110 protein-coding genes (1 of these 110 running past the window's edge) are annotated in these 112,034 nt (G+C 65.6%); 63 read left to right on the top strand and 47 right to left on the bottom strand.

Annotated features, from left to right (window positions below; genetic code table 11):
* Positions 1–1,789, top strand: partial view of an acyclic terpene utilization AtuA family protein gene (locus LDO29_RS04330; RefSeq protein WP_224078564.1) — the 3' portion only. Its footprint begins 20 nt before the window's first position; the window shows 1,789 of its 1,809 coding nt (coding positions 21–1,809); its start codon lies beyond the left edge, outside the window; its stop codon occupies positions 1,787–1,789.
* Positions 1,790–1,838: 49 nt separating this feature from the next.
* Positions 1,839–2,837, top strand: coding sequence for a Bug family tripartite tricarboxylate transporter substrate binding protein (locus tag LDO29_RS04325; RefSeq protein WP_224078563.1), 999 nt, complete (start codon positions 1,839–1,841; stop codon positions 2,835–2,837).
* Positions 2,838–2,862: 25 nt separating this feature from the next.
* On the opposite strand, the gene LDO29_RS04320 is transcribed toward LDO29_RS04325, so the two are convergent.
* Both LDO29_RS04320 and LDO29_RS04315 read right to left on the bottom strand, forming a co-directional pair.
* The gene (locus tag LDO29_RS04320; RefSeq protein WP_224078562.1) at positions 2,863–3,795 is read right to left on the bottom strand and encodes a patatin-like phospholipase family protein; all 933 of its coding nucleotides are present in this window, start codon (positions 3,793–3,795) and stop codon (positions 2,863–2,865) included.
* Between the two features lie 270 nt (positions 3,796–4,065).
* Positions 4,066–4,770 carry a YceH family protein gene (locus tag LDO29_RS04315; RefSeq protein ID WP_224078561.1) on the bottom strand — a complete coding sequence of 235 codons (705 nt, stop codon included), beginning with the start codon at positions 4,768–4,770 and terminating at the stop codon, positions 4,066–4,068.
* Between the two features lie 207 nt (positions 4,771–4,977).
* On the opposite strand from LDO29_RS04315, the gene LDO29_RS04310 reads away from it, so the two are divergent.
* On the top strand, positions 4,978–6,708 hold the full coding sequence (locus LDO29_RS04310; protein ID WP_224078560.1) for an FAD-dependent oxidoreductase: 1,731 nt from the start codon (positions 4,978–4,980) through the stop codon (positions 6,706–6,708).
* 34 nt (positions 6,709–6,742) lie between these two features.
* On the opposite strand, the gene LDO29_RS04305 is transcribed toward LDO29_RS04310, so the two are convergent.
* Entirely contained in the window at positions 6,743–7,648 is a 906-nt protein-coding gene (locus tag LDO29_RS04305) for a LysR family transcriptional regulator (protein ID WP_224078559.1), read from the bottom strand.
* 168 nt (positions 7,649–7,816) lie between these two features.
* Between LDO29_RS04305 and LDO29_RS04300 the strand changes: the two genes are divergently transcribed.
* Positions 7,817–8,773, top strand: a complete 957-nt coding sequence (locus LDO29_RS04300) for a LysR family transcriptional regulator (protein ID WP_224078558.1) — start codon at positions 7,817–7,819, stop codon at positions 8,771–8,773.
* 31 nt (positions 8,774–8,804) lie between these two features.
* Here the strand turns inward: LDO29_RS04300 and aceE are convergent, their stop codons facing one another.
* Together aceE and LDO29_RS04290 are read right to left on the bottom strand one after the other, a co-directional pair.
* Positions 8,805–11,480 carry a pyruvate dehydrogenase (acetyl-transferring), homodimeric type gene (aceE, locus tag LDO29_RS04295; RefSeq protein ID WP_224078557.1) on the bottom strand — a complete coding sequence of 892 codons (2,676 nt, stop codon included), beginning with the start codon at positions 11,478–11,480 and terminating at the stop codon, positions 8,805–8,807.
* Positions 11,481–11,680: 200 nt separating this feature from the next.
* On the bottom strand, positions 11,681–11,959 hold the full coding sequence (locus LDO29_RS04290) for a hypothetical protein (RefSeq protein ID WP_224078556.1): 279 nt from the start codon (positions 11,957–11,959) through the stop codon (positions 11,681–11,683).
* Between the two features lie 218 nt (positions 11,960–12,177).
* On the opposite strand from LDO29_RS04290, the gene LDO29_RS04285 reads away from it, so the two are divergent.
* The 5 genes from LDO29_RS04285 to LDO29_RS04265 all read left to right on the top strand — a co-directional run bounded on the left by LDO29_RS04285 (position 12,178) and on the right by LDO29_RS04265 (position 17,230).
* The gene (locus tag LDO29_RS04285) at positions 12,178–12,846 is read left to right on the top strand and encodes a TetR/AcrR family transcriptional regulator (RefSeq protein WP_224078555.1); all 669 of its coding nucleotides are present in this window, start codon (positions 12,178–12,180) and stop codon (positions 12,844–12,846) included.
* Positions 12,847–13,068: 222 nt separating this feature from the next.
* Positions 13,069–13,710: a hydrolase gene (locus tag LDO29_RS04280; protein WP_224078554.1), complete on the top strand. Its 642-nt coding sequence runs from the start codon at positions 13,069–13,071 to the stop codon at positions 13,708–13,710.
* Between the two features lie 242 nt (positions 13,711–13,952).
* Positions 13,953–14,750, top strand: a complete 798-nt coding sequence (locus tag LDO29_RS04275; protein WP_224078553.1) for a citryl-CoA lyase — start codon at positions 13,953–13,955, stop codon at positions 14,748–14,750.
* Complete coding sequence (locus LDO29_RS04270; protein ID WP_224078552.1) at positions 14,747–16,375, top strand: class I adenylate-forming enzyme family protein; 1,629 nt, start codon at positions 14,747–14,749, stop codon at positions 16,373–16,375. Before LDO29_RS04275 ends, LDO29_RS04270 begins: the two co-directional genes overlap by 4 nt.
* 21 nt (positions 16,376–16,396) lie before the next feature.
* Positions 16,397–17,230: a dioxygenase family protein gene (locus LDO29_RS04265; RefSeq protein ID WP_224078551.1), complete on the top strand. Its 834-nt coding sequence runs from the start codon at positions 16,397–16,399 to the stop codon at positions 17,228–17,230.
* On the opposite strand, the gene LDO29_RS04260 is transcribed toward LDO29_RS04265, so the two are convergent.
* The gene (locus LDO29_RS04260) at positions 17,227–18,081 is read right to left on the bottom strand and encodes an IclR family transcriptional regulator domain-containing protein (RefSeq protein ID WP_224078550.1); all 855 of its coding nucleotides are present in this window, start codon (positions 18,079–18,081) and stop codon (positions 17,227–17,229) included. The genes LDO29_RS04265 and LDO29_RS04260 overlap by 4 nt on opposite strands.
* 70 nt (positions 18,082–18,151) lie before the next feature.
* On the opposite strand from LDO29_RS04260, the gene LDO29_RS04255 reads away from it, so the two are divergent.
* The 4 genes from LDO29_RS04255 to leuD are packed head-to-tail and all read left to right on the top strand — an operon-like array spanning position 18,152 to position 22,464.
* A complete protein-coding gene (locus LDO29_RS04255; protein WP_224078549.1) occupies positions 18,152–19,387 on the top strand; it encodes a CaiB/BaiF CoA transferase family protein in 1,236 nt (411 codons plus the stop codon).
* A 27-nt stretch (positions 19,388–19,414) separates the two neighbouring features.
* A complete protein-coding gene (locus tag LDO29_RS04250; RefSeq protein WP_224078548.1) occupies positions 19,415–20,359 on the top strand; it encodes a hydroxymethylglutaryl-CoA lyase in 945 nt (314 codons plus the stop codon).
* Between the two features lie 24 nt (positions 20,360–20,383).
* Entirely contained in the window at positions 20,384–21,817 is a 1,434-nt protein-coding gene (leuC, locus tag LDO29_RS04245) for a 3-isopropylmalate dehydratase large subunit (protein ID WP_224078547.1), read from the top strand.
* Positions 21,814–22,464, top strand: coding sequence for a 3-isopropylmalate dehydratase small subunit (gene leuD / locus LDO29_RS04240; RefSeq protein ID WP_224078546.1), 651 nt, complete (start codon positions 21,814–21,816; stop codon positions 22,462–22,464). The genes leuC and leuD overlap by 4 nt, the downstream gene beginning before the upstream one ends.
* A gap of 36 nt (positions 22,465–22,500) precedes the next feature.
* On the opposite strand, the gene LDO29_RS04235 is transcribed toward leuD, so the two are convergent.
* The 8 genes from LDO29_RS04235 to LDO29_RS04200 all read right to left on the bottom strand — a co-directional run bounded on the left by LDO29_RS04235 (position 22,501) and on the right by LDO29_RS04200 (position 30,933).
* Positions 22,501–23,370, bottom strand: a complete 870-nt coding sequence (locus LDO29_RS04235; protein ID WP_224078545.1) for an efflux RND transporter periplasmic adaptor subunit — start codon at positions 23,368–23,370, stop codon at positions 22,501–22,503.
* Positions 23,371–23,397: 27 nt separating this feature from the next.
* Positions 23,398–23,598 carry a DUF1656 domain-containing protein gene (locus LDO29_RS04230; RefSeq protein WP_224078544.1) on the bottom strand — a complete coding sequence of 67 codons (201 nt, stop codon included), beginning with the start codon at positions 23,596–23,598 and terminating at the stop codon, positions 23,398–23,400.
* A gap of 15 nt (positions 23,599–23,613) precedes the next feature.
* On the bottom strand, positions 23,614–25,095 hold the full coding sequence (locus tag LDO29_RS04225; protein WP_224078543.1) for an efflux transporter outer membrane subunit: 1,482 nt from the start codon (positions 25,093–25,095) through the stop codon (positions 23,614–23,616).
* Positions 25,096–25,279: 184 nt separating this feature from the next.
* A complete protein-coding gene (locus tag LDO29_RS04220; protein WP_224078542.1) occupies positions 25,280–27,466 on the bottom strand; it encodes an FUSC family protein in 2,187 nt (728 codons plus the stop codon).
* 8 nt (positions 27,467–27,474) lie between these two features.
* Positions 27,475–27,861 (bottom strand): DoxX family protein, encoded by a 387-nt coding sequence (locus tag LDO29_RS04215; protein WP_224078541.1) that lies wholly within the window; start codon positions 27,859–27,861, stop codon positions 27,475–27,477.
* A 199-nt stretch (positions 27,862–28,060) separates the two neighbouring features.
* Complete coding sequence (locus LDO29_RS04210) at positions 28,061–28,855, bottom strand: GntR family transcriptional regulator (RefSeq protein ID WP_396022622.1); 795 nt, start codon at positions 28,853–28,855, stop codon at positions 28,061–28,063.
* 145 nt (positions 28,856–29,000) lie between these two features.
* Entirely contained in the window at positions 29,001–29,855 is an 855-nt protein-coding gene (locus LDO29_RS04205) for a fumarylacetoacetate hydrolase family protein (protein WP_224078540.1), read from the bottom strand.
* 115 nt (positions 29,856–29,970) lie between these two features.
* Positions 29,971–30,933: a VOC family protein gene (locus LDO29_RS04200; RefSeq protein ID WP_224078539.1), complete on the bottom strand. Its 963-nt coding sequence runs from the start codon at positions 30,931–30,933 to the stop codon at positions 29,971–29,973.
* Between the two features lie 467 nt (positions 30,934–31,400).
* Here LDO29_RS04200 and LDO29_RS04195 point away from each other — a divergent pair, with 467 nt between their 5' ends.
* The 13 genes from LDO29_RS04195 to LDO29_RS04135 all read left to right on the top strand — a co-directional run bounded on the left by LDO29_RS04195 (position 31,401) and on the right by LDO29_RS04135 (position 42,529).
* Positions 31,401–32,318, top strand: coding sequence for an NAD(P)-dependent oxidoreductase (locus tag LDO29_RS04195; RefSeq protein WP_224078538.1), 918 nt, complete (start codon positions 31,401–31,403; stop codon positions 32,316–32,318).
* A 42-nt stretch (positions 32,319–32,360) separates the two neighbouring features.
* Positions 32,361–33,527, top strand: a complete 1,167-nt coding sequence (locus LDO29_RS04190) for an ABC transporter substrate-binding protein (RefSeq protein WP_224078537.1) — start codon at positions 32,361–32,363, stop codon at positions 33,525–33,527.
* A gap of 26 nt (positions 33,528–33,553) precedes the next feature.
* Positions 33,554–34,441: a branched-chain amino acid ABC transporter permease gene (locus LDO29_RS04185; RefSeq protein ID WP_224078536.1), complete on the top strand. Its 888-nt coding sequence runs from the start codon at positions 33,554–33,556 to the stop codon at positions 34,439–34,441.
* 3 nt (positions 34,442–34,444) lie between these two features.
* Entirely contained in the window at positions 34,445–35,395 is a 951-nt protein-coding gene (locus tag LDO29_RS04180) for a branched-chain amino acid ABC transporter permease (protein ID WP_224078535.1), read from the top strand.
* Positions 35,392–36,201: an ABC transporter ATP-binding protein gene (locus LDO29_RS04175; RefSeq protein ID WP_224078534.1), complete on the top strand. Its 810-nt coding sequence runs from the start codon at positions 35,392–35,394 to the stop codon at positions 36,199–36,201. The genes LDO29_RS04180 and LDO29_RS04175 overlap by 4 nt, the downstream gene beginning before the upstream one ends.
* Positions 36,202–36,203: 2 nt before the next feature.
* Positions 36,204–36,920 carry an ABC transporter ATP-binding protein gene (locus LDO29_RS04170; protein ID WP_224078533.1) on the top strand — a complete coding sequence of 239 codons (717 nt, stop codon included), beginning with the start codon at positions 36,204–36,206 and terminating at the stop codon, positions 36,918–36,920.
* Positions 36,913–37,323 (top strand): nuclear transport factor 2 family protein, encoded by a 411-nt coding sequence (locus LDO29_RS04165; protein WP_224078532.1) that lies wholly within the window; start codon positions 36,913–36,915, stop codon positions 37,321–37,323. Before LDO29_RS04170 ends, LDO29_RS04165 begins: the two co-directional genes overlap by 8 nt.
* A gap of 9 nt (positions 37,324–37,332) precedes the next feature.
* Complete coding sequence (locus LDO29_RS04160; RefSeq protein ID WP_224078531.1) at positions 37,333–38,067, top strand: NIPSNAP family protein; 735 nt, start codon at positions 37,333–37,335, stop codon at positions 38,065–38,067.
* A gap of 365 nt (positions 38,068–38,432) precedes the next feature.
* Positions 38,433–39,236, top strand: coding sequence for an SDR family NAD(P)-dependent oxidoreductase (locus LDO29_RS04155; protein WP_224078530.1), 804 nt, complete (start codon positions 38,433–38,435; stop codon positions 39,234–39,236).
* Between the two features lie 19 nt (positions 39,237–39,255).
* Entirely contained in the window at positions 39,256–39,816 is a 561-nt protein-coding gene (locus LDO29_RS04150; RefSeq protein ID WP_224078529.1) for an NADPH-dependent FMN reductase, read from the top strand.
* A 70-nt stretch (positions 39,817–39,886) separates the two neighbouring features.
* The gene (locus tag LDO29_RS04145) at positions 39,887–40,981 is read left to right on the top strand and encodes a porin (protein ID WP_224078528.1); all 1,095 of its coding nucleotides are present in this window, start codon (positions 39,887–39,889) and stop codon (positions 40,979–40,981) included.
* Between the two features lie 211 nt (positions 40,982–41,192).
* Positions 41,193–41,966: a hypothetical protein gene (locus LDO29_RS04140; protein WP_224078527.1), complete on the top strand. Its 774-nt coding sequence runs from the start codon at positions 41,193–41,195 to the stop codon at positions 41,964–41,966.
* A 197-nt stretch (positions 41,967–42,163) separates the two neighbouring features.
* The gene (locus LDO29_RS04135; protein WP_224078526.1) at positions 42,164–42,529 is read left to right on the top strand and encodes a hypothetical protein; all 366 of its coding nucleotides are present in this window, start codon (positions 42,164–42,166) and stop codon (positions 42,527–42,529) included.
* Positions 42,530–42,632: 103 nt separating this feature from the next.
* Here the strand turns inward: LDO29_RS04135 and LDO29_RS04130 are convergent, their stop codons facing one another.
* A complete protein-coding gene (locus LDO29_RS04130; RefSeq protein ID WP_224078525.1) occupies positions 42,633–44,390 on the bottom strand; it encodes a dipeptidase in 1,758 nt (585 codons plus the stop codon).
* A gap of 252 nt (positions 44,391–44,642) precedes the next feature.
* Here LDO29_RS04130 and LDO29_RS04125 point away from each other — a divergent pair, with 252 nt between their 5' ends.
* On the top strand, positions 44,643–45,374 hold the full coding sequence (locus tag LDO29_RS04125; protein WP_224078524.1) for a glutathione peroxidase: 732 nt from the start codon (positions 44,643–44,645) through the stop codon (positions 45,372–45,374).
* Between the two features lie 139 nt (positions 45,375–45,513).
* Positions 45,514–46,914 carry a dihydrolipoyl dehydrogenase gene (locus tag LDO29_RS04120; RefSeq protein WP_224078523.1) on the top strand — a complete coding sequence of 467 codons (1,401 nt, stop codon included), beginning with the start codon at positions 45,514–45,516 and terminating at the stop codon, positions 46,912–46,914.
* Between the two features lie 73 nt (positions 46,915–46,987).
* On the opposite strand, the gene LDO29_RS04115 is transcribed toward LDO29_RS04120, so the two are convergent.
* From LDO29_RS04115 to LDO29_RS04095, 5 genes are all read right to left on the bottom strand, one after another.
* A complete protein-coding gene (locus tag LDO29_RS04115) occupies positions 46,988–47,509 on the bottom strand; it encodes a DsbA family protein (protein WP_224078522.1) in 522 nt (173 codons plus the stop codon).
* Positions 47,510–47,732: 223 nt separating this feature from the next.
* Positions 47,733–48,764, bottom strand: coding sequence for an NAD(P)-dependent alcohol dehydrogenase (locus LDO29_RS04110; protein ID WP_224078521.1), 1,032 nt, complete (start codon positions 48,762–48,764; stop codon positions 47,733–47,735).
* A 56-nt stretch (positions 48,765–48,820) separates the two neighbouring features.
* Positions 48,821–49,801 (bottom strand): Bug family tripartite tricarboxylate transporter substrate binding protein, encoded by a 981-nt coding sequence (locus tag LDO29_RS04105; RefSeq protein WP_224078520.1) that lies wholly within the window; start codon positions 49,799–49,801, stop codon positions 48,821–48,823.
* Between the two features lie 19 nt (positions 49,802–49,820).
* Positions 49,821–51,116, bottom strand: coding sequence for a DUF1254 domain-containing protein (locus LDO29_RS04100; protein ID WP_224078519.1), 1,296 nt, complete (start codon positions 51,114–51,116; stop codon positions 49,821–49,823).
* Entirely contained in the window at positions 51,113–52,441 is a 1,329-nt protein-coding gene (locus LDO29_RS04095; RefSeq protein ID WP_224078518.1) for an alkyl sulfatase dimerization domain-containing protein, read from the bottom strand. Before LDO29_RS04095 ends, LDO29_RS04100 begins: the two co-directional genes overlap by 4 nt.
* 160 nt (positions 52,442–52,601) lie before the next feature.
* On the opposite strand from LDO29_RS04095, the gene LDO29_RS04090 reads away from it, so the two are divergent.
* Positions 52,602–53,300 (top strand): Crp/Fnr family transcriptional regulator, encoded by a 699-nt coding sequence (locus tag LDO29_RS04090; protein ID WP_224078517.1) that lies wholly within the window; start codon positions 52,602–52,604, stop codon positions 53,298–53,300.
* Positions 53,301–53,510: 210 nt separating this feature from the next.
* On the opposite strand, the gene LDO29_RS04085 is transcribed toward LDO29_RS04090, so the two are convergent.
* Positions 53,511–54,521: an AraC family transcriptional regulator gene (locus LDO29_RS04085; RefSeq protein ID WP_224079103.1), complete on the bottom strand. Its 1,011-nt coding sequence runs from the start codon at positions 54,519–54,521 to the stop codon at positions 53,511–53,513.
* Between the two features lie 162 nt (positions 54,522–54,683).
* Here LDO29_RS04085 and LDO29_RS04080 point away from each other — a divergent pair, with 162 nt between their 5' ends.
* From LDO29_RS04080 to LDO29_RS28305, 7 genes are all read left to right on the top strand, one after another.
* Positions 54,684–55,619, top strand: coding sequence for a BKACE family enzyme (locus tag LDO29_RS04080; RefSeq protein WP_224078516.1), 936 nt, complete (start codon positions 54,684–54,686; stop codon positions 55,617–55,619).
* Positions 55,620–55,752: 133 nt separating this feature from the next.
* The gene (locus LDO29_RS04075; RefSeq protein ID WP_224078515.1) at positions 55,753–56,811 is read left to right on the top strand and encodes a BKACE family enzyme; all 1,059 of its coding nucleotides are present in this window, start codon (positions 55,753–55,755) and stop codon (positions 56,809–56,811) included.
* Between the two features lie 107 nt (positions 56,812–56,918).
* Positions 56,919–57,665 carry an SDR family NAD(P)-dependent oxidoreductase gene (locus LDO29_RS04070; protein WP_224078514.1) on the top strand — a complete coding sequence of 249 codons (747 nt, stop codon included), beginning with the start codon at positions 56,919–56,921 and terminating at the stop codon, positions 57,663–57,665.
* Positions 57,666–57,729: 64 nt separating this feature from the next.
* On the top strand, positions 57,730–58,701 hold the full coding sequence (locus LDO29_RS04065) for a quinone oxidoreductase family protein (RefSeq protein WP_224078513.1): 972 nt from the start codon (positions 57,730–57,732) through the stop codon (positions 58,699–58,701).
* Between the two features lie 147 nt (positions 58,702–58,848).
* Entirely contained in the window at positions 58,849–59,829 is a 981-nt protein-coding gene (locus tag LDO29_RS04060; RefSeq protein ID WP_224078512.1) for a tripartite tricarboxylate transporter substrate binding protein, read from the top strand.
* Positions 59,830–59,841: 12 nt separating this feature from the next.
* On the top strand, positions 59,842–60,690 hold the full coding sequence (locus LDO29_RS04055; protein ID WP_224078511.1) for a TauD/TfdA dioxygenase family protein: 849 nt from the start codon (positions 59,842–59,844) through the stop codon (positions 60,688–60,690).
* Positions 60,691–60,863: 173 nt separating this feature from the next.
* Entirely contained in the window at positions 60,864–61,103 is a 240-nt protein-coding gene (locus LDO29_RS28305) for a porin (protein ID WP_396022621.1), read from the top strand.
* Between the two features lie 453 nt (positions 61,104–61,556).
* On the opposite strand, the gene LDO29_RS04045 is transcribed toward LDO29_RS28305, so the two are convergent.
* From LDO29_RS04045 to catA, 5 genes are all read right to left on the bottom strand, one after another.
* A complete protein-coding gene (locus LDO29_RS04045; protein WP_224078510.1) occupies positions 61,557–62,342 on the bottom strand; it encodes a 1,6-dihydroxycyclohexa-2,4-diene-1-carboxylate dehydrogenase in 786 nt (261 codons plus the stop codon).
* A 5-nt stretch (positions 62,343–62,347) separates the two neighbouring features.
* Positions 62,348–63,367, bottom strand: coding sequence for a benzoate 1,2-dioxygenase electron transfer component BenC (gene benC, locus LDO29_RS04040; protein WP_224078509.1), 1,020 nt, complete (start codon positions 63,365–63,367; stop codon positions 62,348–62,350).
* 30 nt (positions 63,368–63,397) lie between these two features.
* Positions 63,398–63,889 carry a benzoate 1,2-dioxygenase small subunit gene (gene benB / locus LDO29_RS04035; RefSeq protein ID WP_224078508.1) on the bottom strand — a complete coding sequence of 164 codons (492 nt, stop codon included), beginning with the start codon at positions 63,887–63,889 and terminating at the stop codon, positions 63,398–63,400.
* Complete coding sequence (benA, locus tag LDO29_RS04030) at positions 63,886–65,274, bottom strand: benzoate 1,2-dioxygenase large subunit (RefSeq protein WP_224078507.1); 1,389 nt, start codon at positions 65,272–65,274, stop codon at positions 63,886–63,888. The genes benB and benA overlap by 4 nt, the downstream gene beginning before the upstream one ends.
* 86 nt (positions 65,275–65,360) lie before the next feature.
* Positions 65,361–66,284, bottom strand: coding sequence for a catechol 1,2-dioxygenase (gene catA / locus LDO29_RS04025; protein WP_224078506.1), 924 nt, complete (start codon positions 66,282–66,284; stop codon positions 65,361–65,363).
* Between the two features lie 170 nt (positions 66,285–66,454).
* Between catA and LDO29_RS04020 the strand changes: the two genes are divergently transcribed.
* Complete coding sequence (locus LDO29_RS04020) at positions 66,455–67,372, top strand: LysR family transcriptional regulator (protein WP_224079102.1); 918 nt, start codon at positions 66,455–66,457, stop codon at positions 67,370–67,372.
* 106 nt (positions 67,373–67,478) lie between these two features.
* Positions 67,479–68,597 carry a muconate/chloromuconate family cycloisomerase gene (locus tag LDO29_RS04015; protein ID WP_224078505.1) on the top strand — a complete coding sequence of 373 codons (1,119 nt, stop codon included), beginning with the start codon at positions 67,479–67,481 and terminating at the stop codon, positions 68,595–68,597.
* Positions 68,598–68,615: 18 nt separating this feature from the next.
* On the opposite strand, the gene LDO29_RS04010 is transcribed toward LDO29_RS04015, so the two are convergent.
* From LDO29_RS04010 to LDO29_RS04000, 3 genes are all read right to left on the bottom strand, one after another.
* Positions 68,616–69,701: a calcium:proton antiporter gene (locus LDO29_RS04010; protein ID WP_224078504.1), complete on the bottom strand. Its 1,086-nt coding sequence runs from the start codon at positions 69,699–69,701 to the stop codon at positions 68,616–68,618.
* Positions 69,702–69,906: 205 nt separating this feature from the next.
* Positions 69,907–70,068, bottom strand: a complete 162-nt coding sequence (locus tag LDO29_RS04005) for a hypothetical protein (protein ID WP_224078503.1) — start codon at positions 70,066–70,068, stop codon at positions 69,907–69,909.
* 497 nt (positions 70,069–70,565) lie between these two features.
* Positions 70,566–70,949 carry an NUDIX hydrolase gene (locus LDO29_RS04000; RefSeq protein ID WP_224078502.1) on the bottom strand — a complete coding sequence of 128 codons (384 nt, stop codon included), beginning with the start codon at positions 70,947–70,949 and terminating at the stop codon, positions 70,566–70,568.
* Positions 70,950–71,614: 665 nt separating this feature from the next.
* Between LDO29_RS04000 and LDO29_RS03995 the strand changes: the two genes are divergently transcribed.
* Entirely contained in the window at positions 71,615–72,721 is a 1,107-nt protein-coding gene (locus LDO29_RS03995; RefSeq protein ID WP_224078501.1) for a flavodoxin family protein, read from the top strand.
* Positions 72,722–72,749: 28 nt separating this feature from the next.
* Here the strand turns inward: LDO29_RS03995 and LDO29_RS03990 are convergent, their stop codons facing one another.
* The 4 genes from LDO29_RS03990 to LDO29_RS03975 form a co-directional block, all read right to left on the bottom strand.
* Entirely contained in the window at positions 72,750–72,980 is a 231-nt protein-coding gene (locus LDO29_RS03990) for a DUF2188 domain-containing protein (RefSeq protein WP_224078500.1), read from the bottom strand.
* Between the two features lie 167 nt (positions 72,981–73,147).
* Entirely contained in the window at positions 73,148–73,801 is a 654-nt protein-coding gene (locus tag LDO29_RS03985) for a ParB/Srx family N-terminal domain-containing protein (protein WP_224078499.1), read from the bottom strand.
* Complete coding sequence (locus LDO29_RS03980) at positions 73,770–74,183, bottom strand: hypothetical protein (protein ID WP_224078498.1); 414 nt, start codon at positions 74,181–74,183, stop codon at positions 73,770–73,772. The genes LDO29_RS03985 and LDO29_RS03980 overlap by 32 nt, the downstream gene beginning before the upstream one ends.
* 73 nt (positions 74,184–74,256) lie before the next feature.
* Positions 74,257–75,114, bottom strand: a complete 858-nt coding sequence (locus LDO29_RS03975) for an SDR family oxidoreductase (protein WP_224078497.1) — start codon at positions 75,112–75,114, stop codon at positions 74,257–74,259.
* Between the two features lie 336 nt (positions 75,115–75,450).
* Here LDO29_RS03975 and LDO29_RS03970 point away from each other — a divergent pair, with 336 nt between their 5' ends.
* Together LDO29_RS03970 and LDO29_RS03965 are read left to right on the top strand one after the other, a co-directional pair.
* Complete coding sequence (locus LDO29_RS03970) at positions 75,451–75,978, top strand: BON domain-containing protein (RefSeq protein WP_224078496.1); 528 nt, start codon at positions 75,451–75,453, stop codon at positions 75,976–75,978.
* A gap of 77 nt (positions 75,979–76,055) precedes the next feature.
* The gene (locus LDO29_RS03965) at positions 76,056–76,649 is read left to right on the top strand and encodes a ParB-like protein (protein ID WP_224078495.1); all 594 of its coding nucleotides are present in this window, start codon (positions 76,056–76,058) and stop codon (positions 76,647–76,649) included.
* A 91-nt stretch (positions 76,650–76,740) separates the two neighbouring features.
* Here the strand turns inward: LDO29_RS03965 and LDO29_RS03960 are convergent, their stop codons facing one another.
* Both LDO29_RS03960 and LDO29_RS03955 read right to left on the bottom strand, forming a co-directional pair.
* Positions 76,741–78,138, bottom strand: a complete 1,398-nt coding sequence (locus LDO29_RS03960) for an alginate export family protein (protein ID WP_224078494.1) — start codon at positions 78,136–78,138, stop codon at positions 76,741–76,743.
* Positions 78,139–78,349: 211 nt separating this feature from the next.
* Positions 78,350–79,120: a GntR family transcriptional regulator gene (locus LDO29_RS03955; protein ID WP_224078493.1), complete on the bottom strand. Its 771-nt coding sequence runs from the start codon at positions 79,118–79,120 to the stop codon at positions 78,350–78,352.
* A 182-nt stretch (positions 79,121–79,302) separates the two neighbouring features.
* Between LDO29_RS03955 and LDO29_RS03950 the strand changes: the two genes are divergently transcribed.
* The 11 genes from LDO29_RS03950 (at position 79,303) to LDO29_RS03900 (ending at position 91,999) form a co-directional block, all read left to right on the top strand.
* Complete coding sequence (locus tag LDO29_RS03950; RefSeq protein ID WP_224078492.1) at positions 79,303–80,799, top strand: class I adenylate-forming enzyme family protein; 1,497 nt, start codon at positions 79,303–79,305, stop codon at positions 80,797–80,799.
* Positions 80,799–81,578 (top strand): citryl-CoA lyase, encoded by a 780-nt coding sequence (locus tag LDO29_RS03945; RefSeq protein WP_224078491.1) that lies wholly within the window; start codon positions 80,799–80,801, stop codon positions 81,576–81,578. Before LDO29_RS03950 ends, LDO29_RS03945 begins: the two co-directional genes overlap by 1 nt.
* A 71-nt stretch (positions 81,579–81,649) precedes the next feature.
* The gene (locus LDO29_RS03940; RefSeq protein ID WP_224078490.1) at positions 81,650–82,609 is read left to right on the top strand and encodes a VOC family protein; all 960 of its coding nucleotides are present in this window, start codon (positions 81,650–81,652) and stop codon (positions 82,607–82,609) included.
* 88 nt (positions 82,610–82,697) lie between these two features.
* Positions 82,698–83,357, top strand: coding sequence for an alpha/beta hydrolase (locus tag LDO29_RS03935; RefSeq protein ID WP_224078489.1), 660 nt, complete (start codon positions 82,698–82,700; stop codon positions 83,355–83,357).
* 16 nt (positions 83,358–83,373) lie between these two features.
* Entirely contained in the window at positions 83,374–84,432 is a 1,059-nt protein-coding gene (locus LDO29_RS03930; RefSeq protein WP_224078488.1) for a maleylacetate reductase, read from the top strand.
* Between the two features lie 28 nt (positions 84,433–84,460).
* Entirely contained in the window at positions 84,461–84,808 is a 348-nt protein-coding gene (locus LDO29_RS03925; RefSeq protein ID WP_224078487.1) for a YciI family protein, read from the top strand.
* 372 nt (positions 84,809–85,180) lie between these two features.
* Positions 85,181–86,143 carry a WD40/YVTN/BNR-like repeat-containing protein gene (locus LDO29_RS03920; RefSeq protein ID WP_224078486.1) on the top strand — a complete coding sequence of 321 codons (963 nt, stop codon included), beginning with the start codon at positions 85,181–85,183 and terminating at the stop codon, positions 86,141–86,143.
* A 29-nt stretch (positions 86,144–86,172) separates the two neighbouring features.
* Positions 86,173–88,566 (top strand): efflux RND transporter permease subunit, encoded by a 2,394-nt coding sequence (locus tag LDO29_RS03915; protein ID WP_224078485.1) that lies wholly within the window; start codon positions 86,173–86,175, stop codon positions 88,564–88,566.
* Between the two features lie 48 nt (positions 88,567–88,614).
* Entirely contained in the window at positions 88,615–90,198 is a 1,584-nt protein-coding gene (locus tag LDO29_RS03910; RefSeq protein ID WP_224078484.1) for a DUF1302 family protein, read from the top strand.
* A gap of 14 nt (positions 90,199–90,212) precedes the next feature.
* Complete coding sequence (locus LDO29_RS03905) at positions 90,213–91,469, top strand: DUF1329 domain-containing protein (RefSeq protein WP_224078483.1); 1,257 nt, start codon at positions 90,213–90,215, stop codon at positions 91,467–91,469.
* 74 nt (positions 91,470–91,543) lie between these two features.
* Positions 91,544–91,999, top strand: coding sequence for a nuclear transport factor 2 family protein (locus LDO29_RS03900; protein WP_224078482.1), 456 nt, complete (start codon positions 91,544–91,546; stop codon positions 91,997–91,999).
* A 56-nt stretch (positions 92,000–92,055) separates the two neighbouring features.
* Here the strand turns inward: LDO29_RS03900 and LDO29_RS03895 are convergent, their stop codons facing one another.
* The 3 genes from LDO29_RS03895 to LDO29_RS03885 form a co-directional block, all read right to left on the bottom strand.
* Positions 92,056–92,733 carry a hydrolase gene (locus LDO29_RS03895; protein WP_224078481.1) on the bottom strand — a complete coding sequence of 226 codons (678 nt, stop codon included), beginning with the start codon at positions 92,731–92,733 and terminating at the stop codon, positions 92,056–92,058.
* 97 nt (positions 92,734–92,830) lie between these two features.
* Positions 92,831–93,712 (bottom strand): pirin family protein, encoded by an 882-nt coding sequence (locus LDO29_RS03890; protein ID WP_224078480.1) that lies wholly within the window; start codon positions 93,710–93,712, stop codon positions 92,831–92,833.
* A gap of 191 nt (positions 93,713–93,903) precedes the next feature.
* Entirely contained in the window at positions 93,904–94,068 is a 165-nt protein-coding gene (locus tag LDO29_RS03885) for a hypothetical protein (RefSeq protein WP_224078479.1), read from the bottom strand.
* A 713-nt stretch (positions 94,069–94,781) separates the two neighbouring features.
* Here LDO29_RS03885 and LDO29_RS03880 point away from each other — a divergent pair.
* Both LDO29_RS03880 and LDO29_RS03875 read left to right on the top strand, forming a co-directional pair.
* Complete coding sequence (locus LDO29_RS03880; protein ID WP_224078478.1) at positions 94,782–96,446, top strand: AMP-binding protein; 1,665 nt, start codon at positions 94,782–94,784, stop codon at positions 96,444–96,446.
* Between the two features lie 173 nt (positions 96,447–96,619).
* Positions 96,620–97,351: a BON domain-containing protein gene (locus LDO29_RS03875; RefSeq protein WP_224078477.1), complete on the top strand. Its 732-nt coding sequence runs from the start codon at positions 96,620–96,622 to the stop codon at positions 97,349–97,351.
* Positions 97,352–97,451: 100 nt separating this feature from the next.
* Here the strand turns inward: LDO29_RS03875 and LDO29_RS03870 are convergent, their stop codons facing one another.
* The 6 genes from LDO29_RS03870 to LDO29_RS03845 all read right to left on the bottom strand — a co-directional run bounded on the left by LDO29_RS03870 (position 97,452) and on the right by LDO29_RS03845 (position 101,312).
* A complete protein-coding gene (locus LDO29_RS03870; protein WP_224078476.1) occupies positions 97,452–98,000 on the bottom strand; it encodes a hypothetical protein in 549 nt (182 codons plus the stop codon).
* Positions 98,001–98,072: 72 nt separating this feature from the next.
* Positions 98,073–98,405 (bottom strand): DUF2322 family protein, encoded by a 333-nt coding sequence (locus LDO29_RS03865; RefSeq protein ID WP_224078475.1) that lies wholly within the window; start codon positions 98,403–98,405, stop codon positions 98,073–98,075.
* 106 nt (positions 98,406–98,511) lie between these two features.
* Positions 98,512–99,387 (bottom strand): c-type cytochrome, encoded by an 876-nt coding sequence (locus tag LDO29_RS03860; protein WP_224078474.1) that lies wholly within the window; start codon positions 99,385–99,387, stop codon positions 98,512–98,514.
* 1,059 nt (positions 99,388–100,446) lie between these two features.
* Positions 100,447–100,707 (bottom strand): hypothetical protein, encoded by a 261-nt coding sequence (locus LDO29_RS03855; protein WP_224078473.1) that lies wholly within the window; start codon positions 100,705–100,707, stop codon positions 100,447–100,449.
* 41 nt (positions 100,708–100,748) lie between these two features.
* Entirely contained in the window at positions 100,749–101,009 is a 261-nt protein-coding gene (locus LDO29_RS03850) for a hypothetical protein (protein ID WP_224078472.1), read from the bottom strand.
* A gap of 42 nt (positions 101,010–101,051) precedes the next feature.
* Positions 101,052–101,312 carry a hypothetical protein gene (locus LDO29_RS03845; RefSeq protein ID WP_224078471.1) on the bottom strand — a complete coding sequence of 87 codons (261 nt, stop codon included), beginning with the start codon at positions 101,310–101,312 and terminating at the stop codon, positions 101,052–101,054.
* Positions 101,313–101,702: 390 nt separating this feature from the next.
* On the opposite strand from LDO29_RS03845, the gene LDO29_RS03840 reads away from it, so the two are divergent.
* Positions 101,703–102,401: a DUF899 family protein gene (locus LDO29_RS03840; protein WP_224078470.1), complete on the top strand. Its 699-nt coding sequence runs from the start codon at positions 101,703–101,705 to the stop codon at positions 102,399–102,401.
* Between the two features lie 107 nt (positions 102,402–102,508).
* On the opposite strand, the gene LDO29_RS03835 is transcribed toward LDO29_RS03840, so the two are convergent.
* Positions 102,509–102,769 (bottom strand): hypothetical protein, encoded by a 261-nt coding sequence (locus LDO29_RS03835; protein ID WP_224078469.1) that lies wholly within the window; start codon positions 102,767–102,769, stop codon positions 102,509–102,511.
* A gap of 45 nt (positions 102,770–102,814) precedes the next feature.
* The gene (locus LDO29_RS03830) at positions 102,815–103,075 is read right to left on the bottom strand and encodes a hypothetical protein (protein WP_224078468.1); all 261 of its coding nucleotides are present in this window, start codon (positions 103,073–103,075) and stop codon (positions 102,815–102,817) included.
* A gap of 377 nt (positions 103,076–103,452) precedes the next feature.
* Here LDO29_RS03830 and LDO29_RS03825 point away from each other — a divergent pair, with 377 nt between their 5' ends.
* The 6 genes from LDO29_RS03825 (at position 103,453) to LDO29_RS03800 (ending at position 108,963) form a co-directional block, all read left to right on the top strand.
* Positions 103,453–104,424, top strand: a complete 972-nt coding sequence (locus LDO29_RS03825; RefSeq protein WP_224078467.1) for a Bug family tripartite tricarboxylate transporter substrate binding protein — start codon at positions 103,453–103,455, stop codon at positions 104,422–104,424.
* Between the two features lie 167 nt (positions 104,425–104,591).
* Entirely contained in the window at positions 104,592–105,428 is an 837-nt protein-coding gene (locus LDO29_RS03820) for a GntR family transcriptional regulator (RefSeq protein WP_224078466.1), read from the top strand.
* 445 nt (positions 105,429–105,873) lie between these two features.
* Positions 105,874–106,137: a hypothetical protein gene (locus LDO29_RS03815; RefSeq protein WP_224078465.1), complete on the top strand. Its 264-nt coding sequence runs from the start codon at positions 105,874–105,876 to the stop codon at positions 106,135–106,137.
* 406 nt (positions 106,138–106,543) lie between these two features.
* Complete coding sequence (gene phaP, locus LDO29_RS03810) at positions 106,544–107,092, top strand: TIGR01841 family phasin (RefSeq protein WP_224078464.1); 549 nt, start codon at positions 106,544–106,546, stop codon at positions 107,090–107,092.
* 512 nt (positions 107,093–107,604) lie between these two features.
* On the top strand, positions 107,605–108,432 hold the full coding sequence (locus tag LDO29_RS03805) for a DUF2092 domain-containing protein (protein ID WP_224078463.1): 828 nt from the start codon (positions 107,605–107,607) through the stop codon (positions 108,430–108,432).
* An 18-nt stretch (positions 108,433–108,450) separates the two neighbouring features.
* Positions 108,451–108,963: a hypothetical protein gene (locus LDO29_RS03800; RefSeq protein WP_224078462.1), complete on the top strand. Its 513-nt coding sequence runs from the start codon at positions 108,451–108,453 to the stop codon at positions 108,961–108,963.
* 32 nt (positions 108,964–108,995) lie between these two features.
* Here the strand turns inward: LDO29_RS03800 and LDO29_RS03795 are convergent, their stop codons facing one another.
* Complete coding sequence (locus LDO29_RS03795) at positions 108,996–109,964, bottom strand: threo-3-hydroxy-L-aspartate ammonia-lyase (RefSeq protein WP_224078461.1); 969 nt, start codon at positions 109,962–109,964, stop codon at positions 108,996–108,998.
* 202 nt (positions 109,965–110,166) lie between these two features.
* On the opposite strand from LDO29_RS03795, the gene LDO29_RS03790 reads away from it, so the two are divergent.
* Both LDO29_RS03790 and LDO29_RS03785 read left to right on the top strand, forming a co-directional pair.
* Positions 110,167–110,775 (top strand): J domain-containing protein, encoded by a 609-nt coding sequence (locus tag LDO29_RS03790; protein WP_224078460.1) that lies wholly within the window; start codon positions 110,167–110,169, stop codon positions 110,773–110,775.
* Positions 110,776–110,845: 70 nt separating this feature from the next.
* On the top strand, positions 110,846–112,034 hold a 1,189-nt coding region (locus LDO29_RS03785; RefSeq protein WP_224078459.1), incomplete at its 3' end, for a mechanosensitive ion channel family protein.

The raw sequence follows: 112,034 nt of genomic DNA, 5'->3' as shown, positions 1-112,034 counted from the left end.
CGTACGCATCGGTGGCGCCTCGGGCTTCTGGGGCGACTCCGCCATCGCCACGCCGCAACTGCTGACTGTGCCGGGCATGCAATACCTGGTCTACGACTACCTGGCCGAGACCACCATGTCGATCCTGGCGCGCGCCCGCGCCAGGGACCCGGCGCTGGGCTATGCCACGGATTTCGTGAACGCCGCCATGGCGCCGAACCTCGGCGAGATCCTGCGCCGCGGCATCCGCGTTGTCGCCAACGCAGGCGGCCTCAACCCCGAGTCCTGCCGCGACGCGCTGCTGAAGGTGGCCGCGCAGCAGGGCCTGTCGCCGCGCATTGCCGTGGTCACGGGCGACGACGTGCAGCCGCAGTTCGCGCAATGGTGCACGCAGGGCCTGACGGACCTGGCGGGACAGCGCGTGCCGACCACCGAGCCGTGGTCCGCCAACGTCTACACCGGTGCACAGGGCATTGCCCGCGCACTGGAGCTCGGGGCGGACATCGTCATTGCCGGACGCTGCGTGGACAGCGCCGTGGTGGTCGGCGTGCTCGCGCACGAGTTCGGATGGGACTGGACCGACTGGGACCGCCTGGCCGCCGGCACGCTCGCCGGCCATGTCATCGAGTGCGGCGCCCAGGCTACCGGCGGGCTGTTCACCGACTGGCAGCGCGTGCCGGACTGGGACCGCATGGGTTACCCGGTGATCGACTGTGCGCATGACGGCAGCTTCGTGCTGAGCAAGCCCGAAGGCACGGGCGGGCTGATCGATCCCGCGGCAGTGGCCGAGCAGGTGCTGTACGAGGTCGGCGATCCCGCGAACTACCTGATGCCCGACGTGACCTGCGACTTCCGCGCCGTGCGCACCGAACTTGCGGCACCCGGCCAGGTGCGCGTGTGCGGTGCACGCGGCCGCGCGCCCGGCAGCCACTACAAGGGCAACGCGACGTGGCAGGACGGCTACCAGATCAGCCTGATGATGGCGATCCGCGGCATTGATGCCCCGGCCAAGGCGCGCCGCACGGCCGATGCGCTGCTCAAGCGCACGCGCGCCATGCTGGCCGAGCGTGGCTTGCCGGACTACAGCGAGACCATCGTCGAGCTGCTCGGCTGCGAATCGCAGTACGGCCCGCATGCGCGCGACCTGCCGACGCGCGAGGTGGTGCTGCGCATCGGCGCGCGCCATGAACAGGCCAAGGCGCTGAGCTTTCTGCAGCGCGAGTGCTCGTCGGCGGGGACCTCGATGGCGGCGGGCACGCGCTCCTCGTTCTCGGGCCGTGTCGACATCCAGCCCGTGGTCAAGGTCTTTTCCTTCCTGGTGCCGAAGGCCGACGTGCCGATGCGCGTGGGCTTCGAGGATGCCGAGATCGTGCTGGCCAATGCCGCCTTGTGTGGCGAGGCCACGGCGCCGGCAGCCATCGACATGCCCACACTGCCTCCGGTGCCTGGCGAGCCCCGCGTGCAGCGCCCACTGGTGGCGCTGGCTTATGCCCGCAGCGGCGACAAGGGCGACGACGAGAACATCGGCGTGATCGCGCGCCGGCCCGAGTACCTGCCGCTGCTGCGCGAGCAGCTCACGCCGCAGGCCGTGCGCGACTACTTTGCGCACCTCGTGCATGGCGAGGTGGAGCGCTTCGACGTGCCGGGCCTGCATGCGCTGAACTTCCTGATGCATGGCGCCCTGGGCGGCGGCGGCGTGGCGAGCCTGCGCTCCGACCCGCTCGGCAAGAGCTATGCGCAGATGCTGCTGGATTTCCCGATTTCCGTACCGCAAAGCTGGGCGCAAGATCCGGCCGCGCAATCGACCTGATGTAGACCCTATGCGCCGGCAACAGGCGCCCATCCGACAAGGAGGAGACATGATGCAACACAAGCCCAACGGGCGCATTCGCAGACTAATGGGCCTGGGCCTGTTCGCCGGACTGATCGCCGGCGCGATGCCGGCTGTCGCGCAGGGCGACAACTGGCCCAGCCATCCGGTGCGCGTGGTGGTGCCGTACACGCCGGGCGGCGTGTCCGACGCCGTCACGCGGCTGGTGATGCAGAAGCTGTCCGAACGCATCGGCCAGCCGGTGGTGGTGGAGAACCGCCCCGGCGCCAACGGCATGATCGGCTCGGACAACGTCGCCAAGTCCGCGCCGGACGGTTACTCGCTGCTGGTCGTGGTGGCCGCGCACGCGATCAATCCGAGCCTGTATCCGAAGATGAGCTACGACCCGATCAAGGACCTGACCGGCGTCAGCCTGATCGGCCGGATTCCGCTGCTGCTGGTGTCCAGCGCGCAGTTGCCGCCGACCAACGTGAAGGAACTGGTGAGCTGGGGCAAGGCCCATCCGGACAAGATGACCTTTGCCTCGAGCGGCAACGGCTCGGGCGCCCACCTGGCGGGCGAGCTGTTCGCACAGGCGGCCGGCGTGAAGATGACCCACGTTCCGTACAAGGGCATCTCCCCGGCGCTGCCTGACCTGTTCTCGGGCCAGGTGGCCATCATCTTCGACTCGGTCCAGACCATGATGCCGCAGGTCAAGGCCGGCAAGGTGCGTGCGCTGGCGATCTCCAGCCCCACGCGCTGGCCGGCTGCGCCGGACGTGCCGACCATGGCCGAGGCCGGCTATCCGACCGTGACGGCCAGCAGCTGGATCGGGCTGATCGCGCCGGCGAAGACGCCGCCCGCGGTGCTGGCGAAGATCTCGGCGGAGATGGACGCCGTGCTGCGCCAGCCGGACGTCCGGGCAAGGCTGATCGACTATGGCATTGACCCGGTGGGCGGCAAGGCCGAGCAGTTCCAGGCCTTCATCAAGGACGAGTCGGTCCGGTGGGGCGAAGTGGTCAGGAAGGGCGGCGTGAAGGTCGAGTGAGCCGGCAGGCCGCCAGCCCGCATCGCTACAGGCGCCGTTCGGCAGGGGGTGAATGGTCGTGCTGTGGCGGCGGCGGGATATCGGCGCTGCAGCTCGGCGATTCCGCATCGTGCGTATGCGGATGCAGTGCGCCAGGCACGTTCTGGCTCTCCAGGCCGTTGTGCGCGAGCCATTGCGCCGTAGTGCCGGCTGCGCGGTCGATCAGCTCGCCGCAGCGGGAGTAGTCATAGGGCGAGATATCGAGCGGGCAGAGAGGCGGCACCACGGAGATATGCGCGTAACTGCTCCAGTGCTGCAAGTCATGGACGAGCTGGCGCGCGACGAGCAGTGAGAGCGCGTTGAAGGCATGCTCCAATGCCCCGCGCGGCGGGCGCCGCTCGGAACACGTGAAGCCCGCCGGCAGCACAATCACGCGCGTGGCGCCGAGCCGGATGGCGGTGGAAACGGGCGTGTTGTTCGCCACGCCGCCGTCGATCAGCGTGCGGCCCTCGAAGAGCACCGGCGGGAAGACGCCGGGGATGGCGGCGCTGGCCAGCACGGCGTCGACCACGCGGCCGCTGGACAGCAATACCTCCGCGCCGCTTTGCATGTCCGTCGCGACGACGTGCAGCGGCAGCGCGGCGTTTTCGATGCGCGCGTCGTTGAAATTGCGGCTCAGCAAGGCGCGCAGGCCGAAGGCATCCACAAGGTAGCCGCGGCTGCCGCCCAGCATGCCTAGCACGCTGCGCCAGGACCACGGCATGATCTCCGTGCGCCGGATGGCGCGCCAGAGCTGCTCCAGCCTGGCGGCACCCTCACGCCCGGGATTGCAGGCGTAGTACGCACCGTTGATGGCCCCGGCAGAAGCGCCGACCACCACGTCCGGTGTCAGGCCCCATGCCACCAGTTCGCGCAGCATGCCGACCTGGATCGCGCCCAGGCTGCCGCCGCCGGCAAAGACGAAAGCGGTTTTTTCCATGGTATGGGTGCGGCGAATCCGCGCCGCGCTGGCAGGCTGAAGTCGTCCCTGAGCAAAGCATAGGCGACACCGGCGCCGGTGGCGGGACTTGCAGCGGAGAATTCGCTGGCCGGTGGTATCGGGCTCCGACTGCTTCGAATGTCCTCAGGTTAGGGCGTTCTGCTCAATTGCGCAATTAACCGACAGGCACCCAACCACACCTTCAAAGCGACCTACGGTCGCGCACGGTTTTCGTGGCGACCACAATATGTGTTGCATGGATCACTATCGTCACGTAGTCAAAGCGTCCGGATCGATGCCGAGCTGGCTGGCCATGTGCCCGACCAGTGCTTCCAGCCGCTGTACCCGGCTGGAGAGTTCGCGTTGGTCGGCGCGCAGTCGTTCGAGTTCCGAGGGCGCGACATTCTCTTCCGTCGCGGCTGGCCCGGCCACGGCCAGGCTTTCCGCACTGATTTCGCCTGCGAGCAGGTGCATCCAGCGATGCTCGCGCTCGCCCGGTGAGCGGGCCAGCTTCACGACATACGGCGGCTCGTGTTCAGCCAGTTCGTCGAGGAAGGCCTCGACCGACGAGATGTCTGCAAAGGCGTGCAGGCGTACGGTGTTCAGGCGCAGTTCCGCCGCGGTCTGCGGCCCGCGCAGGAGCAGCATGGCGAGCAGGGCGGCGGACTGTGATGGCACCCCAAGCACGCGGTTCATGTTGTGTTCGAAGCGCGGCACCCGGCTGCTGCTGCCTTCGAACACCAGGCTCAGGCCTTTCAGGCCGTCGATGGCCACGACCACTTCCGCTTCGGTCACGTTCATGACCGGCGCCCGCGCCGTCTTCTGGTTGCAGCCGGAGGTAAGCGCGTTGAGCGAAAGCGGGTAGGTATCGGGCACGGTGTGCTGCTTTTCCAGCAGCACGCCGAGTACGCGCCCTTCGATCGGTGTCAGGGCGCGGATCGGCTGGCGGGATGGGGAGTCGGGCGTGGAGCTCATGAGGGATTCGTGTCGTGGTGCGGTGGGCCGGAGCCGGCAAGGCGGACATTCAAGCGCAAGCTGGCGTAATACGCAACCGGCCACGATCGCCGGGCAGTCTTGCCCTCGCTTTTGCTCCAGCGCCGACTACTATCGATGAGGTGCGACGGTCGGCCCCGCCCGGTGTGCGTGGGAACCGACAAATTCTTTGGTGACTGGGGAGGAAGCATGGCGCAGGCGGAACTGGCGGCGGGCGTTGAAGGGCAGGGCGCGGAGGCCTCAGCAAGCCTCGATGCGCCATATTCCACGCTGGAAACCCGGTCGCACCAGATGTTCCCGATACTCAGTGCTGATGAGATCGCGCGGATGCGGCGCTTCGGCTCGTTGCAGCGCTGGCGCACTGGCGAGCAGTTGTTTTCGGTCGGGCAGGTGGGCCGCGGCATGTGCGTGGTCGTGAGCGGCGCCATCCAGATCGTCCGCCGCGATGGCCTTGGACGCGAGAGCCTGATCACCGAACTGGGGCCGGGCATGTTCTCGGCCGAAGTCGGCACGCTGAGCGGCCGTCCGTCGCTCGTGGACGGCCGCGCACTGACGGATTCCGAAGGCTTCGTCATCCCCCCGGACAGGCTGCGCGCGCTGCTGGTGGCAGAGGCCGAACTGGGCGAGCGCATCATGCGCGCGCTGATCCTGCGCCGCGTCGGACTGATCGAGTCCGGCAGCGGCCCGGTGCTGGTCGGCCATGGCACGGAGCCGCTGCTGCTGGCGCTGCAGGCGTTCCTGCGCCGCAACGGGCATCCGTACACGGTAATCGACATGGACACCGAGCGCGACTGCTCGTGCCTGAGCGAGTTCGCGAACGCGCCGGCCACGGACTTTCCGCTCGTGATCTGTCCGGACGGCCGCGTGCTGCGCGCGCCCGATGAAGGGCAGCTTGCCTCCTGCCTGGGGCTGCTGCCCGAATTCGACCCGGCGCACGTCTACGACGTGATTGTGGTGGGCGCGGGCCCTGCCGGCCTGGCCACCGCCGTGTATGCCGCGTCGGAAGGCCTGTCGGTGGCGGTGATCGATTGCCGTTCGCCGGGCGGACAGGCTGGTGCCAGTGCTCGCATCGAGAACTACCTGGGTTTTCCCACGGGCATTTCCGGCCAGGCGCTGGCCGGGCGAGCATTTGTGCAGGCGCTCAAGTTCGGCGCCCACATCGCCATTCCGCTCGAGGTAAAGGCCCTGCATTGCGGCGCGGATCCGATCCGGCTTGAACTTGCCGATGGCCGCATGATCTCGACACACACGGTGGTAATCGCCACTGGCGCCCAGTACCGCCGGCCAGCGATCACCGCGCTGGAGCGCTTCGAGGGGCGCGGCGTGTACTACTGGGCCTCGCCGGTGGAAGCCAAGCTGTGCAGGAACGAGCCGGTCATGCTCGTCGGTGGCGGCAACTCGGCCGGACAGGCCGCGGTGTACCTGGCGACGCATGCGGCGCATGTGCATATGCTGGTGCGCGGCCAGGGGCTGGCCGCAACCATGTCGCGCTACCTGATCGACCGGATTGCCGGACTGCCCAACGTGCAGCTCCACAGCCATGCGGAAATCCGTGCGCTGGACGGTGAAGGCTGGCTTTCCGACGTGCGGTATTACGCGCCTGCGGAAAGCGACGAGCTGGTCTCCCTGCCGGTGCGGCACCTGTTCCTGTTCATCGGCGCCGATCCCAACGCGTCATGGCTGCGCACCTGCAACGTGGAAACGGACGACAAGGGCTTCGTGCGCACGGGTGGGGGCACCCTCGGCTGTGCGTCGGCCGTGCCGTATCCTTTGCAGACCAGTGTGCCGGGCGTGTTCGCGATCGGCGACGTGCGTTCGGGCTCGACCAAGCGCGTCGCCGCGGCAGTGGGCGAGGGCGCCGCGGTGGTGGCGCAGATCCACAGCTATCTCGCCGGGCTGCCGGCGGCGCAGGCGGCCTGAATGGCTGGCCCGCCGCCTGGCAAGGCACCGGCGGTTATTCCTCGTCCATGTGCCCGAAGCGGTCGGCCAGATGGTCGATCAGCATCCTGACCGCCGGCAGCAGCCCGCGCCGCGAGGCGAAGACGGCATGCAGGATCTCCCGGCGCGGCGCCCAGCCTGGCAGCACCTTCACCAGCGAGCCGTCCGCAAGCTGGTCCACCACCATCATCAGCGGCAACTGACAGACCCCGACGCCCGCGATGGCCGCGTTGCGCACGGCGATCATGTCGCCGGTGACATAGCGCGGGCGGTGATGGATGGTGGCCTGTTCGCCGTCGGGGCCGAACAGCCGCCACGCGTGGTCTGCCTGCGGGGTGCCGATGGCCAGGCTCGGCCAGTCATGGAGCGCGGACGGAAACTGCGGTAGGCCGAATGCCTGCACCAGCGAAGGACTGGCTACCAGGCATTGGCTGCGCTCCGCCAGCGGGCGGATGACCAGGTCGCTGTCTTCGAGCGGAGGCGGCCGCACGCGGATGGCGACGTCTACGGCTTCCGCCACCGGGTCGACACGGCGGTTGGTGGCCTCGAGGTGGATCGTCACCAGCGGATGCTGTGCCATGAAGTCGCCGACCATGGTCCCCACATGCGCCTGCAGCAACGCGACCGGGCAGGTTACGCGAACCGTGCCGCGCGGCTCGGCGCGGGTGACTTCGATCGCTTCCTGTGCCGCCTCGGCCTGCACCAGCATGGCCTTGCAGTGCTCATAGTAGATGCGCCCGATTTCCGTCACGGCGAAACGCCGGGTCGAGCGCTGGATCAGGCGCACGCCAAGCCGTTCCTCAAGCATCGCCATGCGGCGGCTCAGGCGGGACTTCGGCATGCCCAATGCCCGGCCGGCCGGGGCGAAGCCGCCGTGGTCGACGGCCTGCACATAAAGGAAGAGGTCGTTCAGGTCTTGCAATCGATGTCCTTATCGTTCATGAAACAGGACTCTGATACGCGAATTTGGCATCTAGAGCGCTTTTCGTCCCAATATTATGCTTGGTTCACCGCATCAAGCAATAGACGCCCGCCAGCATGGGCCGCCATCGAGGCTGGTCAGGTGGGCGAGCAAGCAAGGGAACCAGTCATGGCATTGCGAACCGAAGACATCCAGGCCTATCTCCACGTCGTGGAGCTTGGCGGCATCAGTGCGGCAGCGCGGCGGATGGGTTTGTCCAAATCCGTGGTCAGCAAGCGCATCAGCGACCTGGAGCGCGAACTGGGGGTGTCGCTGCTGCAGCGTTCCACGCGCAGCATCCGGCCATCGGAGAGCGGTCGCTACTTCTACGAGCAGGCGCGCGCTGCGCTGAGCCAGCTCGACCATGCGGCGCAAACTGTCTCCGACGCCGCGCGCGAGCTGTGCGGTGAACTGCGCGTGCTGGCGCCAATGACATTCGGCACGCGCTGGCTGTCTCCGCTGATCGCCGCATTCGCGCGCGACCATCCGCGCCTGAACCTGATCCTCGAACTTGACGACAAGCTTGCAGATGTCGGTTACGAGCGCTATGACGTTGCCATCCGCATCACGCGACTCGGCGACAGCTCGCTGATCGCGCGCCAGCTTGCGGTGAGCCGGCGCGTGCTGTGCTGCAGTCCCGGATATGCCGAGCGCGCGGGCCTGCCGCAGCGGCTCGACGATATTGCGCAGCATGCCTGCCTGGCCTACAGCAATTCGCCGCCGGGACAGGTTTGGGCGTTTGCGGATCCGTCGGCAAAAGGGGGCGTGCGCAGCATCACGCCGCGCGGCGTGTTCACTGCCAACAACGGCGAAGTGCTGCGCGACGCGGCACTGACCGGCCAGGGCCTCGCCGTGCTGCCGCGCTTCATCGTCTGGGAAGACCTGCTTGCCGGCCGCCTGGTCGAAGTCCTTCCCGAACTGCAGCCCGTGGATGATGGCATCTTTGCCGTCTATCCACGCAGCGGCTTCGGCTCGGTCAAGCTGCGCGCGCTGGTGCAGTACCTCCAGGCATCGCTGGCGCGGGCGCCATGGGAAGATCCCGATACGGCCGGGACGCTCCGTCTGCTGCAGGGCGCCGCCGCCTGAGTCGCACGGCAAGGCGGCGCCGCTGCGTGGCTCAGGCAATCAGGGGATTGCGCTTCTCCGGGTCGATCCCGTACTTGCCGATGGCCTGCCGCAGCACGCCGCGCTCCAGCGTGCCTTCATCCACCAGTGCCTTCAGCGCCGCCAGCGTGATCCAGCGGCGGTCCACCTCGAAGAAGTCGCGCAGCTTTTCGCGGGTGTCCGAGCGGCCGTAGCCGTCGGTGCCCAGCACCGTGTAGGCGCGCGGCACGAACGGGCGGATCTGGTCGGCCAGCATGCGCACGTAGTCGGTGGCGGCAATCACCGGGCCGCGTGTGCCGGCCAGGCAATGCGCCACATGCGATTGGCGCGGCGTTTCGTCCGGATGCAGCAGGTTCCAGCGTGCCGCGGCATTCCCGTCGCGCGCCAGTTCGGTGAAGCTCGGGCAGCCCCACAGGTCGGCCTGTACGCCCCAGTCCTGTTCGAGCATGTCGGCTGCGGCGATGACTTCGCGGAAGATCGTGCCCGCGCCGAGCAACTGCACGCGCGGTCCCGTGCCATCGCCGGCGCGGCGGAACGCGTACATGCCTTTCAGGATGTCCTGCTCCGCGCCCTCGGGCATCGCCGGATGCTCGTAGTTCTCGTTCATCACGGTGATGTAGTAGTAGACATCCTCCTGCTCCTGCAGCATGCGGCGCAGGCCGTCTTGGACGATCACCGCCAGTTCGTAGGCGAAGGTCGGGTCGTAGCTGATGCAGTTGGGGATGGTGCCGCCCCACACCAGGCTGTGGCCGTCTTCATGCTGCAGGCCTTCGCCGTTGAGCGTGGTGCGCCCCGCCGTGCCGCCCAGCAGGAAGCCGCGGGCGCGCTGGTCGCCGGCGGCCCAGGCCAGGTCGCCGAAGCGCTGGAAGCCGAAGATCGAATAGAAGATGAAGAACGGGATCATCGGCTCGCCGTGCGTGCTGTATGACGTCGCTGCGGCGATCCAGTCGGCCATGGCGCCGGCTTCGTTGATGCCTTCCTGAAGGATCTGGCCGTCCTTCGACTCCTTGTAGAAGCTCAGCTGCGACGCATCCTGCGGCGTGTAGGTCTGCCCCTGCTGCGACCAGATGCCGATCTGCCGGAACAGGCCCTCCATGCCGAAGGTGCGCGACTCGTCCGACACGATCGGCACGATGCGCCGGCCCAGTGCCTTGTCGCGCAGCAGCACGTTGAGGATGCGCACGAAGCTCATCGCGGTGGAGAACTCGCGGCCCTCGCCGCTGGCCTTGAGCTGCGCGTCGAATGCCGACAACGGCGGCACCGGCAGTTCGGGCCCCGTGCGCCGGCGTGACGGCAGGTAGCCGCCCAGCGCCTGCCGCCGCTCGTGCAGGTAGGCGTGCTCGCGCGAGCCTTCCTCGAATTTCAGGTAGCTCAGGTCGGCCAACTGCTCGTCGTTCAGCGGCAGGCGGAAGCGGTCGCGGAAGCGCGCCAGCGCTTCCACGCGCATGTGCTTCTGCTGGTGCGTGATGTTCTGCGCCTCGCCGGCCTCGCCCATGCCGTAGCCCTTGATGGTCTTGGCCAGGATCACGGTAGGCTGGCCCGTGTGGTTCGCGGCGGCCTGGTAGGCCGCGTAGACCTTGTGCGGATCGTGGCCGCCGCGGTTGAGCAGCCAGATGTCGTCATCGGACCAGTCGGCCACCAGTGCCTTGAGCTCGGGCGTGTTGAAGAAGTGCTCGCGCACGTAGGCGCCGTCCTTCGACTTGAAGGTCTGGTAGTCGCCGTCCACGCAAGCCATCATGCGCTGCGCGAGGATGCCTTGCTTGTCGCGCGCCAGCAGCGCATCCCACTTGCTGCCCCAGACCACCTTGATCACGTTCCAGCCGGCGCCGCGGAACTCCGATTCGAGTTCCTGGATGATCTTGCCGTTGCCGCGCACCGGCCCGTCCAGTCGCTGCAGGTTGCAGTTGATGACGAAAACGAGGTTGTCGAGTTGCTCGCGCCCGGCCATGCCCAGCGCGCCGCGCGACTCGGGCTCGTCCATTTCGCCGTCGCCGCAGAACACCCACACCTTGCGTGCGCGGTGGTCGCCGAAACCGCGGTCCTGCAGGTACTTCATGAAGCGGGCCTGGTAGATGCCCATGATCGGCCCCAGGCCCATCGACACGGTCGGGAACTGCCAGAAGTCCGGCATCAGCCACGGATGCGGGTAGGAGGAGATGCCCTGGCCGCCGACTTCCTGGCGGAAGTTGTCCATCTGCGCTTCGCTGAGCCGCCCTTCCAGGAACGCGCGCGCGTAGAAGCCCGGCGCGGAGTGCCCCTGGAAGAAGACCAGGTCGCCGCCGTGCTGTTCGGAGGGCGCATGCCAGAAGTGGTTGAAGCCGACTTCATACAGCGTGGCCGCCGAGGCAAAGCTGGCGATATGCCCGCCCACATTGGTATCGCGGCCCGCGCGCAGCACCACGGCAATGGCATTCCAGCGGATATAGGAGCGGATGCGGTGCTCCAGTTCATGGTCCCCTGGGCTGCGCGCCTGGGTTTCGAGCGGAATCGTGTTCAGGTAGGCGGTATTGGCGCTGAACGGCAAGTAGATGCCGGCGTCATGCGCGCGCCGGATCAACTGCTCGATCAGGAAATGCGCGCGTTCCGCGCCCTCGTGGGCGATGACGCTTTCCAGCGCATCCAGCCATTCACGGGTTTCCTGTGCGTCGATATCGTTGTCGGAGGACGGAATGGGCAGCGCTTGCGCCATGGTGGTCTCCTGTCAGCCCGTCATGGGGCAAAAGGCGCGGACAAGGCCGCGTTCAGGGAAAGGGGGAGCAGGGGGAAGAGACTAGCACTGCGGCGCCGGCTGGGTAAGATGCGCCGCAGCGAACATGCTGTTCGGCACAGCGGGACACCGTCATGCGCGGTGTCGTGTCGTGCTGTGCCGTGATGGGCTGCAAGGTGCCTTCAGGCGCCATCGGTCAACGCATCGACGGGCTTCGCCGCGCCGTCGGTGAACGGGTCGATGCTGCGCACTGCGCCATCGACATAGGGATCGGCCTTGCGCACGGCAAGCGTACGGTATTGTTCGTCGACAAGCTTCGGCGACGTGCTGCGCGCCGCGACTTGCTGGATGGCTGCGTCCACACGAGCGCCATCGGTGAACGGATCAGGCTTTCGTGTAGTGGCTTGTGCATTGGCCGTGGCGATCAGCAAGGCGGCGGTGGTCAGGAAGACGGTCTTCATGGTCTTGGGTCCTTCGGCTAGACAGGGAAAGGCGTTGACTGGGCGGGCTTTGCGGGGCGCAATGCCCGGCCCACGCAGGTACTATAGCACAAACCATACGGTACAGTACGGTTTGATGAAATCAGGGACGCCAGCCTGTCAGCCTGTGCTGCGGGAGTGGGTGGGGGCGACCGTCTTTGATAGACTGCGCCGTCATTCCAATCCGTTCCTGCCATCTTGTGAAAACTACGCCGCCGCCCACGCCGAAACGGTCCGCCGCCGCCGACAAGCCCGCCGTGCGCATCACGCGCCGCGGAGAAGCCAAGCGTGCCGCGATCCTGGAGACCGCCGCGGAACTGTTCCTGGCGCACGGCTATGACGGCGTCAGCGTGGACGAGATCGTGAAGGCCTGCGGCGGCTCGAAGACCAACGTCTACAGCTATTTCGGCGGCAAGGACGGCCTGTTCGTTGCCGTGGTCGAGGCGCTGTGCGACCGCTTCCTCGAGAAGGCCGAGGAGCTCGAGCCGTCGCACAGCAATACGGCCCAGGGCCTGCGCACGCTCGCCCGCAGCTTCCTGGACTCGTTGCTGGAGGACAGCCACCTTGCGTTCATGCGGCTGATCATCGCCGAAGCGCGCCGCTTCCCGGAGATCGGGCAGGTTTGGTACACCCGAGGGCCGCTGGCTACCTGCCAGTACGTTGCCGCATATCTGACGGAGCAGCAGGCGGCAGGGACGAAGCTGAATGCCACGCCGGAGGTCGCGGCGCAGCACTTCCACAGCATGGTCATTGCCGGCGTCCTGCACCAGACGCTTGCCACCGGCCAGCGTCCGGGCACAGCGCAGATCGATAGCCTGGTCAAGTCCGCGATCGACCTGATCCTGGCAAAGCCCGGCGCAAACGCCTGACACCAGCCCGCGCTGTCACCGCGCAGCACCGGCAGGCCATCTGCCGGGTGCAAGCGCTGCCGGACATTGTTCGCTCGCGTCGAACGGCGGGTTCTGTGGCCGGCTATCACGCTCGCCGGGAGTCCTCACATATGCTGCAAGGGCTCGCTGCAACCCGTTTTTGACACGCGGTGCCACGTGCACCGCATGGCGAGCGTTTGTCCATTTTTCCCGGAGACCAACATGGCCAGCGAACCCATCCGCGATCCCCTGAAGGACCACCTGCTTACCCCGCAGAACGCAGCCTTCGTCATCATCGACTACCAGCCGGTGCAGGTGAACTCGATTGCCTCGATGGACCGGCAACTGCTGATCAACAACATCGTCGGCACTTCGAAGGCAGCCATTGCCTACAACCTGCCGATCGTGCATTCGACCGTGAACGTCAAGACGGGCCTGAACAAGCCGCCTATTCCGCAGCTTGCCAAGGTGCTGAAGGACTACCCGACCTACGACCGCACCACCATCAACTCGTGGGAAGACGTGGAGTTTCGCGACGCCGTGAAGGCGACCGGCCGCAAGAAGCTGATCATGACGGCACTGTGGACCGAAGCGTGCCTGACTTTCCCGGCGCTGGACGCGCTCGCAGAAGGCTACGAAGTCTATGTCGTCGTCGATGCGGTCGGTGGTACGTCTGTGGCCGCGCACGAAGCTGCACTGCGCCGCATCGAACAGGCTGGCGGCAAGATGATCAGCGTGGCGCAACTGTTCTGCGAACTGCAGCGCGACTGGTCGCGCCAGGAAACCGTACCGGCCTTCATCAACCTGTTCATCGAGACCGGCGGCACGGCCGGCATCCAGTTCTCGTACGACCGTACCGAGTAAGTGCCCGCGGGCGGAGCCCGGCGCATCCGATCCCCAACCTGTTGCGGCGGGCTCATTCATGGGAGTGAGCCCGTTTTACCTCCGTGGTCATTCCCATTTCGCCTGTCCCGTGACAGGTTTTTTTTTGAGCTCAATTAATACCGTACGGTACGGAAATATTCTTCTTGCGCAGCCCGAAAACCGCGCCTAGAATCTGCGTACAGCGATTAAATATGCGTGTAGCGCAAAAAGGAGACGAAGTGATGTCCGCTTCCCCAGCCTCGAAACCCCGGCCGGCCACCGCAATTGCCTATGTGGACACGCATGGCGTGTCGGTACACGGCCGCAACCTGAGCCGCGACCTGATCGGCCACATTGGTTTCACCGACTATTTCCTGTTCCTGTTGACTGGCCGCGTGCCGGATGCCGGCCTGGTGTCGGTTACCAACGCCTGCCTGGTCGCGATTGCCGAGCATGGCCTGGTACCCTCCGTGCAGGCTGCGCGCATGACGCTGGCGGCTGCGCCCGATGCCCTGCAGGGGGCCGTGGCGGCAGGGTTGCTTGGATGCGGTTCTGTCATTCTTGGCGCGTCGGAAACTGCCGGGCTGATGCTCCGCGACGTCCTGGCCACGCAGGGCGAGCGCTCCCTGGAAGAGCGTGCCGATGCCGTGGTCGCCGCAGTGCGCCGCGAGCACAAGCCCCTGCCAGGCTTTGGCCATCCCACGCACAAGGAAGGGGACCCGCGCGCCCACCGCTTGCTGGAATTCTCGCGCGAGCTGGGTCTGGCGGGCCAGCATGTGGCGGCGCTGGAGGCGGTCGCGGCGGCAGTGCCGCGGCATTTCCCGCGTGCCCTGCCGCTTAATGTCTCCGGTGCGATTCCCGCTGTCCTGCTGGATGCGGGTTATCCGCCGGGCGCCCTGAAGGGGGTGCCGCTGCTGGCCCGCGTGGCCAGCCTGATCGCACATCTTCAGGAGGAGACGCAACAGCCGATCGGCTTCGCGCTGGCCGATGCGGCCGAGCATGCCATCGCCTACACCGGGCCGGAGGCCTGCACAGCATGAACCAGCCCGGCAACCCGATCGAAGCCCAGGCACTGTCGCCGCTGGAAGTGCTGCGGCAATACCGCGCCCATGACTTCACGCTGACCGACTTCCTGGCCGCGCGCGTGGCGCAGCACCCCGACAAGCCGGCCCTGCTGTTCGAAGGCGAGACCTGGAGCTATGGCGAACTGGCTGCGCGCATCGCACGCACTGCGGCGTGGCTGGCCCATGACATGAACGTCCGTGCCGGCGACCGGGTCGGCGTGCTGTCGGCCAACCACCCGTCCACCGTCGTGCTGATGTTCGCGCTGGCGCGGCTTGGCGCCACCCTGGTCCCGGCCAATCCCGACTATCGCCTGGACGAGGCGCTGTACGTCTTCGAGCATGCGCAGATCAGCGGCCTGGTCTGCTCACCAGCCACGCTCGACACGGCTTCGGCTGTCGTGTCGCAGCTTGGCGGCGGCATCTGGCTGCGCGCCAACGAGGCGGGCGGACACGGGGAGGCCCTGATCGGCGAGTCCGAGGCCGACACCGGGGTGCGCGCCGAAGCCGGCGCCACTGCGATGATCATCTACACCTCGGGCACCACAGGATTTCCCAAAGGCGCCATGCACGGCCAGCGCGGCTACGTGCTGACGGCCGAAGCGTTCGTCGGCCGCATGCACCTGCAGCCGAACGAACGCGTGATGTGCGTGATGCCGCTGTTCCATATCAACGCGCTGATGTACTCGGTGGGCGGTGCGCTGGCCTGTGGCGGTTGCCTGGTGCTGGTACGCCGGTTCTCGGCATCGTCGTTCTGGCGCTTCGCGGCGGAAAGCGGCGCGACCGAGGTCAACCTCGTCGCCGCGGCCGGAAGCATCCTGGCGCGGCGCCCGCGCGAGGAGTTCGTGCCCGGCCATCGCATCACCAAGATGTTCATCGCGCCGCAGACGCGCGAGATGGTGAGCGTGATGCGCAACGAGTTCCACGTCGCGCGGCTGATCGAATGCTATGGCATGACGGAGATTCCGGGCGTGATCGCCAACCCGTTCAACGGCCCGCACAAGCTGGGCACGATGGGCCTGATCTCGCGCCATCCCGATCCCGGCATTGCCGCGCCGCAGGCGCGCATCGTCGACGAGGACGGCAAGGACGTTGCGCCCGGCGATGCGGGCGAGCTGCTGATCCGCACGCCCACGCTGATGCAGGGCTACTACCGCGACAGCGCGCAGACCGAGGGCGCCTTCCGCGAAGGCTGGTTCGCCACCGGCGATCTCGTACGCCAGGACGCCGACGGCTACTACGTCTTTGTCGCACGCAAGAAGGACGTGATCCGCCGCAAGGGCGAGAACGTCTCGGGTGCGGAGCTGGACCGCGTATTCGGCGAGCACCCGGCAGTCGAGGAAGCCGCGGCGATCGGCGTGCCCGCCGAACTCGGCGAAGAGGAAATCCTGCTGGCCGTCCAGTTGCGTGCCGGCCGGGAAGTCGGCGCGGCGGAGCTGGTCGACTGGGCGCGTGATCGCCTGGCCGCACACAAGCTGCCGCGCTACGTGGTGCAGGTGGCACAGATTCCCCACACCCCCACGCACAAGCCGGCCAAGCACCGCCTGAAGGCGGATGCGGGCCTGCTCGGGCGCGCGACCGATCTTGCCGGCAGTGCCGGCTGACAAGAAAGAATGGAGACGAAGATGAACCAGACCAACAACCCCACGCTGTCCCGCGCGCTCGCAGCCATGTGCGCGGATTCCGACGGTGCCGACGCGGCCCTGCAGGCAAAGTTCGCCATTGCGCTGCGCCACTTCCACGCGATGCTCGACGAGCTGCGGCTGACTGATGCGGAGCTCTATCGAATCGCCGGCTGGCTCGGCCAGGTGGCGCGGGATGATGAGCTGATCATGCTGTGCGACATGATGGGCCTGACCATGCGTTCGCTGGACCTCGCGCGCACCGGCAGCGAAGCGACCGCGCAGAACGTGACCGGTCCTTTCCCGAAAGACGGCGTGGCCGAAGGCCCGAATCCCTGCCAGCTCGCCGGTGAAGACGAGCCCGGCCAGCGGATGGAACTGAGGGGGCAGGTAAGGGATGCGGCAACCGGCCAGGTACTGCCGGGGGCGCAGGTCATCGTGTGGCAGCCCAACCAGTACGGGCGCTACGAGAACGAGGACGACTCACAGTCCGAAGACAACCTGCGCGGCAAGCTGCGTTGCGACGAGCAGGGCGGTTTCCAGGTGTTCACGGTCCGCCCCGGCGGCTACATCATCGGCCGCGAGGATACCGCCGTGGGCATCCTGATGAAGCGGCTTGGCCGCAATCGCCAGCGCGCGCCGCATATCCACTACCGCGTGCTGCAGCCGGGCTACCAGACACTGACTTCGCAGATCTACTTCGCCGGCGACCCCGCCAACCCGGTCGACTGCATCTTCTCGACCATTGCCGACCATATCGTGGAAGTTACCCCGCATCCGGAGCGCGATGGCCATCAACTGGTGACGCTGGATATTGCCCTCGAACCCGCCGCCTAACCGGCAGCGGTGATGGAGTGGGCCAGCGCGGGCGCGCGCAGCAGTGCGGATTCGATCAGGGCGGCGGCCTGGCGCAGCGCCGGCAGCCGTTCGGAGAGCAGGTCCTGCGTGCTGGCGCGCCCGGCTTCGGTGGAGCAGTTGATGGCGGCAATGACGCGGCGGGATGCGTCCCGCACCGGCACGGCAACCGACAGCACACCGATCTCGAGCTGGCTTTCCTGCAGCGCATAGCCTTGCTCGCGCACCTGCTCCAGGGCAGTGCGCAACTGGTCTGCTTCGCTGAGCGTCATCGGGGTGTACTTCTGGAACGGCGCCCTGGCCAGCACGGCATCCTGCTGCGCCTGCGGGGCATGGGCCAGCAGCGCCAGGCCCAGCGAGGTGCAGTGCACGGGCAGGCGGTAGCCCACGGACGCGCGGAACACGATGCGCCGGCTGCTCGGCACGTGCGCCAGGTAGACCACGCTGTCGCCGTCGAGGATGGCGAGGGAGACCGAGTCGCGAAAGCGGTCGGCCACCTCCTGCAGGAAGGGCTGGACGACGTCGCGCAGGTTCATCGAGCTGAGGTAGGCCGCGCCCAGCGACAGCACCTTGGGCAGCAGCAGGAAGCGGCGGCCGTTGGCGCCGACATAGCCGAGCGACTGCAGCGTGAGCAATGCGCGGCGTGCCGTGGCCGGGCTCATGCCGGTGGCCTGGGCGACTTCGCTCAGGGTCATTTCGGGCGAGCCTTCGGTGAACGCCTGGATGACGGCCAGCCCGCGCGCCAGGGCTGCCACGTAGTCACGATGACCCTCGTCCAGCCGCGACGGCGGGTCTTCACTGGCGGGAGGGCGGGGCTGGGCGGTCGATGTCATGACGGCATTTTATCCGTACTTGGACGGATGCCCCATTTGATGAACGAGACAAGTTGTGTGAGGTAGCAGAATGACCCAAGCCGAAAGTACGTCCGACAGCAAGCCCGACACCGGGCGGCCATTGCCGCTTGAGGGGGTGCGGGTGGTCGAACTGGGATCGCTGATCGCCGGCCCGTACGCGGCCGGCCTGCTGGCGCAGTTCGGCGCCGAAGTCCTGAAGATCGAACCGCCGCAGGACGGCGACCCGCTGCGCAAATGGCGCAAGCTGCATGATGGCACTTCGCTGTGGTGGTACAGCCAGAGCCGCAACAAGAAGTCCGTCACGCTGGACCTGCGTTCGCCGGCCGGCCAGGACATTGTGCGCAAGCTCGTGGCCGAAGCCGATATCGTGGTCGAGAACTTCCGCCCCGGCACGCTCGAGAAATGGGGCCTGGGCTGGGAAGACCTGCGCGCCGTCAACCCGGCGCTGGTCATGGTGCGGGTGTCGGGCTACGGGCAGACCGGACCCTACAAGGACCGCCCGGGCTTTGCCGCGATTGCGGAGTCGATGGGCGGGCTGCGCTACGTGTCCGGCTATCCGGACCGCCCGCCGGTGCGTTCGGGCGTGAGCATCGGCGACACGCTGGCTTCGCTTTACGGCGTGATCGGCGCCTTGCTGGCCATGCACCACCTGCGCGCCAATGGCGGCGAGGGGCAGTTCATCGACGTGGCGCTGTACGAATCGGTGTTCGCGGTGATGGAAAGCCTGGTGCCCGAATACGCCATGTTCGGCCATGTGCGCGAGCGTTCCGGCGCCAGCTTGCCGGGCATTTCGCCGTCCAATACCTATCCGTGCCAGGACGGCCACTACGTGATCATCGCTGGCAACGGGGACGCCATCTTCCGCCGCTTCATGACGGCGATCGGACGCGATGACCTGGGGAGCGACCCGCGCCTGGCACACAACGACGGGCGCGTTGCGCACAACGCCATGCTCGACGACGCCATCACCGCGTGGACCCGCGAACGCAGCCTGGACGAAGTGCTCGACGTGCTCGAAGCCGCCGCCGTTCCCTGCGGACGCATCTATACCGCGGCGGACATCTGCGCCGATCCGCACTACCAGGCGCGCGACATGATCGAGACCCATGCGCTGCCCGACGGCAACGCCGTGTCGCTGCCGGGCATCGTGCCGCGCCTGAGCGAAACGCCGGGCCAGACCCGCTGGGTCGGCCCCGGACTGGGCGCCCATACCGAGGAAGTCCTGGCCTCGATCGGCATCGCCGGCAAGGACTTCCAGGCGCTGCGCGAATCAGGCGTGGTCTGACACGCGGCCATTCAACAGGAGATCACCATGTGGTTTGCAGAGGCCCCGCAGCGGGTATTCATCAACGAGGTATCGGTACGTGACGGCTTCCAGATCGAGCCGCAGTTCGTGCCGACCGAGCAGAAGATCGCGCTGATCGATGCGTTGTCGGCGACGGGTTTGGCCAAGATCGAGATCACATCGTTTGTCTCGCCCAAGGCCATCCCGAACCTGCGCGATGCCGAGGCGGTCGCGAAGCAGATCCGCCGCCACGAGGACGTGACCTACGTCGCGCTGGTGCCCAATGCGCGCGGTGGCGAGCGCGCGCTGGAGTGCGGGCTGGACGAGATCAACCTGGTGATGTCCGCCAGCGAGACCCACAACCGCGCCAATATGCGCATGACGTGCGAGCAGTCGCTGGCGCAGTTCCGCGGCGTGATGGACCTGGTGCGCGGCACGGACCTGGCCGTGAGCGGTTGCGTCGCCACGTCGTTCGGCTGCCCGTTCGAAGGCGGCATTGCACCGGCGCGCGTGCGCTGGGCGGCCGAACAGTACCTCGCCATGGGCATGCATGCCATCACGCTGGCCGACACCACCGGCATGGCCGATCCGCGCCAGGTGGGCGAGCTGGTATCGACCTTCCGCGAGTGGTTTCCCGGCGTGCCGCTGACCCTGCATTTCCACAATACGCGCGGCATGGGGCTGGCCAATGTGCTGGCCGGTCTTGCAGCAGGCGCGACCAGCTTCGACGCCTCGCTGGGCGGGCTGGGCGGCTGCCCGTTCGCGCCCGGCGCCACCGGCAACATCTGCACGGAGGATCTCGTGCACATGCTCGAGTCGTCCGGTATTCCGACCGGCGTCGACCTGGACCGCCTGCTCGGCGTCGCGCGGGCATTGCCGGACGTGGTGGGGCACGACGTGTCCGGGCAGGTGCTCAAGGCCGGCAAGCGTACCGAACTTCATCCCGCGCCTTCCCTCGGCGCCGGGCAATGACCTTTGCAAGAGGAGACAAGCAGCATGGTGCAAGCCAATCGACCGGCCAGCCTGCTCGACAAGCTGTGGGCCAGCCACGTCATTCACGAGCAGGCCGATGGGCCTTCCCTGATCTATATCGACCGTCACCTCGTCAATGAGGTGACCAGCCCGCAGGCGTTCGAAGGCCTGCGCCTGCATGGCCGCAAGGTGTGGCGGGCGGCATCGGTGCTGGCCACGGCGGACCACAACGTGCCCACCACCGACCGCGCCGCGGGCATTGCCGACCCGGTCAGCCGCATCCAGGTCGAGGCGCTGGACCGCAATTGCGCCGAAGCAGGCATCGTCAACTTCGGCATGAATGACCCGCGCCAGGGCATCCTGCACGTGGTGGGGCCGGAGCGCGGCGCCACGCTGCCGGGCATGACCATTGCCTGCGGCGACTCGCATACGTCTACCCACGGCGCGTTCGCGGCCTTCGCGTTCGGCATCGGCACCTCCGAAGTCGAGCAGGTGCTGGGCGCGCAGTGCCTGTGGATGAAGAAGCCGCGTTCGATGCTGGTGCGGGTGGAAGGCGAATTGCCGGCGGGCGTGGCCGCCAAGGACATCGCGCTGGCGCTGATCGGGCGCATCGGCACGGCCGGCGCAACCGGACACGTGATCGAGTTTGCCGGCAGCACCATCCGCGGCCTGAGCATGGAAGCGCGCATGACGGTCTGCAACATGGCCATCGAAGCGGGCGCGCGTGCCGGCATGGTTGCCGTGGACGCGACCACGCTGGCCTACCTGGAGCATCGCCCGCAGGCGCCGCAAGGCGAGCAATGGGATAGCGCCAGCGCCTACTGGCGCACGCTTTGCAGCGACCCGGATGCCGTATTCGACGCGGTCGTGGACATCGACGCCGCATCGATCCAGCCGCACGTGACGTGGGGCACATCGCCCGAGATGGTGGTGCCGATCGGCGAGCGCGTTCCCGACCCGCAAAAGGAGTCCGATCCCGTCAGGCGCCGCGGCATGGAGCAGGCGCTGGCCTATATGGGGCTGCAGCCCGGCACGCCGGTGGCGGACATTGCCCTCGACAAGGTCTTCATCGGCTCATGCACCAACGCACGTCTGGAAGACCTGCGCGCCGCCGCCGCCGTGCTGCGCGGCCGCCATGTCGCGGCCAATATCCGCCAGGCGCTGGCGGTGCCCGGCTCGGGGCTGGTGAAGTCGCAGGCGGAAGTGGAGGGGTTGGACAAGGTCTTCATCGCAGCCGGATTCGAATGGCGCGAGCCGGGATGCTCGATGTGCCTGGGCATGAACGACGACCGCCTCGCCCCCGGCGAGCGCTGTGCATCTACCTCCAACCGGAATTTCGAAGGCAGGCAGGGGCCGGGTGGCCGCACGCACCTGGTCAGCCCGCAGATGGCCGCCGCGGCGGCGGTGGCTGGCCATTTCGTCGACGTGCGCACCCTGCAGCAGGAGAAATCAGCATGACGCCCTTTACGGTCCTCGACGGGCTGGTGGCACCCCTTGACCGCGCCAACGTGGACACGGACGCCATCCTGCCCAAGCAATTCCTCAAGTCCATCCAGCGCAGCGGCTTCGGCCCGTACCTGTTCGACGAGTGGCGCTATTTCGATCATGGCAAACCGGGGCAGGACTGCTCGCTGCGGCCGCGCAACCCGGACTTCGTGCTGAACCAGCCGCGCTACCAGGGCGCTTCGGTGCTGCTGGCGCGCGAGAACTTCGGCTGCGGATCGTCGCGCGAACACGCGCCGTGGGCGCTCGAGGATTTCGGCCTGCGCGCGCTGATTGCGCCGAGCTTTGCCGACATCTTCCATAACAACTGCATGAAGAACGGCCTGCTGCCGATCGTACTGGATGCCAATGCGGTCGACTGGCTGTTCGCCGAGGTTGCTGCCACGCCGGGATACCGGCTGCAGATCGACCTGGCAGCGCAGCTCGTGACGACACCGGCGGGCGAGGTCATTCCCTTCACGCTGGATCCATTCAAGAAGTATTGCCTGCTGAACGGGCTGGACGACATCGCCCTGGCGCTGCAGCACAAGGACGCGATCCGGCGCTACGAGCAGGAGCGGGCGCGGCGCGAGCCGTGGCTGTTCCCGCCTGCGCGGGAATGACTGGCAGATTTGATACCTTGATATCGAGCGGCCGTGCTATGGCTTGTCCTGCAACACGGTCACCGTGCAAGTCGTCCCCATTGCCAGGGGCAGTCCGGCGGGTTCCTCATCCAGGTGGACCCGCACCGGCACCCGCTGCGCCAGCCGGATCCACGTGAACACCGGGTTCACATCGGCAAGCAGGTTGGCACCGGTGGGGTTGTCGCGGTCGGCAATGCCGCGTGCGAGGCTTTCCACGTGCCCTTTCAGCGGGGCGCCGCCCGACATCAGGCGGACTTCCACCTTCGCGCCGATCTTCACGTTGGCAAGCTTGGTCTCTTCGAAGTAGCCATAGACCCAGTAGGAATGCTTGTCGATCACCGCCATCCGCGCGTTGCCCGCGCTGACATAGTCGCCGGCAAACAGGTTCAGGTTGGTCACATACCCGTCCACCGGTGAATGCACTTCGCTGCGCTGCAGGTTGAGCCGCGCGGTGTCCAGCGCCGCCAGGCTGGCCTGGTAGTTGGCCAGAGCCTGCTTTTCTTGGGCGCCGACATCTTCGCGGCTCTCGACGGATACCACCGAACTGTCCAGGTTGCGCCGGCGCACGGCCTGCTGGTGCCGCATGTCCAGTTCCGCCTTGCGGGCCTGCGTCTGGGCCTCGGCCTGCGCCAGCGCCTGGCGGAACCGCTCCTGGTCGATGATGAAGAGCAGGTCGCCTCGGTGCACTTCCTGGTTGTCGCGCACGGCGACGCGGGCCACCAACCCGGAGACGTCCGCGGCAATGTTGATGACCTCGGCACGTACCCGTCCGTCGCGCGTCCACGGCGAGTACATGTAGTGCACCCACAGGCTGTAGCCCAGGGCAATGGCGGCGGCGGCGACCAGGCAGGTTGCCAGGATGCGGAGCAGGGGTCGGAATGTCATGGTGTGGTTCTGGTGCATCGGTCCCGCTCAGTCCCAGAGCAGGAGGCCGATGCCGCTGAAAAGGCAGACAAAGAGCGCGGCCCGCAACAGGGCCGGATGCCATACCCACCGATACAGGCCGATGCGTGTCAGGAGCCGGTCGAGCAGCCAGTACAGCGCTCCGCATGCCAGGAATACCGGCAGCAGCGATGGCATCAGCACGTAAAACAGGGCGATTTCCCGGGGCATGGGCAGTGGCTCCGGTCAGGGTTGCGCTTGCGCGGCATCGTATCCGCCGCCCAGGGCCAGCATCAGCCGCGCCCACGCGTCCAGCCGCGCGGCCTGGACCAGTGCCAGCGCAAGCTGCTGGCGCCGGAGCTCGTTTTCCGTGGCCAGCACGTTCAGGTAGTCGGTGAAGCCGCCGCGGTAGCCTTTCTCCGCCAGGGCATAGGCGCGCTGCGCGGACTTCAGCGATGCCTCGATGCCTTGCTGCTGGCGGCCCAGCGACTGCAGCGAGATCACCTGGTCCGCCACGCCCTGGAACGCGGCCAGCACGGTCTTGTTGTAGGTCTCCACGGCTACGTCGTAGTTGGCGGTGGCCACGGTGTAGTTGCCCCGACGCCGTCCGCCGTCGAACAGCGGCAGCGAAAGCGCTGCCCCCACGTTGTGGCCAATGGCGTCGCGGCTGACGAAGGTGAAGAAGTTGCCGAACGCGGCGGAAGCCAGCCCGACGCTCGCCACCAGGTTGATGTTCGGGTAGAAGTCCGCCTTGGCAGCCTTGATGCCCTGCGCCGCAGCCTGCACGCGCCAGCGTTGCGCCACCACGTCGGGGCGGTGCCCCACGAGTTCGGCCGGCAATGACGCCGGTACGGCAACAGGGGTGTCCAGCAGCAGGCGGGGGCGCTCCAGCGCGTCGCCGGCGCCGGGGCCCTGGCCGCTGAGGATGGCGATCTGGTTCTTCGCCAGCGCGATCTGCCGTTCCGCCTGCAGCACCTGCGCCTCCAGCGCGGCGATCGGGGTCTGCGCTTCGCTCAGTTCCAGTTCGCTGGCGAGGCCGCGGCCGGCACGCTTGCGGATGATGTCGTAGATGTTGCGCTGCCGCGCCAGGTTGGCCTGGCTGACATCCAGCAGGGCATATTGCAGCGCCAGGTCCACATACGCCCGCACCACGGAGGTTTCCAGGCTGATCTGCACGGCGCGGGCTTCGGCGGCGGTAGCCTGCACGCCATCCAGCGCCCCCCGCAGGACGGCGCGGTTGCGGCCCCAGAGATCGAGGTCGTAGGACAGGTCGATGCTGATGTGGTTGTTCCAGGTGGTGTGGCCGCCAAGCGGCTGTGGGGTGGCCAGGCGCGGAAAGCGGGTGCGGCCGAAGGCACCGCCCGCGCTGAGGTTCGGCTCGGTCGCCGCGCCAGCCACCCCGGCCAGGCCCTCGGCGAGCTCGCTGCGCGCCAGTGCGATGCGCATGTCCGGGTTGCCGGCAACGGATTGCGTGACCAGCGCGTTCAGCCTGGGGTCTCCCATGTGCTCCCACCAGGCCTGCCGGGGCCAGCCGGCGTCCTGCTGGGTGGCGCGCAGCGCCGCGCCGGGGTCTACCGCGGCGGCATCGATGGGCGTGGATGCGGGGGTGATGCCGCCCGTGTCGGCACAGCCGGCCAGTACCAGGGCGGCTGCGCAGCAGGTGATGAGTCGGGTCCAGGGAGAGGCAGATGCACGCTTGCGCGTGCCAGCTTGCCATCCAGCAACCAACGGTTGTCGTCCCCGCGCAGGCGGGGACCCAGTGGCGTTTTGTCCCCCTTCGGGGGACTTCAAAGACGCTGGATTCCCGCCTGCGCGGGAACGACGGTGGCATTTGATGCTTGAGCGTACCAACACAATCAACAGGTTAGCCATGGATCCTGGGTGGGTGGGTGCAGCGGATACCATGGCAGATTCAGGCAGCCCGTTCTTCGGTTTCCGCGGCAGGATCCAGCAGCGGGAATGCGTCGTCGAGCAGGGACAGCCGGATGACATGCAGCTGGGCGCGCACCCGGGCCGGGCCGGCGGTGAGCGCGCCGGAGGCATCGTTGCCCCAGTCCGCGGACTCCGCGGTCTCGCGGATCACCTGCTCGACCGTCTCCACCGCCCGTTGCAGCGTGTGGGGCGATGGCGCCTGGAACAGGCCTGCCACGGCGGCCAGCAGCAGGTCTTGCTGTGCTTGCCACGGGCCTGGCATGACATGGCGCGCCACGGCTTCCCGAATGTAGATCACGGCCAGGCCAATCTCCAGCGCGGCGAACGACCAGTTCAGCATCACCGCCTGGCTGGCACGGCCGGTGGCCGGCCGCGTGCCGGCGTACTGGATGAAGTCCCGCAGATTGCTTTCGAAGGTCAGGCGCAGGCCCGCCAGCGAGCCGTAGCAGACCCGCGTGGCCACCAGCGCACGCAGCTGGCGCAGGTAGCGGTCGGCCAGCCAGTGGCTGCCGGTGGGCACGATGGTGGCAAACGCCAGCGAAGCCAGCCCGATGCCGAGCAGCGTGGCGAGCCCCGCGTCCATGTAGGCCACCGGGTTGTAGACCGCGGGGTTCGCCAGGTTGGTGAGGAAGCAGAAGTAGATGCCGAAGCCGAGTCCGATGATTGCGGTGGGAGGGAATGTGCCGAGGAAACTGCCGGCCAGGATGAACGGCACCAGGCAGGCGGTCAGCAGCACGAAGCCGTCAAGCCGGGGCAGCAGGGCAAAGTTGAACACCATGCCGGCGAGCCAGGCTGCCAGGCAGCCGATCAGCATGTGCCTGGCCACAGTGGTGGGCCGGGGCATGATCGAATAGAGCGCAATGGCGATGGTCGTGGAGATGAGCGCGGAGCCGCCGTTGCTCCAGCCCGAGGCGACCCACAGCCATGAGCAGGCAAGGATGGCAATGGCCGCGCGCAGCCCCGACGCCATGGCAAAGGCCCGGTTGGCCGAGCTCAGGAGCCTGTCGGGGCGGTCGGCGGTGGCGGGCGGCTCGTCCGCGGGGCGCGGGCTGCGCAGCGCCACGTAGTTGCCGGTGAAGGCCAGCAGGTCGGCAACGCCGTCGTCGAGCACCAGCGCGCCCGCGGCGAAGCGGTCGCGCGTGGCGGCCCCGGCATCCGCCAGGCTGGCGCGTGCCGACAGGATGTGCCCGGGCATGTCCTCGCGCAGGGCCTGCAGGCGTGCGTGCAGCGCGCGCGCCTGTTCCAGGCCGAGGCCGCCGCCCGGCTCGACCGCGGGCAGGGCGTCGAGCACGCGCCCGGACAGGGCCTGCAGCGCCTCCCCGGCGCGATGGTCCGCCGCCCGCGCGACGCGCGCCTGCAACTGGTGGAGGCTGTGGAAGCGCGCGACTGCGTCCAGGAAGTCATGGTTCAGCCGGATCATCAGCGCATTGTTCACGCGCATTTCCGGGCTTTCGAAGACGGTGGCGCTGCGCAGGTTTTCCAGCTGGGCGCGCTCGCCCATCAGCCGCAGGTGGGTCAGTTTCAGCGCGTCCGGGGCCTGGTCGCCGCGCAGCGCCTGGCGGATGAAGCCGATGAACCCCGCGACATGCTGCTGCCCGGCGCTGAGCAGCATGGCCGTGACGCGCTGCGGAAAGACCAGGCCGCTCACCAGCCCGGCGCAGAGGATGCCGATGGATACCTCGCTGAGGCTGACCACGACGTTGTCAAAGATGCCGTAGGGGTTGTTGATGGACGGCACGGCGGCAATGCAGGTGGCATAGCCGGACAGGACGAAGCCGTACGACTGGTAGTTGCGGTAGTAGGCCGCGCCCGCTACGCACAGTCCGATCCAGATGGACAGGCACGCGAAGAACAGCACGCGCTCCTGGGGGAAAGCATGGAACAGCGCCAGCGCCGCCAGGCTGCCCGCCAGCATGCCCACGGCGCGGTAGAACCCGCGCGCCAGCACCATGCCGCTGTGCTGGTGCATCATCAGGATCACCACCGAGACCATGGCGGTGCGCGGCGACGACAGTTCAAGCCGCATGCTCAGCCATGTCGCCATGACCACCGCAAGCGCGGTCTTGCCGGCATGCAGCCAGCGGGCGCCGTCTGCCTGCCAGTATTCGAGGGCCGCCGCGGCCAGCGTGGCCGGCCATGCGCCGGCCCGTAGCGCCCTGGCGTCCATGGTAGTCCTCAGGGATGCAGCACGATGCTGCCGGGGCCCGCGCCCATCAGGATAGCGAAGCCGCCAATGATGCTGACATGTTCCAGGAAGCCCGTGAACAGCAATGTGCGCTGGGGCCCTTTCTGGTTCCAGAAATCATAGAAGATCACGGCCGTGGCGAGCGTGAACAACGCCAGCAGCAGCGACGCCACCGTAGTCTGGTATCCGGCCATGATGGCCAGCCCGCAGATGAGCTGGACGATGATGGTGGCGGTCAGCGCCACGCGCGGGAACGGCAGGTTGCGTGCCCTGACCTCGTCCAGCCCGTGGCTGAAGAACAGCAGCTTGTTGGCGCCGCTGAGCACGAACATGAAGGCAATGAACAGGCGGCCGGCAAGGAGATAGTAGTCGGACATGGGGGCTTCCCGAAATAGCCTTCCCGGCGGGTTCAGGCCGGGGGCCTGTGCAGGATAGGCGAGGGCGCGCATCGGGTGTGAGAGGCAGCGGCAGAACACGCTGTTCGGCGCGGAAGAACAGGGGCGAGCGGCAGCCGGCGCGCGCCTGCGGCCCGGCTGGCTGCGGGCGCGGCCGTGTCAGGTGGGGATCAGGCGGAGGTCAGGCGGTGGCTTCGGCAGCGGCCTTGCGCTTGCGTGCCGGCGCGGCGCCGGCTTTCTGCTGCGCAAGGTACCGGAGCACCAGGTCGGTGGTTTGCTGGAAATGGTCCGACAGCAGCTTGCAGGCCCGGTCGGCGTTGCGCGCGACCACGGCGCTGACGATGGCCTCGTGCTCCGCCGCCACGTCCCGGGTCCGCTCGGCCTTGGGCACGGCAAGCGAGAGGAAACGGTAGCGTGCCGTCTGGTCGCGCAGCACGGCCGAGAAGCGGCGCAGCCACGGGGAATGGCAGCCGGCGATCAGCGCATCGTGAAAGGCCACATGCGCGGCTTCCCATTCGGGGTTCAGCGCGCCGCCCTGGCCGCGCAGCACCATCGGGATGCGCGTCAGGCGATGGTGCGCCGCCACCACTTCGCTCTCCCAGGCGATGTCCGCCAGCCGGATGGCCTCGCGCAGCGCCTGGCTCTCGATCTGCTGCCGCACGCGGGTGATGTCGAGCAGTTCCTCCGGGGACAGCTCCGCCACCCGGAAGCCCTTCTGGTCGATGGCCAGCACGAAGCCCGTGGTGCACAGCCGGGACAGGGCCTCGCGCAGCGGGATCACGCCGGCCTGGTAGTGTTCGGCCAGCTCTTTCAGGCGCAGCTTGCTGCCGGCCGGCAGGCGGCCGCTGATGATGTCCTCGCGGACCGCCTGTTCGAGGACGGACGCCCAGGTGCGCCCGCCAAGGTCCGGCAGCACGCTGGCGTCGGGATCGATGGCGGGAGGCTTGGCGGCGGTCTTGGCGGATCTCGTCGGCACGGGCGGGCTCGTAGAAAGATAGATGGTCGGCATCATTATATATTTTCACGAGGCCCGGGCATCGCCCCGGCAGTTCCTGGCCGGCCTGTCTGCCTCCTTACGTGGCAGGCAGGGCCGTGGCGGTCGGGCTCGCAGGCCCGGCGCCTTACTGCACCTGTTCGTCGGCGATGGGGTTGGACAGCGTGCCGATCCCCTCGATGCTGACTTCGCACACGTCGCCGTGGCGCATCAGCAGCTTGGGGTCGCGCGCCCAGCCGATGCCGGAGGGTGTGCCGGCCACGATGACGTCGCCGGGTTCGAGCGTGATGGCCTCGCTGATGATCGTGATCAGGGAAGCCACGTCGTACAGCATGTCCGACGTGCTGGCGGACTGGACCACCTTTCCGTTGAGCCGCGTTTCCAGCTGCAGCCCGGCGGCGCCCGGCGGCAGTTTGTCGGCCGTCACGACATAGGGGCCGAAGCCGCCGGTCGCGTCGAAGTTCTTGCCCACCGTCCATTGCGGGGATTTGAACTGGTACTCGCGCACCGAGCCGTCGTTGAAGATGGAATAGCCGAACACGTGGCTGAGGGCGTCTTCGCGGGCGATATGCTTGCCGCCCTTGCCGATCACCACCGCGAGTTCGCCCTCGTAGTCGAGCGTGTCGCTGGCCAGCGGGCGCACGATGGCACCCTCATGCCCCACCATGCTGGTCGGCACGCGCAGGAACAGCGTCGGATAGTCCGGCTGCTCGTACGGGGACTCCTTGGTATGGTCGGCATAGTTGAGGCCGACACAGAGGATCTTGCGCGGGTTCATGACCGGCGGCAGCCATGTCAGCGCGGCCGTGGCCGGCACCGGCGATGCCTGGGCCACCAGGCTGTGCCATTGCTGCGGGCCGAGTCTAGCGTCGATGAGGGCGCCGACATCCTTGCCGGCAACCGGCGGCAGGGCAAAGACACCTTCGTCGGACACCAGGCCCACTCGTTGCTGGCCATCCAGCAGAAACGTTGCCAACTTCATTTTCCAGCTCCAGTCGGAATTGTGCCGCCATGCGCGGCGGGGGATTGTCGAAAAGTACGGCAGGCGGCGCAGGCCATGGCTGGCGCCGCCCAGGCTACGGGTTCAGGCCTCGGGTTCAGGCCTCGGTATTGCGGATGAAGTATTCGGGAACATCCGGCCCCCACTGGTACAGGGAGTCCTCGGCCGCGAAGTCCCCTGCCGGCCACGCCTGCCCGGAGGGGATGTAGTCGATGTCCGCCGAGTACTCGCAGAACGAGCCCCACGGGTCGAGCACATAGAAAAAGTAGTTCGAGCCGAGCACGTGGCGCCCGGTGCCCCAGCCCTGCGGGTAGCCCGCTTTCGCCATCTGGCTGGCGCCCTGGCCGACGTGGTTGACGCTGTCGACGTCCCATGCGGCGTGATGCCAGCCCTTGGCCGAGCTCTTCACCAGCGCCAGCAGGTGATGGTCGCTGCCGTAGGGCGCATGCGTGAAGGCGATGATGTCGTCGGAGCGGTCGGACAGGCGCAGGCCCAGCGCGTCGCGGTAGAAGTCCAACGCTCGCTGCACGTTGGGCGTGAACAGCAGCACATGGGAAAGGCGGCGCGGCTGCACGCGCTGCACCTGGCTGCGCACCACCGCGCCCCGCTGGCCGCCCGGTGCGCTTTCCAGCCGCACGGGCGGCTTGCTGCTCGGCGAGGTCTTGGGGCCGACCTTCACCTGGATCAGGTTGCCGTCGGGGTCGAAGAACCAGATCCCGGACTTGTCATCGAAGCGCGTGTCCTCGACCAGCGTCGCGCCGCTGGCGGCCAGCTGCTGGCGGATGCCCGCGAAATCGCCTTCGAAGCAGTTGAAGCTCAGGTAGGCCAGGCGCTTGCGTTCTCCTTGATAGAACCGGGCCCAGCGGCGCTGGTCGGCAGCGTAGACCTCCAGGCAATCCGGCGTGCGCAGCACGGTCAGCCCGAAAGCGTCGAGAAAGTGCTGGGCCACTGCCAGGTCCGGCACCTCAAGCGCGTAATGGTCGATCGAATGCACGGCATGGCGCGGTCCGGCCGCGTGCGCTTGCGAACGCTGGCTGGCATCGGCGCGATGAGTGTCCATGTTTGTCGTCTCCTGCGGTTTCTGTTTTCCCTGTATTCCGGAACCGGCCCACCCGGTGCGGGCAGGGCCTTCCGGCTAGGTGAATCTGCCCATTGGCAGATCCGGCTTAAAAGCTATACTAAGCAAAAAAATATATAAAAACAAGATTTGAATATTGATTGCGCCGGGCGGCGGGAAGCATAGGGAGAGACCAGTGGACGTATGCACGTGCCGGCTTGCTTTCGAGTAACCGTTGGTCGTCGTCCCCGCGGAGGCGGGGACCTAGTGGCTTTTTGTCCCCCTGAGGGGGACTTCAAAGACGCTGGATTCCCGCCTCCGCGGGAATGACGATTGAAAAGGTGGAAGTGCCGGGAACGCGGGAGATAGTGTCCGCCCCCGTAAAAACCCCGCCTTGTGCCGCCAGACATTGTCACCTAAATTTTGCGCATAACGACATAGTTTGCGTTAGACGAAAAAATGGAGACTAGATGACTCGTCCACGAATTGGCTGGATCGGCACCGGTGCCATGGGCCGTCCGATGTGCCTCAACCTGCTGAAGGCGGGCTACCACCTGACGGTGTTCGACCGGAAGCCTTCGCAATACGCACCGCTGGTCGAGGCCGGCGCAAGGGCCGGAGCGTCGGCCGCGGATGTCGCGGCGCAGGCCGATGTCGTGTTCTCGACCATCTTCAATGACGAGGGCCTGCACGATGTGGTCACCGGCCCGGACGGCGTACTGGCGGCGGCATCGCGGCCAGGCATCCACGTCGACATGAGCACTGTTTCCCCCGAGGCATCCGCCGCCGTCGCGCAGGCGTTCGATCGAGCAGGCATCCAGTACCTGCGCGCGCCGGTATCCGGCACGGTGTCGCTGGCGGCCAGTGCGCAGCTGGGCTGCTATGTATCCGGGCCGCGGGCGGCGTTCGAGGCGGTGCAGCCCGTACTGGCCTGCCTGAGCGCGCGGCAGTCCTACGTAGGCCCGCAGGACGAGGCGCGCATCGTCAAGCTGATGATCAACCTGATGGTGTTCATGAGCACCGCCGCCATCGGCGAGGCCATGGCCTTCGGCAGCCGCGCCGGCCTGGACCGCGCGCTGATGGTCGATGCCATCAACGACAGCATCGTCGGCTGTTCGCACTTCCGCACCAAGGCGGACAAGCTCAAGCAGCGCGAATACAGCCCCGCCGGCTCGATTGCACTGGTGGCGAAAGACCTGGACCTCGCGCTGTCCGTGGCCCGCTGGCACGACACCGCGCTGCCGGTGTCGGCACTCGTGCGCCAGTACCTGGCGATGCTGCAGGGCCGCGGGCTGAGCCACCTCGACGTTGCCGCGCTGGCCGACGTGCTGCCGCTGCTGGGCGGCGATATCGACAACGCCGCGCTGGCCGGCCATGGCGCCGCCTGATCCAACAGACAGATTCCACCAACAAGACCCATGGAGACAACGATGAATCGCAAGACCGAAACCGGCCGCCGTTCCTTCGGCATGCTGGCTGCCCTGCTGGCAGGCCTTGGCCTGGCCAGCGCCGCCACTACCGCGCAGGCGCAGGCCAAGCCCGGCGCCGAACCCATCCGCATCGGCGCGCTGCTGTCCACCACCGGCGGCATTGCGCAGGTCGGCCTGGCCGAGCGCGAGGGCGTACTGCTCGCGCAGAAGGTCCTCAATGCGCGCGGCGGCATCAACGGCCGTCCGCTGGAGATCGTGATGGAGGACGACGCCTCCAGCCCCGATTCCGCGGTGGCCAAGGTCAACGCGCTGCTGTTCACGGAGAAGGTGCGTGCCATTGTCGGGCCGAGCGGCATTGCGCAGACCGTGGCCATCGGCGGCATCACGCAGGCGCAGAAGGTGCCGCTGTTCGCGTTCTCGGGCGTCGGCCCGGCCGTGGAGCGCCAGCGTACCTGCGTCTTCCACCTGACGCCGTCGCAGGAACTGAATGCCCGCGCCGTGCTGTCCTACGCCCGCGACAACGGCGCCAGGCGCATCGGCGTGCTGCATGACTCGGGCTACGGCCAGGTGGTGTGGAACAGCATGAAGGGCCTGGACCGCGAGTACGGCGTGAACTTCGTCCAGGTGGAGAAATTCGAGATCGCGGCCACCGACGTCACCACGCAGGCCGCCAAGGTCAAGGCCGCCTCGCCGGACGCCATCATCATCATCTCGACCTCGGCCGCGCCGTTCCGCAACGTGCGCCAGCTCAAGGTCAACGTGCCAATCATCTCGGTGCACGGCACCGCCACCTATGAGACCGTCAAGGCCATGGGCGACGCGGCGGACAACATCATCCATCCGGAGTTCATCGTGTCGGAGGACCCGCTGCCCAGCCAGAAGGCCTTCGTCGATGCCTATCGTGCCGAGTACGGCAAGCTGCCCAAGCATTTCTCGGCCGCCGGCTGGGACGCCGTGATGGCGCTTGCCGAAGGCTTCCGCAATGCCGGCGCGGATGCGTCAGGCGAGAAGCTGTGCACGGCTTTGCGCCGACCGTTCCAGGGCGCCACCACCCGCTATGACTTTGCCGCGACGGACATGGGCGGGCTGACGCTGGCGAGCTTCACGTATTCGCGCCTGCAGAAGGGGCAGTTCGTGCGGCTTCCCTATGCTGCGGCAAAGCCGTGACGGGACGATGAGCGGGAGATACCAGTATGTCTGTTGATCTGATAGTCCAGGCCATCGTGTCCGGAATCACCAATGGCTTTGTCTACGCGCTAATCGGCGTGGGCATTGCCATCATCTTCAAGGGCACGCGCATCATCAACGCCATGCAGGGCGAGTTCGCCGTGATCGGCGGCATGGTGGCGGTGTTCGCACTGCAGTCCGCGGGCTTGCCCTATGCGCTGGCCATCGTGCTGGGCATTGCTGCCGGCGCGGCCAGCGGCCTTGCCATCGACCTGCTGTTCGTGCAGCCCATGACCCGGCGCGGCGCCAGCGAGGAGAGCTTCCTGCTGCTGACGATCGGCCTGGCTTTTGCGCTGTCGGCCGCCGCGCTTTACTTTGGCGGCCGCGACTCGCACCTGCTGCCCGCCATCGGCGGCGACGGCGTGATCGAGTTCCTCGGTGCCGCCATGCCGGTGCACGCGGTGGCCCTGATCGCGATTGCCGCGGCGCTGGTGCTCGGGTTGCGGTTCTTCTACACGCGCACGCTGATCGGGCTGGCCATGACCGCCGCATCGCTCGATCCCGACGGCGCCACCACGTCAGGCATCAACGTGCGCCGCATGCGCTCGCTGACATTCCTGCTCGGCGGCGCATTCGGGGCCATTGCCGGCATCCTGGTCACGCCGCTGCTGGCCATGAACTACCAGATGGGCATCGGGCTCACGCTCAAGGGGTTTGCCGCTGCCATCCTGGGCGGGCTGACGAACCCATTGGGTGCCGTGGCCGGAGCGCTGGTGCTGGGCCTGGCGGAGTCGCTCGCGGTGCTGGGCTTTCCGTCCGGCTATCGCGACGTTGTCGCCTTGTCGATGCTGATTGTGATCATGATCGTGCTGCCCAATGGCCTGCTGGGCCGGGCGGCGCGCAGGGGAGGATGACCGATGAACAAGACACGCGCGCTGACGCTTGCCGCGTTACTGGTATGGGCGGTGGCGGGGCAGGTACTGTCGCGGCACTACCTGGACATGTTGAACTTTGCCGCCTTCCTGGCCGTGGGAGGACTCGGCGTGGGGCTGCTGCTGGGGCAATGCGGTGTGGTGAACCTGGCGCAGGCTGCGTTCTACGGCATCGGGGCCTACGCCTCCGCCTACTGCACCACGGCGCTGGGCTGGCCGATCCTGGCCGGTGTCGCCACCGGCCTGCTGTGCAGCGCCGCGCTGGCCGCGGCGGTCGGCCTTCCCGTATTGCGCCTTGGGGGCTTCTTCCTGGCCCTCGCCACGCTGGCGGCCGGCAGCATCGCCGGGGTGCTGTTCTTCGAGTGGGACTGGCTGACAGGCGGCACGCTCGGCATTGCCGGCATTCCCAAGCTGTCGCTGTTCGGCTTCGCGCTGGATACGCCCCAACGCTACTACTACTTCGTCTGGCCGCTGACGCTGCTGCTGCTTTGGCTGGCGGACAACCTGGTCAAGGGGCGTCCGGGCCTGGCCATGCGCGCCATGCGCGACGCCGCGCCGGCGGCCGAAGTGCTGGGCGTCGACATGCATCGCCTCAAGACGGTGATGTTCGTGCTGTCGGCCATGCTGGGTTCGCTCGCGGGCTCGCTGTTTGCGCACTACGTGTCGTTCGTCAGCGTGCAGAGCTTCACCGTGGAGCGCTCCATCGTCTTCCTGCTGGCGCCGGTGGTGGCCGGTGCGCGCTCGGTCTATGGCGTGGTGCTTGGCGCGCTGTTCGTTGCGCTGGCGCCTGAACTGCTGAGCAGCCTGGGCGACTTCCATCAGGTGCTGTTCGGCCTTGCGCTGGTGCTGGTGGTGACGCTGATGCCCGGCGGGCTGGTCGGTGCGCTGGTGCCGGTGTGGCGCCGCGCCGCCGTGTCGCAGGAGGGCGCGCGATGAATGCTCCACAACGTCACTTCGAGGCCAACACGCAAGCACAGCAGGCCGCCGCGCCGACGCTGCTGCGGCTCGACAGCATCGCCCACAGCTTTGGCGGGCTGGACGTGCTGCGCAACGTCAGCTTCAACGTGCCAGTCGGACGCATCGTCGGCCTGATCGGGCCCAACGGCAGCGGCAAGACCACGTGCTTCAACATTGTCTCGGGCTTCCTGCGCCCGAAGGCGGGCAGGGTCGCGCTCGCCTCGCGCGACATTACCGCCGACACTGTGCAGGAACGCAGCCGCGCGGGCCTGGTGCGCACCTTCCAGACGCCGCAGGTGTTCGAGCACATGACCGTGCTGGAAAACCTGATGACGGGCAGCTACAAGGACACGCATTCCGGCGTGGTGCAGGCCATGCTGCGCACCCCGCGTGCGCGGGCCGACCTGGCGCAGATGCGTGCCAACGCCGAAGCTGCCTGCGAGAAGTTCGGTCTTGGCCGGCTGCGCGACAAGCTTGCCGGCAGCCTTCCGGCGGGGCAGCGGCGCATCGTCGAGCTGGCGCGTGCCTGCATCGGGCATCCGGAGATCCTGCTGCTGGACGAGCCGTCCTCAGGCCTGAACAGCGAAGAGATCGAAACGCTGCGAGGCTGGATTACGCGGCTCAACCAGGAGGGCATGACCATCCTGCTGGTTTCGCACGACATGGGCCTGATGACCGTCTGCGACACGGTGCACGTGCTGTACTACGGCGAGATCATCGCATCCGGCGCGCTGCACGAGGTGCAGGCCGACGCCCGTGTGCGCGAAGCCTATCTGGGAGTCTGAACATGCTGAAAGTGAAAGGATTGCGCGCCGGCTACGGGCCCGTGCCGGTGCTGCATGACATCGAGATGGAAGTGGGGCAGGGCGAAGCGGTGGCGGTGGTCGGCGCGAACGGCGCCGGCAAGACCGCGCTGGTGCGCACCCTGTGCGGGCTGGTCCGGCCGATGGCCGGCAGCATCCTCAAGGACGGTGTCGAGATCAGCCACGTGCCCGGACACCGCCGCTTCGAGCACGGCATTGCCGTGGTGCTGGAGAACCGCAACCTGTTCGCCGAGCTCTCGGTGCGCGACAACCTGCGGCTCGCCGAGCAGGCCGGCAAGCGCAGGTCTGGTGGACAGCGCTTCTCGTTCGACGAGGTCTGCGACCTGTTCAGCATCCTGCGCGAGCGCGCACACTCGACGGTAGGCCTGCTTTCCGGCGGGCAGCAGCAAATGGTGGCCATCGCGCGCGCCCTGCTGCTGCAGCCGGACCTGCTGATCATGGACGAGCTGACCACCGGGCTTGCACCGCGCATCGTCAAGGAGATCCTCGCCGTACTGAACCAGCTGCGCTCGCGCGGCATGAGCATCGTGCTGGTGGAACAGAGCGTGGCCATTGCCTCGGAGATGACGGACCGCGCCTACGTGCTGTCGGTCGGACGCGTCATCCACGAGGTACGCACCGGCGAATGGAGCGCGATGCTCAACGACAAGACACTCATCAAGGCATACCTGCATGGCTGATATCCACGAACTTTCCCGCGCGGACGACCAGGCGCTGTCGGAACTGGACCGCGCCGACCAGGCGCGCTACCGCGCCATGCTCGACGGCGACCTGGATGCGCTGGACCGCCTGCTGCACGAGGACCTGAGCTATACGCATTCGTCGGCCCTGCAGGAAGGCAAGGCGGCATACCTGGAGTCCCTGCGCAGCGGCCACGTGCGGTACCTCGATGCCGACGTGCAGGAAGTCGTCCGCCAACTGCATGGCGACGTTGCCGTCATGCAGGGCAAGGCGCTGCTGCGCGCCATCGTCGACGAGGTCGAGCGCACGCTGGACAACCGCTTCCTCAGCGTGTGGAAGCGCGACGGCGGCGGCTGGCGCATGCTGGCCTGGGCGTCGACCCCCATTCCCAAACGTTCATAGGAAGACCCCATGCTGTTCGAACAGCGCATCTATACCCTGGTGCCGGGCGCGCTGGATGCTTTCTGGCAGGCGCAGCAGGACCGAGGTTTCGAACTCGTCCAGCCCATCCTGGATCGGCTGGTCGGGTACTTCTCGGCGGAAAGCGGACCGGGCGACCAGGTCGTGCACCTGTACCGCTATGACAGCTACGACGACTGGGTGAAGCGCCTGCACGGCCTGTACGGCGTGGCGGCGCTGGAGCCGTATTTCACCCGCGTGCGGTCGCTGATGCTGGCGCAGGAAAACAAGTTTCTCGCACTGGCGCCCCTGCCGGAACTGGCGCCATGCTGGAGCGGCGGCAACGACTGGCACCCCGCCGACGGGCCGATCTTTCCGCTGGCGCAAGGCGAGGCCGCTGCGATGCGCGACGTCGTGCTCGACGAGACCACCACCGTGCTGCGGCCCGGGTCGCTGCCGGCCTACTGGCAGGCATACCGAGAGCACGGCCTGCATTGCCGGGTGGAATCGGCGGGCGGGCTGCTGGGCTGCTTTGTCAGCCTGGTGGGGCGCCAGCACCAGGTCGTGCACTATCGCTGGCATCCGGATTTCGCCGAGCGGGAAGCATTCAGGTGCGCCAGGCTGTGTGACGACAACTGGCAGGCATTCCTGGCAGCCATCGCGCCGCTGGTGGTCTGCAATGCGCGCAAGGTGCTGCGGCCGGCGCCGATTGCCGAGTTGTCGCCGGCGTTCGTGCGCGCGCGCTGAAAGGCACGGCCAACCCGCGGCTGGCCTTTCGCTTTCCTCCCTGCGATCGCCAGTCACCATCCGGGCGAGCCGCGCGCTCCCTTCCTTTGACAAGAGTCGCCCATGCTTGCCAGCACCGACCCGCTCAATGAGGGTTTTCCATAAGATATGCAAATGCTATTTTTATATATATTTTGTGGAAATGTAAGTTCTTTTGCCGAGCCTGCCACGCCGGGGGCTGCGGTGCAGCAGGGCGGCAGCAAGGACGATGGTGCCGGGTATCCAATGCCGTCCGCAGCACGCGTCTGCTCGTGTCTGCGCGCGGCGGGGTACCTGGCAAGTCTTTTCGTAGACGCCGGCGCACGCCGGCACATGGAGTGCAAGTCATGGAACTGAATCTGAAGGGCCGGGTGGCCGTGATCACCGGTGCAAGCAAGGGCGTCGGCAAGGGCGTGGCACGGGCGCTGGCGGGGGAGGGCGTGAACATCGCCCTGATCGCGCGCGGGCGTGAAGCGCTGGTGCAGGCGGCGGAGGAAATCGCGGGCGAGTTCCATGTGCAGGCGCTGCCGGTGGAAGCGGACGTGACGGACACCGCGTCGATGCGCGCGGCCGCCGCGAAGGTGCGCGAGCACTTTGGCCACGCCAACATCCTGGTCAACAACGCCGGCGCGGCAATCCGCCGCCAGGACCGCGAGATCACCTGGGACGACAGCGACTGGATCAACCAGGTGGAGATCAAGTCGGTCGGCGCGCTGCGCATGATCCGTGAATTCCTGCCGCTGGTGCCGCGCGACGGCACCGGCCGCATCATCAATATCGCGGGCGCCTCGGGCTCCATGGCGTGGATGCCCGCGCTGACCTACGGCCTGAACAATGCCGCGCTGATGCACGTCAGCGGCTACCTCGCCGCGGACCTGGCCGACGAGGACATCACGGTCAATGCCATCGTGCCCGGGCTGGTGGGCACTGAATGGCGCGAAGCGTGGGCCGACGGGGCTGCCGCGCAGGCGGGCAAGAGCAAGGCGCAATGGCTGCATGACTTCTGCCGGAGCAAGGGCATCCTGTCCGGCCGCTGGGGCACGGTCGAGGAGATCGGCGACCTGGCCGCGTTCATCGCGTCGGACAAGGGCTGCTACATCAACGGCGCCAAGCTGGCGGTCGACGGCGGCCTGACCGTCAACGCCCGTTGATCCGGTTCGGGAAGCGACCATGAAGCGATACGAAATCGGCCTGTTCATCGGCAGCCTGCGCCGTGACTCCATCAACCGACGCCTGGCCACGGCGCTCAAGCGGCTCGCGCCGCCGGAACTGGGCTTTACCGAGATCGCCATCGGCGACCTGCCGCTCTACAACCAGGACCACGAGATCGTGGGCGGCCTGCCCGCCGGCGTGCAGCGCATGAAGGAGGCGCTGGAACCGGTGCAGGGCGTGCTGTTCGTCACGCCGGAATACAACCGCTCCGTGCCGGGCGTGCTCAAGAACGCGCTGGACTGGGCCTCGCGCCCGAAGGGCGCCAACTCCGTGGCGGGCAAGGCCGGCGCGGTCTGCGGCGCGGCGCCCGGGGCCATCGGCACGGCAGCCGGGCAGCAGCATTTGCGCACCGTACTGGCGGCGCTCGACGTGCACACGATGGGCCAGCCTGAGTTCTACCTGCAGTTCACGCCAGACCTGATCAGCATGGACGGACAGGTGCACAACGAAGGCACGCAGGCGTTCCTGCGCCAGTTCATGCAGGCGTACGCCGGCTGGGTGCGCCGGCTCTGCGGCTGAACGGCGCAGCGGAAGAAGAAGAGACAAGACAAGAACAGACAACCGCAGTCAATGGAGGAGACAAGCACCAATGAAGATCGGGAAATTCCTGCTGGGCGCAATGGCCGTGGCGCCGATTGCAGCCGCCGCACAATCGTCGGTCACGCTCTATGGCGTGATCGATACCGGCGTGGAGTACGTCAACAATATCGGCCAGGCCAAGGACAGCGTCGTGCGTGTGCCGGTGCTGACGGGCACGGTACCCTCGCGCTGGGGCCTGCGCGGTGCCGAGGACCTCGGTGGCGGCCTGAAGAGCGTCTTCGTGCTGGAATCGGGCTTCGCGCCGGACTCCGGCGCGTCCAACCAGGGCGGCCGCCTGTTCGGCCGGCAGGCGCTGGTGGGGCTGTCCGGCCGCTGGGGCCAGGTAGCGCTGGGGCGGCAGTACACCATGCTGTTCTGGGCCGGACTGGACAGCGACATCCTGGGCCCGAACATCTACGGCTCGGCCTCGCTCGACAACTATATCCCGAACACCCGGGCCGACAACGCCATCTCCTACAAGGGCACCTTTGGCGGGCTGACCGTCGGCGCGACCTACAGCTTTGGCCGCGACACGGTCAACGCCGGGCCCAGCCCTGCCGGCACCAATTGCGCGGGCGAGAACCCCGCGGACAAGAAGGCCTGCCGCGAATGGTCGGCGCTGCTGATGTACGAGCGCGGCTGGTGGGGCGTGGCGGCGGCCTATGACTCGCAGCGCGGCGGCCCCGGCGCGTTCGGCGGCCTGACCAACAGCAACCTGACCGACGACCGCCTTTCGGTGAGCGGCTACATGCTGCTGTCGCGCACCAAGCTGGGCGCCGGCTGGCTGCGCCGCGACAACGAAGGCAGCCCGACCCGCATCAGCGACTTGTACTACGCCGGCGTGTCCTATGACATCACGCCCGCGTTCAACCTGGCCGGCCAGCTGTACCACCTGAACTACCACGGCAGCGACAACAAGGCCTGGCTGTACGCGCTGCGCGGCACGTACGCGTTCAGCAAGCGCACGTCGGTGTACGCCACCGCCGGCTTCATCGACAACGGCGGCCAGCTCGGCCTGTCGGTCAGCGCGGGCCAGGTCGGTTCCAACCCGCGCGCGGGCGGCAACCAGTTCGGCACGATGCTGGGCGTCAAGCACGTGTTCTAGTCTGCGGCGTCCGGGAAATGGTCCTCCCGGCAAGCGCGGAGAAGAGAAGGCCGAAGCGCGGTCTTCTCCAAGCCGCCGCCTGGCGCTTACACTGTACGTGCCCCGTGCATGCAGGCATCCGGGGATTCCAACGCTACATCGCTGCCATATGAACCAGGGTCAGGCTCCCGGCCGGGAGCGACCGGTACGCTGTTTCAGGCCGTTCCGGCCGTTGCTTGCCGCTGCCTGGCTCGCCCTCGGCCTGGCGGGGGTGACGCCACAGCGCGCATACGCGGGACAGATATGCGATGCGCCTTACATCCACGACGGCGGACGAATCCGCTTCGAGGCCGACGGCCTGACGCCGATGACGACGCTTGCCTTCGTCAGCAAGGTCGATGACCTCGAGCGCGACATGTGCTCGCTCAATCTGGACATCTACTCGAAGTCGGCACTGCGGCGGCTGATGGGGCCGCCGGTCGAGACGGTGCAGCGCCACCGCGTGGTGATCGACGAGCGCTCGGGGCAGCCGATCGTGCACAGCCTGAACGCGCGCGTGCAGGCCTATGGCCAATACACGGAGCTGATCGGCGAGATGAGCACCAACTCCAACGGCTTGCTGCTGTATCCGCCGGCGCTGGTGGAGGGCCAGGTACTGCCCCCGGAGACGTTCGTGTCCCGCTATGACTTCCGCATCGTTGACCGGCGCACCGGCAGCAAGGTGTCCGAGCTGGAGGCGTCAAGCGTGCGCCTGACCCTGTCCGAACGCAGGGTGGGGCCGCTGCAGCGCCTGCAGCTTGCCAGCGGCTCGCTGCTGTGCTGGCCGATCCGCTATACCAAGTTCATCGATCTCGGCGGCTTCCGGCTGGACGACGTGGTGGTCGACCTGGAGCCGACGGTGCTTGACATGACGGACTGGTATTGCCCTGCGCGCAGGTTCGTGATGCGCCAGGAGGTTCGGTACAAGAACCAGCTGCAAGTTATTGACGTCGTGGAAATCGAATAGGGCGGGCGATGCGGCCTGCGGTGCAGGCCGGCAGCCTGTCTCCCCTTTGCAATGGCGCGTGCTGTTCGCGTTGAGCGAACGCCGGGTTGGGCAAAACCGTGGTTTTTCTCTGGAACCATTTCCCTATACTGCAGAAAGAGCTGACTCGCTCGCTTTCTCTCCTTGTTTTCAATTGCCAGGATTTCCAGAGGATCGATATGCTGAAGAGGAATTTGCAATCGCTGTTGGTGGCTGTCGTTGTCGGTACCGGTGCGGTTGCCGTGGCCCACGCACAGGGTGCCAAGCCTGATGGTGTCCATACGAATGGCGGCCGCGCGGCCGACCCCTATACCGACGGTGCGAAGGCGGGCAAGGCTGATCCCTACACCGACGGCGCGAAATCCGGGAAGTTCGACCCGTACACCGACGGTGCGAAGAAGTCGACGAAGAGCAACCTGAACCCGACCAACCGTCGCCCTGATGCCTACACCGACGGTGCCAGGACGGGCAAGAGCGATCCCTATACCGATGGTGCGAAAACAGGCAAGAGCGACCCCTACACTGACGGCGCGAAGAAGCCCTGAGGCGCCGCCCGGTGCGTCGCGGCAGGCGGGCTGAGCCGGATCCGGCCAGCCGCCGCGACGGGAAACGCGAACCGCGAACCGCTGCCTGCGCCCTGCGGCAGCCTTACTGCATCTTTCCCAGTTTCCCGATCCGCACCATCATCTCGGTGAACATCTGCAGGTCCAAGTCGAGATCGGCGACTTCCTTGTACTCCTTCGCGTTGTGCGCAGTGTACTTCTTGCCCGGCATGGCCGGCCCGAAGTTGATGGCATTGGGCAGCAGCTTGGCGGTGGTGCTGCCTGCCGTGGCCACGGGCCTGGCTTCTAGCCCGGTGGTGTCGCCAAAGATGTTGAGCAGGGTGGCAAGCCACGCGCCCTTCGGGTCGCGCGCCATCCAGTTGCCCTGGTCGTACTTGATCTCTACCGTGGAGCCGGTGGAGGCCGCCCACTTGTAGATGCGCTGGACTGCCTTGCCGCTCAGCGCCTCCGGCGTACTGCCGCGCGGCATGCGCACATTGGTGGTGACCTCGACAAACTCGCCTTGCTCGCGGATCTGCGTCGGCGACATGGTCAGCGGGCCCATGAACGGGTCGCGATAGGCCAGCCCCATCTTTTCGCCAAGGTAGCCCACGCCGTACAGGTCGCCGATATAGCGCGCCGCCCGCAGGTATTGGTTGTCGGCCAGCGGCAGGCCGGACGCTTGCAGGAACAGGGCCAGCCGTGGCAGCGGGTTGACGCCTTCTTCGGGGCGCGAGCCGTGTGCCGATACGCCGGTTACCTTCACCTCCACGTCGTTGCCGTCGCGCTTGACGTCGATGCTGAACTTCCCGCCCTGCGGCGTGTACTTGCGGAGGAAGGCCGCGCGGGCGCCATCGAGCGCGGCCATCACCGAGGCCGGATTGCCGCCGGCGATGCGCGCGACGGCAGTCTCGGGCACGCTGTTGGCCGACGCGGCGCCGCGCATGGCAACGATGGCTGGCCGCCGCTTGCCGTCGGTACCCAGTACCGGGAACAGGACCCGCAGCGCGCCCGAACCCTTCTCCGCCACCACGGCCGGATACTTGCTGTCGAGCACGATGTTGTAGTCGGGCAGCGCGTTGCGTTCGCGGTAGTACTTCATGCCATCACCACCGGTCTCCTCGGTGGTTTCGATCATCAGGCGCAGGCTGCGCTCTAGCGACACGCCACTTTCCTTGACGGTCTTCATGGCGTAGAGCGCCGCGGCAACCGAGCCCTTGTCGTCGATGGTGCCGCGGCCGTACAGGTAGTCGCCCACGCGCGTGACGGCGAACGGATCGAGCCTGGTGCCGTTGTCCAGCACCCATTCGTCGGCGATGGCCGGCACCACGTCCGCGTGGGTCAGGATGCCGAAGGTGTCCAATCCGGTACCGGGCAGCGTGACTTCGAACACGCGATTGTCGATGTTGCGATAGACCAGCCCGAACGACTTTGCCATGCCTTCGACGAGCTTGCCGAACTCGATGATGGCGGGGTTCTCGTGCTGCGGGATCTTGTCGTCGCGCACGGTGCGCAACGCAACCATCTTGCCGATGGTGTCGATCACCGCGGCCTCGTTATGCACGCGGTTGTACACGCCCAGCAGCCGGCCGATGTTGACCAGGTTGTCGCCGCTGAGCGGGGTTCCTGCCTGCCATGCGGCCACGGCGGGCGCAACTGCTGGTTCGGTCTTGGCCGCGTTGGCCATGAACGTTTCCAGGCTGCCCGGCGCGCCAGGCTTCTGGGCCGCGACCAGCGCGTCCAGCGCCGGCTTGCGCAGCGTTTCGGCCAGGGCCGGGTGGGCGAGCGCCAGCGACAGCGCGAGCAGGGAAAACAGGCGGCCGGCGTGGCGGCGGTTGGTGGTCAGGGGTGAAGGGCAGGTCATCAGGCGCCTTGGCGAATCCGGAGGTATGTCGACAGATGGACGCATGATAGGGCACTTGCCATGTCCCGCCGCAAAAATGGCATGCCGCCAGGCGGCACTTACCCCTGTCCATAAAGGAAATCTATCCGCCATACGATAGTAATAAACAATCGATTTCTTTGAAATGATGAATTGTACAAATCACATTGGTATCGCCAGAATGGCTCCATCGCTGCAACACGCAGCAAACACCGAAACCAAGGAGTGATCCCGATGCTGCAATCCCGTGAAGGCCAACGCGTTCCCAATGTCGCTTTCCGCATCCGCCAGGACAACGAGTGGAAGACCGTCACCACCGCCGAACTGTTCGATGGCAAGACCGTCGTGGTGTTCTCGCTGCCCGGCGCCTTCACGCCGACCTGCTCGTCGACCCACCTGCCGCGCTACAACGAACTGGCGCCGGCCTTCGCGAAGCAGGGCGTGGACGCGATCCTGTGCGTGTCGGTCAACGACACCTTCGTGATGAACGAATGGGCCAAGGATCAGGAGTCGCAGAACATCACCATGATCCCCGACGGCAATGGCGAGTTCACCGAAGGCATGGGCATGCTGGTGGACAAGGCCGACCTCGGCTTCGGCAAGCGCAGCTGGCGCTATTCGATGCTGGTCCGGGACGGCGTGGTCGAGAAGATGTTCATCGAGCCGGAGGAGCCGGGCGACCCGTTCAAGGTTTCCGATGCCGACACCATGCTGAACTACATTGCCCCCGACGCCAAGCGCCCGGACCAGGTGGTGGTGTTCTCGAAGGTGGGCTGCTCGTTCTGCGCCAAGGCCAAGCAGCAACTGTCCGACGCGGGCTACGAGTACATCGAAGTGCCGCTGGACAACAAGGTGCGCGGCAAGGTGCTGGGCGCCGTGTCCGGTGAAATGACCGCACCGCAGGTGTTCATCAACGGCAAGCTGGTCGGCGGCGCCGCCGCGCTCGAGCAGTTCCTGGGCAAGTAATCCCCGTATCACGACCGCACTACGCGGTCCGGCAGTCGCCGGACCCGATGGCGCCGCGCTGCCCGCGCGGTGCCATCCAGCCCGCCGATTGATGTCAAATCGATTTCAAAAAATCTCTGAAGGGAAGGAACCGTACGCCATGAAGACCATCCAGACCGACGTCGCCGTCATCGGAGCAGGCACCGCCGGCCTCGCCGCCTACCGCGCCGCCATCGCGGCGGGCAAGCGCGCCGTGATCATCGAAGGCGGCCCGTACGGCACGACCTGCGCGCGCGTGGGCTGCATGCCGTCCAAGCTGCTGATCGCCGCCGCCGAAGCCGCGCACGAGCTGCGCCACACAGCACCGTTCGGCGTACATGTGGATGGCAATATCCGCATCGATGGCCGCGAAGTCATGGCCCGCGTCCGCAGCGAACGCGACCGCTTTGTCGGCTTCGTCGTGCGCGGCGTGGAGACGATCCCCGAGGCGGACCGCGTGCGTGGCTATGCCCGCTTCATCGACAACACCACGCTGGAGGTGGCCGCCGCCGATGGCGACATCACCGTGCGCGCCAGCCGCGTGGTGATCGCCACCGGTTCGCGTCCGGTGGTGCCGGCACCGTTCAAGGTGTTCGGCGATCGCCTGATCGTCAATGACGACGTGTTTGCGTGGGACGACCTGCCGCGCAGCGTGGCCGTGTTCGGCCCCGGCGTGATCGGGCTGGAGCTGGGCCAGGCGCTGTCGCGCCTTGGCGTGCGGGTGCGCGTGTTCGGCGTGCGGGGTTCGCTGGGTCCGCTGACCGACCCTGTCGTCCGCAGCTATGCGGACGAGACGTTCCGCAAGGAGTTCTACCTCGATACCGAAGCCAATGTCACTGACATGGCCCGTGAAGGCGACCTGGCCCGCATCACCTACACCGACCGCGAAGGCAAGTCCGTCACGGAGACCTTCGACTACGTGCTGGCCGCGACCGGCCGCGAGCCCAATGTGCGCGGCCTTGGGCTGGAAAACACCGGCTTGGAGCTGGACGCGCGCGGCGTGCCGGTGTTCGACCCCGCCACGCTGCAGTGCGGTGTATCGCCGGTGTTCATTGCCGGGGATGCCAACAACATCCTGCCGTTGCTGCATGAAGCCGCCGATGAAGGCAAGGCTGCCGGCGAGAACGCCGCCGCCTACCCGCAGGTGAAGCCGCTCGCGCGCCGCGCACCGATCGCGGTGGTGTTCTCGGACCCGCAGATCGCCATGGTCGGCAAGCGCTTTGCCGACCTGGCCGAGGGCAGCTTCGTCACCGGCGAAGTCAGCTTCGAGGACCAGGGCCGCAGCCGCGTCATGCTGAAGAACCGTGGCCTGATGCATGTGTACGCCGACAAGGCGACCGGCCGTTTTCTGGGCGCCGAATGGACCGGCCCGCGCGCGGAGAACATTGCGCACCTGCTGGCGTGGTCGTATCAGCAGGGGATGACGATCGCGCAGATGCTGGCGATGCCGTTCTACCACCCGGTGGTGGAAGAGGGGTTGCGAACGGCGCTGCGCGACGCGGCGGCCAGGCTCGAAGCCTGAGGCGGCAGGGGTTCAGCGGCCGGCGAAAGCCGGCTCGCGCTGATGGCTCGATAGCGAGCTGGCGGCGGAAGTGCTAGGCGGCTAGCGCTGTATCGATGGCCCGCTGCAGCCGCTCCATGCCGAAGGTCACGTCCTGCACCACGCCGTTGACGAAGAACGACGGCGTGCCGCGCACCTGCCATTGCGTGGCGCCGCGCATGTCGTCGCGGATGTGCGGCAGGTGCGCGTGCGCGGACATATCCCGGTCATAGCGGTCCAGGTCCATGCCGAGCATGCCGGCGTAGTGGCGCAGCGCTTCCGGCTTGAGCCCGTCCGGCTTTTCGTGCAGCAGGCGATACATCTGCCAGAACTTCTGCTGCGCGCCGGCCGCTTCCGCGCATTCGGCCGCGGCTTCGGCCGACGGATGCCAGTGCGATACCGGATAGTGGCGGTAGACGAAACGCACCTGCGGGCCATAGTGCTCCATCAGGATCTTCATGGCCCCGTAGGCCATCCGGCAGTACTCGCATTCGAAGTCGCCGTATTCGACAACGGTGACCCTGGCGGTGTCGGGGCCGATCGCATGATCGGCGGGCATGATAGCGACGTGTGGCATGAGGCGCTCCGGTACGTTGGGCGGGCGGCCCGGGACTTTTCAGTTTAGGCGCAGACGTTCTTCAGGGTAGCGGGGGCGACAACCCATCATCACCATACACACCCCGAAACTCGCAAGAAAACATCGCCGATTTGCGGGTGATGGAGGGCGCAAGACGACCTATCGGAGACATCCGACGGCGACGGATCCCAACGGCTGTTTAGGGCTGAACTCCTGCCACTCTTCAAGGTAACAAGACTGCCCGTCCCTTGATGCGTCCTTCCCGCAGTCGCTGATAAACGTCGGCGGCGCTCTCGAGGGGGAATTTCTCCACGTCGGCACGGATTCTGCCGGCTTCGGCGAGCGCAATCACCTCCATCAGTTCGCTGCGTGATCCCCAATATGGAATGCTCACCTGACAACCATAGGGAGGACGGTTGGGGGCGTAGTGAAGTATGCCGCCGGCAAGCCCTACCACGGTGATCCGGCTGGCACGGCCGACGACGCGACAGCAAAGATCGATGGTCGGCTGGGCGCCGACGAAATCGAGGGCCACGGCCACGCCACGCCCGCCGACCATGTCGAGAATCTCTTCGGCCGCGCGGTGCGCATCCCGCGTGTTAATCGTGTGGGTGGCTCCTAGCTCGTGTGCGTGAGCCAGTCTGGCATCGTCGATGTCACCGGCAATGATCTTCACCGGTGTCATGGCCCGCAGGATCTGCAATGCCATGTGGCCGAGTCCGCCAATGCCAAGGACCAGGATGGTCGCATCCGGCGTCAAGAGGGGAAGTGCCGCCTTGATTGCGTGATAAGGAGTGAGCCCCGCATCGCTGAGCGGCGCAGCCTCTGCCGGATCGAGCGTGCCCAGCGGCACTAGCAGGCGCGGGGACGGCACGATCATGTATTCAGCCATGCCGCCATCCAGGCCCAGGCCGCCACCCACTGCAGGGCTCCTTGCATGGCCTTCGCAATAGTTTTCGGCTGAGGTCTGGCAGGTCCGGCAAAGGCCGCAGCCCCATGGACCATAGACAGCGACCGGATCACCTTCCTTCCATCCTGTCACGCCATCGCCGATGGCTTCCACCCATCCCGCGTTCTCATGGCCCAGTGTGAATGGACCGGTCCTGCCGACGCCGTGGTCCAGGACGTGAAGATCGGAATGACACACGCCTGCGCCTCCGATCTTCACCAGCACTTGCCCGGGACCGGCAATCGGCTTGGGCAGATCAACGATTTCCGGCGCGCGTCCCGCCTCGATATATCTGACTGCTTTCATGAATAGGATGTCATCTGGCGCCGAGGCGCACGGAGAGCCGATACGGCATGCGAATATCAGTCCGCCTTGATATCCAGCGATTTGACGATTCTTGCGTTGCGTTCGAACTCGACGCGCAAATCATTCGCCAGTTGAGCTGTGGACTGGTCCGGCATGGGTTCGAAGCCCACGGAAACCAACCGGTCATGGACTTTTGGCGTTGCCGCAGCCCTGCTCACTGCCGCGTGGATCTTCTCTGTCAGTGCAGGAGAAACCTTTGCAGGGACCACGACGCCGGTCCAGTTCCGGAAGTCGATATCGGGATAGCCCTGCTCCGCCAGCGTCGGCACATTCGGCAACTGAGGCCACCGCGTCTTCGACGCCACGCCAAACACCTTGATCTTGCCCGCGGCAATGAGCGGTTTGGATGTCACGACGCCATCGAACATGAGCGGGACCTGGCCTCCCATGACCTGGGTCAGTGCCGGAACCGACCCGGGGAACGGCACATGCGTCAGATCCAGCCCTGCCTCCTTGTTGAACATGGCGCCGGCGTACTGGGAAGCCGTTCCAGAGCTATAAGAGGCATAGCTCAGTTTCCCCGGATTCGCCTTCACCCAGGCGACAACGCCCTTCACGTCCCTCGCGGGTACGCCGGGCGATCCCACGAACACCATGACGCCGCGCGCCAGTGCAACAACCGGCTTGACATCCTTCAGCGGATCGAAGCCGACGTTGAGAACCTGCGGCACCTCCGTCAATACGTTGCTGGCAGTCAGAAGGATCGTCCGTCCGTCCGGCGGCGACGAAAGCATCGACCTGACAGCGATGGAGCCGCCCGCGCCCGGCTTGTTATCCACAACCACGGGTTGGCCGATCTGGGTGGACAGTTCATCCGCCACGATTCTCGCAACGATGTCGATGGTGCCGCCGGGTGGGGCGGGAACGATCATGCGCACGGGCTTGTCGGTCCAGGCGAATGCGCCCTTTGCACCAAGCGCCATGAAGAGGGCGCAAGTCAAATACCTGCAGGTTCTGATGATGGCTGTGTGATTCATGTTCTGTCTCCGCCGTGAATCATTGACACATACGTGGCTGAGGCTGCTCAAGGCTCAGAATGGGCAATGGCACCTCAAACGCCTGGAACTCCCGACGTGGCCGATAGGCTCGAAGGCTCAACTGGAAAGGACCGGCCGGCGCAGGCAACCAGTTGGCCCTGCGGGTCGGTTCTTCCGGCATCTGGTGCTGGATGTAGATGCGGAGTGAGTTGTCCGGCTCGTAGTGAAGGTGCGCAGTCCGGTCTCCGATCGAGTAACGGTCTATGGGGTTCTCCACAAAGAATCTTCGACCATTCTCGGTTGGCTCATACAGGGACAGCGACCAGAATGCCTCCACCGGAATCCCCTGGCGGGAAATAGTGAGGCGGTAGTTGTTCGAGCCATGCAGCAACGCTCCGTCGTCGTCGGTCGTTCGGCCAATGTAGGTGGCCTCGGTTATGGGCAAGGCCCCCAAGCCTGCGAGTGCGAGCGCGGCCCGCCACTCATACCGTTTGTCGGCGTCTTCGAGTTCATCGAATACCCACCAGCCCTCGACATTGCGCCGCAGGCCGATGAACGCGCTTCGGATGCGGGTGTGAGCCGGGGCCATGCCCGATTGCCACGCACGCCTGGTCGCATCCGGCAAACTGGCCCATGGATCGCGGGAGCCGGGTATCACTCCGAGCATCGCGATCCTCTCCAACATGGCCGCGTCCTCGAGGGGCGGCGGATTGCGTTCAAGCTGCTCCGCAACGACAGCTAGGAAGTTGGCCGGGTCCATCGGATCCGTTGGTTCAACCACCGGGCTTCGGACAGGCTTGCACGGGGTCACCGACAGGCATTCCTGCATCGCATGAGCCGCCGCAAGGTCATCTTCACCATTGACGATCCATCTCGCAAGCAGCCAGACATCATTGCCGGGGGCACGGATCACGCGCCCGGCAATCGGCCTGGCGTGATCGGCGGGGCCTGCAAGCGTGATCACGACCGGCCCGGGTGCATCCAGGTGCTGGCCGTGCAGCGCGAAGTTGTTGGTGAATGCATCCATGAATGCGATCGACCAATATCGATCGGGTGGCAGTGCGGCCACGGCGACCGTGACCGGGCCGCCTGATAAATCGAGCCACGCCCGGGAGTACAAAGTGTCGTTGTTCGGGGTCGTGATCCAGCGGCACGTATTGTCGGCAAGCCTGCGCTCATGGCAAACGGTGTTTGGAGCAAGCGGGGGCTGCCCCATCCAACCCGTCATGTCCCGATGGCGTGTTTTCGCCACCTCGTAAAGAGGGAAGCCGTAGACGAGCGCGTCGGATATCGCGGCTTCAAGATCCTGCTTCACGGCATCTCCTTGCGAGGCACGGCGTCCGAATGTTCCCCGATCAGGAGATCGCGCTGCCGTTCGTGGCTGGATCTGGCGACATGGTTGAAGATGCCCCGCGTCATGGTCGCGGCTTCATTGCCCGAACGTGCGGCGTAGACCCTTGCACGGACCCGGTGGGCAGCCTCAGATCCGGGCTCCGCCAGGATGGTCAACTCCACCAGATGACACGCCATCCGGAGATCGCCCTCGGCTTCGAGTTCAGCAACGCGCTCAAGCACCCTGGCCACGCCGCCTGACAGCGCAATCCATTCACAGGCTTGCTGGACCCGGGGCGCGGGGAGCAAGTTGTCAGGCTCGCCATCCCACCATCCGCCGTAGCGGCGCCAGACATTCCGCACGAGGAACTGGGGGTGGTCGTAGATGGGCTGCAGGTAAGGCTTGCCTGCGAGGTGCGCCGGCGGCGAGACGCGATGGATGACGTCGTCCAGCGGCAGGCCCCGGTTCATCAGGGTGAGCGTCTGCCGTTCAATCGACTCCAGGTACTCGGCCGTGTCGAGCAGCGCCTCGCTGACCCGCGTCGCGCCGAAGATCGGCATGCCGTGGCCGCAAATCATCACCTCGGGCTGGCACCCCGACATTTCGCGCAAGGCAGTTGCCCACTCTTCGCAATAACGCTGGACCTTCTGAGGATTGCCTGCATTGGGAACAGCCCAGATGAACAGGTCTCCAGGGAACAGCCAGCGGCGTTCCGGCACCCACACCCAGACATGATCGTCCGTTTCGCCCCGGGCGTGCCGCAGTTCGAACGTCAGGTCTCCGACTCTCAACGTGAGCGCCCGGTCGAACGTCACGTCCGGATAGCGAAAGTCCGTGGGACCCTTTGCCGGACCGAGCTGGCGGCTGAACTGCCGCGCCTTGACGGCGTCGATCCAGCCTGCCGTTTTCCGGTATCGGTCCAGATGCTGGGGCAACAGCGTGTGTGCATATACGACGGGTGCGGCCCACCCCTGTCGCGCTGCTTCTTCGTCAAAGCGGCGCGTGGCCCAGATGTGGTCGAGATGGTGCTGGGAGAATACGGCGGCAACCAGCGGCGTATGCGGGCGCCACTGGCGGACTGTTTCGTACACACGATCCATGTCGCTACGGGTACCGGCATCCAGCATGATGAGTCCCGCACCGGTATCGATCACGGTAATCGCCGCCACGCCCTTGAAATAGAGGAGACCGGGTGCAAGCTCCTGGGCACCGGGATATGTCCCGGTAACAGGATGGTCTGTCTCGAGCAGATCGACCTGGCCGTGCCAGTATTGCTCCGCGAGGGAAAGAAAATCAGTCTCGGTCATCTTGCGTGTCCAGGCTAGTCCGGTGGCTTGAGTCCTCACACAGGTTGCGCGGTTGCGCTTCCTGGCGATGGGATGAGGCCGAATCTAGCCGAGGTATCATGTGAGAAATGCCACCTGGGTGGCAAATCACCCTGGTACCTTCCCCTAGACGGAGCCGGACATGAAAGTACCCGCCAGGCCGCTTTCCACGCGCTCGTCGCCAAATATCAACAGCCTGGAGGTCTTGCCCGAGCATTCCCTTCGCGCTTTGCGCGAAATCGGAGTCCTGCGGCAATGGAGGCGGGGCCAGGTCCTGCATTGGGCGGGTGATCATCCCGAATCGATCCTCGCCGTGCAGAAAGGACTTTTGCGCATCTCGAATAGTGACTCGGCCGGCAACGAGAACATCCTGGCCTGGCTCGAACCCGGCATGGTTGGCGCATTGGCTCCCGTGATCGCCAACCAGCCATTCAACTTCAACATCGTCGCCAATTGCCAGAGCGAAGTCCTGCACATTCAACGGGAGCGACTCCTCGAGCATATCGGGCGCGATTCGACGACAGCATTGGCCATCACCATGCTGCTTAGCAGCAGGCTGAACAACGTGCTGGAAATGTTCGGAACGCAGGCCTTCGAGTCCCTGGCGGACAAGGTGTGGGCTCGCTTGGTTCAACTGGCGATGCAGTCCCGGCAGAACGGCACTGCCACAGTTTGTGTCGAGGTGACACAGGCGGATCTTGCGAGATCGGTCGGTGGATCACGCTATCGCGTAGGTCTCGAATTGAACCGGCTCGAAGCAACGGGAGCCATTGCCCTGTCGCGCGGGCGAATCGAGATCCCGCGCGAGCAGCTTAAGCGCCGCCCGAGGAAAGGTTCGTAGTGCCTCGCCTCGCTGAGGGGATGGCACATTGCGAGCTTGCTGGCGGTCGAGCGTCGCCATGCCGGATTTCCGTGGAAGTCTCCTTTTTGATAACAGCAGCCGCTTGAGTGGCCGAATCCATCGATAGCGGATGGCAGATACGGCCCGAGCAACCGAGTCAGATCGCATGTCCGAAGCTTGCTATCCATTGCAGAAAAGAGGCGGCGCGGCTTACCTTATATTTGCTGGCTTGGTGCTGCGCCACTGCGTCGGCGTCATGCCGAACTGCGCCGTGAACCAACGGACGAACGAGCCATAAGCGGAGTAGCCAAGCGATTCGGCAATGCGTCCAAGCGAGTGACTTCTGTTGTCCATATAGTGGGTAACGAGATCGCGCCGTACGCCATTGACCATGTCCGAGAAGACCTTTCCAGCGCCTTCGAGTTGGCGCTGTAGTGTACGCACGTTCATCCCCAGGCCCTGAGCAACCTGCTCGATCGTCGCGCGCCGTGCCGGAAGCATCAGATAGATGGCCTTGCGGACCTCGAGCACAATCGACGGCTCGTTGGCTCCCGGCAGGCCTGCAAGCAGGCGTTGCGCATGGCGTGCCATGACGGGGTCGGCAATCGGGTTGGGCAAGTCCAGGTCGGCAGCGCGGCAGATCAAGCCATTGAAGGCGCTTGCAAACTCCAGCTTCCCTCCGAAGATGCGGCGGTGCAGCCGCAGATCATCGGGAGCGTCATGAGTGAAATGGACGCTGAGGGGATGCCAGGACGTGCCGATCAGTGTGCTGCACATGCGTGTCAGTGTGCCCAGCGCCAGCTCGACTGACTGCACGGTCGGCCCGGCTTCATCCGCGACGACGTCCTCCCGCACGATGACCTTCCTGCCAGTCTCCTCGATACGGATCACCAGGAACTCGTTCATCAGGTGCCGGTACTGAATCATGGTTCCAAGCGCGTCGCGCAGCGTCTTCTGATGCGTGAGCAACACGCTGACGACCCCGAGGTCGGACAGCTGCCACAGGTCGGCCATACGCAGCCCGAACGTCGGGCATTGCGTGAGTCGTGCTGAGGCTTCCAGCAAGGTCACGGCAGCACTTCCGGAAATCCAGTGTTCCGGGTCCGCAAGCTTCTCGCTGCTCAACCCCAGCTTGCGCAGCAACGGCCGCGGTTCAAGGCCCAATTGCTGCGCGACCTTGAAATAGTGGGTCAGCACGCCAGTGCGAATCAATGTGCTCATTACTTCTCCTTCACCGGGTATAGCCCGATTCGTTCGCTCCGTGGAAACCCGAATGCCTCGACATTCTGTCACGAAATGAGACATGAATGTCGTGAAAAGAGAGGCAACGGTCGACCTGGGATTACTAGACTGATCCCGTAATTCGACGACAGACGGAACCCCATGGCAGCCCCTCAGAACAAGGTCATAGTCACCTGCGCCGTAACGGGCGGCATTCACACGCCAACGATGTCCCCCTATCTGCCCATCACTGCGGAAGAGATTGCCCGCGAGGCAATCGGTGCGGCCCAAGCGGGCGCCTCGATCGTCCATCTGCACGCACGCAAGCCGGAGAATGGCCAGCCGTCGCAGGATCCCGCACTGTTCCGCGAATTCCTGCCGGAGATTGCCGCGCGTACCGACGTCATCATCAACCTCACCACCGGCGGCGCCCCAAACATGCTCGTCGAGGAACGACTGCAACCGGCGCTGCAACTCAAGCCCGAAGTCGCGTCGCTGAACATGGGGTCGATGAACTTCGGCTTGTACCCGATGCTCGGCAGGCACAAGGAGTTCAAGTACGACTGGGAACGTCCTTACCTCGAAGGCTCGGAAGACCGCGTCTTCCGCAACACGTTCAAGGAAATTCGCTACATCCTGGAATCGTGTGCCGGCAACGGGACTCGCTTCGAGATCGAATGCTACGACACCAGCCATCTCTACACGGCGGCGCATTTCATTGATCGGGGCATCCTCAAGCCGCCGTTCTTCATTCAGTCCGTGTTCGGCTTGCTCGGCGGCATCGGCACGCATCCCGATGATGTCATGCATATGCGCCGCACCGCCGAACGGCTGTTTGGCAAGGACTACTACTGGTCCGTGCTCGGCGCGGGCCGCAGCCAGATGCCGATCGCTTCCATGGCGGCTGCGATGGGTGGAAATGTCCGCGTGGGCCTGGAGGATTCGCTTTGGGATGGTCCGGGCCGGCTTTCGGCCAGCAACGCCGACCAGGTCAAGCGCATCGTCGGGATCCTCAAATCCCTGAATCTGGAGGTGGCCACGCCGGATGAGACGCGCGACATGCTGCAGTTGAAGGGCAGGAATGCTGTTGCATTCTGATCTCTTCAATTTACGACCCTTAACCCACGAGCGCGTCCTTTTGCGACACACCACCTGAATCAATTGATGCCCGGTTCGACCTCAATAATTCGTTGCGGCGCCGAGAGCTGAATTCCCTATCAAGGAGATAGAAATGCAATTCCTGGATGATTCGCTGCACCCGGAGAACATGGACAGGGTGGTAATCACCGTGGCCCCGTACGGCCCGGAGTGGATGCCGGAAGATTTCCCGGAAGACATCCCTGTGACCATGGAAGAGCAAATCCAGAAGGCGGTGGATTGCTATGAGGCCGGCGCCAGCGTGCTGCACCTGCACGTGCGTGAACCGGATGGCAAGGGTTCCAAGCGCCTGTCCATGTTCAACGAATTGATCGCCGGCGTGCGCAAGGCGGTGCCGGACATGATCATCCAGGTCGGCGGCTCGATCTCGTTCGCACCGGAGGATGAAGGCCAGGCCGCGAAGTGGCTGGATGATGACACGCGTCACGCGCTCGCGGACCTCGACCCCAAGCCGGACCAGGTGACGGTAGCCCTCAACACCATCCAGATGAACATCATGGAGTTGATCTACCCGGAATTCTACGAGAGCACGCACATGGCCAACCCGGCCGTCTACGACGCGTACCGTGAAATGATTGTTCCGGCCGGCCCGGCCTGGGCGGAAGAGCACCTGCGCCGCCTGCAGGAAGCCGGCATCCAGCCGCACTTTCAGTTGGTCGGCATGCATGCGCTCGAAACGCTGGACCGCATGGTGCGCAGGGGCCTCTACAAAGGGCCACTGAACCTGACCTGCATCGGCATCGGTGGCGGCCACCATGGACCGCATCCGTACAACCTGTTCGACTTCATCCAGCGTGCACCGGATGGCTGCACCATCACCTCAGAGTCGTTGTTCAAGAACGTACTGCCGTGGAACACGATGGCGCTGGCAATGGGTATGCACGTGCGCTGCGGCATTGAGGATACCCTGATCGATCAGCACGGCAATCGCTTCACCTCGGTGCAGCAGATTCAGCAGACCGTGCGTATCGCCAACGAACTTGGCCGCGAAATCGCCAATGGCAAGGAGGCGCGGGAAATTTACCGCATCGGCACCTGGTACAACGATGTCGATGAAACCCTGGCCGCCAACGGCATGACCCCGAACCGCAAGCCTGGTGTCAAGAACGTGCCGCTGCGCAACGCAGCCTGAGCCGGCACGGCGTAGCCAGGAAATCGGTCCGGTTGTCGTGTGGGCTCCAGCCTGAAGCGCTGCCACCGGATCGATTTTTTCTGTCCTGATTCTCATAAGGAAGTTTTATGACCCATACCGTCGTTCTTGTTACAGGCGCCACATCTGGAATTGGCCGCGCCACCGCGCTGGCATTTGGCCGTGATGGGGCACGGCTGGTTTGCTCCGGCCGCAATGCCGCTGCAGGCGCTGCACTGGTGTCTCAACTGCGGGAACTGGGTGCCGAGGCCGAGTTCGTGGCCGCTGATGTCGTTCATGAGGAGCAGGTCCGTCAACTCGTCGAGCACACGGTCACCCGCTTTGGACGGCTCGATGTCGCGGTGAACAGTGCAGGGACTGAAGGCACGCCAGGGTCGATCGTTGACCAGACCGTTGAATCCTATGCAGCGACCTTCGACGCCAATGTCCTTGGGACGTTCCTGAGCATGAAGCACGAGTTGCGCGTCATGCTGGAGCAGAAGGAGGGCGTTGTGATCAATCTCTCCTCGACGATGGGAAGCCGCGGCAATGCACAGAATCCGATGTACGTGGCCAGCAAGCACGCGATCGAGGGCCTGACCAAGGCTGCGGCACTCGATGCGGCCAGATCCAATGTGCGGGTGAATGCGGTTGCGCCTGGCCCGATCGAGACCGGAATGCTGGACCGCATTGCGGGAGGCGCTGAAAAGGTTGCGGCAGTTGCCGCGAGTATCCCGGCGGGCCGCATCGGGACCCCGGAGGAGGTCGCCGACGCCATCGTGTTCCTGGCCTCCGCGCGTTCCAGGTACATCACAGGTCAGATTCTCGCAGTCAATGGCGGCAAGACAGCCATGTAGTCGCCGGCACGCCGGCACCAAGTGCGCTCAGACGCAATGCATACAGTGTTTCAGGAGACAAGTCATGGCAAAGGCAATTCGGTTTTACGAGACGGGCAGCGCTGATGTCCTCAAGTTCGAGTCCGTGGAGGTCGGCGATCCTGGCCCCGGCCAGGCGCGCGTGAGGCACACGTACATCGCCGTCAACTTCATCGACATCTATTTCCGCACCGGCCACTATCCGCTGGACCTGCCCAACGGCCTGGGCTCTGACGCCGTGGGCGTGGTCGAGGCCGTGGGCCCCGGCGTCACCGACATCCGCGTGGGCGACCGCGTGGGCTACCTGCTCGGCCCGCAGGGCGCCTACTCGGACGTGCGCGTCATGCCTGCCGAGTGGCTGATTCCACTGCCGGACGGTGTCTCGGACCGCACCGCCTCCACGCTCATCATGAAGGGCATGACGGCGCAGTACCTGTTCCGCCAGGTCTACCCGCTCAAGGGCGGCGAGACCATCCTCTATCACGCCGCGGCCGGCGGCGTGGGCCTGATCGCCTGCCAGTGGGCACGCGCGCTCGGCGTGAACATGATCGGCACGGTCAGCACCGACGAGAAGGCGGAGCTTGCCAGGGCCAACGGCTGCTCGCACGTGATCGTCACCTCGCGCGAGAACATCGTTGACCGCGTGATGGAGATCACCGACGGCAAGAAGGTCCCGGTGGTGTTCGATTCGGTCGGCAAGTCCACGCTGGATGCCTCGCTGTCCTGCCTGCAGGTGCGCGGCACGCTGGTCAGCAACGGCACGACTTCGGGTCCCGTCGAGATCGACAGCCGCACGCTAGCGGCGAAGGGCTCGCTCTGGGTCACGCGTCCGGCCATGGTGCACTACGCCACGCCGCGCTCGCACATGCTTGCCATGGCCAACGAGGTGTTCGACATGGTGATGGCTGGAAAGATCACCAGCGAGCCGAAGCAGTCGTTCGCGCTGGAAGACGCCGCGCAGGCCCATCGCGCCCTGGAGAACAGGCAGACGAGCGGCGCAACGGTACTGGTGCCGTAAGGCGAGGCTACTTTTCAGGCGATTGCGGCAGTTTCGCAATCCACCGGGCAGCCGTTTCGCTCACCTGGCCTGTCCAGGTTGCCGGACGGCAGCTGCTTCCAACAAGGCAAGTGCACATTGCCAGAAGTTCCAAAGCGGAGACTAGAGATGTCGAATAGACCTGCCTTCCTGCGCATGCGCCGCGTCGTCGCCGCGACGATCCTGGCGCTTGCGATGCCTGCCGCCATGGCGTGGACCGACAAGCCGGTGCGGGTGCTGGTGCCCGCGCCTGCCGGCGGCACGATGGATGTGATGGCCCGCATGCTGTCCGAACAGCTCACGGCAGACCTGGGACGACCGGTGATCGTCGACAACAAGCCAGGAGCTGGGGGCGCCATCGCCGTCGGCGCAATGCTGGCGGCGCCGCCCGACGGGCAGACCATCCTGGTGTCGGCGACCAACGTGTTTGCGGAGATCCCGCACGTAATGAAGGTGCCCTACGATCCGATGAAGGACGTAAAGCCGGTTGCGGCCGTGGCCAGGTCAACGCTGCTGCTCGTCGGTGCGCCCAGCCTGCCGGCGAAGGACCTGCCGGGGCTGATCAGCTATGTGAAGGCGCATCCGGGTGCCCTGAGCTTCGCGACCTATGGCCCGGGCACGGCGTCGCAGTATGCCGGCATGATCATGAACCAGAAGGCCGGCATGGACCTCCAGAACGTTCCGTTCCCGGGGTCGCCGCCGGCACTGACGCAGGTGATGGGCGGGCAGATCGCCGTGATGTATGACGGCATGGTGACTTCACTGCCGTATCTCAAGGCAGGCAAGCTGAAAGCCTATGCGGTGGCAGCGAAGCAGCGGTCACCGATGCTGCCGCAGGTGCCGACGTTCGCGGAACAGGGTTTTCCGGAGGTTGACTTCAGCAACTGGACCGGCGTGTTCGTGTCGTCCAGGCTGCCGGCAGACCTCACCGAGAAGATTCAGGCGGCCGTCTACAAGGCCGTCTCGAAAGCGGGCATGAAGGAGCGGATTTCGGCGCTTGGGTTCGAGCCGCTGGAGCCACAAGGCCTTTCCCAGCTCGGCCACGACCTGCGCGCCGACTTCGATCGGAATGCCGGCATCGTGAAGACCTTCAGGATCCAGCCAGAATGACACGGATCGACCATGCGAGTTGAACAACTTACGTGCGCAATCGGCGCAGAACTCATTGGGGTCAGCCTGGCCGATGCGATCCATGATGACGGCCTGTTCGCCGGCATCCGCGAAGCGCTGCTCAAGCACCGCGTCCTGTTCCTGCGCGACCAGGACATCACAGCTGCCCAGCACGTGGCGTTTGCGCGGCGCTTCGGAGACCTGGAGGATCACCCCGTGACGGGTAGCGACCCGGAGAATCCGGGGTTGGTGCAGATCTACAAGACGCCCGCCAATCCGCCGGACCGTTACGAGAACGCCTGGCACACCGATTCGACCTGGCGCGAAGCGCCGCCGCTTGGCGCCGTCCTGCGGTGCTGGGAGTGCCCGCCCGTCGGGGGCGACACCATGTGGGCCAACATGGTGTTGGCGTACGAGAACCTGCCTGCCCACGTCAAGGAGCAGATCGCCGACCTTCGGGCGCGTCACAGTATCGAGGCGAGCTTTGGCGCCGCCATGCCGATCGAAAAGCGTCTGGCGTTGAAGAGCCAGTTCCCTGACGCCGAGCACCCTGTGGTGCGGACCCACCCTGAGACTGGCGAGAAGGTGCTGTTCGTCAACGGGTTTACCACGCACTTCACCAACTTCCACACGCCGGCGCGCGTGCGCTTCGGGCAGGACTACAACCCTGGCGGCGCCGACCTGCTGCGCTACCTGGTCACGCAAGCGTATATCCCCGAACACCAGGTTCGCTGGCGCTGGAAGAAGAACAGTGTGGCCATCTGGGACAACCGGTCGACCCAGCATTACGCCGTCATGGACTATCCGCCGTGCCACCGGAGGATGGACCGCGCAACGATCGTCGGAGACCGTCCTTTCTGATCAGGGCGGGCTTGCTCGCGTACCGGGGGCCGGGCTGGTGATCGTTGGCCAAAGGGGGGGGGCGGATTGCAACGTCCCCCTTGTAGTAGTGGGCACGCCGGGCGTCGGAAGTCGCGGTGACTGTGCCTGAAAACAATCAAAGGAAAACGTTGAACCATGGAGGATGGGAGTAGATGAAAAAAGCGATTCTTGCCCTGGCTGCCGCGATGACATGTGGTGCCGCCCAGGCACAATCCAGCGTAACGTTGTACGGCGTGGCCGACGTCAACATCGAGTACGTCAACAAGGTCGGCGTCGTGCCGTCGGCGGCCAACGGCTTCAAATGTGCTCGTCTCACAGATCGAGGGAGGACTTGCGGGATTGATCGAAAAAACGACGGCGGACGTGTTCGGGCGCAAGCTCGGACCTGTTGAGGCGGCACGCTCCGTTCGCATCCTGTTCCAAGCGACGAAGTTGCACACGGTGGCGAGCCTCACGACGGAGAAGTTCTGGGGCTCGGTGGTGAAGTGTAACGATGCAGCCTTCAAGTACTCGCTGGAGGCTCCGACAGTCGTGATCGGGGAGCTCGAGATTTCGTCGGTGCCTTCAGCCGAAGACGAGGCCACCGTCAATCAGTGGTGTTCAATCCGGCCAACGGGTTCGAGCCGCTTGGCATCACGCATGCACGCAGGGTGGTCTATGCGGCAAGCGCGGCCAATCGCGCGGACCGGGGCCTGCTTTCAAGTGCGGAGGCGCGCGCCCGTAGCTGGCGGAGGACTATCAACTTCCCCCGGAAACCGGTGATGAAAAAAATGCCAGGGCGCCGCAGCACCACTGGCAGGGCAGCGCGGGCAACGACTGAAGTTGCCCAACGCAGGACAAGCTATTTATCCTTGATCCCCACCGCCCACGGGCAGTACGGTTCCGGTGATGTACGACGCCTCGTTCGACGCCAGGAACAGGATCGCGCCGACCTGCTCGTCGATGGTGCCATAGCGGTGCATCAGGCTCGTGGCGATGGTCTGATCGACGATGCCCTGGTACCACTCGGCTTCCTGCTGCGTCTGCGCTGCCGTATTGCGCGGAATGCGGCGCGGCGGGGCTTCGGTGCCGCCTGTGGCTACGGCGTTGACGCGGATGCCTTCGCCTGCGTGCTCGAACGCCAGGCTTGCCGTCAGCGCGTTGACGCCACCCTTGGCCGCTGCGTATGGCACGCGGTAGATACTGCGCGTGGCGATCGACGACACATTGACGATCGCCCCCTGGCGCCGTTCCACCATGCCGGGCAGCACTGCACGGCAGCTCCACAGCGTCGGGAACAGTGAGCGTCGGATCTCGGCCTCGATCTGGTCTTCCTCATAGTGCTGGAAGGGCTTGGCCCAGATCGTGCCGCCGACGTTGTTGATGAGCACGTCCACGCGGCCGTGGGCCGACAGCGCGGCGTTGACCATGGCTTTTGCACCGGCATAGGTTTCCAGGTCCACGATCACGGCCGTCGCGCGCCTGTCCTGCGCGGTGATTTCGGCCACCACTTCGTGAACCAGATCCGAACGGTCCGCCAGCACAAGCGTGGCGCCTTCCGCGGCGGCGCGCAGTGCTACGCCGCGGCCGATGCCCTGGGCGGCGCCGGTGATGAGGACGATTTTTCCTTCAAAGCGGTTGCGAGTGGTCATGACAATCAGGCCGCGCTGCTGGCCGAGAATTTTTCGTAGTAGAACCCGGCCGGCTCCACACCGCTGTCCTTGAGCCAGTTGCGCACGGCATCCACCATCGCCACCGGGCCGCAAAGATAGATGTCGACATCGCCACCGTTAAGCCATTCAGGCTCCACGTGCTGCGTCACGTAGCCTTTGCGCGCGTGGTCGCTTTCGGCGCTTGCGACGCAGGTCCGGTACTCAAAGCCGCTGAGGCTCTGTGCTGCGCCGTCGATGCGCGGCAGTTCGACCAGGTCGATATCGTTGGTGACGCCATACACCATGCGTACCGGATGCGGATTCCCGTTCGCGGAAAGCACGTCGAGCATCGACAGGAACGGCGCGATGCCCGTACCGCCGGCGAGCAGCAGCACCGGACGCTGCACCGGCCGCAGGTAGAAGCTGCCGTAGGGGCCGGAGAACGCAATGCGCTGGCCGGGTTGCGCATCCTTCGTCAGGTAGCTGCTCATGCGGCCATCCGGCACGTTGCGCACCACAAAGCCGGTGCGCGTCGCGCCCGGTGCGGAGCTGAACGAATACGAGCGCGTCAGGCCGCTGCCAGGGATCTCTACATTGACATACTGGCCCGGCAGGAAGTCCAGTGCGCCGGCATTGTCCAGGTCGATCGAGAATCCGATGGTGGAGTCCGACAGCCGGTCCACGCTGGCAATCGCGCCTTCGAATTTGGTCACGCCGGTCTTGCACGCCGTCGACGAAGCGGCCACGCGGATCACGCAGTCCGAGCGGGGGCGCGTCTGGCAGGCCAGCACGTAGCCTTGCGCGGCTTCCTCCGGGGTCAGCGCATCTTCGATATAGCTGGACTCCGGCAGGTCATAGCTGCCCGATTCGCACAGGCCGCGGCAGGTGCCGCAGGCGCCGTCGCGGCAATCCAGCGGGATGTTGATCTTCTGGCGATAGGCGGCATCCGAGAGGGTTTCGTTTTCCCCGCAGGTGATGAAGCGAGTTACGCCGTCCTCGAACTGCAGTGCGATCGTGTGTTCCATGGCCTTGTCCTCCAGCGCAGTGGACTCTGTTTAGATGTGGTAGATGTCGATGACCTGGTTGATGTAGTCGTTCTTCAGCACGACATACTTGTCCAGGATCTGCGGTTGCCCGCCGGCGAAGTCGATCACGTAGCGCGACATGCCGAAGTAGCTGTAGTTGGTCTGGTAGCGGTGCGCCAGCGTGTGCCAGTTGAAGCGCACGGTCAGCTTGTCGCCGTCGCGTTCCATGATCTCCACATTGCTGAGGTTGTGGCTTGTGCGCGTGTCCGGGATCGTGGCGCTCGAACGCTCGGTCTTGATGCGGAAGATGCGGTCTTCCAGGCCCTGGCGGCTCGGGTAGAAGATCAGCGAAATCTCGCGCTGCGGATCGGTGATGAGGTGGCCGTCATCATCCCAGCACGGCATCCAGAACTGCGCTTCGGGGTGGTAGCAGGTCAGCCACTCATCCCACTGCTCGTCGTCGAGCAGGCGGCTTTCGCGGTACAGGAACGCCTCGACGGCGGCAATGTCAATGGTGCTCATGCGGCGCTCCCGTTGCTGTCCTGTTCGGCCATTGCTTTCTTCATGACGTCGAGCCAGTAACGGTGCTGCACGGTGTAGAGCCCTTCATCCTCGGTGCGCACACCGCTCATGACCGGCTTCAGCCCAATGCGTTGCGCGGCTTCGTCGGCGCCTTCGATCCAGTGCTTCGCACCGCGGCACATGTCGTTCCACGCCAGCGCGCTGCCGTTGTAACCCTGCTGGCAGGCGCGGAATTCTTCCAGGTCATCCGGCGTGGCCATGCCGCTTACGTTGAAGAAGTCTTCGTACTGGCGGATGCGGCGGGCCCGTGCGTCGTCGGGCTCGCCCTTCGGCGCGATGCAATAGATGGTGACTTCGGTCTTGTCGACCGACAGCGGGCGCAGCAGGCGGATCTGCGAGCCGAACTGGTCCATCAGGTACACGTTCGGGTACAGGCACAGGTTGCGCGAGTTCTGGATCATCCAGTCCGCGGTCTCTTCACCGCAGCGCTCGGCGAATTCGGCGCGGCGGCTGAAGTTGGGCCGGTCTTCCGGGTTGGCCCAGCGCGTCCACAGCAGCATGTGGCCGTGGTCGAACGCATAGAAGCCGCCGCCTTGCTTGCCCCACTTGCCGGCGTCCATGGCACGGATCTTGTCCTCGCGCTCGTTCTGCTGCTTGCGGTGGTTGGTGGTGGCCGCGTAGTTCCAGTGCACGGCGGAGACGTGGTACCCGTCGGCGCCATTCTCGGCCTGCAGCTTCCAGTTGCCCTCGAACGTATAGGTCGACGAGCCGCGCAGCACTTCCAGGCCGTCAGGCGACTGGTCGGCGATCATATCGATGATGCGTGCAGCCTCGCCGAGGAATTCCCTGAGCGGCAGCACGTCGTCATTCAGGCTGCCAAACAGGAAGCCGCGGTAGTTCTCGAAGCGCTTCACCTTCTTCAGGTCGTGCGAGCCTTCCTTGTTGAAGCAGTCGGGGTAGCCGGCTTCCTCGGGGTCCTTCACCTTGAGCAGCTTGCCGCTGTTGTTGAAGGTCCAGCCGTGGAACGGGCAGGTGTAGGTGGCCTTGTTGCCGCGCTTGTGCCGACACAGCATGGCGCCGCGGTGGCTGCACGCATTGATGAAGGCGTTGAGCTCGCCCTGGCGGTTGCGTGCGATCACCACGGGCTGGCGGCCCATGTGCGTGGTGTAGTAGTCGTTGTTGTTCGGGATCTGGCTTTCGTGCGCCAGGTAGATCCAGTTGCCCTCGAAGATGTGCTGCATCTCGAGTTCGAACAGGGCCTCGTCAGTGAAGGCGCTGCGGTGCAGGCGGTGGTCGCCGGTCTCATGGTTCTCGACGAGGAACTGGTCGAGCGACAGGCGCGGGCGAGCGGGGGCCGTGCCCCGGTCCACGTGGATGGGGATCATGGAATCGTCTCCTGATTCGGTGTCTTGCGGCCCGTTGGTGGAACCGGGCGGCCGTCCCCGGTGGATGCCGCCTGGCGGCGTCAGGCTCAGGCAGCGGCGCGGATGCGTTCGACTTCGGCCGGCGGTGCGTTGTCGCGCTCGGCATTCAGGCGGAAATCGAAGTCGATCGAGGCGAACGGCTTGTCCACGCCATGCTTGTCCAGTGCTGCGGGGTCGCTCACGCGCGTCACGGCCGGCACCAGGCCTTCACGGCTGGCGAAGGCGAAGTCGTCCCACAGGTATTCGTCGCCGTCGATGTTGATCTGCGTGGTCAGCTTGCGGTGGCCCGGCGCCGACACGAAGAAGTGGATGTGCGCGGGCCGGCGGCCGTGGCGGGCCAGCAGGTCGAGCAGGCGTTGCGTGGTGCCTTGTGGCGGGCAGCCGTAGCCCATCGGCACATTGCTGCGGAACTGGTAGCGGCCCTTGTCGTCGGTGATGACGGTGCGGCGCAGGTTGAAGTGAGACTGGGTCTTGTCGAAGAACGAGTAGTTGCCGAGCAAGTTGGCGTGCCACACCTCGACCTTCGCGCCGGCAAGCGGTTTGCCGGCGTCATCGTAGACGGTGCCCTGCATGAACAGCACTTCGCCTTTGCCGTCTTCGCTGCCGTCATCCAGGCGGGCGAAGCCCGTGCTTTCCGGCGCGCCCGCCACGTACAGCGGACCTTCGATGGTGCGCGGGGTGCCGCCGGAGATGCCTGCCTTGGCGTCGGCCTCATCGGCGCGGACATCCAGGAAGCGTTCCAGTCCCAGTCCCGCGGCAAGCAGGCCAAGTTCTTGCGTGGCGCCGGCCTCGGCCAGGTATTCGATGCCCTTCCACACTTCGCTCTGGCTCAGGTCCAGGTCCTCGATGGCCTTGAACAGGTCGGTGGTCAGGCGCAGCACCACTTGCTGGACGCGAGGGTTGGGGGTGCCCTGCGTGGCGGTATCGACGATGAATTGCTTTACCAGTGCTTCGATCTCAGCGTGCGTCATGTGTCTGCTCCGGGGGAATTGTCGTTGTATCCAATGGCATCGAACGATTGGTCAGATAATGCGTTTGAGGTATCAAGACTTGCCGTTCGACTTGGTACGGAGCATAGTTGTGGCTATTTCAGGCGTCCAACACTGATTTAGTATCTTTTTTATACCTGTCAGGTATGACCATAGAATTGAGGCACTTGCGTTACTTTGTGGCTGTGGCAGAGGAACGCAACTTCACCCGCGCGGCCGAACGCCTGCATATTGCGCAGCCGCCGCTGAGCCGGCAGATCCAGCAGCTTGAAGAGGTGCTGGGCGTGCAGCTCTTCGAGCGCAACACGCGCCCGCTCCGCCTGACCGACACGGGGCGCTTCTTCTACACGCACGCGCTGCAACTGCTGGCGCAGACCTCGGAGCTGGAGGCCATGACGCGGCGCGTGGCCAAGATCGAACGCAAGATGTCGGTGGGCTTTGTCGGCTCCACGCTGTACGGCATGCTGCCGCGGATCATCCGGCGCTTTCGCACCGAACACCCCGACATCGAGATGAGCCTGCACGAGATGTCGACCATGGACCAGATCAAGGCCCTCAAGGACGGGCGGATCGATGTGGGCTTTGGCCGTATCCGCCACGACGACCCGGCCGTGCGCCGTGTGGTGCTGCGCGAGGAGCGCATGATCGTGGCGCTGCCGCTTGGCCACCATCTCGCCACCGGCCATGCCACGTTGTCCTTGCATGACCTCGTGGAGGAATCGCTGATCATCTTCCCGAAGGCGCCGCGGCCAAGCTTCGCCGACCAGGTGCTCGCTGCCTTCCACGACCGCGCGTTGAAGCCGCGCCGGCTGCACGAGGTGCGCGAGCTGCAGATCGCGCTCGGGCTGGTCGCAATGGGGGAGGGCGTCTCCGTTGTGCCGAGCAGCGTGTACGGTCTCAAGCGCGACGATGTCAGCTACGTCGAACTCGACGATCCAAGCCTGGTGTCGCCGATCATCATGAGCATGCGCATGCTCGACGAATCGCAGGATCTGCGCGAAATGCAGGCGATGATCTACCAGCTGTATGAAGAGCTGGGCATCCCCTACAACCCGCCCGGGCATGAGTGAGCGCGAGGCATACCTGACAGGTATGCGACGAGACATCATCGGTCTTGGACAGCGCAAAAACAGGCTCCCATACTTTCGCATACGACATTCACTGTATCGAGAAGGTATGAAAGCGACGATCTCTTCCATCGAGGCCATCCTGGTCGACCTGCCCACCATCCGGGCCCATCAACTGGCCATGGCCACCATGCAGCAGCAAACACTGGTGATCGTGCGCCTGCGCTGCAGCGACGGCATCGAGGGCATCGGCGAGGCCACCACCATCGGCGGGCTGTCGTATGGCGATGAAAGTCCCGAAGGCATCAAGCTGGCCATCGACACCTACCTGGCGCCCGCGCTGGCCGGTGAGGATGCCACCAACGTCCACGCCGCGATGGCACGCCTGAACAAGGTCGCGCGCGGCAACCGCTTTGCGAAGTCGGCGCTGGAAACCGCGCTGCTCGATGCACAGGGCAAGCGTCTCGGCGTGCCGCTGGCCACGCTGCTCGGCGGCGCGGTGCGCACCACGCTGCCGGTGCTGTGGACGCTGGCCAGCGGCGATACCGCGCGCGACATCGACGAAGCCGAGCGCCTGCTGGCCGAGCGCCGCCACAACACGTTCAAGCTCAAGATCGGCCGGCGCAGCGTGCGCGACGACGTGGCGCATGTATCGGCGATCAAGCGTGCGCTCGGCGACCGTGCCCGTGTGACCGTGGACATCAACCAGGCCTGGAACGAGGCCGATGCCGCCGGCGGCATCGCCATGCTGGAAGCGGCGGGCATCGACCTGATCGAGCAGCCCACGCCGCGCGAACAGCGTACGGCGCTGGCGCGGCTGGCGGCGCGCTTCGTGGTGCCGATCATGGCGGACGAGGCCGTGTGTGGTCCCGAGGATGCGATGGAACTCGCGCGCATCGGCGGTGCCGACGTGTTCGCGCTGAAGATCGCCAAGTCGGGCGGCATCTTCGGCATGCTGCGCACGGCGGCCGTCGGCGACGCCGCGGGCATCGCGCTGTATGGCGGCACGATGCTGGAGGGCAGCGTAGGCACCATCGCCGCGGCGCATGGCTTCTGCACGCTGCCACAGCTTGCATGGGGCACGGAGCTGTTCGGGCCGCTGCTGCTCAAGGACGACGTAGTCGTGCGGCGGCCCGAATACCGCGACTTCAGCCTGCACCTGCCCGAAGGCCCGGGGTTGGGCCTTGCGCTCGACGAGGACAAGCTCGCGCACTACCGCCGCGCGTGACGCGGCCCTGGCGGCCGCTCAGGGCACCACCGACAGGAACAGGTAGGCCGCCAGGATGACCAGGTGCACCACGCCCTGCAGGATGGTGGTGCGGCCCCTGCCCAGCGTGAGCGACGACACGATCAGCGTCAGCATCAGCAGCACCGTTTCCTTCGGTCCCAGGCCCAGCTCCAGCGGTTGCCCGATCCAGATGAAGACCGCGGCGACTGACGGAATGGTCAGGCCGATGCTCGCCAGCGCCGAGCCCAGCGCGAGGTTCAGGCTGGTCTGGATGCGGTCGGCGCGCGCGGCGCGCAATGCGGCCAGGCCTTCCGGCAACAGCACCATGGCCGCAATGATGATCCCGACCACCGCCGCGGGAGCGCCGGCACGCAGCACCGCGGCCTCCACCGATGGCGACAGCAGCTTGGCCAGGCCGACCACCAGCACCAGGCACAGCACCAGCAGCAGCCCGCTGATGGCCGCCACGCGGCCCGGCGGCGGCGGGGCGTGCACGCTTTCGTCCGAATTGCCTTCGGCCAGGAAATAGTCGCGGTGGCGCACGGTCTGCACGAACACGAAGGAGCCGTACAGCAGCAGCGACATCACGCCGGCAAAGCCGAGTTGCGCCGGCGTGAGCACCGGGCCCGGCGAACTGCTGGTGTAGTTGGGCAGCACCATGGTCAGCACGAGCAGGGCTGCCAGCACCGCCATGGCGGCATTCGCGCCCGGCGCCTGGAAAGCCTGCTCACGATGGTGCAGTCCGCCGACGAACAGGCACAGCCCGACAATCCCGTTGCAGATCAGCATGACGGCCGCGAACACCGTGTCCCGGGCGAGTCCCGCCTTCTCCGGCCCCGATGACAGCATCACCGAGACGATCAGCGCTACTTCAATCACAGTCACCGCAATGGCCAGCACCAGCGTGCCGAACGGTTCGCCGACCTTGTGCGCGACGACTTCGGCGTGGTGGACTGCGGCGAATACCGCGCCCGCCAGTGCCGGCGCCATCAACATGATCAGCCAGCTTTGTCCGGGCAGGCCAAGTCCGGCGGCGAGGATCGCCACTGCGGCAAGCGGTGCCCACACGGTCCACGCCGGCAGCTTGTTGGAAGTCAGTGCCATTCCCTGTTTTTCCTTTCTTGTTTTGGTGCCGCCGAGCGGTGGCAAGAGACGTGCAGGGCGCAGGCCCGGCACGAAGCAGAAGGGGATCCGCTGCGGCAGATAGCCGCGGCGGCAGTGATAAGGCAAGTGAAGAGTAAATCAGTTCCAGATAATTACGCGAAATTGGGCGAATTTCGTGGTGATTGATGGCGGATTCTTGTGCGCTTCAGTCTTTCGGCGCGGAAGACTCCCGGTCTTCAGGGTGCTTGGGCGGTGGCGTGAGGGAATCCCGCAAGGCAGGATCATTGCGGCAGATCCAGCGGGCGGCAGCCAGCAAGGCGAGCAGGCAGGCGAGGAAATACGCGCCGTAAGCGACGACGTTCTGCATTCTTGACCCTGTGTATTCGGCTCTGATGGCCGGTGAGGGCGGCAGTATGCGGAGCATTCGTTACGCCGGACACCCTCTTTAGGTAGGGAAAGGCTGCTGATAGAGAGGAACAGGGAAGAGAGGAACGGGAATGACGTCTTTACGGTTGCCTGGCGCGTGGCCGGCAGCATATGCCAGATTCGCCACAAACACCCCAAAACGACAGAACGCCGGCCAATGACAATTCTGCGAAATCCACCAGGAACAAAAAAGCCCTCGGCCGGGGTGGTCGAGGGCTCGAAGTGGTTGGGGCGTACCCGTTAACCGCCCCGCCGTCGAGTGTACTCGCGAACCATCGCCGCAAATGGGTCAATGCGGCGATTGTCGCGCCGCAGCCACGGTCGGTGGCACGCATCGGAGCGGGAACCGTTCACACGCCACTTTGCGGGTGGAAACGTGCTGCATGCGCTGCCACAAGCGACGTCGACTGTTGCATGCGTGTCACGCTCTACGGTCGTCTACGGCGTATGGGCATGAAAAAACTGTGACACGATCTGCCGCGTCGTCGTGCTTGTCTCCACTTCGCCAAGCTTCTCGTGCGAGAGCCATTGCAGGCACTTGATCTCATTACCGGGCTTGGGTCGCGCGGATGCGGCAATGGCGGCAGTGAACACGTGGTGTACCGTGGTCGCGCCGATGAACTGGAAGGCGCCCACGAGTGCCTTGGCTTCCAGGGCCGTTTCCTGGTGCAGTTCGCGCCGTGCCGTTTCCTCGGGCGATTCCTGCTTGCCGGGGCGGCCCCCAGGCAGCGCCCATCGCACTCCGTCCTTCGAAACGAGCAGGACACGGCCGTGTCGGATGCAGACGATGGTGGCCCTGACTTTCGGCTTCAGCGGTTGCATGTCAGCTCCCTGCAGTGACGCGCGGCGGAGTCGCTGGCCGCGTGTGGCGCCGTTCGAAGCGGTCCATTGCCTCGCAACACTGGCGCAGTGTCGCCCGCCATGACGGGCGCATGCGATGGTACCCGCTTGCGGCCGGCGCCTGTCAATCGGCATCGGCACCCAGCATCTGTCGTGCCAGTCTCTGCTGCCCGATACCGCCGTGTGCGGCATCGGGCAGGCATGCATCTTGAGTCGCCATTGGGCATCTGCCCCCAATCTATGCATTGATGCCACGACGCGCCGAAATATCCAGCGAAACCGTGCCTGACCGCGCACAGGTCAACGCCTGCCGGCGCCAACGCAAAGGCTGTGAAACGACAGCGCATGCCGGTGTAACCCAGATGCGCCGCGGCGGTGTCCGGGCATGCGTGCCGGCGGTGTGTACAGGCGGTAAATCTTTCTACGGAGAACCGCAATTTCCATTGGGCCTTACGAAGCGTGCGTCGTGAAGACGAGCCGTTTGCGACAGGCATGGTCTATTTCGACGCGCAGCTTTATGAGAAGCACCCGGCGCTCTATCGCACGCGGATCCGGCGTGTGGCGGTACGGAACTTGCGGAGACGTCATGACGCATGGGTCCGTTCGGCTGATATCGGGCCCGGCCACACTCACAGCCGGAGTTATCGATGAACCGAGGCGAATACGGTGACCATCGTCACGCAGCGAACGACATACGCAAGGGGCAGGTCGTCGAATTCATGTCCCGCGAGGCGTTCCGCGCGCGCTTTCGCGCCAGGTACTATGACCCGGCCTTCCGCAAGGAGGATGCCGCGATCGACCGCCTTGAGGCGATCGCCTGGGATGCATACTGCCAGGGCCGCAAGGCGCCCGTCACCGAGAAAGCGGGCGCGGGCGCCGCGGACCCCGACTACGACATCTCCGTCGAATGGCGGAGGGCGCGCGACGCCATACAGGACGCCGCGCGCCGGCACGATGACCCCAATGCGACGCCCCGCGTGCTGGTCGTGATCTGCGCCTCGCGCAACGACTTCACGTGTCCGGGCGAGGTGTCCAAGTCCTGGCGGCTCGCGACGCTCGCGAGCTCGCGCATGGAGGCCAGGGGGATCACCGTCGATACGCTCGACCTGAGCCTGCTCGCATCCGACCCGGACCGGCATATCCACCCGTGCAAGGGCTGCGTTTCCACCGCCATGCCCCTGTGTCACTGGCCTTGCAGCTGCTATCCGAACCATGCACTTGGCCAGGTCAATGACTGGATGAACGAGATCTACCCGAGGTGGGTGGCGGCACATGGCGTGTTGATCGTGACGCCGACCTACTGGTACCAGGCGGCCAGCCCGCTCAAGCTGATGATGGACCGGCTGGTCTGCGCCGATGGCGGCAATCCGGACCCGAGCAGCACGCACGGGAAGACCGTAGCGGAGGCGAAGGCGCTCGAACTGAAGGGCTGGGACTATCCCAAGCATCTCGCCGGGCGGGTCTACGGGCTGGTGGTCCACGGCGACGTGGCCGGCGTTGAAGGCGTGCGCCGCGCATTGGGCGACTGGCTCGGCTGGATGGGCCTGATCGACGCCGGGCCTTACGCGCAGCTGGACCGCTTTATTGGCTACTACACGCCCTATGCGACCTCCCACCGCGCGCTCGATGAGGACACCGCCGTGCAACGCGAAGTGGAGAACGTGGGCGCGGCCGTGGCGCAGGCGGTCATGCTGCGCCGCGAGGGGAAGTTGCCGGCGGTGGGCGGTGATCTGAACCAGCCTCGCCCCAAGTGAGCCGGAGCGGCGGGACGGCGCCCTTCCGTCAGGCCGTCTGCGGCATGCTGCAGCCGGCGAAGTCGATCTCGCTCTTCGCATCGTTGACGGCATGAATCGTCAGCAAGGCACCTTCGGCCATGGCCATGTGGACGCCCGCAGCGATGGCAGCGCCCAGCGACGGATAGTCAACGTGGCCGGCGCCCGGCTCATCCGATCGGACGGACCACTGGCCGGCTTCCGTCTGGAAGACCTGGATGGAACAATTTCGGCTGGACATGGAAGACACCTCCTTGGCGAACCCATGCCTGTGTTCTACATGGCAGGGCCCCCCCGTTGCCGTCGGTCGGCGTCCTACTTTGACGTCATCGGAAGCGAATAACGGCATGCCGCGTGGTCTTCGTGTCACGGCGCGGGCCTGCTGGGTGCGTCCGGAGGCAGGGCACGCTACCGCCTGGCGGCACCGCAGTAGCCCGGCAGGCGACGCGCGGCGCTGGTACGCGCAAGGCGGATAGCCTGCGTCAGCGCCAGCGCAAAGCCGCCGATCGTGCCCGTGTCCTCCTCGATGCGGTCGCGCAGGAAGCCGGCCCAGCGGAAGTCGCCGTCGGCATTGCCGGGTTTGCGGTACGCGCCCGACTGGCGCGCGAACGCCGCAAGGCTGCGGTACGGGTCGTCGCGCATGCCCATCACGGTGGCAGGCAGCGCTTCCACGCCAAGGCGGCTGCCCAGTTCGTCGTAGGGATGCACATGCCCGAGCGCGCGCATGCGCTTCCAGAAGTCGGACGGGCTGAGCCCGCTCAGGTCGTGCAGGATGCGGACCGGTACCCGCCGGTATCCAAGCTCGGACCAGGCCCGCGCCCAGAGGTGATGATCGACGATGAACAGTGAGCCGCCGGGCCCGACGACGGTCTTGACGCGGTGGCGGCGCAGGAAGCGGCGCAGCGCCGCCCGGTCGCCCATGTCCTGGTGCCGGCGTGTCACCATCATCTTGTGCCGCATGTGGATGTAGCCGAGCGTAAGCTGGGTCGGGCGCAGGCGGGCCATCTCGGCAATGGCCTTGCCGCGGCGCCTAATCGCGGCTGGCACGCTGACGGTCGACATAGTGCTCCAGTTCGCTGCCCGGGTCTTCGTTGCCGGTGCTTTCGCAGTCCACCGCCTCGCGGGCCAGCGGCTGCGCCGCATCCTGGCGCCCGCCATGCACGGCGGGGTCGAAGTCGGTCCACCGTCCGCTTTCCCACTGGCCTTGCGTGCGCTCCAGGTCCTGCGCGCCGGCTTCGCGCAGCACGTCGGCCGCGACAGTGGCATTTCCCCTTCGCACGCAGGCGGCAAGCACCACGCACGGCTGCCTGCCTCCCTGTCCGCCCTGCTGCGCGACCGAGATGACTGAAACGTCCCAGACAGAAAAGCCGCGCGCGTACAGGGCGCGCGCGGCGTCTTCCGCGCGGGCGACGGTGTCGAACCGTCCGAATATGATCGGTGACATGGCTGCTCTCCTGCTGCAATCGATGATCTGTCCGCATCCGGCGGCGCATTGCCGCGGCACTAGGCACTAGGCACTAGCCGTTCACCACCTCGCCACCGTTGATGTGCAGGATCTGCCCGGTGATGTAGCTGGCCGCGTCGGACGCGAGGAACACGAAGCCCGCCGCCACCTCGAACGGCTGTCCGGGGCGGCCCATCGGCGTCTTCTTGCCGAACTCCGCCACTTCTTCTGCGGTGAAGGTGGACGGGATCAGCGGTGTCCAGATCGGCCCGGGCGCCACACCATTGACGCGGATGCCGCGCTTGACCACCTGCAGCGCCAGCGAACGGGTGAACGACACGATGGCACCCTTGGTGGCCGAGTAGTCGAGCAGGTGGGGGCTGCCCCGGTAGGCCGTGACGGACGTCGTGTTCAGGATGGCCGCCCCCTTTTTCAGGTGCGGCAGGAGCGCGCGCGTGAGGTGGAACATGGCGAAGACATTGGTGCGGAACGTGGCCTCGACCTGACCGGCCTCCACCTCTTCCAGTGAAGGCTTGGGGTGCTGCTCGGCGGCGTTGTTGACCAGGATGTCCAGGCGGCCATAGGCGTCGACCACGCGCGCGGCAACGGCCTCGGCGTGGCTGGCATCCGCCAGGTCGCCGGCCAGTGGCACGCACTTGCGGCCGGCGTCTTCCACCAGCCTGACGGTCTCGCGCGCGTCGCCGTGTTCGTTCAGGTAGGCGATGGCCACATCCGCGCCCTCGCGCGCGAAAGCCACGGCGACGGCGCGGCCGATGCCGCTGTCTCCGCCGGTCACCAGCGCGACCTTGCCGGCCAGTCGGCCGCTGCCGACGTAGTTGCCGGCGCCGCTGTCGGGTTTCGGGTGCATCGGGCTTTCCAGGCCCGGCTGCCGTTCCTGGTGCTGCGGCGGAACCGCTTTCGGGGTAGACATGGGCGTGCTCCCGGAGGTGTCGTCTGGATCCGTGTCGCGCAAGTTTCATGCCTCGCGCCGCGCGTGCGCCACCGCGCGGCAGTCGCGCCGGAAGGCCGTAAGCCTTACACCGGCCTGGAAATCCTTACCGTTGCGGGCTGCGGCGTTGAACGATATGCCCGCCTGTATTCGCGCGCCAGATCGCACAGGCCGCGCGCCGGATCGCACAGGCGCCGCTGCAGGCCGGGGCACGGTTCTTGCGGCGCCCGGGTACTCGATGCGGCCGCGTGCGGCATTGACCGCGTGGCGGGTCCACCGCGTCAATGCCTGACGGGCCAGGACTGCAAGGAGGCAGACATGTTCAACTTCCGCAAGGGCCGCGGCGGCGGCAGCGGCGACTTCCCGCGGCACGCGCAGCCGGGACGGGGCCGGCCTGCGTACGATGAAAACCGTGGCAGCGGCTCCGAGGACTGGGGCCAGTCGTTCAGCGGCGGCCAGCGCGTCTATCCGGACGATCCCGGCTATCGCGGACGCAGCCCGGCGTTTTCCGGGGCAGCGCGGCGCCCGGTGGGCCCCAAGGGCTATCGCCGCCCCGATGAACGTGTCCGCGAGGACGTGTGCGAACGGCTCGCGATGAACCCGTATGTCGACGTATCGGATGTCTCGGTCGAGGTGTCCGACGGCGTGGTCATGCTGGAAGGCACCGTCCATGAACGGCGCGAGAAATACGTCATCGAGGAGATCTCCGAAGCCGTATTCGGCGTGACCGAGGTCGAGAACCGCCTGCGCGTGCAGCGCAACGATGGCACCGTCCGCGCGGGCCCGGTCGCGGGGCACTTCGAAGGCTCCGACACCTCGCCGGAGCGTACGCTGAACAAGAGCTGAGCCACCGCGCGGCGGCACTGTCGCCGCGCCCTTCGCGCATGCGGGAGCCCAGGACACTTCGCCGCGGCAGCAAGCTGATGGTGCCGCTCGACGCCCTGCATCCGACCCAGATCACGGTGGGCGCCTACCATGTCGCCCAGAAAATGCACGTGACCCGCCGCGTGCCGCCGGCCCGGCGGGCGGCATTCCTCGACAGGCATCGTGTGCATGTCGTCATCGGACCGGAGCAGGCGCTGTATGTCGTGGATCACCACCATTGGGTGCGCGCATGGCACGACCTCGGCCTGACGCACGTGCCGGCCATTGTCCGCACGGACCTCAGCCGCCTGGACGGGCACGGGTTCTGGCGCTGGATGGTGGACCGGCACATGGTCCACCCCTATGACGAGCATGGACGCCTCCGGCCGCTGAACGAATTGCCCGCGTCGGTCCATGACATGCGCGACGACCCGTACCGCAGCCTGGAGGCGTTCGTCCAGTTGGCGGGCGGCTATCTGAAGGTCCGGCAGGCGTATCCCGATTTCAAGTGGGCCGACTTCTTCCGCCGGCATATCGACGGTCCGCTCGATACGCCCGAGGGTTTTGCGGCGGCGCTGGTGCGGGCGGTGCGTCTGGCCCGAAGCGCGAAGGCGCGCAAGCTTCCTGGCTATATCGACGCCGGGCCGTGTTAGACGGACGGTTGTCCCCGCGATCGGCCTTCACGCCATATGGAGCGCGTTGCCACTGTTCAGCGGATGCTGTCCTGCAACTGGCGGGCGCCGGTCAGAACGTGTAGGCGGCCGAGACGTAGGTGAAGACGGTATTGCGCCCGCCCACGGCGCTCAGCACGGGCGCCACGTCCACGTGGACCAAACCGGCGTTGACCGCGATGTGGCGGTCGGCCTGCCAGAACATGTCGAAGGCGAGCTGGCTGCCGGTGTAGCGGCCGGGCTGGCCGGCCGTGCCGGCAATGGGCACGGCCGCGGCGGTGTAGACCGCATCGTTGGTGGTCTGGCGCCAGATCAGGTCCCACGAAAGCGTCAGGCGCAGCCGCGCCGCCGGCTTTAGCGTCAGGGAGGGCTGCAGGTCGAGCACGTTCGAGGCGCCCAGCAGGCCAGCCTGGTTGAAGTACGCCAGCTTGGGGAACAGCCCGCCGTACGTGCCAAGCTTGCCGTCGCGCGGGTCGTGGTCGCCGCTGCCGGCCGTGGCCTTCAGACCGGCGCGCACGTCCCAGCCTGCCACGGCGAGGGTATAGCCCGTGTCCGTGGACACGCCCCACGCGAACAGGTCCTGCTGCCCGAAGCTGCCGAACTGCGCGAGCGCCTCCCAGTCCCAGTCCCAGCGGCCATGGCCACCGAACACGCGGCCGCCCACGGAGTGGCGCCGCTCCACGCCGGGGCCGACGCTGTAGAGGGCGCGGTTGTTCTCGAAGCCCAGGTAGTAGAGGTCCAGTCCGGAAGCGGGGACGAAGCTGTGCGCGAAGGTCGTGTACAGGCCCCAGAAGCCCTGGGCATGGTTGGGCTGGTCGTCGAAATTGCCGGCCTTGAGCAGCACCGGCCGCGTGGCGAAGGCATCCATGCGGACATCGCCCGCCGCGCCGCCCAGGCGCACGCCATCGAATGCGCGGCGCACGTTCGGTGCGTCGCGCACGGACACCAGGCGCTGGGCGCCGAACGCCATTTCCTGCCGGCCTATGCGCAGGTTCGGATCGGCGGCGGCATTGCCGCTCACCGGCAGGCGCGCATCGACAAAGGCCTGCTGCAGGTCGAACCGGTCTTCGTAGGGCGGCAGTGCCACGTCCTTGCCGGGCGCCAGGTGGTTGCCTAGCTGGACAAAGGCGCGCAGGCGCTCGCCGGCGTGCAGGTCGCCATGCAGCAGGATGCGGTGCAGCAGGTAGCCGTCGGCCTTCGGGCCTGGTACGCCGAAGTTCGGTTCCGAGTAGTCCTCGAAGCGCTCGCGGATCTCGCCGCCAAGGCTGAGGTAGAGGTCGGGGGTGCCCAGGGGAATGTACTTGATGGGGTCCCAGAGGTCGCCGTGCCGGGCGGGATCCTGAAGGTAGCGGTAGTCCTCGTTGTAGCGCAGGAACTGGTAGGCGGGGGCGGCAACCGGATCCGGTCCCTGCGCCAGCGCGATGCTTGAAAGGGCGGACAAGGCGAGCGCAGGAGCGAAGTACTTGGCCAAGGGAGTTCCTGCTGTGTTCTGGTTGTTCTGGTGAGTTTGGGAATCCGGGATATCGCCGTGCCCCGAAGAGCGGCGGCGGGCGGCACTCTCGCGCCAGGGTTCCCTGTCTTGCGCGAACCCTTCAGGCAAACATAGGCATGCCGTCCGGGCAATGCAAGCGGTGAGCGCCTCCGGGCACGCCTGTCATCCGGCCTGCTTTCCGGTTCAACGGCTACCTGACGTCCTGGGTCAACTGATAGGTCATGGAGTAGCTGAAGCGGCTTGCCGGATGGACGCCCGTGGTTACGGCAATGACCTTGTCGCGGAGAAAATACGTGCGGACGATGCGCAGTCCGGCAGACCCGTCTTCCACCTGCAGCTGTTCGGCCTGCGTGCCAGCGATCAACAGTCCCTGCAGTTCCTGCTCGACGCGGGTCACCTTGATGCCATATTCCTTCTCGATCATCGTATAGACCGGAACGCTCAGGACTTCGCCGAGTTCCGGCAGCTTGCTGTAGGCCTGGTCGACATAAATGTCGACCAGGGCGATAGGTTCGTGCTTGGCGTCTGCCCCATACCGGATCCCCGCGATATGCAGCCATTCGGCGCCCACGTTGCTGCGCAGCAGTCTGGCCTGAACCGGGTCCGCCTGGATCCGCTCGCAAGAAGACATTCGCAGCGTCGTGCCCTTGGCATAGCCGACCAGGTCGGCCGGCGAATCCATGACTTGCATGTAGCGTTCGCGCGGCCGGTCCGAGATCACCCGCGTGCCCACGCCGGCCTGCCGGCTGACCATGCCGAGATTGGTCAACTTCTGAATGGCCTGCCGCACGGCGTAGCGGCTCAGGTTCCACTGTTCGCCCAACTCCGCCTCGGTCGGGAGCAACTCGCCGACGCGCGGCCGGCCATTGACGATCTCTTGCATCAGCGTCCGGGCCAGGTCCAGGTGCCTGGGGGGCGTGGTCGCAAGCGAGGGAGGGTACACGTCAATCTCGTTTTCCATGGGGTTTGCCGCGCAAGCGCCGCGTTCCGGTAACAGCGCAAATCATAGCGCAGGCGGCAGGGTTTTTACTAATATTCGAATGTTCGAACAAAGTCCTATAGTTCAGTCGTCGCAGCGGTGACTGTCTGGTGCTTGTTTCCGTTCGCATCGCACGACTTCTCGATATTCGGAGATCACTGAGCATGTACCCCATCGACTTCCTGTGGCGAGCAGCACGCCGGCACCAAGACCGGGCCGCAATCATCAGTCCCACGGGCAATCTGACCTTTGGCGAACTGGCTGCCGTCGTACTGAGGCGGGCGGCCGCGCTGACGGCAATAGATCCCGAACCGCGCAGCCGGGTTTGCGTGGGGGCGGCGAATTCGGTCGATCATCTGGTGGCCATCCTTGCCATCCTGGCCGCCGGCAAGGTGTGGGTGCCGCTCAATCCACGCAACGGCGATCCGGAGTTGCGGCGCATCGTGGAGTTTGCGGAGCCGTCGCTTGTGCTGGCCGACCACGATATGGCCGCACGGCTGGCTGGCATCTCCCCGAGCCTGCATACGCTGGATGTGCTTGAGCGCCATGCTGGTGACACATCGAGCGTCATGATGGGACCGTATTCGCGCCACGGAATAGACCTCGCCGAGGCGCAGGCCATCAAGTTCACGGGCGGCACCACCGGGGTGCCCAAGGGCGTGATCCAGCCACTGCGTGCGTGGAACACCAATATCGCCACGCAGATCCACGAGCTGGCCCTGACACCGGACGACCGCTACCTGGTGGCCGCGCCGATCACGCATGGCACTTCGACGTATATGCTGCCGTTGCTCGGTGTTGGTGGCGCGCTGATCTTCCCGGCGTACAACAAAGCGCCGGCATTGCTGGATACCGCGGACCAGCACCACGCGACCCTGTTCTTCGCGCCGCCCACGCTGATCCTGGCATTGGTGGAAGAACAGCGCCGCACGGCCCGTCCGCTGAAGGCCTTGCGCTACCTGGTCTACGGCGGCGCGCCGATGCGCCCCGAGCAGATTCGCGACGCCCAATCGGTCTTCGGTCAGGTTCTGTGCACGTCGTTCGGCCAGACCGAAGCGCCGCAGATCATTACCTTTCTGTCGCCGGCCGAAATGGCCGGGGAAAACTTGGCCTCGGTGGGGCGACCGTCGCTCCTGACCCGCGTCGCCATCGTCGACAAGGAAGGCCGGCCGCTGCCAGCCGGTGAGGAAGGCGAAATCGCCGTGCGCGGCGACCTCGTGATGAGCGGCTACCTGAAGGCAGAGGACGAGACGCGCAAGACCCTGGTCGATGGCTGGCTGCGCACCGGGGATGCCGGCGTCCTGGACGACCGCGGTTATCTCTTCCTGCGTGACCGCATTCGCGACGTGATCATCACCGGCGGGTTCAACGTGTATCCGAGCGATGTCGAGGTGGTGCTGTCGGCGCACCCGGCCGTTGCCGACTGCTCCGTCGTCGGCGTGCCGGATGCCAAGTGGGGCGAGGCCGTGCATGCCGCGGTACAGGTGCGTCCCGGCATGAGCGTCGATACCGATGACCTGATCGCGCTCGTCAAGCGCGAACTGGGCTCTGTCAAGACACCCAAGCACGTTCATCTCTTCGAGGCGCTTCCGCGCAGTGCCGTCGGCAAGGTACTGAAGCCGGCCGTGCGGGACATTATCCTGAATCACCGGAGCCACTGATGGCGACTACCGACGCAAAGGCCACACCCGCCTCGAAGCTGTGCCACTACACGGAACAGGCGGTCTACTACGGCGAAGACGATCTCGTGGCGGACCTGCTCGGGCGCGCAAGCTTTGTCGACGTCTTCATGAAGCAGACGTTCGGCAGGGCGCCGTCTGCGGCCGAGCGCCAGATCGTCGAAGCCGTGCTGGTCACGCTGATGGAGCACGGCATGACGCCCAGCGCGATTGCTTCGCGCATGATCTACGCCAGTTCGCCGGAAAACCTGCAGGCCGGCGTGGCCGCAGGCCTGCTTGCCGTTGCCAGCCAGTTTGTGGGAACCATGGAGCCGGCCGCGGCCGTGCTCGACCGCATCGTGGATGCGGGTGAAGACGGCGCTGCCGAAGCGAAACGCATTGCCGGCGAATTCCGCGCCAGCCGCCGCGCCGTGCCGGGGTTCGGCCATCACCTGCACCGGCCGGACGATCCGCGCGCGATCAGGCTGCTGGGCCTGGCGCGCGAACTTGGCACCTACGGTCAACGATGCGCTGCGCTGGCATTGCTTGCCACCGAAGTGGACGCGGCTGCGGGACGCCACATCACCATCAATGCCACCGGCGCGATTGCCGCGATCCTCGGGGATATCGGCATTCCCGCGGCGCTGATGCGCGGATTCGCCGTGCTGAGCCGGGCTGCCGGACTGATCGCGCATATCGCCGAAGAACAGCGCGACCCATCCGGCCGATTCATCTGGAGCCTCGTTGATGACGCCATGACGGGCACGCGCGCGCCAGCCTGAGCCAGAACGACGGTGCGAGGCCCGCGTCGGGCATCGCGCCACTGCGGCACAACAAACCATTGGAGACAATCATGACCCAAGCCACCCCATCCATTCAGCGCCATCACCACATCACGCTGAGCGTCGGCACCGCCCAGGAAGACTATGACTTCCACACCAAGGTGCTGTCGCTCAAGAGCGTCAAGAAGACCTTGATCTACGACGGCGGCACGCCCTTCTACCACCTTTACTACGGCAACGATGTCGGCGAAGAAAGTACGCTGATCACCTGCTTCCCGGTGGCGCATTTCGGGCGCAAGGGAACGCGCGGCACGGGTCAGATCGGCAGCCTGGCGCTATCGGTGCCGGTGTCCGCCATCCCTTTCTGGGAGAAACGCCTGCGCGACCACGGCTTCGAGGTCCGCCGCTCCGAGCGGTTCGGCGAGCAGGTCCTGGCATTCGCGCATCCCTGTGGCATCGAATACGAGCTGATCGGCATCGCCGATGATGCCCGCAAGCCGTACTCCAACGGCGAAGTGCCTGCCGAACTGGCGATCCGCGGCCTGCACACCATCGCGGTGAATGTGCGCGAGATGGAATCGTCGCAGGAATTCATGGGTGCCGGCTGGTCAGCGCGTGAAGTGGCGCGCGACGGCAAGTACGCGCGTTATGCGTTCGGAGAAGGCGGCTCGGGCAAGTTCGTGGACTATGCGCTGGAAACCGCCATGCCGCAGGCAAGCTGGACCTATGGCTCCGGCACGGTCCACCACTGTGCCTTCCAGGTCGAGGACCATGCCGCGCAGGACTTTTTCAAGCGCAGGCTCGAGGGCTTGGGCTTCACCGATACCTCGGAGCGCAAGGACCGCGGCTACTTCGAGTCGATCTACGTGCGCACGCCGAGCGGGGCCTTGTTCGAGGCCACGGTGTCCAAGCCCCAGGCGTTCCTCATCGACGAGCCCTACGAGACGCTCGGCGCGGAGGTGCAGATCGCGCCGCAGTTTGCCAGCCAGCGCGAGAGCATCCTGCGTTCGCTGGAAACGCTGAAGTACTGACCCCCATCGCCCATACCCATAGCCCGTAGCGGGCGGCGGCCAGCACTGTGCCGTGGCCCGCGCGCATGCCTGATACGGCTGGAATCATATGTCAGAACGCAACCCACACCTGCGCATGCCGGTGACTGTCTTCGGCGCGCCGCCAAGGGACGCCGCCATGGCGGCAATCCTGGTGCATGGCCGCGGCCAGTCTCCCGCACTGATGAAGGAGATGATCGTAGACCGCAGCGGGCGGCCCGACATCGCCTGGTTCGCGCCTGCGGCGGCGGACAACACCTGGTATCCCGAGCGCTTCATCGAACCGGTGTCACGGAACGAGCCGCGACTCTCGCAGGCCCTGGAGCGCCTGGAGGCATTGTCCCGCGAGTTGCTGGCGTTGGGCTTTCCCTACGAGTCCCAGGTGCTGGTCGGCTTTTCGCAGGGCGCCTGCCTTTGCAGCGAGTTCGTCTGGCGCCAGGACCGGCGCTATGGCGCACTGGTCGCGTTCACGGGCGGCCTGATCGGACCGCCGGGAATGCCCAGGCAAACCATTCCCAGGCACCTGCGGGACATGCCGGTGCTGCTTTCCACCTGCGCCGCGGACCCGCATGTGCCGCTGGACAGCGTGCAGGAATCCGCCCGGTTGTTCCGTACCGCGGGGGCGGACGTCAGGCTGGTGGTGGAGCCGGGATGCGAGCACGCGATCCGTGATACCGAGGTTGCCTTCGCAAACGTTGCATTGGCGCATTGCGCACCGCAAGCAGATTGATATTGGAGCTGTCAGCATGGAGCCGTTTGTCCACGAAACGCGCGCATCCCGCGTAGTCTTTGGTCCCGGGGCACGCCGGTCACTGCCGCGTGAACTCGAACATCTGGGGATCAGGCGGGTGCTTGTCCTGACCACCCCCGAGCAGGCCACGCTCGGCCATCAGGTGGCCGAACTGCTGGGCGACCGGTCGGTTGGCGTGTACAGCAAGGCCGTGATGCATGTGCCCGCCGACGTCGCGCGGGCAGCGGTGGCCGCTGCGGCGGAACTCGGCGTGGACGGCTGTCTTGCTGTGGGTGGCGGTTCCACCATCGGCCTGGCGAAAGCCATTGCGCTGGAGTCTGGCCTGCCGATCATCGCCGTGCCGACGACCTATGCCGGCTCGGAGATGACGCCGTTGTATGGCATCACCGAAGCGGCGAACAAGAAGGCCGGGCGGGACTGGCGCGTCTTGCCGCGGACAGTGGTCTATGACCCCGAGCTGACGCTCACCCTGCCGGCCACGCTTAGCATGACCAGCGGCATGAACGCCATGGCGCATGCCGCGGAAGCGTTGTACGCACCGGACGGCAACCCGGTTTTCAGCCTGATGGCGGAAGAGGGCATCAGGGCCCTGGCCACGGCGCTGCCGCGCCTGCGCGAAACGCCGCAAGACCTGGACGCCCGCGGCGACGCGCTGTATGGCGCATGGCTGTGCGGCACCGTACTCGGCAATCTGCAGATGGGTGTGCACCACAAGCTCTGCCATACGCTGGGCGGCAGCTTCAACCTGCCGCATGCGGAAGTCCACACCGTCATCCTGCCTTACGCGCTGGCCTACAACGCGGCGTCGGCGCCGCAAGCCATGACGCGCATCGCTCGCGCGCTGGGGCGGGATGATGCGCCCGCGGGAATGCGGCAGCTGGGCGAGGCACTCGGCGCGCCGCGCTCTCTGCGCGAAATCGGCATGCCGGCTGACGGGCTGGACCGGGCGGCAGACCTGGTGGTGGCCAGCCCGTATCCCAATCCGCGCCCGATCGAGCGTGAGGCGATCCGCGCACTGCTGCAACGCGCCTATGAGGGCCAGGCGCCAGCCTGATATCCGCGCACAGAACGAAGGAGTCACCATGTCATATGTCGTGCGCGCCTATTTCCGCGCTGGCGTCGGGAAATCGCGGCTGAAGATCCGGCCCGACCATATCCGCTATGTCATCTCGGCGCTTCCTGGCGTCGTCTGCGCGGGCGCCTTGTGCGGGGAAGACCAGCTTCCCCGTGGCCTGTTCCTCGTCCTCGACTGCGCGGAGAAGACGGAGGCGGACGCATTCATTGCCAACGAGCCCTACAACCGCGCCGGCTTGCTGGAGCGCGTGGAGGTGGAACGCCTGATCCAGTTCGCTCCGCATCCGAATCCGCGTATCTTGCATGAGGAGCTCGAGAGGGCTATGGAAGCGGCAAGTCGTGCGACGGCTGGCTGAGGCACGCACCCGCCGGCACGAAAGGTCCCGCAAGGACCACCAACATAAAACGAATTGAGATGCCGGTGCCTTGCTCGTACCGCGCATCCACAGGAGACGTCATGTTCATGCCAACCATTCCGGCGGTAGCCGTACCGGCACCTGATCCCGCCTAGCGCTTTCACGCGGGCATGCCCTGGCCGCGCGCGAGCGGCAACGCCTGCAGGCTATCGCCAAGTCAAGCAGAAAAGACGCAGTGCCACCCTGCAGGGTGGCGTGCGCCCGAAGCAAATGTGCTGCTGGCCGGCAGGGCGACGCTCGCCTTGAGATCGGTTCGCATGCCAGCTGCGACGGTTTTCTTCCGTCGAATTCTTCACGATGAAGCAGTGAATCATGGAACGAATCAAACGCATCATCCTGTCCGGCATGCCGCTCCTCATTATCGGGGGGCTGCTCTATGCAGGTCTGTTCGTCAAGCCCAAACCGGTTGGAAGCGCCGTGGAACAGCCGCTCGTCGAGCGCGGCGATGTCTTCTATGGCATCGCCCCGCTGCCTGACGGCGGACTCTGGGCGGTCGGTTCCAACGGCAAGATCCTGTACAGCGCCGATGCCGGCACCAGCTGGCGCAGGCAGGGGACACCCGCTCATGAAACCCTGCAGGACGTCGCCGCATGGGACGGCCGCCGTGCCGTCACGGTCGGCAACGAGGGCGTGGTCCTCACCACGGATGATGCGGGGCTTACCTGGACGGCAGCGCAAACGCCCAAATCCGCCATCAGCAACAAGCTGATGCGCGTGCAGGTCAGCCAGGACGGAAGCGCCTGGGCGGTTGGCAGCGGCGGCGTACTGATGCGTTCACGCGACTACGGGAAGCGCTGGGAATCGGCGGCAGAGGGCGAGGACACCGCCTGGAACGGCATCGACTTCCAGGGCCGACGCGGATGCGTCGTGGGCGAATTCGGGCGCATCCGCATCACCGCAGACGCCGGGGAAAGCTGGACCAGCGTCGCGAGCCCCGTCAAGCACAGCCTGATGTCCGTGCGCTTCAACGAGGCCGGCCAGGCAGTGGCGGTCGGGCTGCGGGGCACCGTGCTGGTCAGTGACGACGGTGGTGCGACATGGAAGCCGGCGGACAAGGCGACCGATGAAGACCTGTTCGACGTGACCTGGGACGGCAAGCGGTGGATCGCGGTCGGCGACAAAGGCGTGGTGCTGGTGGGTGGCGACGCCGGCAAATGGCGGCTGACGCGCCTCGCTGCCGAGGATCGCGGCTGGTACACCAGGGTGCGGGCGCAGAACGGCAAGTACTACGTTGCCGGATCGCGGCTGGGCGCCAAAGACGCAAACGCGCTGTAAGGCACCAAACAGGGTATCTGGAGGAAGACATGAAAAGAATGCTGGGAAGCAGGCTCGAACGCTTTGTCGAGACCTGCATTGACCGACGCGCCTGGGTTGCGGGGATCTTCTTCCTCGTGACAGCCGCGATGCTGCTGGTGGCGACGAAGGTAGAGGTCAGGACGGTCTTTGAAGATCTGCTGCCGCGCAGCCACCCGTATATCCAGGTGCATGAGCAGTACAAGCATGCATTTGGCGGGTCGAACGTGGTCAGCATCGTGCTGGAAGCCGAGCGTGAGGATATCTTCACTACGCCGTTCCTGAGCAAGATCAAGCAGGTCACGACGGCCTTGCAGCAAGTGGATGGCGCCAACCAGTTCCAGATCGTTTCCCTGGCTTCGCGCAAGCTCAAGGAGATACGTGGCTCCACCGATGCCATCGACTCCAACCCCCTGATGTGGCCCGATGTGCCGCAGGACCAGGCCGGGATCGACAAGCTGAAACAGGCGGTCCTGAACAATCCGCTGGTCTATGGCGCCTATGTCTCGCGCGACCTCAAGTCGGCACTGGTGACGGTCGATTTCTATGAGAACGCGGCCGACTACAACAAGATCTTCCCGCAGGTGATGTCGATCGCCGATTCGGCGCGCGGCGACGGCGTGCGCGTACGTGTGACCGGCGAGCCGATCCTTTACGGCTGGGTCAAGCACTTCCTGCCGGAGACGCTGCAGATCTTCCTGTTCACCATCGGCTGCTTGGTGCTGCTGCTGTTCCTCATTGCCCGTACCTGGCGCGGCACGCTGCTGCCACTGCTGGCAGGCGTCGGCAGTGCGGCCTGGGCGCTGGGCACGGCGCGCCTGCTGGGCTTCAACCTTGATCCGTTGGTGATCGTCATCGCGTTCCTGATTACGGCGCGGGCCATTTCGCACGCCGTGCAGTTGGTGTCGCGCTTCGACGAGGAACTCGCCGCGGGCGCCCTCACCACCCGGGCAGCAGCGAAGGCCAGCATGTTGCAGCTCTTCAAGCCGGGCATGCTGGGGGTGATTGCCGATGCTGGCTGCATGATCGTGGTGGTGCTGACCCCCATCCCGCTGATGCACAAGGTTTCGATCATCGGCACGGTATGGGTCATGACCATTGCGATCAGCGCCTGCGTGATGACGCCGGTCCTGCTTTCCTGGGTACGTTACCCGCGCGGCTACGCCCATGGTCTGGATCTCGGCCGCTACCTGGATCGCATCCTGGACCTCTGCGTACGCACGGCCACGACGCGGTGGCGCTACGCGGTGCTGACCGCAACCGTTGCCGTTTTCGGCGTATCCGCGTGGTATGCCAGCCGCATCCAGGTCGGAGATGCGCAGCCGGGTTCGCCCATCCTGTGGCAGGACTCTGCCTACAACCGAGACGCGGCAGCCATCAACCAGCAGTTCCAGGGCGCCGATCGCCTCTATGCGGTGTTTTCGGGGACCAAGCCGAACGCGGTGAAGTCGCCGCACGTGCTGGAGAGTATGGCCGGACTGCAGCGCTACATGGCAGCGCAGCCCGAAATCGGCGGCAGCATGTCGATTGCCGACGTCATTCCGATGGTGCGGCGGGTGTTGAACGAGAACAACCCGCGCTACCTCGAGCCCGGCCGTACCGCGGAGGAGAACGGGGAGCTGATGTACATGTTTGTGTCCGGCTCCGATCCGGGCGACATGGCTCGCTTCACGGACATTCAATCGAAGGATGCATCGGTAACCTTCTTCTTCCGCGACCACCGCGGCGACAGCATCCGCACGGCCATGGCAAGGCTCAAGGCCTATGTCGATGCCCATCCGCTGGCGGAAGGCACCTACCGCCTGGCAGGTGGCCTGGTCGGCGTGCTGGCGGCCGTCAACGAAGTGATCCTGGCCGGGCAGATCGAGAGCATCGCGCTCGCCTTGCTGGTGCTGGTGGTGTGCTGCGCGGTCGCCTACCGCTCGATGACGGCAGGCATCTTCTTCATGGTGCCGGTGATTCTCTCCAACACCATCACCTTCAGCTACATGGCGTGGAAGGGCATTGGCATGAACCTCAGCACGCTGCCGGTGGCCGCGCTGGGCATCGGCCTGGGGGTCGATTACGCCTTCTACATCGTGGATGGCATCAAGGAAAAGCTGGCCGAGGGCAAGGACCTGACGGCGGCAACCATTGCTTCGCTGCACGGCGCCGGACGCGGCGTGATGGTGACGGCCCTGACGCTTACCACCAGCGTGGTGCTCTGGTGCGCGTCGTCGCTGAGGTTCCAGGCGGACATGGGTGTGCTGATGGCCATCTGGCTGTTCGTGTCGGCGATCAGCGCGCTGTTCATCATGCCGGCCATGGTGCTGGTGTTCCGGCCGGCATTCATCGTCAAGACAGCGGAAAAGCTTGAAGCGGACAGTGTCGGGGACGTCCCCATCCGTGCGATCCCGGAAGCGTAGATCCTGATTCGATGCACAGAAAAAAACCGATATTGGATGGAGGAGACAATGAAACTGAGCCAATGGTACGACGTGGGCCGGAAATCCGGCGCGGCAGGCCTGGTGTTTGCCTGCCTGGCGGGATCAGCCGGTGTCCGTGCGGCACAAGCGGACGAACCCGCCGCAGTGGGCACGGATACGCGCGGCGACAGCGGCACGAACCCGGAGAACTACAGCTTTCACCTGGGCGGGTACGCCCGTGCATGGACGTCGTTCAACCTGCAGGACCCGCCGGAGACCAGCAAGAACGACAGGTTCTCGCCTTCGATGGTGCGTGGCTCGCTGCTGCTGGATGCAGACGCGAAGACGGGTCCGATTGCCTGGAAGGTGATCGGGCGCGCGGACCAGGAGTACAAGACCTCCTATCTGCGCGACCTGGAGAACCTCAACCGGCAGAACTCGCCGGGCGGGCCCGGCAGCCAGTTGATGGACCAGTACAACCAGGCCGAGCTGCGCGAGTACTACGCCGACTTCTCGCCGACGGATCGCCTGAGTTTCCGCATCGGCAAGCAGCAGGTAGTGTGGGGCGAGACGGACTTCTTCCGCGCGCTCGACCTCGTCAATGGCTTCGACTATCGCTGGCGGTCCTTCCTGGAGCGCGAGGGCGACGAACTGCGCAAGCCGCTCTTCCTGGTCAAGGCCAAGGTCGATGTGCCGGAGGCCGATGGCAGCCTGCAACTGCTGTTCCGGCCTGGCATCGACCGCCTGCGCGACGTGGGCAACAGCTACGACCTGTATGGCGGCCGCTGGGCGGGGCAGCCCTACAAGGGCGTGGACTTCCTGGCCCCGGGCGCCCTGAACTACAACTATCGCGCGCCCGGCGCGAACGTCACTGACATGACCGGGGGTGTGCGCTGGGAAGGGATCGCCGGCCCGGTCAACTACTCGCTTGCCTACCTGAAGACCTTCAACAACGACCCTGTCGTCAATTCGGCGTTCGCGCCCTCGGGGTCCACGCCGACCGGCACGCTCGGGGATTTCATCTTCCCCAAGATCGACCTGTTCGGCGCCACGGTCAGCGGCTATGTGCCGGCGATCGATTCTGTACTGAGCACGGAACTGGTCTATACGCGCAATGCGCCGTACAACGTCGGCACCAATTTCTTCGGCGGCGCACTGCCCGGGTTCGGCGGGATCGTCAAGAAGGACCTGGTCACGACCATGGTCCGTATCGACAAGAACCTGAACCTGACGAAGTTTCTCGGTACCAGCAGGCCGTCGTTCTTCTCGGTTCAGGTGTTCGACAAGTGGATCCAGAACTACAAGCGTTCGGATGACATCGTCAACATGGTCGGCTACGGCAGGGCGGCGAGCCAGCACTCGACCATCGCCACCGTCATCCTTGGCCTGAACTACAAGAACGACAAGATCAATCCCCAGCTGGCGGCGGGCGCTTCGCTGCAGGGCGGCGGCGGCTTCCTAATCCCCAGCGTGGAGTTCGTCTATGGGAACCACTGGAGACTGGTGCTGGAGGCCGATCTCTTTTTCTCGAAGCACAAGCGGCAGCCCGGCCAGATCGAAAACTCGACCGGACTGTTCGGATCGTTTGCCAACAATGACCAATTCGTCGCTCGCCTGACGCGACAATTCTAAGCAGGAGACAAAGCATGCATCCCATCAGGAAGACCCTCGCGCTCTGCGCAATTGCCGCATTGGGCGCCGCCATCACTGCAGCCGGTGCGGCAGAATTGCCAGCCGGTACCGTGATCGACAAGGCCAATATCGACAAGGTCAAGAACGATACGTTCGACGGCCACACCATCGCGAGCCTGCTGACGGACAAGCTGGAATGGCAGATCCGCAATACGGGCCTGAAGATTCCCCTGGGCCATGCCAAGCCCGTGCAGCTCGACCCGAAGTACATCGACGCTACGAAGAAGAACGCGGGCAAGGCGCAGTTCGACGAGAAGACCCGCGAAGTGACCGGCTGGGTGGCTGGCATCCCCTTCCCTGAGGTGAGCCAGAACGATCCCTTTGCTGGCGACAAGCTGATCTGGAACTTCTACTACGCCTCGCCGGAGGGCGACGTCATCAACAACAAGGCGACCTTCTTGATGATCAGCGGCGACAAGGGCCTGGAGTCGACGCAGGACTGGCTGTTCGAGCGGTACTACATGAAGGGCCGGATCAGCGGCGACAAGCCGGTGCTGGGCGATGGCGGCATCCTCAGCAAGACACTGTTCGTGGCGACGGCGCCGGAGGACATCAAGGGGGTCGGCACCTTCACTATCCGCTATGACAGCCCGAAGCTGGAGGACAGCTGGGCGTACATCAAGTCGGCCCGCCGGACCCGCCGTTTGTCCGGGGGCGCGTGGATGGATCCGGTGGGCGGCCTGGACGTGCTGAACGACGATATCTATGTGTGGAATGCCAGGCCCTCGTGGTATCCGAAGGTCAAGCTGGTGGGGCGCCGCTGGATCCTGGCGATCTCGGACGCGAAGCTGGGCTACAACCCGTCGAAGAAAGGGACGCCGGAAGAGTGGAAGACGGTGGACCTGAGCAACCCGCCGTACTGGAATCCGGTGCAGACGTGGCAGCCGCGCGAGGTCTGGGTGATCGAGGGAACGCCGCCTGCGGAGCACCCCTACGGCAAGAAGGTGGTCTATATGGATGTGAACTATCCACGCATTTACATGGGCGAAGCCTATGACAAGAAGGGCGAGTTCTGGAAATTCATCAACTTCCATATGACGCCGTCGGTGGGCGAGGACGGCACGAAGTATTCCTCGTCCATCCAGGGCGACATCATCGACTTCAAGGCCCGCCATGCCTCGATCTACCTCTTCCGCGGCTACAAGCTCAATGAAGCGAAGATCAAGGAGACCGACCTGAGCTACAGCGCGCTGGAATCCATCGCCAAGTGAGGCACAGGGCGCGCCGGCGCCTTGCCGGTGTGCCCTCTTTTTTTGAAAAGAAGCGTTGAGGGGAAGCAGGCACCATGGAAACCAGACCGATGACCGACGAGCAGCGCAAGGCAATCGCACTGGAGTACTTCCGGCGCATGGACCGAGGCGAGAGCGTCGCGGAACTGTTCGACGAGCACGCGGCGTTCTATTTCCCGAAGTGGGGGATAGCCAGGGGACGCGCGCAGATCGAATCGCTGTTCCGGGACTTGATGGGCATCCTGGAATCGGTGAGCCACGATATCGCGCATGCCAACATCATCCAGCAGGGCGACATGGTCGTGGTGGAGGGTACCTCCAGCGGCACCATGAAATCGGGGCAGGCGTGGCGGGCGGGCGTCACCCATGCGGGCCACTGGTGCGATGTTTTCGAGATCCGGGACTTTCGTATCCAGCGCTGCTATGTGTATCTGGATCCGGACTACGGCGACAACGATACCGAGGGGTATCCATGGCTGCAGCGCCGGATGGCTGCCGGCTCGCGCAACTGATGCATTGCGGCATGGCCTTTGCGGCATGGCCGCAAAGGCCATGCCGCTGTTACCGGTTAGCGTGCCGAGTCCAGTACCTCACCGTCCTTCTGCACAGCCTGCGCCTTCATGTAGCTTTCGATCAGCAGCTGATAAGCCGGGAAGATCTTCGTGTAGACCTCGGCCCATTGCTGCGCGTCATCGCGGTGCCAGGTGCGCTGCAGTTCGGAGGCGACGGCTGCCGTATCCATTGGCACTACGCCGGCCTGCACCACGCGCGCCAGCGTGATTTCCTGGGCCATCTTCGAGTACGTGCCCGAGGCATCGACCACGGCAAAGACCTTGTAGCCGTCGGCCACCGCGCTGATGGCCGGGAAGGCCATGCAGACGCTGGTGATGGTGCCGGCAATGATCAGCGTCTTCTTGCCCGTGGCCTCGACCGCGGCGACGAACTCGGGGTTGTCCCAGGCGTTGATCTCGCCCTTGCGTGCGACGTACTTCGCGTGCGGGGCGTTCTCGTGGATCTCGGGGATCAGTGGGCCGTTCGGGCCTTGCGGCACCGAGGCGGTCGTGATGACGGGCAGCTTGCTCAGCGTGGCCATCTTGGCGAGCGCGGCGGCGCGCTGGCGCAGTTCCGGCATCGGCATGTCGCCCACGGTCTGGAACAGGCCGCTCTGGTGGTCGATCAGCAGCATGGCCGTATCGGCGGGGTCGATGACAGGGCGCTTGCCGTTGAAGTTGGCAGGGGTGCTCATGGTGTATCTCCTTGGAACGGTTGGTGCCGAAGCACCGGCTGTTGAACCTGCCGCCGGGCGGCGGCAGGTGGCAGGGTGTGGACGCAGTCCACTGAATCTAGGCGTTGGCAGGTTGCCGGGCAATGTCGGCGAAGCGCCCGCTGTTGAGGTCGCTCAGCGCCTGCGCGATCTCCTGTTCGGTGTTCATCACGAACGGGCCGTAGCCGGCGATCGGTTCGTCGATCGGCTCGCCGGCCAGCAGGAGTACCGTGGCGTCCGTGCTGGCCTCGACACAGGTGCCTTCGCCGGCGCGGTCCAGCAGCACCATCTGCGCTTCGCCGGCAACGGTGCTGCCATTGACCCGCACGGTGCCGCGCAGCACGATCAGCGCGGTGTTCCAGCCTTCCGGCACCGGCAGTTCGGCGATGCGGCCCTGGTTCAGGCGCATATCCCAGACATGCAGCGGTGTGAAGGTGTGCGCCGGGCCGGCATGGCCGTCGAACTCTCCAGCGATCACGCGCACGGTGCCGGTGCCGCCAGGCAACTCCACGGCAGGAATGTCCTGGCTGGTAATGGCCTGGTAGCCAGGCTTCGCCATCTTGTCGCGCGCCGGCAGGTTCACCCATAGCTGCACCATCTCGAGCGGGCCGCCGGTTTCGGAGAACGCCTTCGAGTGGAACTCTTCATGCAGGATGCCGGCTCCGGCCGTCATCCACTGCACGTCGCCGGGGCCGATCACGCCGCCCTGGCCGGTCGAGTCACGGTGCGCGACTTCGCCCTTGTAGACGATGGTCACGGTCTCGAAGCCGCGGTGCGGATGCACGCCCACGCCGCGGGGCTGGCTGGTCGGCGTGAAGTCGGCCGGGCCGGCGTAGTCCAGCAGCAGGAACGGGCTGAGCTGCTTGCCATGGCTCTGGTAGGAAAACATCGAACGGACCGGGAAGCCGTCACCCACCCAGTGGGGACGCGGTGCGCTGTAGACGCCCAGGATTCTCTTCATTGCCATCTCCTGTCTGAATCGTTGACCGGCGGTGCCGGGTCGATGGAGAAAGCATAGAACTGGGACGAATCGGGTTGTAGACCCCTAAATCCGTTATCAGAGTTCTATCAACAGGACGATAGGATTGGCACCGGTATCGTCATGTTGATTCAATGTGGCGATACCGACGCCCATGGGGTGTCAGCGCAGTGTCAACGCGGTTGCAGGCGCCGGGTGCGCAGGATCGCGCCCAGACGCTTCAGGGCGCGGCGCAGGCGTCCCGGACGAGACAGTTCGCGCATGGCGCGCAGGCGGTCGGCGTCGTGCGCGGCGACGTCGGGGTGACGGAAGTCAGGCAGCAGGATCGAGAACTTCATGGCAGGTCTCCGGTGGATTCCCGATCCGGCGCCAGGGGTCAGTATTGCGGCGGCCGGAAACGGGAGCTTGCGGGAACGGCGCGCGGGCAGGCCCCGGTGCGCGCCGGCTTCGGTAAGGGACTGCAAGGGTCGTCGGGCATGGAAGGCTCCGGTTCGGGTGGATCGGCGTGCGCCGGCAAGGCTTGCGAACAGCACACGGCGGCGGCCACGGGTCCGCGGCAGGCATGCGCGCATGCGCCGGTCACGTGGCAAAACGGGCATGCGCGGCGGCTCGCGGCACGAGCGGGCCGGACATGCGATGCAAATTCGTGTGGTGCGGGAAAAACGGGCCGCGGCGAAAGCCACGATCGATGCGCACCGTCAGGCGATACCTGCCAGACGGTGGCCCTGTGATGCACTGCCGGTGAAAGCTTCAGCAGTGGAGAGGGATGCGGGTCTGGCGAGGGTTACCTGTTGTGTCCGTCAGGACAACTGGCTGAGTCCAATTGGAACCCCAAGGCGATAAACAGCGGGCAGTCTAGCCCCCGGGGCAGGATGCGTCAACCGTCACGGCCGTGCAAAAGTGCCGTATGCCGCGCACATGGCAAAAACCGTCAGCCTTGCTGGCGCAATCGGCTATTGTCGCGCGCGGGGCGCTGGAACACACTCGTGCGGCCAGGCGCGTGCCTCGACGCACCGCGCCGCAGAACAGCGATGACAAGGTTGGAGACACCATGCGCGACTACACCGAAGCCTTTGCCGGATTCTCATACCCGGACGCCGTCAGCCGCCAGCTGCACGGCAACCTGGATGCCATGAATGCCTGCGTGGAATGCTGCGACCGGCATGCGCTGCCGGGCCGCATCGCCCTGTTCTGGGAAGGGCGCGACGGCACTTCCGAGACTTGGACGTTTACGCAGTTGCAGGCGCTCTCCGCGAAGGTGGCGGGCTTCCTGAAGGCACAGGGGGTGCAACCCGGCGACCGCGTGGCCGGCCTGCTGCCGCGCACGCCGGAATTGCTGGCCACCATCCTCGGCACATGGCGCGCCGGTGCGGTCTACCAGCCGCTGTTCACCGCGTTCGGACCCAAGGCTATCGAACACCGGCTGAATACCTCGGGTGCGAAGCTCGTGGTGACCGACGGCGCCAACCGCGGCAAGCTCGACGATGTTGCCGACTGTCCGCCCATCGTCACGGTGGCCGGCGACAAGGGCCGCGGCCTCGTGCGCGGCGATTTCAGCTTCTGGGCCGAAGTGGACCGCCAGCCCGCGGAGTTCGAGCCCGTCATGCGGCGCGGCGGCGACCCGTTCCTGATGATGTTCACATCGGGCACCACGGGCCCGGCCAAGCCGCTGCTGGTGCCGCTGAAGGCCATCGTGGCGTTCGCTGGCTATATGCGCGATGCGGTCGACCTGCGCGAGGAGGACGCTTTCTGGAACTTGGCGGACCCGGGCTGGGCCTATGGCCTGTACTACGCGGTCACTGGGCCGCTCGCGCTGGGCCATCCGACCACGTTCTACGACGGCCCGTTCAGCGTCGAAAGCACGTGCCGCGTGATCCGGAAATACGGCATCACCAACCTGGCCGGGTCGCCTACCGCGTACAGGCTGCTGATCGCGGCCGGCAAGGCGGTATCGGACCCGCTGCGCGGCAAGCTGCGCGCAGTCAGCAGCGCGGGAGAGCCGCTCAACCCGGAAGTCATCCGCTGGTTCGCCAACGAGTTGGGCGTGACCATCCATGACCACTATGGCCAGACCGAAACCGGCATGGTGCTGTGCAATCACCATGCGCTGGCGCATACGGTGCGCATGGGCGCGGCCGGATTTGCCAGCCCGGGCCACCGCGTGGTGGTGCTCGACGACGAGAACCGCGAACTGCCTGCGGGCCAGCCTGGTACGTTGGCGCTGGACCTCACGCAGTCGCCGATGTGCTGGTTCCCCGGCTACCACGGCACGGCCACGCGCGCCTTTGCCGGTAACTACTACCTGACCGGCGATTCCGCCGAGCTTAATGACGACGGCAGCATCAGCTTCATCGGCCGCGCCGACGACGTGATCACTACCTCGGGCTACCGGGTCGGGCCGTTCGACGTGGAAAGCGCGCTGATCGAGCATCCGGCCGTGGTGGAAACCGCGGTGATCGGCAAGCCCGATCCGGAGCGCACCGAGCTGATCAAGGCCTTCGTCGTGCTCGATCCGCAATACCGGCCCACGCCGGAGCTGGCCGAAGAACTGCGCTTGCACGTGCGCAAGCGCCTGGCGGCGCACGCCTATCCGCGCGAAATCGAGTTCGTGGCCGAACTGCCCAAGACCCCGAGCGGCAAGGTGCAGCGCTTCATCCTGCGCAACCAGGAGGTGGCGAAGGCGCGCGAGGTGCAGGCCGCCGGCCAGGCGAACTGACGCCGCCAGCACGCCGCCAACGCGTCAGGAAGGCCGGCATACCGCTTCCTATAATGGGGAAGCGGTGCCGCCTTGCTCCTCGTCATCGGTAGCGGGCTGGCGCCGCGCCAGGCGTGCCTGCAGGCAGGGGCACGCTCCTTCCAGGCTCCAGACCATCAGGCGAGGCAGACATCATGCAGAGTAGCGAAGCGGTGCTGACGCAGGCGCGCGCAGCATTGGCACATGTGCCTTATCAGGGTCACCATCTCCATCCCGAGATCCAGTTGCGGCTGTCCGACGGCGCGCTGATCCTGGAAGGCGAGGTGGCGGACATTGTCGACAAGACCCGCGCGGCCGCCATGGTGCGGCGGGTGGACGGCGTAACCAGCGTGATCGACCACCTGCGCGTGGCCGACGGCGGCACGCCCGTTGGTGACGGCGAGCTGCGCGACGCCGTATGCGAGCGCCTGCTCAACGCGATTGATTTCCGCAATTTCAAGATCTGCGCGAAGGTGAAGGGCCAGCTCGAGTCCATGCGTGAAGCCGTGGGCGAACGCAGTGGCTGGATCGAAGTGGCGGCCAGCAATGGCGTGGTCACGCTCAGCGGGCAGGTGATCAGTCTGTCGCATATGCGGCTGGCTGGCGTGCTGGCGTGGTGGTCCCGTGGTTGCCGCTGCGTGGTCAATGAACTGGTCGTGGCACCGGCCGAGACCGATCGGGACGATGAGATTACCGAGGCGCTGATGCTGGTGCTGGAGACCGACCCGTTCGTCGACGCGGGCCGCATTACGGTGCGCACGGAGAACCGCGTGGTGAAGCTGGAAGGCTACGCGGCGACCGACTACGCGCGCAAGCAGATCGAGCGCGATGCCTGGTACGTGCACGGCGTGGAGAACGTCGTCAACCACATCGCGCTGCGCAGCTGATCGGCGGGTTCCTGCTTTATCTCTGTCTTCGTGGGCGGTTCCGGTGCAAGGCCGGCTGCCCGCGCTTGCGTTCTCCGCAGAGGGCGGGCAGGCCGCGCCGCTATAACGGCGCAGGCTGCTTCGGGGCAGGCGCCTCCGGCACGGGCTTTTTCTCGCTGGAAGTCCCGCTATAGGCAAAGTACTTCGCCTTGGCCCCTTTCGCCCAGTACGCGACGGTGAACTGCTTGCCGTCGCGCGCATACAGCAACTCAAGGCTGCCGTTGGCCGCCGCCCATTCGGCATAGGCGTTCTCGGCATTGGCCTCGGTCTTGCGCTTCGACTCGTAGCGGGCGTTGAGCTTGCCGGTGACGTCCTCCAGCGCCGAGCGGTCGAACGTCAGGCTGATCAGTGCCACGGTGTCCTGCGCATCGCAGTTGACGATGGCGCGGCTCAGGCCTGGCAGGTTGAACCGTTCGAGATTCCGGATCTCGATGGCATCTCCGCCAGCCCATTGCGCTTTCCCTGTCGTCACGCGGTTCGGCCCGGGCGTCAGCCGCGCGCACCGGGTCTTGCCGAGCTCAAGGCCGAGCGGTGCGGCCAGGTTGCCTGGCGGCTCGGCGTAGGCGAGGGACGCAGAAAGCGCGGCGGCGAACAGGAAAGCCTTCTTCATCGGGGGAATGCTCCGGGCGAAATCTGGAGAGGTTTACGGCGCTTCTGTGCGGTCACTTGATAGCGGCACGCCTCAGGCCGTGGCTACCACGTTGATGCGCAGCGCTTCCCCGCCGGCTGCGATCGCCAGCAGGCGGTCGACATTCGGGTGCGCGCCGCGGCGGTTGCGGGCGTCGGCTGTGTGTTCGGCGAACAGCGCAAGGCCATGTTCGGCGGCCTTGGCATCCAGCGTGCCGAATACCTGTTGCAGGTAGTGATACACGGCCAGCGAGCCCTGCTTGCCCGGCTGGTTCTCGATGCTGGCCACCACCGCGCCGCTGCCATCGATCAGGTCGATGCGTGCGATACCGTCGATGGCGGGCAGTTGGGCGAGGTTGTCCTTGAATACAGGGGTGGGCTGGATCACTGAAGCACTCCGTTGGTTGGCAAAACGGGGCGTATCTTATCCGATCGCGGGTACGGTGCCGGGGTGAGGCTGCCAGAGCCTGCGGACTGCGGAGGCGAAAGGCGCGTTACTGCCGATGTTTAGCAGCGGGTGCGACCCGCTTGCGCGTTGCCGTCATGTGGTGGAAATACGCGAGAAGATCCTTCACTTCGGCATCCGGCAGCGTCCGCTTGTCGATCGACGGCATGCGAGCGTCCGGCCACCAGCGCAGCGACTGCGGGTTGCGGATCAGCCGCACGAGCTTGTCGTCACCCAGGTATTCGACGGGGCTGTATGGCATGTTCAGGTCCGGGCCAAGGTGGGAGTCGCCGCCGCCGTTCAGCGAATGGCAGGACAGGCAGACCCGCTGGAACGCGGCAAAGCCACGCATGACCGGGCCGTCGGAGGGATGGCCAGCGGCAGGCCGGATGACCGGATAGCGCTCGGCTGGCGAAGCGGTAATGTCGATGCGCTCGATGTTGTAGGTCCAGAAGCTCTCGGTGACCGTCCCGGCACGGCCGGCCGGCGCGGTCCAGACCAGCCGGAACGGCCCGATGCCCTGGCCCTTGAGCATTGGCCACGGCGCGGCGGGATTTTCCACTGCCAGCCACGCGCGCGGCTGTGCGTTGCCCTCGGCCAGCAGCAGGCGCATCGGCAAGTGCGACACATAGCCATCGGAAGCGGCCGTCGTGGCGCTGCCCTCGGGCGTTGCCGGCAGGCCGGCCAGCAGGGCAGCGAACGGGATCGCCTTCAAGGTCAGGCGCTGCTTCAGGTTCTCATCGTCAATGCTGATGTTGGTGAGGCGGGGATCATGCAGCAGCTGGTCGACGGTCCAGCTCCGCTGTTGCGTGCCGGCGGTAATGGTCAGCGTACCGGGGCCGCCTGCGATGGCCGGCGCCATGCTCAACGCCAAGGCAGCGGCGAAGCCAATCTTGCCCATCGTCCGTGCAATCCACGCGCTCATGCCTTGATCTCCTGCGTCGGGGCGATGTGTGGCCGGCATATTGGTGGGCCCCTGTCATCGCCGGACAAGGTTGCCCAGGGCCGGGCGGCGCTGAGCGGATCAGACTGTAACCTGCCTCGCGTGCAGACTCAATTGGTCAAAGTTGCGGCGCTGGGCCAAGAAGAAGGTTCTTGGCCGAATTGCGGGAGTGTGGGGAGGATTGGGTTGGTGTTCTTGGCAGGCGTGGCTGTTTCGCCGGCGTAGCCGGCGACCTACTTTTACCCGAGCGGCAAAAGTAGGCAAAAACGCGTTTTCGTGGTTGACGAACGGCTCGACGAGGTGAAGACGGTCCAGGGGCATAACCAGACTGCCTGCCGCGTAGATGATTAGGATGGGACAGGGCGTACGAACGAACCCGGATTACGGAGTGGTCCCTACTAACAGCGATATCGCGGGGACGCCTACGGCTGCGCTGCGCGCAGTCAGTAGTCGGGGCGCGAAGGTCTGGCCCGAGCCGCGCCGTAGTGACGAAGCGCTGGGCGCATGTGCCATGCGCGGGGTAAAGAAGAGGACATCGTGGTGCCGGCGAGACTGATGAGGTTGCCCGTCGACTTGGACGTGCGCGCAGCGCAGCCGTAGGCGTCCCACCACTGAGGCTATTGGAACGCTGTACCCGAGTCCAACTTGGGGATCGTACAAAAGTCGCTTAACGCCAGGCAGAGGTTCTGACTCACATGGCGTAGCAGGGTCGAACGGGCAACCAGGCATCGCGAGACCAAAGCCGCTCGAACCATAGAGGCGCACCGTTGATGGCCAGCCGCCAGGCGACGCGCTTTTCTGCCTACTCTTTTGTCGCTCGGACAAAAGAGTAGGTCGCCGGCTACGCCGGCGAAACAGCGGTGCCCGCCAAGCACGATAACCCAATCCTCCCCACAGCCCCCGCAATTCAGCGAAGGGCCAAAAAAAACAAAGACCGCCCATGGCAGGACGATCTTTGAAGAAGAGCCGGGCGCAAGGCGCCGGCCCGCGTGAAACGGAGAGCGCGAACTGGCGCCGGCTTCTCCGTTCCTGCCGCGCGGCTCAGTGCTGCAGGGCCGCGACTACTCCCCCCACATTGTTGATCGTATTCATCACGGTCTTCATGTCGACGTTGGTGCGGGTCGACGCATCGGCCTGCGTGACCGGTGCGAAGATCGTGTTCGGGCTGGCGAACGAAACACCTGCGCCATTGGCAATGGCGTTGACGCCGGAGTTCACGAAGACGCTGCCGCCGCGCACGGCGCCCATCTTGGCATGGTCGAGGTCTTGTTCGAGCGGCAGGTTCTGGATGGTCAAGGACATGATGGTCTCCTGGGTAGGCTGAATGAACGGAATGGATTGGATTAGTGCTGCAGGGCCTGGACGATGCCGCCGACGTTGTTGAGCATGTTGTTGACGGTCTTCACGTCGACATTGGTGCGGGTCGAGGCATCCACCTGCGTGACCGGGGCCACGATGGTGTTCGGGCTCGCGAACGAGACGCCCGCACCACCGGTGATGGCATTGATGCCGGAGTTCACGAAGACGCTGCCGCCGCGCACGGCGCTCATCTTGGTTTGGTCGAGGTCTTGTTCGAGCGGCAGGTTCTGGATGGTCAAGGACATGATGGTCTCCTGGGTAGGCTGGAATGAACTGGATGGGGTGGATCAGTGCTGCAGGGCTGCAACCATGCCGCCCAGGTTGTTGATGGTGTTCGTCACGCTCTTCATGTCGACGTTGGTGCGGGTCGAGGCATCGACTTGCGTGACCGGCGCGAAGATGGTGTTGGGGCTGTCGAACGAGACGCCGCTGCCACCGGTGATGGCGTTGATGCCGGAATTCACGAAGACGCTGCCGCCGCGCACGGCGCTCATCTTGGCGTGATCGAGGTCTTGTTCGACGGGCAGGTTCTGGATGGTCAGGGACATGATGGAACTCCTTGGGTGTGCTGGTTTGGCTTGGATCAGAGAGCATTTAGTGTTGCGCTCGCAGGTATATATGCATGGGATGTGCCAGCATCGGTCGGGAAACAGCCTGGCGATATCAACTCATTGAAAACAAAAGAGAAATCTGGAATCGCCAGATGCGGCGGGGAGTTGCATGGCCGGTGTACTGTCTGCGCAGGGCCGACACTGCATTGGCGGCATGTTTGCGGCGGGCAGACACCCGCGTGGCAGATGGCAAACGGCGCGCCCATCGCGCGGAACGATTTGCCATCGGCTGACACGAACCAGAACAGAACCATGGAATGCGTCGGTATTGCCCCTGGGGCGGAGGACACACATTTCATGGGGCGACCGACTGAAAGGAGGGCCGACATGAATGCAAAGTCAGAGCTTGTTCCCGCAATGGAACTGGCGCAACGCAACCGCATCCACTTTCCCAATGAAAGCGCCGAATACCGCCAGGCGCGCAATGCGCTGCTTGCGGAGGAGATCGACTTGCGTCGCCATATTGAACGCGTGGCCGAACAGCGGCGCAGGCTGCCGCCGGGCGGAGAGGTGACCAGACGCTATACGTTCCAGAGCGAGAACGGCCCGGTCACGCTTGCCGACCTTTTCGGCGACAAGGACACGCTGGTCATCTACAGCTACATGTTCGGGCCGCAGCGCGAAAGGCCTTGCCCGATGTGTACGTCGATCATGGCGTCGTGGGACCACAAGGTGCCCGATATCGAACAGCGTGTGGCGCTGGCAATGGTGGCCCGCTCGCCGATTGATCGGCTGGTTGCCGCCCGGCGGGCGCGCGGCTGGACGAAGCTGAAGGTCTACGCGGACGTCGACGGCGATTTCACACGCGACTATGTCAGTCCCGAAGATGCAGATACCCCGGGCTATACGGTCTTCACGCGCCGGGACGGCAAGATCCGGCATTTCTGGAGCGGCGAGTTGTTCGGCGTCCCGCCGGATCCCGGCCAGGACCCACGCGGTGCACCGGACCTGGATTCGCTGTGGAGCTTGCTGGACACTACGCCGGAAGGGCGCGGTACAGACTGGTATCCCAAGCTGGAGTACTAGTCCACAGAAACAAAGACCGCCCATGGAGGGCGGTCCTTGCAGGTGCCGGCGGCAACACGGGCTGAGCGGGCCCGCATACTCTGCGGCCGGGTGCAGCCTCGCACAACTCAGTGCTGCAGGGCTGCGACGATGCCACCGACATTGTTGATGGTGTTCGTCTTGGTCTTCAGGTCGACGTTGGTGCGGGTCGAGGCATCGACTTGCGTGACCGGCGCGAAGATGGTGTTGGGGCTGGCGAACGAGACGCCGCTGCCACCGGTGATGGCGTTGATGCCGGAGTTCACGAAGACGCTGCCGCCGCGCACGGCGCCCATCTTGGCATGGTCAAGGTCTTGTTCAAGCGGCAGGTTCTGGATGGTCAAGGACATGATGGTCTCCTGGGTAGGCTGAATGAACGGGATGGACGAACTGGATTAGTGCTGCGCGGCCTGCACGATGCCGCCGACGTTGTTGAGCAGGTTGCTGATGCTCGTCAGGTCGATGTTGGTGCGGGTCGAGGCATCGACCTGGGTGACCGGGGCGACGATGATGTTGGGGCTGGCGAAGGACACGCCCGAGCCGCCCATGATCGCGTTGATGCCGTTGTTCAGGAACAGGCTGCCGCCGCGTACGGCGCTCATGCGGGCGTGGTCGAGGTCTTGTTCGACGGGCAGGTTCTGGATGGTGAGGGACATGATGGAACTCCTTGGGTGTGCTGGTTTGGCTTGGGGTTGGAGAGCATTTAGTGTTGCGCTCGCAGGCATATACGCATAGGGTGTGCCAGCCCTGGTTCCAGCCGCTGGCGGCAGCATCAACCTATTGAAAATAAAGAATAAAAATCGTAAGTCGACCCTCCGCATCCGCAAACGGGCGAGGCTGACGTGTCTGCGGCAGGCAGACACATCCGGCCTCACCTGTCTGCCCGGTGATGACATCTCGGGCGGGGCATGTCCGTGCATACCCACATTGACGTCGAATTTCGACTGCGTAAAATCCAATTCACAACTATGAATATCGAACAGTGCAGGCCCTATGCGGCCGCACCCGGTCAACGCAGTACTGGAGACACCTTATGAAGCTGAATTTCCGTCGCCGCCTGATGCTCTGCGCAGCCGTGCTGGGCGTCATGCCCGCACTGGCCTGGAGCGACACCTATCCCAGCAAGCCAATCCGGATGGTGGTGCCATTTGCCCCGGGCGGCGCTACCGATGTGGTGGCACGCCTGATCTCGCAGAAGCTTGGCGAGGCGCTCAAGCAATCGGTGGTGGTGGAGAACCGGCCCGGCGCCAACGGCATCATCGGTACCGATGTCGTCGCGCGCGCGGCACCGGACGGCTATACCTTGCTGCTCAACACGGCTGGCGCGCAGACGCTCAGCCCGCTGATCTACAAGGCCAGCTATGACCCGTTGAAGAGCTTCGAGCCGATTTCGCTGATCAGCAATATCGGCTTCGTGATGGTGGTGCATCCGTCCGTGCCGGCCAAGACCGTGCAGGAGTTCGTGGCGCTGGCCAAGTCCAAGACCAAGCCGCTGAGCCTGTCGGCGGGCAGCAGCATGATCGAGCTGATCGGCGCCAGCTTCAAGGCGACAGCCGGTACGCCCGATATCGTGAGCGTGTCCTACCGCGGCACTGGCCCGCAGATGCAGGCCGTAGTGGCCGGTGAAGTGGACATGACCATCGACCCGTTCAACTCGATGGCCATGATCAAGGCCGGCAAGCTGCGCCCGCTCGCGGTGCTGTCGGACAAGCGTTCACCCGCCCTGCCGGACGTACCGACCATGCAGGAGGCCGGCTATAGCGGCCTGGAATTCGGTTCGTGGGCCGGCTTGCTCGCCCCGGCGGGAACGCCGAAGGAAATCATCACTCGGCTGAGCAAGGAAGTGACCCGTATCGTGGCGCTGCCGGAGATCCGGGAAAAGCTGACCGCGATCGACTACGAGGCCGTGGGCAGCACGCCGGAGCAGTTCGCCAAGACCATTGCCGATGACACTGCGCGGTGGAAGAGGATCGTGAAGGAAACGAACTACAAGGCTGGGTCGTAAGGCCTGGCGCGCCCCGATCTTGTACCTGACCGAGTCTTAAGGCTCACACCTGACGCCGGCGACCCGGCGCCAGGTGGTCTACCGCACGCAAGCTGCAATGCCAGCTTGGGCGCCGGTGCCGCATCGACTAACGTTGAAAGCCCGCATCGCCGAGTCGAGGGCTGACGATGAAGAGACTCAATGGACGCATGACCCCGCTGATTGCGGCAGGGCTGCTGGCCTTGTCTGCAGGGAAGGGTGCGCACGCATCGGACATTGCCTGCACCACGCCTGTTGGCGGTTCGCCGGCCCGTTGCGAGGAGCCTTACGGCAGTGGTGTGGGATGCGAACCGCGGTCGGGCGCACGCAAGGAACACCTGATCTGCGAGTACACCATGCTGTCGCAGCGCTATGAGCGCATCTATGCCGAGCAGCAGAGGATGCTGCGCAAGGGCACCATGCAGGCCGCCGACATCGCTGCCTGGCGCGCCAGGCGGGACGCCTGTGATTCCGTGCGATGCCTGGACAGTGTCTTCCATCTGTTCTGGCGGCAGCGCGACGCCATGCAGAAAGCGCCGGGCAAGCAGACCCTGGCTCGACAGGGGGCGGCGGACAGTCCGGGGGCGGCAAGCCATGAGGCGGTGCCCAGGCCGCCCAAGCCAGGGAAGGCCGCATCGCGCGATACGCCGGCTGCCGCGTCGGGTCCGGCGGCCATAGATCCCATGATATCTGCGACATCCGGGTTGGAAGACGTGCCTGAAAAGAAAGCCGGCGCGTTGCCTGTATCCACGGCAACGCGCCAGCCGCGCGCGAAGCCCAGGCCGGTGCCACTGATCCTGGAAAGCCTGGTATCAGGGCTTGCTGTACTGGGTGTGGGGGCGGGACTCGTATGGAATCGCAGGCGTGCGGTTCCTCCGGAGGGCGAGGAGGCGGTGCGCCCGGCGATCCCGCCGGTCATGATGATCGCGTATGGCCTGCTTCTCGTGAATGTTCTGCTGTTGCCTTTCACGCTCGGCCTGCGGTAGAGCGCGCGCCGGCCTTATGGCCAATCCCGAACCCGCCTGCGGGGCAGACCAAGCGGTGCCATCGCAAGCGGAACTGATCGAGCCGGTGGCCAGCGCAATCAGTTTGCCGAGCTTGGGGCTGCTGCGTACGCCAGCCATTTCCGCGAGGATGAGGCCGATCGCGATGTTGACCAAAAGCTGGGCGCGGGCGGCTTCCGCCGAGCCCGTGGCGACGAGCGAGCGTGCCATGGAACCTGGGTCGAAATGGTCGCCGTAATATGGCAGTACGCATTGCAGGTTGTCCAAGACACGGCGGGCAGTTGCTCCGGCGCGTCCGGTCTTCGCTCGTAGCACCGTGCCCGGCGCTCAGGGCGATGCATGTCCTGCTACAGTGGCAGTTGCGGCCACGACCGCGGCAGCCGCCAACACTGCGGCTACGACAGACAATTTCCGGGGGATACCGTAGATGAACCGCAAAGGCTTGCTTGATGCCGCCGATTCCCTTGATGAACTGGCCGCCGGCAGGCAACCCGAGCCGGCCAAGGTAGCCGCCGGCGCCGCAGCGCTGGAGCGTGTGCATGCAGACTTTCCCGGCTGGCGCGACGTCGGCGATGCGTTCTTTGGTCTCAAGGCGCTCGCTGGCGGCAGCGCCATGGACCTGGATGCCAACGGGCGCCAGCGGGCCGGGCGGCTTGCCGATATCGTGCGTAGCCTGCTCGACCAGATCTGACGCCGACGGCAAATATCACGATGCCTGACCGGGCGTCATCCGGTACGCAGCGCATTGCCCGGTCCGAAGCCGGATTCGCGGGACAGCATTAAGCAGGTGCAACAAGCCAGGGTGACCGTGGATGGCTGAGGCATGTTGTGGCTACGCGACGGAGGCGTCTCGCGTTGCAGCATTTTATTGGTAAGAAAATGTTAATACATGACGCATGAAGCACAAAATCCCATTCCACGCAGCAGGGTGCTGGTAACTACCTAGGGATCGACTTAGAGGATTTCTTCTAATCTTTCCATCTTGGTGTGGCGCGGCTCTGGCCGACGCGCCGCAATCAAGGAAACCAACCTCGGTCAGAACGTCATGGCGGCACATGACGCCCTTCTGGCCGGTCGATCCCAAGGAGAATCCACGCATGTCCGCCTTTACTTCCGATCAGTTCGCGGCGCTCCACAAGACCAACCTGGCCAATCTGGCCATGCTGTCGAAGTCAACCATTGACGGGTTCCAGAAACTGACGGAACTGAATCTGCAGACCGCCAAGTCGGCGCTGACCGAAGGCCAGGAGAGCCTGGCAGCCGTGCTGGGCGGCAAGGACCTGAGAGAGGTTCTGGCCGCGCAAGGCAACCTGGCCCAGCCCGCAGCCGAGAAGGCCATTTCGTATGCGCGCCAGGTGTGCGAGATCGCCTCGCAGGCGCAGGCGGAACTCGCCCGCGCGGTGGAAGAGCAATACGAACAGCATCACCGCAACCTGCAAGCCTTCGTCGATACCTTCGTGAAGAACGCGCCGGCCGGGTCCGAAGCTATTTCCGCATTGCTGCAGTCGACCGTCGACGCCGCAGGCAACACCTACCGCTCGGCTCAGGCAGTCTCGAAGCAGATGACCGAGTTCGCCCGCGGCAACATTGCCGCCGGCACTGCCGCCGCAGCTGCGGCTGGCAAGGCGGCTTCCGCCAAGGCCTGACCTGTCGCCGGCATGGCCGGCGACATTGTGACAGGGCAGGCCGGCACCGGCTGGCCTGCCTGGTATGACTCCCGCCTGGCACGCTATCGCGTTGCCCCCGGCCACGGGATTGCGCCGCAAGGTGACAGTGGCCAGCCGCCAACAGCGGCGAATCAAGATCTCCTGCCATCCGATACGAATTCCGCCACTAGCCGTGAAGCGGCGTTCTCCTTGCCGACTGCGTTGCCGGTCGGCCCGCGGCACAGGCCCAGGGACCGTCGCAGAGCGAAAACTTTCAGATCATCGTCGCGAACATTCACTACGGCTTCGTCACGCGTTGCCATAAATTCACAGGAGACATTGCGCCGACAGGTGCACTTGGCTGCGCTTGCTGGCTTGCCGTCGACCAGGCTTGACGCAAGTGGCTGCGGCCTGCGTTGTTAAGGGGCATGCGGTGCCCTGGCGCAAGTGCATGGGGGAGGCGTGCAATGACCTGTATTCAGTCCGCCCGGTAGGGGTAAGGAGAACAAGCGATGAAACTGAGAACGCTCTTCGTCCAGGTATCCCTCGCGGGCCTTGCGGCCTGCAGCAGTGCGCCGCCAACCGCCTCCGGTTCGGCGGCGAGCCCGTCAGCGGGAACTCCCGCCCCTGCTCCCGCACCGGTGTCGGCGGGCAGTGCACAACCGGCCGCCAACGCTGTTGACCCGGCAGCCATCCAGGCTCTGAATAACATGGGCAAGTATCTGCAGACGCTCCGGCAGTTCGAGGTCGTCATCGACCTGTCCGGCGAGCGGGTGCTGGCCGATGGGCAGAAGCTGCAGCACACCGCCACAGCCGACCTCGACATCGCGCGGCCGAACAAGCTGCGAGCCCGGATGCGCAGCGCACGTTCCCAGCGCGACCTGATCTACGACGGCACGACCGTGACGCTCTATACGCCGGCGCAGAAGTCTTACTCCAAGGCACCATTTAACGAAAACCTCGGCGCGCTCACCGAGCGCCTGCGGGCGCGGTTCGGCGTCGAGATCCCGTCGGCCGACCTGTTCCTGTGGGGCACCGACGCCGCCCCGCTCGACGATATGCAGTCGGCCATGAACGCCGGCCAGGACATCATCGGCGGCGCGATCTGCGATCACTACGCGTTCCGCCAGGGCCAGATCGACTGGCAGATCTGGATTGAGTCCGGCAGCCGGCCGCTGCCGCGCAAGCTCGTGATCACCAATCGCGCCGACGAGGCGCGGCCGCAGTCGGTCACGCTCTACAAGTGGAACCTGAATCCGAAGTTCGGCAGTTCCGCCTTCGCGTTCAAGCCGCCGCAGGGGGCCAAGCAGGCCGAGTTCATCCCCCTCAAGTCCCAGTAAAGGTAAAGGAGCGACGCCATGAGACACGCATTCGGAAAGCGGTTTGCCGCGGGCATGGCCGTGCTGGGCCTCGCGGCTGCGGGGTGGACGCCGACGGCTGAGGCAATCGGCGGCGGACGTGGCGGCGGCGCCCATGCAGGTGGCGGGGCGCGCGCGGGTGGAGGCGGTGGTGGAGGTGGCGCCCGGCAAGTGGACAACCAGCGCGCCGACGCACGGACCAATAACGTGCGGAGCACGAGCGTCAACAATGTCAATCGGAATGTCAATGTGAATTCCAGCCGCAACGTCAACGTCAACGTCGAGTCCCACGGCGGCTGCTGCGGTTGGGACAACGACTACCACCCGGTGGCGACGGCCGCCGCCGTCACCGCCACGGTCGCCGTGACTTCGGCGGTGATCGGCTCCATGGTCCGCACGGTGCCGCCGGGCTGCGTGCCGGTCAACTACGCGGGCATGGTCTACCAGCAGTGTGGCAGCACGTGGTATCAGCCGCAGGGATCGCAATACGTCGTGGTGAATCCTCCGTATTGAGGGGGCGAAGGTGCCGGCGCGCTGTGAACGGCTTATGCCGAGACCAGCGCGCAGAAGCGCTCCAGGTCGATATTGCCGCCGCTGATCAGGATGCCGACCCGCTTGCCCTTGAGCGCGTCCTTCCTCTGCAAGGCAGCGGCGAGGCTCAGGCAGCCAGTGGGCTCGACGATCATCTTCATGCGCGACGCGTAGAACTTCATCGTCTCGACGAGCTGGGCATCCGTCGCGGTCAGGATATCGTCGACATCGCGCTTGATGATCGCAAACGTGTATTGGCCCAGATGCTGGGTCTGCGCGCCATCCGCAATGGTCTTCGGGGTGTCGATGTGCACGATCGAACCGCTGCGGAACGATTGCTGGCCGTCGTTGCCCGCTTCGGGCTCCACGCCATAGAGCTTGCATTGCGGCGCCAGCGCGCGCGTCGACAGCGCCGTGCCGGACAGCAGGCCACCGCCGCCGAGCGGGCAGAACAGGGCGTCCAGCGCGCCGACTTCTTCGAACAGTTCCCGGGCCGCCGTGCCTTGTCCGGCCAGGACGTCCGGATGGTCATACGGCGGAATCAGCGTGAATCCGTGCTCGTCGGCCAGGCGGCGGCCGATGGCCTCGCGGTCTTCGGTGTAGCGATCGTAGATCACCACGTTGGCGCCATAGCCCTTGGTGGCCGCGACCTTTGCTTCCGGCGCATCGTGCGGCATCACGATCGTGGCGGGAATGCCCAGCAGCCTGGCCGACAGCGCGATGCCTTGCGCATGGTTGCCCGACGAAAACGCGACCACTCCCGCACGGCGTTGTTCGGGGCTGAACTTCGACAGCGCGTTGTAGGCGCCGCGAAACTTGAAGGCGCCCATGCGCTGGAAGTTCTCGCACTTGATGAACACCTCCGCGCCGAGGATGTCGTTGAGCGTGCGCGAGGTATTGACCGGCGTGCGATGCGCGATGCCTTCCAGTCGTTTGGCAGCGGCCTCGACGTCTGCGTAGGTGGGGAGATCCAGGGTGGTCATAAAAATGTCCATTCAGCGGGTGATTACGTTTGGCGCCAGCAGGCCAGTATTTGAACAGTATGTCCGATAGTCGTGCTGAACGTGCTCGAACAGTTCTTCGCGCCTGAGCCGGTTGCCGCCTTGCGTCGACATGCGTGCAGCCATGCGGGAGCGGTATCGCATGCTAGGATGAGCCCTTCCGCAGCCGCCGCCCCATCGGCCCATGACTACCCTTTACGCAACCCTCGGCGTCGAATCGGACGCTACCCTGGACGAGATCAAGCGCGCCTACCGCCGTGCCGCCATGAAGTGGCACCCCGACCGCAATCCTGGCCGTGAGGCCGAGGCGCATGCGGCATTCCAGGAGATCCGCGACGCCTACGCCATCCTGTCCGATACCGGGCAGCGCCGGATTTACGACGAGGTATTCGAGCAGGAAATGCGCCGCTGGCAGGCCGAGCACGCGGCGCAGGAAGAGCAGGAGCGCGCGGCACAGCGCGAAGCCCAGCGCGTCGCGCAGGAACATTACGAGAAGATGGTCGCCGTTGCGATGCGCTTTGCCGATGACGGCCACAATCGCGACGTCCTCTTCGGCGTGCTGCTCGGCCACGATTGCGAGGCCGAACTGGCCGCGCGCATCGCCGACAGCGTATGGGCCCTGCAGGAGTCGCGCAGGGCACATGCGCAGGCCGCGCAAGCGCCCGAGCCCGATGCTGCGGCAGAGGAGCCTGCCGCCGCCGCGGCGCCACATGCCGATGACGCCAGGCAAACCAACCGTCACCCGGGCGCGTTCGAATCGTTCTGGCAAGGCTTGTTCGGCATCCGTACCTAGCCGCCAGCTTTCCGGAACGGCGTTCCGGACGTTTCCCTGCGCATTTCACCAGCCTGTTCAAGGATGACCGATGAATATTGGAATCCTCCTCGCACACCCCTGGTTTGGTACATGGGCAGCGGCCGTGGCCGCTGTGTTCGTCGCGCTGATTGCGCATCGCCTGGGCGGGCTGGTACTGCTGCGCCTGACCCGGCCCGCGCCAGTGCTGCATGCGATCGTCAGAAAAGCCCGCGCCCCGTCGAGCGTCGTGCTGCCGTTGCTCGCGTTGCAGACGGTGTGGCAGGCGGCGCCCGACGAACTGCGTTGGATCGGCAACGTGCGCCATCTCAACGGCCTGTTGATGATCGCGGCGGCAACGTGGCTGGTGGTCCGGATCATCTCCGGCTTTGCGCAAGGCGTCATGGACCGGCACCCGGTCGACGTGGCGGACAATATGGGAGCGCGCCGCATCCACACGCAGACGCGCGTGCTTTCGCGCATTGCGATGACGCTGGCCACGATCATGGGCGCCGCCATGCTGCTCATGACCTTTCCGGGCGCGCGGCAGGTGGGCGCGAGCCTGCTCGCCTCGGCCGGCGTGGTCGGCCTGATTGCCGGCTTCGCCGCCAAGCCAGTATTCAGCAACATGATTGCCGGACTGCAGCTCGCGCTGACCCAGCCGATCCGGCTCGACGATGTCCTGATTGTCGAAGGCGAGTGGGGGCGGGTGGAGGAAATCTCTGGCACGTACGTCGTGATGCGGCTATGGGATGAACGCCGCCTGATCATCCCGTTGCAGTACTTCATCGAGAAGCCGTTCCAGAACTGGACGCGCAACAGTGCGCAGATCATGGGCTCGGTGTTCTTCCACGTGGATTACGGCATGCCGCTGGCGCCGCTGCGCAAGGAACTGGAGAGGGTCGTGCACGCAGCGCCCGAATGGGACCAGCGCTTCTTCAATCTCGTGGTCACCGATGCCACCGAGCGCACCATGCAGCTTCGCGTGTTGTGCACCGCGGCTTCCTCCGGCCTGGCATGGGACCTGCGTTGCAGGATCCGCGAGGCTCTGATCGACTTCATGCAGCGCGAATTCCCACAGCATCTGCCACGGCTGCGCTTCGAGCGCGATGCGGAGGCGCAGCACGCCACGCCGACTCCCGCTTTCAGCGCTCAGGATTACCCACAAAGTGAAGACGAATGCTATTCGTTTTGGCGGAATAGCCGATACATCTTTGAGACCTCGTGCAGCACGAGAAAGCCGCGCCACAACACGGTTGGGC

Source organism: Cupriavidus laharis, assembly GCF_914271435.1.
Classification (GTDB): Bacteria; Pseudomonadota; Gammaproteobacteria; order Burkholderiales; family Burkholderiaceae; genus Cupriavidus; species Cupriavidus laharis.
The sequence above is the reverse complement of the archived record's forward strand: the minus strand, read 5'-3'. Positions and strand labels throughout refer to the sequence as shown.

What these genes read in the sequence shown, in the direction of transcription:
- LDO29_RS03805 (WP_224078463.1), top strand. Translation starts at nt 107,605, where the DNA reads ATGAAACTGAGAACGCTCTTCGTCCAGGTATCCCTCGCGGGCCTTGCG.
- LDO29_RS04315 (WP_224078561.1), bottom strand. Translation starts at nt 4,770, where the DNA reads ATGAGCTCCACGCCCGACTCCCCATCCCGCCAGCCGATCCGCGCCCTG.
- LDO29_RS04010 (WP_224078504.1), bottom strand. Translation starts at nt 69,701, where the DNA reads ATGGCACTGACTTCCAACAAGCTGCCGGCGTGGACCGTGTGGGCACCG.
- LDO29_RS03825 (WP_224078467.1), top strand. Translation starts at nt 103,453, where the DNA reads ATGAAGCTGAATTTCCGTCGCCGCCTGATGCTCTGCGCAGCCGTGCTG.
- LDO29_RS04155 (WP_224078530.1), top strand. Translation starts at nt 38,433, where the DNA reads ATGGAACTGAATCTGAAGGGCCGGGTGGCCGTGATCACCGGTGCAAGC.
- phaP (WP_224078464.1), top strand. Translation starts at nt 106,544, where the DNA reads ATGTCCGCCTTTACTTCCGATCAGTTCGCGGCGCTCCACAAGACCAAC.
- LDO29_RS04150 (WP_224078529.1), top strand. Translation starts at nt 39,256, where the DNA reads ATGAAGCGATACGAAATCGGCCTGTTCATCGGCAGCCTGCGCCGTGAC.
- LDO29_RS04130 (WP_224078525.1), bottom strand. Translation starts at nt 44,390, where the DNA reads ATGACCTGCCCTTCACCCCTGACCACCAACCGCCGCCACGCCGGCCGC.
- LDO29_RS04110 (WP_224078521.1), bottom strand. Translation starts at nt 48,764, where the DNA reads ATGAAAGCAGTCAGATATATCGAGGCGGGACGCGCGCCGGAAATCGTT.
- LDO29_RS04115 (WP_224078522.1), bottom strand. Translation starts at nt 47,509, where the DNA reads ATGCCACACGTCGCTATCATGCCCGCCGATCATGCGATCGGCCCCGAC.
- LDO29_RS03845 (WP_224078471.1), bottom strand. Translation starts at nt 101,312, where the DNA reads ATGTCCCTGACCATCCAGAACCTGCCCGTCGAACAAGACCTCGATCAC.
- LDO29_RS03855 (WP_224078473.1), bottom strand. Translation starts at nt 100,707, where the DNA reads ATGTCCTTGACCATCCAGAACCTGCCGCTCGAACAAGACCTCGACCAT.
- LDO29_RS04250 (WP_224078548.1), top strand. Translation starts at nt 19,415, where the DNA reads ATGTGGTTTGCAGAGGCCCCGCAGCGGGTATTCATCAACGAGGTATCG.
- LDO29_RS03925 (WP_224078487.1), top strand. Translation starts at nt 84,461, where the DNA reads ATGTCATATGTCGTGCGCGCCTATTTCCGCGCTGGCGTCGGGAAATCG.
- LDO29_RS03890 (WP_224078480.1), bottom strand. Translation starts at nt 93,712, where the DNA reads ATGAAGAGAATCCTGGGCGTCTACAGCGCACCGCGTCCCCACTGGGTG.
- LDO29_RS04120 (WP_224078523.1), top strand. Translation starts at nt 45,514, where the DNA reads ATGAAGACCATCCAGACCGACGTCGCCGTCATCGGAGCAGGCACCGCC.
- LDO29_RS04160 (WP_224078531.1), top strand. Translation starts at nt 37,333, where the DNA reads ATGCTGTTCGAACAGCGCATCTATACCCTGGTGCCGGGCGCGCTGGAT.
- LDO29_RS04200 (WP_224078539.1), bottom strand. Translation starts at nt 30,933, where the DNA reads ATGGACACTCATCGCGCCGATGCCAGCCAGCGTTCGCAAGCGCACGCG.
- LDO29_RS03835 (WP_224078469.1), bottom strand. Translation starts at nt 102,769, where the DNA reads ATGTCCTTGACCATCCAGAACCTGCCGCTTGAACAAGACCTTGACCAT.
- leuC (WP_224078547.1), top strand. Translation starts at nt 20,384, where the DNA reads ATGGTGCAAGCCAATCGACCGGCCAGCCTGCTCGACAAGCTGTGGGCC.
- LDO29_RS04260 (WP_224078550.1), bottom strand. Translation starts at nt 18,081, where the DNA reads ATGACATCGACCGCCCAGCCCCGCCCTCCCGCCAGTGAAGACCCGCCG.
- LDO29_RS03860 (WP_224078474.1), bottom strand. Translation starts at nt 99,387, where the DNA reads ATGAGCGCGTGGATTGCACGGACGATGGGCAAGATTGGCTTCGCCGCT.
- LDO29_RS04290 (WP_224078556.1), bottom strand. Translation starts at nt 11,959, where the DNA reads ATGAAGACCGTCTTCCTGACCACCGCCGCCTTGCTGATCGCCACGGCC.
- LDO29_RS03955 (WP_224078493.1), bottom strand. Translation starts at nt 79,120, where the DNA reads ATGGAAAACGAGATTGACGTGTACCCTCCCTCGCTTGCGACCACGCCC.
- catA (WP_224078506.1), bottom strand. Translation starts at nt 66,284, where the DNA reads ATGACGCACGCTGAGATCGAAGCACTGGTAAAGCAATTCATCGTCGAT.
- benA (WP_224078507.1), bottom strand. Translation starts at nt 65,274, where the DNA reads ATGATCCCCATCCACGTGGACCGGGGCACGGCCCCCGCTCGCCCGCGC.
- LDO29_RS04275 (WP_224078553.1), top strand. Translation starts at nt 13,953, where the DNA reads ATGTCCGCTTCCCCAGCCTCGAAACCCCGGCCGGCCACCGCAATTGCC.
- LDO29_RS03975 (WP_224078497.1), bottom strand. Translation starts at nt 75,114, where the DNA reads ATGTCTACCCCGAAAGCGGTTCCGCCGCAGCACCAGGAACGGCAGCCG.
- LDO29_RS04145 (WP_224078528.1), top strand. Translation starts at nt 39,887, where the DNA reads ATGAAGATCGGGAAATTCCTGCTGGGCGCAATGGCCGTGGCGCCGATT.
- LDO29_RS04270 (WP_224078552.1), top strand. Translation starts at nt 14,747, where the DNA reads ATGAACCAGCCCGGCAACCCGATCGAAGCCCAGGCACTGTCGCCGCTG.
- LDO29_RS03915 (WP_224078485.1), top strand. Translation starts at nt 86,173, where the DNA reads ATGAAAAGAATGCTGGGAAGCAGGCTCGAACGCTTTGTCGAGACCTGC.
- LDO29_RS03910 (WP_224078484.1), top strand. Translation starts at nt 88,615, where the DNA reads ATGAAACTGAGCCAATGGTACGACGTGGGCCGGAAATCCGGCGCGGCA.
- LDO29_RS04320 (WP_224078562.1), bottom strand. Translation starts at nt 3,795, where the DNA reads ATGGAAAAAACCGCTTTCGTCTTTGCCGGCGGCGGCAGCCTGGGCGCG.
- LDO29_RS04080 (WP_224078516.1), top strand. Translation starts at nt 54,684, where the DNA reads ATGGCAGCCCCTCAGAACAAGGTCATAGTCACCTGCGCCGTAACGGGC.
- LDO29_RS03905 (WP_224078483.1), top strand. Translation starts at nt 90,213, where the DNA reads ATGCATCCCATCAGGAAGACCCTCGCGCTCTGCGCAATTGCCGCATTG.
- LDO29_RS04105 (WP_224078520.1), bottom strand. Translation starts at nt 49,801, where the DNA reads ATGAATCACACAGCCATCATCAGAACCTGCAGGTATTTGACTTGCGCC.
- LDO29_RS03920 (WP_224078486.1), top strand. Translation starts at nt 85,181, where the DNA reads ATGGAACGAATCAAACGCATCATCCTGTCCGGCATGCCGCTCCTCATT.
- LDO29_RS03990 (WP_224078500.1), bottom strand. Translation starts at nt 72,980, where the DNA reads ATGTCCAGCCGAAATTGTTCCATCCAGGTCTTCCAGACGGAAGCCGGC.
- LDO29_RS04190 (WP_224078537.1), top strand. Translation starts at nt 32,361, where the DNA reads ATGAATCGCAAGACCGAAACCGGCCGCCGTTCCTTCGGCATGCTGGCT.
- LDO29_RS04230 (WP_224078544.1), bottom strand. Translation starts at nt 23,598, where the DNA reads ATGCCCCGGGAAATCGCCCTGTTTTACGTGCTGATGCCATCGCTGCTG.
- LDO29_RS04175 (WP_224078534.1), top strand. Translation starts at nt 35,392, where the DNA reads ATGAATGCTCCACAACGTCACTTCGAGGCCAACACGCAAGCACAGCAG.
- LDO29_RS03800 (WP_224078462.1), top strand. Translation starts at nt 108,451, where the DNA reads ATGAGACACGCATTCGGAAAGCGGTTTGCCGCGGGCATGGCCGTGCTG.
- LDO29_RS04125 (WP_224078524.1), top strand. Translation starts at nt 44,643, where the DNA reads ATGCTGCAATCCCGTGAAGGCCAACGCGTTCCCAATGTCGCTTTCCGC.
- LDO29_RS03935 (WP_224078489.1), top strand. Translation starts at nt 82,698, where the DNA reads ATGTCAGAACGCAACCCACACCTGCGCATGCCGGTGACTGTCTTCGGC.
- LDO29_RS03885 (WP_224078479.1), bottom strand. Translation starts at nt 94,068, where the DNA reads ATGAAGTTCTCGATCCTGCTGCCTGACTTCCGTCACCCCGACGTCGCC.
- LDO29_RS03985 (WP_224078499.1), bottom strand. Translation starts at nt 73,801, where the DNA reads ATGTCGACCGTCAGCGTGCCAGCCGCGATTAGGCGCCGCGGCAAGGCC.
- LDO29_RS04090 (WP_224078517.1), top strand. Translation starts at nt 52,602, where the DNA reads ATGAAAGTACCCGCCAGGCCGCTTTCCACGCGCTCGTCGCCAAATATC.
- LDO29_RS03790 (WP_224078460.1), top strand. Translation starts at nt 110,167, where the DNA reads ATGACTACCCTTTACGCAACCCTCGGCGTCGAATCGGACGCTACCCTG.
- leuD (WP_224078546.1), top strand. Translation starts at nt 21,814, where the DNA reads ATGACGCCCTTTACGGTCCTCGACGGGCTGGTGGCACCCCTTGACCGC.
- LDO29_RS04135 (WP_224078526.1), top strand. Translation starts at nt 42,164, where the DNA reads ATGCTGAAGAGGAATTTGCAATCGCTGTTGGTGGCTGTCGTTGTCGGT.
- LDO29_RS04310 (WP_224078560.1), top strand. Translation starts at nt 4,978, where the DNA reads ATGGCGCAGGCGGAACTGGCGGCGGGCGTTGAAGGGCAGGGCGCGGAG.
- LDO29_RS04215 (WP_224078541.1), bottom strand. Translation starts at nt 27,861, where the DNA reads ATGTCCGACTACTATCTCCTTGCCGGCCGCCTGTTCATTGCCTTCATG.
- LDO29_RS03830 (WP_224078468.1), bottom strand. Translation starts at nt 103,075, where the DNA reads ATGTCCCTCACCATCCAGAACCTGCCCGTCGAACAAGACCTCGACCAC.
- LDO29_RS04185 (WP_224078536.1), top strand. Translation starts at nt 33,554, where the DNA reads ATGTCTGTTGATCTGATAGTCCAGGCCATCGTGTCCGGAATCACCAAT.
- LDO29_RS03930 (WP_224078488.1), top strand. Translation starts at nt 83,374, where the DNA reads ATGGAGCCGTTTGTCCACGAAACGCGCGCATCCCGCGTAGTCTTTGGT.
- LDO29_RS03945 (WP_224078491.1), top strand. Translation starts at nt 80,799, where the DNA reads ATGGCGACTACCGACGCAAAGGCCACACCCGCCTCGAAGCTGTGCCAC.
- LDO29_RS03795 (WP_224078461.1), bottom strand. Translation starts at nt 109,964, where the DNA reads ATGACCACCCTGGATCTCCCCACCTACGCAGACGTCGAGGCCGCTGCC.
- LDO29_RS04280 (WP_224078554.1), top strand. Translation starts at nt 13,069, where the DNA reads ATGGCCAGCGAACCCATCCGCGATCCCCTGAAGGACCACCTGCTTACC.
- LDO29_RS04205 (WP_224078540.1), bottom strand. Translation starts at nt 29,855, where the DNA reads ATGAAGTTGGCAACGTTTCTGCTGGATGGCCAGCAACGAGTGGGCCTG.
- LDO29_RS04060 (WP_224078512.1), top strand. Translation starts at nt 58,849, where the DNA reads ATGTCGAATAGACCTGCCTTCCTGCGCATGCGCCGCGTCGTCGCCGCG.
- LDO29_RS04070 (WP_224078514.1), top strand. Translation starts at nt 56,919, where the DNA reads ATGACCCATACCGTCGTTCTTGTTACAGGCGCCACATCTGGAATTGGC.
- LDO29_RS04195 (WP_224078538.1), top strand. Translation starts at nt 31,401, where the DNA reads ATGACTCGTCCACGAATTGGCTGGATCGGCACCGGTGCCATGGGCCGT.
- LDO29_RS04000 (WP_224078502.1), bottom strand. Translation starts at nt 70,949, where the DNA reads ATGCAACCGCTGAAGCCGAAAGTCAGGGCCACCATCGTCTGCATCCGA.
- LDO29_RS04085 (WP_224079103.1), bottom strand. Translation starts at nt 54,521, where the DNA reads ATGAGCACATTGATTCGCACTGGCGTGCTGACCCACTATTTCAAGGTC.
- LDO29_RS03980 (WP_224078498.1), bottom strand. Translation starts at nt 74,183, where the DNA reads ATGTCACCGATCATATTCGGACGGTTCGACACCGTCGCCCGCGCGGAA.
- benB (WP_224078508.1), bottom strand. Translation starts at nt 63,889, where the DNA reads ATGAGCACCATTGACATTGCCGCCGTCGAGGCGTTCCTGTACCGCGAA.
- LDO29_RS04005 (WP_224078503.1), bottom strand. Translation starts at nt 70,068, where the DNA reads ATGCAGAACGTCGTCGCTTACGGCGCGTATTTCCTCGCCTGCCTGCTC.
- LDO29_RS04075 (WP_224078515.1), top strand. Translation starts at nt 55,753, where the DNA reads ATGCAATTCCTGGATGATTCGCTGCACCCGGAGAACATGGACAGGGTG.
- LDO29_RS04235 (WP_224078545.1), bottom strand. Translation starts at nt 23,370, where the DNA reads ATGACATTCCGACCCCTGCTCCGCATCCTGGCAACCTGCCTGGTCGCC.
- LDO29_RS03940 (WP_224078490.1), top strand. Translation starts at nt 81,650, where the DNA reads ATGACCCAAGCCACCCCATCCATTCAGCGCCATCACCACATCACGCTG.
- LDO29_RS04265 (WP_224078551.1), top strand. Translation starts at nt 16,397, where the DNA reads ATGAACCAGACCAACAACCCCACGCTGTCCCGCGCGCTCGCAGCCATG.
- LDO29_RS04170 (WP_224078533.1), top strand. Translation starts at nt 36,204, where the DNA reads ATGCTGAAAGTGAAAGGATTGCGCGCCGGCTACGGGCCCGTGCCGGTG.
- LDO29_RS04045 (WP_224078510.1), bottom strand. Translation starts at nt 62,342, where the DNA reads ATGACCACTCGCAACCGCTTTGAAGGAAAAATCGTCCTCATCACCGGC.
- LDO29_RS03965 (WP_224078495.1), top strand. Translation starts at nt 76,056, where the DNA reads ATGGTGCCGCTCGACGCCCTGCATCCGACCCAGATCACGGTGGGCGCC.
- LDO29_RS04255 (WP_224078549.1), top strand. Translation starts at nt 18,152, where the DNA reads ATGACCCAAGCCGAAAGTACGTCCGACAGCAAGCCCGACACCGGGCGG.
- LDO29_RS04325 (WP_224078563.1), top strand. Translation starts at nt 1,839, where the DNA reads ATGATGCAACACAAGCCCAACGGGCGCATTCGCAGACTAATGGGCCTG.
- LDO29_RS28305 (WP_396022621.1), top strand. Translation starts at nt 60,864, where the DNA reads ATGAAAAAAGCGATTCTTGCCCTGGCTGCCGCGATGACATGTGGTGCC.
- LDO29_RS04065 (WP_224078513.1), top strand. Translation starts at nt 57,730, where the DNA reads ATGGCAAAGGCAATTCGGTTTTACGAGACGGGCAGCGCTGATGTCCTC.
- aceE (WP_224078557.1), bottom strand. Translation starts at nt 11,480, where the DNA reads ATGGCGCAAGCGCTGCCCATTCCGTCCTCCGACAACGATATCGACGCA.
- LDO29_RS03840 (WP_224078470.1), top strand. Translation starts at nt 101,703, where the DNA reads ATGAATGCAAAGTCAGAGCTTGTTCCCGCAATGGAACTGGCGCAACGC.
- LDO29_RS04180 (WP_224078535.1), top strand. Translation starts at nt 34,445, where the DNA reads ATGAACAAGACACGCGCGCTGACGCTTGCCGCGTTACTGGTATGGGCG.
- LDO29_RS03815 (WP_224078465.1), top strand. Translation starts at nt 105,874, where the DNA reads ATGAACCGCAAAGGCTTGCTTGATGCCGCCGATTCCCTTGATGAACTG.
- LDO29_RS03870 (WP_224078476.1), bottom strand. Translation starts at nt 98,000, where the DNA reads ATGAAGAAGGCTTTCCTGTTCGCCGCCGCGCTTTCTGCGTCCCTCGCC.
- LDO29_RS04165 (WP_224078532.1), top strand. Translation starts at nt 36,913, where the DNA reads ATGGCTGATATCCACGAACTTTCCCGCGCGGACGACCAGGCGCTGTCG.
- LDO29_RS03820 (WP_224078466.1), top strand. Translation starts at nt 104,592, where the DNA reads ATGAAGAGACTCAATGGACGCATGACCCCGCTGATTGCGGCAGGGCTG.
- LDO29_RS03850 (WP_224078472.1), bottom strand. Translation starts at nt 101,009, where the DNA reads ATGTCCTTGACCATCCAGAACCTGCCGCTCGAACAAGACCTCGACCAA.
- LDO29_RS04015 (WP_224078505.1), top strand. Translation starts at nt 67,479, where the DNA reads ATGAAAGCGACGATCTCTTCCATCGAGGCCATCCTGGTCGACCTGCCC.
- LDO29_RS03900 (WP_224078482.1), top strand. Translation starts at nt 91,544, where the DNA reads ATGGAAACCAGACCGATGACCGACGAGCAGCGCAAGGCAATCGCACTG.
- LDO29_RS03950 (WP_224078492.1), top strand. Translation starts at nt 79,303, where the DNA reads ATGTACCCCATCGACTTCCTGTGGCGAGCAGCACGCCGGCACCAAGAC.
- LDO29_RS04300 (WP_224078558.1), top strand. Translation starts at nt 7,817, where the DNA reads ATGGCATTGCGAACCGAAGACATCCAGGCCTATCTCCACGTCGTGGAG.
- LDO29_RS03970 (WP_224078496.1), top strand. Translation starts at nt 75,451, where the DNA reads ATGTTCAACTTCCGCAAGGGCCGCGGCGGCGGCAGCGGCGACTTCCCG.
- LDO29_RS03880 (WP_224078478.1), top strand. Translation starts at nt 94,782, where the DNA reads ATGCGCGACTACACCGAAGCCTTTGCCGGATTCTCATACCCGGACGCC.
- LDO29_RS04055 (WP_224078511.1), top strand. Translation starts at nt 59,842, where the DNA reads ATGCGAGTTGAACAACTTACGTGCGCAATCGGCGCAGAACTCATTGGG.
- LDO29_RS03995 (WP_224078501.1), top strand. Translation starts at nt 71,615, where the DNA reads ATGAACCGAGGCGAATACGGTGACCATCGTCACGCAGCGAACGACATA.
- LDO29_RS04220 (WP_224078542.1), bottom strand. Translation starts at nt 27,466, where the DNA reads ATGGACGCCAGGGCGCTACGGGCCGGCGCATGGCCGGCCACGCTGGCC.
- LDO29_RS03895 (WP_224078481.1), bottom strand. Translation starts at nt 92,733, where the DNA reads ATGAGCACCCCTGCCAACTTCAACGGCAAGCGCCCTGTCATCGACCCC.
- benC (WP_224078509.1), bottom strand. Translation starts at nt 63,367, where the DNA reads ATGGAACACACGATCGCACTGCAGTTCGAGGACGGCGTAACTCGCTTC.
- LDO29_RS03875 (WP_224078477.1), top strand. Translation starts at nt 96,620, where the DNA reads ATGCAGAGTAGCGAAGCGGTGCTGACGCAGGCGCGCGCAGCATTGGCA.
- LDO29_RS04095 (WP_224078518.1), bottom strand. Translation starts at nt 52,441, where the DNA reads ATGACCGAGACTGATTTTCTTTCCCTCGCGGAGCAATACTGGCACGGC.